The sequence below is a fragment of the Ruegeria sp. BG8 genome (assembly GCF_056538325.1).
The window spans coordinates 447,125-560,716 of sequence record NZ_JBQFSZ010000001.1; the positions used below are offsets into that span (position 1 = coordinate 447,125).

Sequence of the window (113,592 nt, forward strand, 5' to 3'; positions counted from 1 at the left end):
TCGCTCAGGTCATCGAAACCAAGCACACGCAAACGATAGAAAGTGCGGCCGCCGCTTGAGGTTTTTTGGATAACCCTTTGCTTTCCATCCATATATTCCGAGAACCGCCCATTCAAACGATCCCATTCTGCACGGGCCACATCCGAGCTTTCATAGGCACCCAACTGGGCCATGCGCGTTCCTTTGGACAGCGTTTCTGCGTCAACATCCAAACCGACAGCCGCTTTTACGGCCGCATTGATTGCATCTTCTGTGCTGCTGTTTGCCGTAATGCCACTTGCTGTGACGCGCGCCGGGCGTGTGATCGGGCGAAGAGAACGACGCACACCGGGCAACGCTGCAAGCGCGGGATCCGGTAACTGAGCCGCGTAATCGGCGGGATCAATAGCAGGTTCGTCATCAACAACGGTCAACGAAGCCAGCTGTACCCCCTGCTCATCGGTGTCCTGGGGTAGCGTATCAGGTTCCGCTGCAAGTTCGGCGACCAGAGCGTCAACAGCACCCTGACGCAGTTTTGCGGCCTCTTGGGTCGTGATCTCTTCCTCAACCACATGCACGGCTTGTGTCGGCTTCAAGGGTTCGATCGGCGTATCCTCGTCCGCAAGGGATACCGGACGTGGTGCAAGTATCAAACGGTCTGCAGGCGGTGCAGCCGTTCCAACAGCAGCCACAGCATTCACGGCCAACCCCTGGTGATCGGCTGGCGTGCCACCGGGGTTTTCAGGCTGAATACGCATCGGACCTTCAATAGCGCGCACAACTGGCACGCCACTTACATCGCGCATCACAAGATTATAGCCCCAAACGCCAATGCCCGCGACCAGCGCCAAAGAGGCCACTGCCCCAAGCGCATTGACGATACGCCCAAGGCCAGCGCCTTGCGGGACTGCTTCATATCCCTGCATCTCTTCGGAATATTCATACCCATCCTGTGGGTCCGGCTGATTCGTGTAATGCATCTGCTCGGGGCGCATTTGCCCCGCGTAGTCGTAATTCGCCATATCCGCCTCACCGCCCGTTTCGCGCCAGAAAATAAGGCGCGCGGGTCATTTCTTGCCTACCTCGTACCGGCGGTTCGGGCGATGTTGGTTACCGCATCTCCTGCGCCGGAGTAACGCCAAGAATACCCAAGCCCGCTGAAATCACAACAGAAACGGCACGGGCTAATGCGATTTTTGACTGGCTTGTGGCAACATCGCCATCTTGAATGAACCGAAGTTGGGTTTCGTCATTGCCCTTGTTCCACAGCGCGTGGAAGTCACCCGCCAGCTCATAAAGGTAGAACGCCACGCGGTGCGGCTCATTCGTGCGGGCGGCGATTTCCACCAGACGCGGCCATTCGGCCAGCTTTTTCGCGACTGTCAGTTCCGACGCATGGTCATTTTTGCTGAGGTCTGCCGCGCCAAGCGTCGCGTCATCAGCTGCAATACCGGCCTCAGCCGCGCGGCGCAGAACGCTCATGATGCGGGCATGGGCGTATTGCACGTAGAACACCGGGTTCTCGCGGCTTTGTTCCAGCACCTTGTCGAAATCGAAATCCAGCGGCGCGTCGTTCTTGCGGGTCAGCATGACAAAACGGGTCACATCAGGCCCGACTTGGTCGACCACGTCGCGCAGGGTGACAAAGTTCCCGGCCCGCTTGGACATTTTGAACGGTTCGCCATTCTTCCACAGCTTCACCAGCTGGGTCAGCTTGATATCCAGCGGTACTTTGCCATCGGAAAGCGCCGAAACAGCCGCCTTCATCCGCTTTACGTAACCACCGTGGTCCGCGCCAAACACGTCGATCAGAGCGTCAAAACCACGGCTGACCTTGTCATAGTGATAGGCGATATCGGGCGCGAAATAGGTCCACGCGCCGTCCGATTTCTTGACCGGGCGGTCCACGTCATCGCCATGCTCGGTCGATTTGAACAGGGTCTGCTCGCGCGGTTCCCAATCCTCAGGCTTTTTGCCTTTGGGCGGCTCAAGCACGCCTTCATAGATCAGGCCTTTGTCGGTCAGCGATTGCAGCGCAGCCTCAATCCGACCCGTGCCATAGAGGGATTTTTCCGAAAAGAACACGTCCATCTCAACGCCCAGCGCCTTCAGGTCTGCTCGGATCAGATCCATCATCGCGTCGGTGGCGAAGTCGCGCAGGTCTTCCAGCCATTCGCTTTCGGGCTTGTCGATCAGTCTGTCGCCATATTTCTCCTTCAGCGCCTCACCGATCGGGATCAGATAGTCGCCGGGATACAACCCCTCGGCGATCTCAGGGCTCAGGCCGTTGGCCTCGCGATAGCGTTCATAGGCAGACCGCGCCAGCACATCCACCTGCGCGCCCCCGTCGTTGATATAATATTCGCGCGTCACATCGTGGCCGGAATAGGCCAGCAAGCTTGCCAATGCATCCCCGAACACAGCACCACGCGTATGACCCACATGCAGCGGTCCGGTCGGGTTGGCCGAAACATATTCCACGTTTACCTTCTGCCCCTGCCCCATGGTCGAGCGGCCATAGTCAGTGCCCTGTTCCAGCACGGCCGCCAGCACGCTCTGCCAGACCGAAGGTGCTAACCGCAGATTCAGGAACCCCGGCCCTGCCACCTCGGCGCTGGTGATCCGTTCATCAGCGGCCAGCTTTCCGGCCAGCACATCGGCAATGTCGCGCGGCTTCATCTTGGCGGGTTTCGCAAGCACCATCGCGGCATTCGTAGCCATATCGCCATGCGCCGCATCGCGCGGAGGTTCAACCGCCACGTTGTCAAAGCTCAGCCCGTCAGGCAGAGCTCCTTCGGACTGCATCTGCGCCAGCGCGTCCAATACCAGGCCGCGGATCTCGGAAAACAGGTTCATTTCGGATGTCCTTTTGCTTGGTCGGCGGTTTAACACGCAGCACGGCAAGGTCAATGGATGCCTAAAGTTTGACCTTGGTTTGGGCGCAATCCCCGCTACAGTCGGCCCGTAACGCCCAATCGGAGACCATTTATGCGCCTTGCCCTGCCCCTGAGCTTGCTTCTATCCACCGCTCTGCCTGCCTTTGCAGAAATGCCTGCATTGCAAGGACACGTTCTGGTGACGCTCGGCGGCGCTGTCAGTGAGACCAACATGCCCGGTCGCGGTGAGGCAGATGGCGGATTGTTGGGTTATCTCGAAGTCACCCATGATGGTGCAGCAGGGTTTGATGCCGCAATATTGGATGCGCTGCCTCAGGTCGAGATCACCATCCCTTACGGCCCTCCTGAAAACCAACGTGACTTCGCGTTCAGCGGCCCTCGGCTTGCAGACGTGATGGCGATGGCCGGAGCAGAAGGCAAAACAGCGCGCCCCATGGCGATGGACGGATATCAGGCAGAAATCTCTTGGGAGAGCATCTCGACCCATCAACCAATTCTCGCCACCCATGCCAACGGTGCGCCAATGGGTATCGGAGGTTATGGGCCAACCATGATTGTATTCCCGCCCACACAGGATGAAGACGCCGCCGCAGCGCAGGCTAGCCAACAAGTCTGGGCACTGGCCTATATCGGAATTGAATGACCCGCTGACAGCTGTTTTCCGGTCAGCCGTGCATGATCTTGCAGAGCAAAACGATCAGTCATACCTGCAATATAGTCAGACACGATCCTGGCCATGGCGGTCTCATCCACCGCAGCCTCGACATCCGAATGCCAGTGCTTTGGCATTTGTTTGGGATCAGCCAGATAGATTGGGAACAACTCCTCGACCACTTTTCCCACTTCTGCTCGCACTTGCATGACCGAGGGCGCGCGGTACATGCGTGTGAACAGGAACGCACGTATCTGCTTCAACTGCCCCCACAACGTGTTCGAAAACTGGATCACTGGACGACCTAAGTTTCGAATATCTTCAACCGTCTCTGCCCCGGACTGGGCTAAATTTTTCCGGGATGTGTCGATAACATCGGACACCATGACGCCAAAAACACGCCTCAAGGCTTCGTGTCTGCGGCGATACGCATCCAAACCAGGATATTTGCGATCGACCTCCGCGTAACACGCCCCAACGATGGGCAGCTCCTGAATTTCTGAGTCGCCAAACAATCCGGCCCTCAGACCATCCAGAAGGTCGTGATTATTGTAGGCAATGTCGTCAGACAGCGCCGCTACCTGCGCTTCTGCGCTGGCATGGGTGTGAAGCTCCAGATCAAAAGCCGTGTTACATTCGGCCAACGCCCAAGGCAAAGCACCTACAACCGGACCATTGTGTTTTGCGATACCCTCCAGACTTTCCCATGTCAGGTTACAGCCGTCAAAATCAGCATAGTGGCGCTCCAACTGCGTCACGATGCGGATCGCCTGCGCATTGTGATCAAATCCACCATAAGGTTCCATCAGAGCATGCAGCGCATCTTCTCCGGTATGACCAAAAGGGGTGTGCCCCAGATCATGCGCCAAAGCGACAGCTTCGGTGAGCTCGGGATTCAGACCCAAAGCTCCGGAAATCGTCCGCGCGACCTGAGCAACCTCAATAGAATGGGTCAGGCGTGTGCGGTAGCTATCCCCTTCATGCTCAACAAAAACCTGAGTTTTGTGTTTTAGACGACGAAACGCGCTGGCGTGAATGATCCTGTCCCGATCACGCTGAAAGCACGATCTGAAACTGCTTTCTTCCTCAGCTACCAACCGCCCCCGTGCGCGGCTAGGGTCTGAGGCAAAACCCGCTCTTTCCAAAGGCCTAGTCCTTGTCGCCTGTCCTTGGCTTTTCTATATGGTAGAGTGGTAAGGAAATAAACCTTTGGAGTGTGGCATGAACCTGCCCCCAACAGTAACAGAACGCGCCTTTGAGCGTCTGGCCGAAATTGGTGCCGCAGACCAGGGTCAGGCCCTGCGCGTCGCGGTTGAAGGTGGAGGATGCTCGGGCTTCCAATACGAAATCGCTTTGGATGAACCAAAAGAAGACGATCTGGTGCTGGAAGGTAAAGGCCAGAAGGTGATTGTTGACGCAATATCGCTTCCGTTTCTTGAAAACGCAGTCATCGACTTCACTCAAGAACTGATTGGCGCCCGCTTCGTGATCGAAAATCCAAACGCCACCTCATCATGTGGCTGCGGTACATCTTTTTCAATGTAAGCGCCGGTGGGGGCTAGCCCCCACACCCCCAGGATATTTTTAGCCAGATGAAGAAGGGATCCGCTCTTCGACACAATCGCCGAAGAGCTTCACCTGGCGCGGTCATCGGCGTCCCCGCCTGTACCGCAGATAAATGATGACCCACCTTGGTTAAGGATCCGTTACTTCATCTGGCGAAAAGTATCCCGGAGCGCGAGGCAGAGCCTCGCATATGCCTTCTCCACCTTGCCGTTGGGCCGGTTCTGAGCGATAGGTTGCAAGGACCACGGAGAAACGCTCATGAAAATAGCCACGTTCAACATCAACGGTATCAAAGCGCGAATAGAGGCGCTGCCGCGTTGGCTGGACGATGCGCAACCTGACGTGGTTTTGCTACAAGAGATCAAATCGGTAGATGAAAATTTCCCACGCGAGATTTTTGAAGAGCGTGGGTACAACGTCGAAACGCACGGGCAAAAAAGCTTTAACGGTGTGGCTATCCTCTCGAAGCTCCCGCTGGAAGATGTTTCGAGAGGCCTGCCCGGCGACGACGAAGACGAACAGGCGCGGTGGATTGAGGCCACAGTGGTCGGGCGGCAATCCTTGCGGATTTGCGGGCTTTATCTTCCAAATGGCAACCCAGCGCCCGGGCCTAAATACGATTATAAGCTTTCGTGGATGAACCGCCTGTATGATCGGGCACGGGATCTTCTAGCCAGCGAAGAACCTGCGTTGATGGCTGGGGATTACAACATCATTCCCCAAGCGGAAGACGCCGCTCGACCGGATGCATGGCGCGAGGACGCACTATTCCGACCCGAAAGCCGTGAAGCATTTCGTCGGATATTGAACCTGGGCTTTACCGAAGCTTTCCGCGCACGTGTACAAGGCCCTGGCCACTATTCCTTCTGGGATTACCAGGCGGGCGCTTGGAACAAGAACGATGGCATACGAATTGACCATTTTCTACTGACACCGCAAGCCGCCGATCTGATGCGGGATTGCCAGATTGATGCACAAGTTCGGGGGCACGAAAAGCCTTCTGACCACGTGCCTGTTTGTGTCGATCTGGACCTGTGAGGTGTCAGTTGGTTACGTCGTAGCCATAAATCCACTCGTACTTCTTCGTCAGATGAGGCCCAAGGGCCATTAATGCCATTTGCGCCCCAAATCGCATCGGACCCCGCAGATGGAAGTTTCGCGCGTTGGCTCCAGCCGCTGAAACGACCTTGCGCGCGCGCGGGCGACGGCGGGTTTCAAAGTCAGACAAAGCCTGTGGAACATCTGGGTTTCCTTCAAAGCACCGGGCCAGACACCAAGCGTCCTCCAGCGCCAAGCAAGCACCTTGCGCCATGAAAGGAAGCGTGGGGTGTGCCGCGTCCCCCAAAAGCGCCACACGCCCATCCTGCCAGTGCTGAGCGACAGGACGAAGAAACAAGCCCCATATATGCGTTTCGGTCACCTGGCTTAGAATTTCTCGTACAGGTCCGCCAAAGTCCGCGAAACGGGCCCGCAGATCATCAGGATCGCCTTGCAAGCGCCACCCTTCCATCTGCCAGTCAGACCGTTCTTCAACGGCGACGACGTTCATCAGGCTCTGGTTCCTGAGTGGGTAGGTAACGACGTGTCGCCCCGGCCCCATCGTCAAAGACGCACATGGCTCGTCGGTACGACTGGTCCAGGGTATTGTCGCCCTCCATGCCACCTGGTGCGTGAACTGGGGGTCTTCGGCGCCGTTCAGGTTGGTACGGATCCGACTGCGCCCACCATCTGCAGCGACAGCACATTCGAACCGCAATCGCTCGCCACCTTCCATCACGAATTCGGCTTCGTCCGGATGCGTAATAACTTCTGCGACTTTGGTGCCCAATCGAATGTCGACCCCGGCATCGGTTGCGGCACGGTAGAGCAAGTCCAAAAGGTCTGCTCTATGGTAATAGAATGTCGGCCCCGCCTTAGGGCCGGGAAGACGGCTGATCACCCGGCCTTTTCGGTAATCCCGCAGGATCGTACCGTACGACTTCTGCCCGGCCGTGGGCGTATCCTGAACCACGTTCAGCGCCTTCAGAACGCACATGCCGTTCGGGCTGATCTGAAGGCCTGCACCGACCTCGGTCAACGCAGGGGCCTGCTCAACCAAAGTGACCTGCGCCCCCTGTTGACGCAGCGCCAGAGCTGCTGCCAGCCCCCCTATGCCGCCGCCAATGACACCAACAGTGATACCGTGCATCCTCATGATGTTGCCATAACGCAAAAACGCCAGAGCTACAGGCCCCGGCGTCTTTGGTTTCATAGTTTTTTCAGCGATCAATCGTCGCGGTGAACCTTTTCGCGGCGTTCGTGACGCTCTTGTGCTTCAAGCGTCATGGTCGCGATCGGGCGCGCATCCAGACGTTTCAGCGAGATCGGATCGCCGGTCATCTCACAATATCCGTATTCACCTTCGTCGATGCGGCGGATGGCCGAGTCGATTTTTGCAACCAGCTTGCGCTGACGGTCGCGCGTGCGCAGCTCAAGCGCGCGGTCGGTTTCCTCGCTGGCGCGGTCGGCCACGTCCGGAATGTTACGGGTGTTGTCTTGCAGACCTTCGATCGTGTCGCGGCTGCCTGCCAAAAGTTCGTTCTTCCAGTCCAACAGCTTACGACGAAAATACTCAAGCTGCCTGTCGTTCATAAATGGTTCGTCTTCGGCTGGACGATAATCTTCGGGCAGAAATACTTCCTGCTTCATCTTTGCTCCCTCGGTGTGGCCTGCAACGCCGAGTGCTCTCTCTTCACCAGACATGAGGCATTCCCTTCTGCGGAGCGTTTATCCGACGGCGCGGGGATTGTCACTATGCAAACGTCGCGCAGCCTGTGCTTGATGATATCGTGTCTAAATATGAGACATCAAACAACAAATCCTTGTTTTTCTGTGAAAATTGCCGGGCGTTTTTGAGGCAGTCCCCAAAATGCCGCAGGAGGTGTTAGCGCTCGAATCACGCAAAGCTGTTGGAGTTGCAGGGCAATTCCGTTTCAGGCGACGCAGCGACCCGGGTTGTAAAAATCTTCACCCCTCTGTAACCCCAAAGGCACAGGCCGCGCGATACATCATGAGGACCCAATGACCGCACGTTTCCAAGGAACAGCCGAGTATGTAGCAACAGACGATCTGACCATCGCCGTGAACGCTGCAGTGACATTGGAACGCCCTTTGTTGGTCAAGGGTGAACCCGGAACCGGCAAAACCGAGCTGGCCAAACAAGTTGCAGGTGCACTTGGGCTGACCATGATCGAATGGAACGTGAAATCCACCACCCGCGCGCAACAGGGGCTGTATGAATACGACGCTGTCAGCCGTCTTCGCGATAGCCAGCTTGGCGACGAACGGGTGCATGACGTGTCGAACTATATCCGCAGGGGCAAGCTGTGGCAGGCATTCGACGCCGATGAAAAGGTCGTGCTGCTGATCGATGAGATCGACAAGGCAGATATCGAATTTCCCAACGATCTTCTGCAGGAACTCGATAAGATGGAGTTCCATGTTTATGAGACTGGTGAGACGATCAAGGCCAAGAACCGTCCCATCGTGATCATCACTTCGAACAATGAAAAGGAACTGCCGGACGCTTTTCTGCGTCGCTGTTTCTTTCACTATATCCGCTTTCCCGATGAGGCCACGATGCGCCGCATCGTCGAGGTCCACCACCCCGGCATCAAGGATGCATTGCTGACCACAGCGCTGACTCAGTTCTACGAAATCCGTGAGACTCAGGGGCTAAAGAAAAAACCCTCGACCTCCGAGGTGCTGGACTGGCTGAAACTCTTGCTGGCCGAAGATCTGACCGCAGACGACCTGAAACGCGATGGCGCGAATGCCCTGCCCAAGCTGCATGGGGCATTGCTCAAGAACGAGCAGGACGTGCATCTGTTTGAGCGTCTGGCCTTTATGGCGCGCAGTAAACGCTGAACATCCGGTGATCGGCCTTGCCATATGGCAGGGCGGATGCCAGCATTGGTTAACGACCGCGCGGCGTCCGAACGCGGGACCACCTGAACAAATGGGAACAGCTGAGTGCCCGACACCGTAACCATACGCGCGCTGCGACCCGAGGACAGGGCCGAATGGGCCGAGATGTGGCACGACTATCTGGCATTCTACGAAACGACCGTCCCGGATGAGGTATATGACAGCACGTTTGCCCGTCTCTTAGGCGACGACCCCAATGACTTTTCGTGTTTTGTCGCCGAAACAAACGATCGACTGGTTGGCCTGACGCATTATCTGTTTCACCGTCATGCGTGGAAGATCGAAAGCGTGTGTTACCTGCAAGACCTCTTTGCCCGCCCCGAGGCGCGCGGCACCGGTGTGGGACGCGCCTTGATCCAAGCTGTATATGACGAAGCGGATCGACAAGGCGCACCGTCCGTCTATTGGTTGACGCAGGATTTCAATCACACGGCCCGCAAGCTGTATGACCGTATCGGCAATCTGACACCCTTTATTCGGTACCAACGCGCATGATGCGGCTAGGCGCGATCTTGCTCGGGTTGGCTTTGGCCGGATGTACAACGGTTACACCGCCCGAACCGCCAACGCGTGTAAAGGCGTCAGAAGAAATACTGCCTCCAGCCAAGGCGTTTTCGGCGTCACGACCGACACCGCCCGGGCGATCCAACGCCAACATTGCCCAAGACTTCGTATCCTTGCATTTCGCCTTGGAGAGCGGCACTGCCCTACCGATCTTTACACGGTTCGAAGGCCCAATAACGGTGCGGTTGACCGGCCAGATCACCCCTTCGATGCAGCGCGATCTGACAAGGCTGATCGGACGCTTGCAGCGCGAGGCAGGGATTGACATCCGTCAGATTCAGGACGGGACAGCCAACATAACCATCGAAGCGGTCAGTCAGGCGCAGATACAGGATATTCTGCCACAAGCCGCCTGTTTCGTTGTCCCCAACTCTTCCAGCTTTGAAGAATACAGCCGGGACCGGCGCAAACAGAAAAGCAGCTGGCTACGGTTGCGCAGCAGGGAAAGGCTGGGAATTTTCATTCCATTCGACGCCAGCCCACAGGAAAAACGCGACTGTCTGCACGAAGAAATCGCACAGGCTCTGGGCCCTCTGAACGATCTGTATCACCTTCCGGATTCGGTCTTTAACGATGACAATGTCCACACCGTCCTGACTGGGTTCGATATGCTGATCCTGCGCGCCGCTTACGCGCCTGAACTGCGCAGTGGTATGACGCGCGAACAAGTCGAGGCCGTTATCCCTTCGGTGATCGACCGCCTGAACCCATCCGGGATCGGCAGGCCGGTGCAGGAAACCGGCGAAACCCCACGAGAATGGATCAGAGCCATTCAGAGGTCCCTCAACCCAAACCGGAACTTGCAGACCCGCCTCAGGTCAGCCGAGACGGCAGCGCGGATCGGAGCGGAACAAGGATGGACCGATCATCGCCGCGCCTACCCCTATTTCCTGATGGGGCGGATGGAACAGTTCGACAAACCGGACGAGGCGCTGCGCCATTATGACCTGGCGCTTCAGTACCTGCGGACATCGCCAAGTACCGAAGTGCACCAAGCCTACATAACCACCCAGCTGGGCGCATATGCCTTAGCACAGGACCGCGGCCCCGAGTTCTTGCCAGAGCTGGACAAGGCCATCGACGTAATGACCCGGGCCGAAAACGCCTCACAATTGGCGACATTATTGCTGCTGAAATCCGAAGCGCTAAATCAGGCTGGTAGACCAGATCAGGCACGTTCGGTCAGGCTGGACAGTCTTGGATGGGCGCGATACGGGTTTGGCTCGGAAACGGTGGTCCGGTCGCTGATGCAGGATGTTGCTGAGGCACCGTCGGAAAACAGAGGCGGTTAACGCATGGTAGTGGTTCTGGGAATGGCGATACTGGGGGCGATCCTCGGGACGCTGACCGCTCGTAAACGCAATGGCAGCGGGGCCGACATGGCACAATACGCCGCCGGGTATGGAATTGCTTTTGCCCTTATGGGGCTTGTTATGTCTTTGATCCTTGTGCGGCTGCTAACCTAGACGATGTTTTTGCCTTTTTTCGATAACCTCCGAAAAGCCGGGATACCGGTCTCGCTGCGCGAGTATCTGACGTTTCTGGAGGGTATGAAAAAAGGTTTAGCGACCTACGATGTCGAGGCTTTCTATTACCTTGCCCGCGTTTCGATGGTGAAGGACGAGCGTAATATCGACAAGTTCGACCGCGCCTTTGCCGCAAGCTTTGAGGGACTGGAAGAAATCAGCTTTGACCAGGTGCTCGAGGCCGTCGACATCCCGGCCGAGTGGTTGGCGAAAATGGCCGAAAAGCACCTTTCCGAAGAGGAAAGAGCCGAGATTGAGGCGCTTGGCGGGTTCGACAAGCTGATGGATACCCTGCGTGAGCGCCTGAAAGATCAGCAAGGCCGCCATCAGGGTGGGAACAAGTGGATCGGCACTGCCGGTACGTCTCCGTTTGGTGCATATGGTTATAATCCCGAGGGTGTGCGGATTGGCCAAAAGGAAAGCCGCCACCAACGCGCGGTGAAGGTCTGGGATAAGCGCGAATTCAAGAACCTCGATGACACGGTCGAACTGGGTACGCGCAACATCAAGGTCGCACTGAAACGGCTGCGCCGCTGGGCGCGCGAGGGCGCCGCGGATGAGCTGGACCTTGACGGCACGATCCGCGCCACCGCCGAACACGGCTATCTGGATGTCAAAACCCGCCCAGAGCGTCACAACGCGGTAAAAGTGCTTCTGTTTCTGGATGTTGGCGGCTCGATGGATCCGCATATCAAAGTGGTTGAAGAGCTTTTCTCTGCCGCGCGAACCGAGTTCAAGCATCTGGAATACTTCTATTTCCACAATTGTCTGTACGAGGGTGTCTGGCGTGACAATCGCCGCCGCTGGGATCAACAGACCCCGACGCATGAGGTGCTGCGCACCTACGGCCCCGACTACAAATGCATCTTTGTCGGCGATGCATCCATGAGCCCGTATGAGATTGCCTATCCCGGCGGCGCGAACGAACACTGGAATCCAGAGGCCGGGCAAGTCTGGCTGCAAAGGGCACGCGATCAGTGGTCTTCAAACCTATGGATCAATCCAGTGCCCGAGAAGTATTGGGAATACACCCATTCGGTCAGCATGATCCGTGAAATCTTTGAGGATCGCATGGTCCCGATGACCCTTGCCGGATTGGAACAAGGGATGAAGGAATTGACGCGGTAGCAGGCCTACCCGCTACACCTGCAATGCAGGTGCCCACGCAATCCGAAATGACACGGCGATGAAGAACAACAAGCTGCCGGTCAGAACAAAGACATGCCAGATCGTGTTGTGGAACGGCAGCCAGTCCAGCAGGTAAAAGGCAATACCGGCCGTGTAAACAATGCCCCCCGCGATCATCAGCGCGACAACAGGCTCTGATAAGTCGGCCAACAAGGATTGACCGGCCCAAATCGCGGCCCACCCCATCAGCACATAAAGCGCCAATCCAAACCACCTGAAGCGATGTGGGTCGACCATTTTCAAGATCGAGCCGAGCGTTGCGGACGACCACAAGCCGATTAATAAACCTGTCGAGGGCACACCTGACAGCAGAATGAACGGCGTGTAAGTTCCTGCAATTTTGACATAAATCCCGGAATGGTCCAACCGCTGTAGCAAAGCGCCCCATCTGTCAGACTGCACCATGTTGTAAAGGGCGGAAAACGACAGCATCAAAATAAGCGTGAACCCATAAACCGACGCCCCTAGCACTGCGAGAGGTTCAGTCCGGTATTCCGCCGTAAGCACGATAAGAACAGGCACAGCGATAATCGCTGCAGACAAACCGATAATGTGAACGACCCCGTCGCTGATACGTTCAGCGCGGCTATAACCCGGTCGGATGTCGGCAAAAGACCACATATTTCAATGCTATGGCGCTGAATGGCTTGCGGCAAGTCTAACGAACGCTGTATTTCACGACCTCACCGCGGCTTGACTATTTGAGAGTATATCGGCCGGGCATGTTTCGCTGGTCATTTCCTATTGCTCTAATAGCACTCGGGACCCATATCTAAGGCATGCTTCGCCTTACCCCTATCCTGCTGGCTATTGCCTACGCCGTCGTCATGTACCGCATCTCTGTTTGGCGAACACATCGTGAGTTGGATGCGAAGTCCACGGAGCTGGCTGATCCGACTTTGAAACGCATGACGGACCGTCTGGCTGCCGCGCTCGAGATTGAGAGGGTGCCGGTTTATATTTACGAAATCGACCCGGTGAACGGTCTGGCCGCGCCAGACGGGCGCATTTTTATAACGCGTGGGTTCTATCGAAAGTTCCGCAACGGCGAGGTATCGGCCGAGGAAATGGCGAGTGTCATCGCGCATGAATTGGGCCATGTGGCATTGGGGCATGCGCGCCGTCGCATGATTGATTTTTCAGGTCAGAACGCGTTGCGGGCTGCATTGATGATGCTGCTGAACCGTTTCATTCCCTTCATAGGTGCCTGGATCGCGAATATGCTGACGCACCTTCTGGCGTCACGTCTGTCGCGCGGCGATGAATACGAAGCGGATGAATATGCTGCCGCGCTTTTGACAAAGGCAGGGATCGGAATCGGCCCGCAAAAATCGTTGTTTCACAAACTGGAAGAATTGACTCAGCAACGCGCCGGGGTAACGCCCGCGTGGTTGATGAGCCATCCCAAGACCGATGAGCGCGTTGCTGCGCTGGAGGCGCTTGAGCGGCGCTGGGGTGCAGGCGGATAGGTCGGGCAGCGAGGGGCCAGCCCCTCGCGCTCCCCGGGATATTTATAGCCAGATGAAGAGCGGATCAGTCTTGAATGGCAAGCGCTTTGCCAAGGCGCGGCAGGCGCGCTTTTTTCATCAACGCGCGAAGGCTCCATTGATCACCTGATAGACGGTTGGCTTGTTCCAACACTTGGTTCGCGACACCTGCTATGCCTACGGCGTCATCGCGCCAAAAACCGCATAGAAGTCCATCAGGGTCACAGCGTTGCAGGCCTTCTTCGGCGAGGAGATTACGCGGGAAGTCTTTTGCATTGACGGTTACGATAACATCAGCCGACGCGGAAACAGCCGCCGCCAAGACGTGAATATCAGCACTGTCGGGTAGCCAAAGGCGTTGTTCGATGCCGGGTCTGGTCGCGTGTTCGGCTTGTGGCCAGCCGGCCTGAGTCAAGGCGATCTCTGCGCGGGCTTGATCTTCGCCCGTTGGGCCGAGCTTGCGGGCCGCGCGCGCCCATTCTTCGAGGATGCGCGCGGACCAGATTGGCGTGAAATGGCCCAGCCGGGCTGCGCCCAGCAACATCTCTCGCATCACCGTTGGATAGATGACGCAGGTGTCCAGAACCGCCTTCACAGCCGAAAAAACACAGATTTCAGATAGCCGCTTTCAGCGAGTTGAGGCAGCTGTGGGTGGTCAGGCCCGGCAAAGCCCGTATGGATCAGCTGCGCCGACCGTCCTGCCCGGCCGATGCCGCGAGACGAGGCATCGCGAAACCGCCCAAGATCGGCGGCATGTGAGCAAGAGCACAGACCCAGGTAACCGCCCGGTTTGACCAATGGCGCCGCCAGCCTTGCCACGCGCTCATATGCGCGCAGACCTGCGTCCAGCGCCTGTTTTGAGGGTGCGAAAGCAGGTGGATCGCAGATTACAACGTCAAATCGTGCGCCTTCTTCGTTCAACTGCGTGAGTACGTCGAACGCATCGCCTTGCCGGGTTTTAAATCTGTCGGCACATCCGGACGCCTTGGCCCCTTGCATGGCCAAATCCAAAGCCGCAGATGATCCATCGACCGACAGCGCCTGCCCTGCTCCGCCCGCCAGCATGGCCAATCCAAATCCCCCGACATGACTGAAAACATCTAACACTTTAGCCCCGGGTTTCACCAAACCGGCGGCAAAAGCATGGTTTGGGCGCTGATCATAGAACAGGCCGGTTTTTTGCCCACCCGTCAGGTCCGCCATATAGGTCGCACCATTCATGGGAACCGGCAGAGGAGCATCTGGTGCCGTGCCGTGCAACGTGAGGTTCACATCATCTAACCCTTCCAGCCCACGTGTTCTGCCCGACGCGTTTTTAAGGACTGTCGAGACCCCGGTCACTGCGACCAGCGCATCGGTGAGTGCCTCAAGATGCGCCTCGGCCCAGGCTGCATTGGGTTGGATCACGCAGGCGTCGCCGAACCGGTCGATGATAACACCCGGAAAACCGTCTGCCTCGGCGTGAACGAGGCGGTAATATGGTGCGTCAAACAAACGTTCACGTAGATCAAGGGCGCGCTGCAATCGCGTTTGGAACCATTGCGCATCCAAGGCTGCGTCAAGGTCCCGATCCAGTACACGGCACATGATTTTGGATTCGGGGTTTACCGCGACCAAAGCGATAGGTGACCGCTTGTCGTCTTCTAACACCGCCAGAGTTCCTGCTGGTATCTTGCGCGTTCGACGATCCGTGACGATGTCATTTGCGTAGACCCAAGGGAAGCCGTGGCGAACGCCGCGCGCGTTGGCTTTGGGTTTCAGGCGAATACGGGGGCGATCGGCGGATAGGGTCATGACGCCCTCATAGAGGCGAACCGTCCGAGGGAAAAGCCCTAGCGCGGTCGTGACCGCCAGCCACCCCGTCGTTTCGGAGCTTTTGCAGCCTGCAGACCCTCGGCCAATACTTGGGTCATGGGATGCTCTGCCGCCTGTGCCACAAATTTCTCGTGCAAATCGCTTAGTGCCTGCGTTTGATCGCGATCTGCTGGCAGGCTCAACGCCCAATCCAGGAAGATGCTGCGGCATTCAGGCAAAGTTATCCCATCGATGCGGTACGCCTCGTGGATCAGGCCCTTGTGATCATTCGGATCGTCACTGCGCGCCATCGTCATCCTCCGTAATCACGCAGCCGATGATTTCGGCGGCGGTGTCGTAGCTTTCCTGAAGCGCGGCCTGAAGCTGTTCGACCTGCTCAAACCCAGTGGCGCGACACAGGAATCCAGCGCCACCTTCGCCAATTTTGTCGGCCTCAATCACCTTGCCAGACAGCAGCCGTGCCGCGCATTGTACGGACCAGCATAAGTCGTAGCACTGTTTCAGCGTCTGCGCCTGTGCGACATCCAATAGATCAGCAGCGACCGCAGCTTCTAAACCGGTATGCACATCACGCTCTGCCACGCCCGACAACAACGCGCCTGTCTCGGCCATAAGCTCGATATCCATCAGGCGACCCGCGCCGTTTTTGGCATCCCAGATTCCGGCAGGTGACTTTGCAGCGGCCAGACGGCCTCGCATCTCGGCCACTTCGCGCAGAACATGGGCGCGGTCACGCAGTTGCGACAGCAAGTCAGCGCGAAAAGCTTCGATGTCATCTGCAAGGCCATCGTCCCCAGCCACAACATGCGCGCGTGTCAGGGCAAGGTGTTCCCATACCCATGCCTCTTCTTGCTGGTAGTTTTTGAAGCTTGCCCAACTGGTGGCGACCGGCCCCTGGTTACCCGAAGGGCGCAAGCGCATATCGACCTCGTATAGCTTGCCTTGTGACATCGGAGCGGACAGCGCGGTGATCAATGCCTGTGTGAAACGCGCATAATAGGTCCGCGTGGCTAGTGGACGCGGCCCTTCCGACATCTCTTGATCCTTTGGGTCATAGATGACGATCATGTCCAGATCAGACTGAGAATTTATCTGCCCCGCCCCTAGCGAGCCCATCCCAAGAACAGCAGCGCCCCGCCCTGGCGGCGGCCCGTGCTTCGTGGCGAATTGTGTCGCAACGCAAGGCAGGATCGCAGCAATTACGGCGCCGGCCAGATCGGCATATTGCCGCCCCGCCCCGGCCCCGTCGATCAGGCCACGCAAATGGTGCACGCCGACACGAAAATGCCATTCCTTGCACCAACGCCGCGCCAGATCGAGCTGCCTTTCATAGTCGGATTCTTCGGCCAGTGCTTGCTCTAGGTCGGCTTGCAGAGTTGCCCGCCCGGGCCAATCATCAAAAAAGCTGCCACCGATCACGGCGTCAAACACAGATGCGTTGCGCGACAGATAGGCCGCCAGCGCGTGCGACGTGCCTACAATATCAAGCAAAAGATCAATCAAGTGAGGGTTAGCTTCGAACAGCGAGAACAGCTGCACCCCGGCTGGCAAGCCCGAAAGAAATCCATCCAGAGCCAACAAGGCTTCGTCAGGTTTTGCGGTCTTCGCCAACCGAGACAACAATTCAGGCTTCAGGCGCTCAAAAATCCGCGCGCCGCGTTGAGACCTGAGCGCGGGATACGCTGGCCAGCGCGCCATAACGCCCTGATCGAATGTGACAGGTGGCGGAGACGCAACCGTTGCCCCGCCCGGGGCAAAGAACCCCTCGGTCAACTCATGCACCTCGGTCAGACGTTGTTTCAGATCAGACGTCAGCTCGGCGCTGTCGATCCCCATGAGGCAAGCCACGCGTTCGATCCCGTCCGGTGTTTTGGGGACTTTGTGGGTTTGGGCGTCATGAACCATCTGGATGCGATGCTCGACTTCGCGGTGCGCACGGTAATGGCCAGTCAACTTCTCGGCCACATCTTGCGGTACCCATTCCTTGGCCGCCAGCGCCGCAAGCCCTTCAACCGTTCCGCGCACGCGAAGATCAGGATCGCGTCCGCCTGCGATCAATTGACGGGTCTGGGTGAAAAACTCGATCTCGCGTATGCCGCCCTGCCCCAGCTTCATGTCGTGCCCCGGGATGGTCAGGGTGCCTCCGGTCCCTTTGTTCTCGCGGATACGCAGCCGCATGTCGTGGGCGTCCTGTATCGCCGCAAAATCCAAATGACGTCGCCAGACAAAGGGGCGCAGTGTTTCTAAAAACCGCAGCCCCGCTTGGATATCACCTGCACAGGGACGTGCCTTGATATAAGCGGCCCGTTCCCATGTACGGCCCAAGCTTTCATAGTAGCGCTCCGCAGCCTCGGTCGCTATGCAGACCGGCGTTACTCCGGGATCCGGGCGCAGACGCAGGTCGGTGCGAAATACATATCCGTCTGCTGTCTTGTCGCTGAGCGTCGCACAAAAGTTGCGTGTCGCGCGCACCATTCCGTGACGGGCATCGTAAAAATCATCCGGCTCAAAACGCGTTTCGTCGAACAGCACGATCAGATCAATGTCCGAACTATAGTTCAGCTCGTGGGCACCCATCTTACCCATCGCCAGAACTATCAGCCCGGCTGCGGTTTCGACATCACCCTCGACCATTCCCGGCAACTTGCCACGACGGATCAAAGCAGAAATTTCGGCCTTCGCGGCCACATCCACCGCCAAAGCGCCAAAGTCAGTCAGCGCGGTGGTCACTTTTTCCAACGGCCACGCACCGGCAAGGTCTGCAAGCGCTGTCAACAAGGCAACCCTTCGCTTTGCCTGACGCAGACCCGGTTTTAATTGGTCCGGCGGCAGTTCCTTCACCGCCAACATAACCTCAGCCAAGGCCTGATCAGGCTGTTGCAAGGCCTGCGCCAGCCAATCCCTTTCCCGATCCATAAGACCTTTAAGGTATGGGCTGGATCCTGCAGTACCGGCAATCAATTCGCCTTGTTCCGGTTTCGCTACGGGCACCAAGGCGCGCGTTTCATCACCCAAAGACTGATCAAACGGGCGCGGCATTCTGCGAATGACAAGAGCGTCAGGCATGTACCCTCCAGCGACATACTGTTCAGAGATGGCCTGATTTCAATGGCCTGCACAAGTAGAAAGTGCGGTCGTTCCAAGGGTCTTAGCTGTCCCATCTCTTCCAATGTAAAAGTTTTTCACATTTGCCTCTTGCAACACCCGCAGCAGCTACCATCTATTGAATGTGAAAACGATTTACATCAACCCGGAGAACGAACATGACCGCACTGACCAACCACGCCGTCCCTGAAAATCCGGGATGGCTTTACCGCGCCGAATCCTGGCTTGACGACAAGGGCAAAGGGGCATGGATCGCGGCCATGATCCTTGGATTTATCCTCTTCTGGCCTGTCGGCCTTGCCCTTCTGGCATATATGATCTGGAGCAAACGCATGTTCAACAAATCCTGCAGCCGCCGCAAAACTTGGCACAGCCACATGAGCGCGATGAAACCCTCGGGCAACAGCGCCTTTGATGCCTATAAGGCCGATACGTTAGCCCGCCTTGAACGCGAACAGAAAGATTTCGAAGCGTTCCTGCATCGCCTCCGCGAGGCCAAGGATAAGGCCGAGTTCGACCAGTTCATGGACGAACGCGCACGCGAAAACACCGACGATGCGGAAAGTGACGATCGCGCCTGATGCAAACTTGCCCTGCCCCGCATTTCGGGACAGGGTAATTCGAATAACCAGCCGGAAATAGTTGAATGACCCACCTGCCCGATCCCGACCGCCAGCCTGAGTTTTATCAGTCGGTGGCCACCAAACGATTTGTCGCTTGGCTGTTTGATATCGCCCTGATCTCGTTGCTATGCATCGTGCCCGTCTTCCTGACACTGGGTACAGCGCTTTTCTTTCTGCCGTTTATCTATGCGGTCGTCAGTTTCATCTACCGCGTTGTCACTATTTCAAATGGTTCGGCAACTTTGGGCATGCGCTTTATGGGGATTGAACTGCGCGATTCATTCGGCGCGCGTATGGATCTGGGGAAAGCGGTGGCCCACACGGCTGGTTACTTCATCAGCATGACTTTCATAGTGATACAGGTCATTTCGGCCGTCATGATGATGACCAGTGCACGTTGTCAGGGCCTGACTGATGCCTTCCTGGGAACAGTGATGATCAACCAACGCGCGTAAAATAAAGCAAGCCCCTTGAATCACTTGGCGGCTCCGGGATCGGTTGTTATCATCCGGTCCAGGAAACACAGGACGTTCATGCGACACACGCTGCCTATCGCGCCACAATTCTATGTGACGGCACCACAGCCTTGCCCATATCTTGAGGGCAGGATGGAGCGTAAACTATTTACAGCCCTTCAGGGCGAAGGCGCGGATCAACTCAATAACTCCTTGTCTCAACAAGGGTTTCGCCGATCTCAGAATGTCCTGTATCGACCGTCCTGTGCGGATTGCGCGGCCTGTCTTTCGGCGCGTATCGACGTATCGGCTTTTACCCCTAGCAAAAGCCAGAAACGGGCGGCGAAAAAGAACGCCTACCTGCAGCGCAAAGCCAACTCACCTTGGGCCACGGACGAGCAATATGAGCTGTTCCGCCGGTACCTTGATACGCGGCACGCTGACGGTGGGATGGCTGACATGGACGTGTTCGAATTTGCCGCCATGATCGAGGAAACCCCGATCCGCAGCCGGGTTGTCGAATATGCCGATCCTGAAACCGACAATCTGATCGCCGTCAGCCTGACCGATGTCTTGGATGACGGCCTCAGCATGGTCTACTCGTTTTACGATCCGCAGCAGCCGCAAAGCTCTTTGGGGACGTACATGATCCTCGATCATATCGACATCGCGCGCGAGGCGGGCCTGCCCTATGTGTACCTTGGCTATTGGGTGCCCGGCAGCCCGAAAATGGGATACAAAGCCCGCTTCTCGGGGCTTGAAGCCTATATTCGCGGTAAATGGGTGCGCGTGGGCGATCCATCTGATTTGACAGACTCCAGTCACCATCCTTTGTCGACCGCACCGATCGCAGAGCAGGTGGCGAATATTCAACTGCCCGATCGCCACCCGACCAAAGGCTGACAGCCCATGCGGCAATCGCTTCATGCGGTGACTCTGGTCGTGCCGAACTATGACGAGGCAATTGCTTTCTTTACTGAAAAGCTGAATTTTACCCTGCTGCAAGATATCGACTTGGGTCACGGCAAACGGTGGGTGCGCGTTGCACCGCCGACGTCTGAAGGCGGCACCTTACTTTTGGCGCAAGCGGACGGCCCCAGCCAAAGCGCTGCTATCGGCAATCAAACGGGCGGGCGCGTTGGGTTCTTTCTGGAAACAGATAACTTCGATCGCGACTATGCCCAGATGCGAACCAATGGCGTTCATTTCGAAGAACAGCCACGAACCGAGGTATACGGCAAAGTCGCCGTCTGGCGGGACCCTTTTGGGAACCGCTGGGACCTCATTCAATTCCGCAGCCAAGAAGGCCCATAGGGTAGTTTTTGAAAGGGCTGCAGCGGCCATATCCCAGCCTTCTGCGCGAAAATTAAGCAAACTTAATGTTTCGCCTATTCTCTGGGCAGTTGAAACTTGCCCTAACGTCACCACCTAATTTCAACCCCCGTGCAAATCCGCACATTTAGCTGGCCCGCCTCTCTGGGCCTCACTGACTTTGCAGTTCTGGCGGCAGGCATGTGGCCTGCTGTTCGGGGTTTGGGAAGAGGAAGTTAAATGACACATATGTTGCGTAAACTGGTTTCAGCAAACCTTACAACTCAGATCCTGACAGCATTGGCGTTGGGGTCCATTCTGGGATTGGCCCTAAACTATTGGCATGTTCCGGTCCTGCAGGACACGCTGGTCAACGGTTTGTTCACGATGATCGGACAAATGTTCCTGAACGCCCTTCAAATGCTGGTCGTTCCACTGGTGGTGTTTTCACTCTTGTGTGGCGTTGTCGGCATAGGCGACATCAAAATTCTTGGGCGCGTTGGCGGACTGACCTTCGTGACATACCTGGCCACTACCGCGCTGGCTGTGATGACGGCGTTGGTCTTTGCCAACCTGATCAATCCGGGCATTGGCTTTACCGGGATGCACCTTGCAGATCAGGGCGTTTCTGTCGCGTCGCAAGAAACGGCGTGGCAAATTCTGGCTAACATCATTCCAAAGAACCCCGTACAGGCTTTGGCCAATGGGGAAATGCTGCAGATCATTTTCTATGTGATCGTCGTCGGCATCGCTGTTTTGATGATGGGCAGCCGCGCCAAGAGCTTTGTGGAGGGTTGCACCTTCATGAATGATCTGGCGATGAAGATCGTTGGGATTGTGATGGCGTTCGCCCCAATCGGCGTTTTCTGCCTGATCGCCAAGACCTTTGCGATGGAGGGTTTCAGCCTCTTTGCTCCGGTCATGGGATATCTGACGACGATCACGCTGACGTTGGTGTTCCACCTGTGTGTGACACTGATGGTCTTGCTGTACGTATTCACCGGCCTCAGCCCACGCGAGTTCCTTCGTAAGATGCGCTCCGCACAGGTCTTTGCATTCTCGACCTCAAGCTCGAACGCGACGATCCCTGCTAGCATGCAGTGCGTGACCCAGCGTGTGGGCGTTGATCGCTCGGTCGCGTCCTTCGGCATTCCGCTGGGCGCAACGATCAACATGGACGGCACGGCAATCATGCACGGTGTCGCCACGGTGTTCCTGGCAAACGCCTACGGGATCGACCTTGGTCTTGGTGGTTACATGACCATCATCTCGATCTCGGTTCTTGCCTCGATCGGGACCGCCGGAGTGCCGGGTGTCGGTATCGTCATGCTCGCCATGGTCCTGAACCAGCTGGGGATGCCTCTGGACGGGATTGCGATCATCCTGGCTGTGGATCGGATCATCGACATGATGCGGACGGTCGTTAACATTACCGGCGACGCGGTGGTCACCACCATCGTTGCGCAAAAGGTCGGCAAACTGGACCGTGCTGTATTCAACGACCCCGATGCTGGCACTCTGACATCGCAGTCTTTGGAAATAGACCATGAGACAGAGACCAGCTTTGCAGAGTTGACGCATGCGAAAGCACAAAGCTGAAAACAAAAAACCGGAGGCCAACAGGGCCTCCGGTTTCGCGTTTCTATTTCCGCCAAATCAGTTCGGGATCAAGTCCGGAACGATGGTGACGATGGACGGGAAGAACCATAGGATCGCGATCCCCACCACCTGGATCAAAACGAACGGTATGATCCCGCGATAGATATGACCCGTCGTGACCTCTTTCGGGGCAACCCCCCTGAGATAGAACAAAGCAAATCCAAAGGGTGGCGTCAGGAACGACGTCTGCAGGTTCACCGCAACCATGATCGTGACCCATTTCGGATCGAATGACCCGCCGTAAATCACCGGACCCACGATTGGGATCACGATGTAGATGATCTCAAGGAAATCCAGCACAAAGCCCAGAATGAACAACACCAGCATCACGATCAGGAAGACCGTGAATTCGTTGTCGAAACTACGCAGAAACTGCTGGATATAGTGCTCCCCGCCGAACGAGATCACCACGAGGTTGAGCAGCTGCGACCCGATCAGAATGGTAAACACCATCGAGGTCACTTTGGCCGTCTCGCGCACCACCGGTGTCAGAACACCGCTCGCAAACAGGATCCAGCATCCGTAGAGCAAACCGAACAGGGCAAACAGATATGCGCCGTATGCGATGATAAAGGCGATCCAGGTTTCAGCCGTGGCACTACCCTGATTGATCCGCAGGTCAAAGTTGACCCCCATCAGTAGGGCAATGATCACCGCAAGTGTTGCCCAGATGATCACCTTGCCGGACCGGCCCTGATCCTGAAGCTTGCGATAGGCGGCCAGCATGATCGCGCCGCCCGCGCCCAACGCGGCGGCTGGGGTCGGGTTGGTCACACCACCAAGGATGGACCCCAAAACCGCAATGATCAGGACCAGCGGTGGGAAGACCACCCGGATCAGATCGTTTGTCGCGCAACGCGCCGCCGCTTCCTTACACCCGTAGATCGCCAGAGCGAACGGAACCGCCAGCATGATAAAGGTCGCACCCGATGAAGTGACGGGCGAGATCAGGACGACGTCGACCAACAGCATCAACAGAAGACCGATTGCCCCAACAATCAGCGGCTGCGTCGGTCGGGACGGCGCGATACCCCGGCCCATGACCAGCGTCAGACCCAGAAGCAGGACCATGACCGCAACACCCGTGCCAATCGGAGCAGCAGCTGCAATCTTTGCCTCTTTGGCAGCAGCCAATTCTTCGTCGGTCAATCGGGTGGACTCGGTGGTTCCGCCTGCTGCGTCGATTTCTTCCTGCTCGGCGACGGCTTGGTCCCACGCGGATTGACCGTGCAGCTCAATCATCGAGATCTTGCACTCTTCGGACACATTAGTGCGCAGCGATGCGCCCTGCCCGATGTCAGAGAATGCCGAAACGGTGGTGTTCTGGCTGCCGATCACACCCGCACTGCTGAGAAGAACAGTGCCAACGATCAGCGCAACCGGTGCACCCAGCAGCCAGGTCAGACCTTCGGAGCGGGTGATTGGCTCTCCGCTGCCGCCAGAAATCTCAACGGCGGGTGCCTTTTCCGGATTCAGCAGCGCGTAACCAAAGGCATACAGCGCGTATAGCAAGGCCAACATGATCCCCGGCAGCAGCGCCGCCTGGAACAATGTGCCAACCGAAACCACGGCGGGCTCGCCCAGATAGGTCAGCGCATCGGTACATCCGGCCTCAACGGCGCGTGATTCCTGCGCGGTTGAGTACAGATCGCCGGCTAGCGTCCCCAGCAGAACGATCACGATCGACGGTGGAATGATCTGCCCCAGCGTCCCCGAAGCCGCAATCACACCCGTCGCCAATTCGGGCGAGTAGTTGTTTCGCAGCATGGTCGGCAGTGCCAGCAGGCCCATCGTTACCACGGTCGCACCCACGATACCGGTCGAGGCGGCAAGGAATGCGCCCACAACAACGATCGATACGGCCAAGCCACCCGGCAACGGGCCAAAGACGCGCGCCATCGTGGTCAGCAGATCATTCGCGATTTTTGAGCGTTCCAGCGTGATGCCCATCAACACGAACATCAGCACAGCCAGAAGGGTTTCGATCGACTGACCCGCCAAAACCCGTTCGTTCATACGGTTGACGATGAACGAGACGTTGCGATCCAGCGCGGTTTCCCACCCCTGCACAAAGACCGGCTCGGCGATCCTTGGTAAGTCCGGAAAGCGGAAAACCGAAACCGAGTCAGGTTTAACCCCAGAGTTCACAAGGTCTTGGTAGGCCTGCGAGCTGGTGTCAATCGCCTGGTGGATCAGCAATCCTGCGCTGTCCAACGCGGCGATAATCCCGAAAGAGATAACCCCCGCGCCACCAATGGCGAAGGCCACCGGAAAGCCTGACAGGATGCCCCCGAAAAGGCAGAAGAATACGATAATGAGGCCTATCTCGACGCCATCAAGTCCGAATAACATAGTCTGGGTCTCCGTCCCTAATGTGCGCCTTCGTAGGCTTCTTCACCCTCGCCAAGGCTGTCCTTGTCGAGGTATTTTCCAACGCTGTCCGGTCCTTCCGTGTATTCCAGGTACGAGCGGTACAGGAACGCAATAGCGTGCAGGAACACCATGGCAGCAAAAGCAACCAGTAGAATTTTGAACAGGAAGTAGGCGTTGAATCCGTTGGGGCTGAACCCGATGGTTTCCACGTTCCAACGCAGCGCGCGGGATTTGGCCACCAGGCGATCCAGCGTGTCACTCGCTGAGGGTTTCGGCACGATCAGGTGACGCCACATGAAATACCAGCCGTACATCCAGGTCAGCACAGCCATCGGCATCATGAACAATACGGCACCGCACATGTCCACGACACGTTTCGCGCGGTGGCTAATACCCGCATAAATCAGGTCAACGCGCACGTGCCCACCCTGCACAAATGTGTAGGTGCAGCACAGGCAGACGACCATCGCATTGTAAAGCTTCAGCTCTTCTGCAAACCAGCTGATGTCCATTTGGAATGGGATACCGAACCCAAATGCCATGTCAGGGCGTGTAAAGACGCGCTGCATGAAAACGATGATGATCTGTTGGATCACCATCAACAAACCAGCCCATGCAAAGAACCGTCCAGTCGTGTTCGCAAACCCTTCAAGGACGCGGACCATGCCCCACATGAAGTTCCGATAGTACAATCCGAACCCTGTCAAAACGAGGAACAGTGTGAAGACCACAAAGAAAAACTCGACCGAACCGCCATAGTAGACAAAGCGCATGATGGCTTCTTTGTCCGACCAGTTCAGCCAGAGCTGCGGATGCGTGATGGCATATCCGAAATTGTAGAAGGCTTCGGCAATGTTCTGAATGAACCATATCAGCCCATTCCACAGGGCGCCGAAGAACGAGATACCGTTATCGTCCTGCATGTTGTCCCCAGGGTAGCTTCAGTTGCACAGCAGCTTTTTCTTGGCGTGTCCAGGCCACGCTTGTGCAAAGGGAAAGGCCTCCCCGCGCAGGGCGGGGAAACCGTTTGAGCATTGAACCGCTACTTAGCCGCGCACGCGGTCGCGCTGGGCTGTGTAGGCGTTCGACGACAGGTTCTGCCAAGCGGACGAGGCAGCCATCGACGACATTGCGCTGTCGTGGATCTTCTTGAACAGCTCGTCGCCCATGTTTTCGTCCAGAACTTCTTGGCTGGCCTTACCAAAGGCATCCCAAACGCTGTCCGGGAATTCCAGAACCTTCACGCCGCCGGACTGCAGACGCTGCAGGGCTGCACCGTTGTTGGCCAGGAACTGCGCCAGGTTCCACTGGTGCGCCTCGGCTGCTGCGATCTCGATGATCTTCTGCTGTGCAGGTGTCAGTTCGTCGAATACGTCGCGGTTGGTAGCCAGCGTCAAACCCGCACCCGGCTCATGGAAGCCCGCAGTGTAGTAGGTTTTGGTGATTTCCTGGAAACCGGCTTTTTCGTCAGCCCACGGACCGATCCACTCGGTTCCGTCGATCGCGCCGGACGACAGCGCCTGATACACTTCCGAACCCGGAATGTTCTGAACGGACGCGCCCAGTTTGCCCAGCGCCTGACCACCCAGACCCGGCATACGGAACTTCAGACCTTGGAAATCCTCGGGGCCGTTGATCTCTTTAGCGTACCAGCCGCCTGCCTGCGCACCGGTGTTACCAGCGAGGAAGGATTTCAGGCCGAAGATCGAGCCCAGCTCGTCATGAAGTTCCATACCACCATCATGGTAGTACCAGTTCACCAGTTCCTGTGCGGTCATGCCGAACGGAACAGCGGTAAAGAATGCGTAGCCCGGGTGCTGACCCACAAAGTAGTAGTCTGCCGCGTGATACATGTCGGCCTGACCGGACGATACCGCGTCAAACACCTCGAACGCGCCAACCAGTTCACCTGCGGCTTTGATTTCAACCGTCAGGTCGCCATCCGACATTGCAGTGATGCTGTCGGCGCTACGCTGAGCGGCGTCGAAAACACCCGCCAGGCCGCGACCCCACGATGTCACCATAGTGAGGGTGCGTTTACCCTGTGCGTAAGCCGGTGCTGCCAGCGTGGTGGCTGCAGCTGCCGAGCCGCCCAGAGCGGATGTTTTCAGAAATGAACGACGATCCATATGAGTGTTCCTCCCCTACATATCAAAACCCCCGACCGTTGCCGGGGCAGTCGTTTTCAGTGCGGGCCAGCCTAATCACCGGGCTTTGAAAGGGAATACCTAGTACTACGTAGCCGGATGGGTTTTTTGGCTGCCGTTAGCGCTAATATCGCGTTTGTTACCTTAAAATCGGCTCGGAAAACATCACGCTTTGGGTATCCAGCCCAAAAATTTTGCATTTTCCTGCGCGCTTGCGTATCGATTCGACCATGAGGGGAATCCGCAACATCATCTCGTTGACCTACGGCCAGAAGCTATCGCTTGTCGCTGCCATCCCGATGGTGGCTGCTGTGGCCGCGATTGCGGTGTTTGTAACCTACGAAGCGCGGGCAACTGCCGAACGGGAAATTCGCGCTTTGGAAGGTCGCCTGATCGAAGCCAAAAAAGAAGAGCTAAAGAATTACGTAACGCAGGCGCGCAACGGGTTTGCTTATATCTATGGGCGCGCATCCCCTGACGACAAAGTAGCACAAAACCTCGTCACTCAAATCCTGTCAGCGATGATCTACGGCAAGGACGGTTTCTTTTTTGTCTACGACTATGACGGGAACAACCTCGTCAGCCCGCGCCAGACACAGTTCATCAACCGCAATTGGGAAGGCCTGACCGATAGCGACGGTACTCCGGTCGTGGATGAGTTCATTCGCCTCGCCCGGCAAGGTGCCGGGTGGCACAGCTTTATGTGGCAGAAACCGTCGACCGGTGAAGAGGCGCAGATGATCGCGTACGTCGTCGGCCTGCAGGATTGGCGTTGGGCCGTGGGAACAGGCGTGTTTATTGACGACATCGTGGCCACTGTCGCGAACGCACGGGCCGAGGTCGAGGCGCGCGTTCAACGTACCTTCATGTATATCGGCGGTATCGTTCTGGCAGCCGTTTTGATTGTGTTCGCCTCTGGCATGCTGCTGAACTTCCGCGAACGGCGGTTGGCCGATGCCAAACTGAAAGAGCTGACCCAACGCGTCTTTGACGCGCAGGAAGAAGAGCGCGGCCGCGTTGCGCGCGAACTCCATGACGGGATCAGCCAGATACTGGTCGGCGTTCGGTACGCGTTGGATAACGCCAGACGCCGCCTGTCGCGCGGCGACGATGACGGCGCGCGCGAACCGCTGAACAAAGGGATTGACCATCTTGGTACCGCCATTACCGAAGTCAGACGCATCAGCCGCGATCTGCGCCCCGGCGTGTTGGACGATCTGGGCCTTGGCCCTGCCCTGAAGGCGCTGACAGATGATTTTCGAGACCGTACCGGCATCGAAACCGAGTTTTCGACCGTCGTTTTCCGTAACCGCTTGGATCAGGACAGCAAAATCGCGCTGTACCGCATCGCGCAGGAAGCGCTTACTAATATAGAACGTCACTCGGGCGCGACCCACGTGACAATTGATTTGCGCGGCCACAAAAAAGGCGCAACGATGCGGATCACCGATAACGGTCGCGGCTTGCGCAGCGGTCCAGACCAGACAAGCACTGGAATCGGTCTGCGCAACATGCAAGAGCGGATCGAACAGCTTGACGGCTCGTTGCGCATCCTGTCATCGCGCAGTGGAACGGCGATCGAAGTTGGCTTGCCACTCAGCCATCTGCTGCCACCACAAGAAGAAGCGACCCCAAATCGAAAGGCCGGTACATGAGCGATCGCACGATCCGGGTTCTGATCGTCGACGACCATCCAATGGTTGCCGAAGGCATTCAGTCGATCCTGGAAAGCTATGACGAGATCACGGTGGTTGGAACGCTTGGTAGCGGTCAGGACGCTGTCGATCAGGCGGCCACGTTGGCGCCAGACGTCATCCTGATGGACTTGAACATGCCTGGCCTTGGTGGGCTTAGCGCGACAGAGATAATTCTCGAACGCCTGCCCGAGACGCGCATCCTGATCCTGTCGATGCATGACAGCCCCGAGTATATCTCGACCGCGCTCAGCCACGGCGCCAAAGGGTATGTCCTCAAGGACGTGCCCACTGACGAAATCAAGCAAGCCATAGATGTCGTCATGCAGGGCGGGCAATACCTGTGCACTGGTGCCAGTGGTTCACTCGAACCCAAGGGCGACAGCACCCGCGAAGCGCTAACGGGGCGAGAGCAGACCATCCTGCTGGAACTGGCACAGGGAAAGTCCAACAAAGAGGTCGCGCAAACGTTGGATATCTCGGTTCGCACCGTGGAAACACATCGCAAGAACATCAAACGCAAACTGGGGATCTCATCAACGGCGGGCCTGACGCGCTACGCTCTGGAGCATGGGGTTCTGCAAGGTACCAGCCCCGGGTTTTGACCCGCAGCGCGCAGCGCTGCCCGGCCCAACCGGCGAAGACGCGCCAAAGGCGTGTCGACAACGGGCGGGAGCGCTTTCACCCTTCCCGCTTTTCAATCCAGCAGATCGTCTGCTCGTATCCCTTCCTTCGCATAATGATGCGGCAAAACCCGACCATATAGTTGCCGCGTTCGCTCAACACCGCCGCACATGCCCTCGGCCTCGACGAATGAGAAAATGCCGACGTATCGACGCCGTGGTCCGCTCACCGGTGCCACACGATGCAAGGAATATCGCCCTTTGAAGATCTGCAGGTCGCCCGGCTGCAATTCCAACTGCCGAACCCGCGCGCGATTGCCAGCCAAAACAGACGCCACCGCATCAAAATTCTCTTCCCGCGCGTCGCGCAAGTTGGGGACGTATTCAAACGCTCCGCCCTCTTCGCTGTTCTGAATGGCCAGCGTTACGGTGAAGTTGTTGGTATCAAAGTGCCATGGGAACCCTTGGCCGCCTTCAACCATGTTTACAATTACATCAGCCAGCGGATCGTCGTATCGAAAGAATTTGTCCTCTGGCTCATTCAAGGCATCACGGATGAATGGCAAAAAACCCTCGAACTCGTAAATCCGCCTCAATGGCCCGGATTCCGGAAAGTTGTCTGCCGGGATGAACGCATTCGACCTGTCGAAAAAATTCCTGACAGGATGCGAAAGCGGTAAACTGGGATCGTCCTGCGTAAAGTACGCATTGGTTCGGTTAAAAGACCGATGTGCTTTCCCCGCCTGTGCGTCAGCCTCGTCCAACAGCATCGCGACACCCTGCGCGTGAACAAAACCCGGCAAAACAGCGCATCCGTCCTGATCCAGCTCGCGCCGTAAATCGCGGATCAATTGATCATAAGCGCGCGAGCCCGGGCAATCGATCGGGTATCGGCCCAGATCCACAAGATCGTGCAGCATGAACCACCTCAACATTACTGAAAGATCCAGACCAGCGTGACTCAGCTCTGACAAGGGATCATGCCCGTTTAAGACACCGCAATGACGCTTTCTGACTGATTGGAAAACGCGCGAATCCACGTAAGAAAACGCTCACATTCGCGAAAATTCCCGTGATGCGTCAATCTGCGCAATAAAATGTCGCAAAATTCGTCACTGAGGATAGAAAATTGGTGCGATTGCCTGTTGACGGCCTCATCGCCCGCACATAATGTCCCCTCACGAAAAAAGGGAGCCTCTGGCGATGAGAACGCTAGTCGTAATCGTAGGAAAGACGCGCATGGGCCGGTGACGGTAAACCATAATCGAACCCATGCGCCTCCGAAAACCTCGGGGGCTTTTTTTTGGCAAACGCAAGACACATGTCGCGAACGGAGCAAAGCAGATGACACGTGAGATGACCGGCGCAAAGATGGTGGTTCAGGCCCTCAAGGATCAGGGCGTGGACACGGTATTCGGATATCCCGGCGGCGCCGTGCTACCCATCTATGATGAGATTTTTCTGCAAAACGACATTCGCCACATTCTGGTGCGGCACGAACAGGGCGCAGTTCACGCCGCCGAAGGTTATGCCCGGTCGACAGGCAAACCCGGCCTCGCGCTGGTAACATCGGGTCCGGGGGCCACGAACGCGGTCACCGGTTTAACAGACGCTTTGCTGGATTCGATCCCGCTGGTTGTTCTGACCGGTCAGGTTCCGACATTCATGATTGGCTCCGACGCGTTTCAGGAGGCTGACACCGTCGGCATCACGCGCCCCTGCACCAAGCATAACTGGCTGGTGAAGGACACCGATGCACTGTCCGAAACACTGCACGAGGCATTTCATGTCGCCACCTCGGGCCGCCCCGGCCCGGTGCTGATCGACATTCCAAAGGACGTTCAGTTCGCCTCTGGTGAATACAGCCCGCCGAAACCTTCGACTTCGCATTACCAGCCTGTTCTGAAAGGTGATCTGGAAGAGATCACCGAACTTGTTGCGGCGATGGAGACCGCTAAGAAACCGGTTTTCTATACAGGCGGTGGCGTCATCAACTCTGGCCCCGCAGCCAGCCAATTGCTGCGCGAGCTGGTCGACGCGACAGGCTTTCCGATCACCTCAACGCTGATGGGACTGGGCGCATATCCCGCGTCGGGAGAGAACTGGCTGGGTATGCTGGGTATGCATGGTCTTTACGAGGCCAACCTTGCGATGCACGACTGCGATCTGATGATCAATATCGGCGCACGCTTCGACGACCGCATCACCGGTCGCATCGACGCGTTCTCACCCAACTCGAAAAAGGCGCATATCGACATCGACCCCTCGTCGATCAACAAGGTGATCCGGGTCGATATACCCATTGTCGGCGATGTTGCGCATGTCCTTGAGGATGTGCTGAAAGTCTGGAAAGCGCGTGGTCGAAAAACTGACGCAGCCTCAGTCGCGCAGTGGCAAGGTCAAATCAATGAGTGGCGCAAAATCAACTGCCTCGCCTATACCAACAGCGAAAAGTCAATCAAACCGCAATACGCGCTTCAACGTCTTGAGGAATTGACCAAGAACCACGACCGGTACATCACGACCGAAGTTGGTCAGCACCAGATGTGGGCAGCGCAGTACCTGGGCTTTGAAGACCCCAACCGCTGGATGACATCGGGGGGGTTGGGCACAATGGGCTACGGCTTCCCGGCGTCCATCGGTGTTCAGATGGCTCATCCAGATGCGTTGGTGATCAACGTGGCGGGTGAGGCGTCCTGGCTGATGAACATGCAGGAGATGGGTACAGCGACGCAGTACCGCCTGCCTGTAAAACAGTTCATCCTCAATAACGAACGTCTGGGCATGGTCCGCCAATGGCAGGAACTGCTGCATGGCGAGCGGTACTCACATTCCTGGTCCGAGGCGCTGCCGGACTTCGTCAAGCTCGCCGAGGCATTTGGCGCGAAGGGCATCCTTTGTTCCGACCCGGCCGATCTGGACGACGCGATCATGGAGATGATCAATTACGACGGCCCGGTCATTTTCGATTGTCTGGTCGAAAAGCACGAAAACTGCTTCCCCATGATTCCGTCAGGCAAGGCGCATAACGAGATGCTGCTGGGTGAGGCCGAAACGCAGGGCGTGATCGACTCCAAAGGTTCGGTTCTGGTTTAACAAAATTCGTCGAATTTTGTCGGGCGCTCCGGTGCCCGACTTACGCAGGATGATGAAAGGGACATAAATGTCTGCCCTACATATCAAACAAGGCTCTACACGCCATTCGGCCTATAACCTACGGCCCACCTTCTCGGACGTGCAGGAACGGCACACGATCGCGGTTCTGGTCGAAAACGAACCGGGTGTTCTGGCTCGTGTTATTGGCCTGTTCTCGGGCCGTGGATACAATATCGAAAGCCTGACCGTTGCCGAAGTCGACCATACCGGTCACCTGAGCCGGATCACTATCGTCACCACAGGTACACCCCAAGTTATCGAACAGATCAAAGCCCAACTAGGGCGTATTGTCTCCGTCCGCGATGTGCATGATTTGACAGTCGAAGGATCCTCGGTCGAACGCGAGCTGGCGATCATCAAAGTCGTAGGTGAAGGTGACAAGCGGGTCGAAGCCCTGCGGCTGGCAGATATCTTTCGCGCCAATGTCGTCGATAGCACGCTGAACTCCTTCATTTTCGAAATCACCGGAGCGCCTGACAAGATCGACGCGTTCGCCGACCTGATGCGTCCGCTAGGCTTGATCGAGATCGCGCGAACCGGCGTTGCCGCACTTTTGCGCGGAGATTGAACATAGTGGCCCCGCAAAACAAAAAGCGACAGTTGCGGGGCTACAAATTCATGTATTTGTTTTTACGAGATTAAACTCACTTTGGGGTTTCTTGCCGTCATAAAACCTCGGAATTTTTAGACAAAATAGTCAAATGCCTATTGCGTTTGCGTTGTGGAACGCTAGCCTCAGCGCGTAACTTGGCGTTGGGATGCGTCAGTTAGGGTCTTCGTTACGATTGCTTGAAAGTGGTCGACCAATCGGTCGGGCACACTGGGTTTACAAAAAAACACCAAGTAACCGGGACGGAAATGAACAATAACAGCCGCAACCCAGCTGAATTGCGCAAAGTGTTCGGCGCAAACTTGCGCCTGCTTTCGCAGCAGTACCCCTCAATCTCAGAACTCTGCCGCCAGCTTGGTATCAACCGGACACAGTTCAACAGATATCTGAGCGGTGAGAGCTTTCCGCGGCCGGACGTATTGGACCGTATCTGTCGCTTTTTTGACGTAGACGCACGTATTCTTCTGCGCCCTTTGCATGAAATCGATCGTCCTGCCCACCATCCGGCTGCAATGGCGCTGACTGATTTTTTGGGATCAGGCCCCAAAACACTGAATGAAAACCTTCTGCCAGCAGGGTTCTACTATGTGTCTGAGACAGCACTGGACAATTCACAACCCGCACGTCACCGAGTGCTCCATGCACGCCGCTTGCCGCAGTGCACGATGGTCCGCAGTTTTGAACCCCCGACCAATGACGCGTTGAACTCAACGCAAGCGCGCGAAGTACAGGGGATTGCCGCGTGCGCCGGGCATCAGATTTACATTCTGATGTCCAGTCGTGCAGCCCAGAACAGCAAAATCTACCTGATGAGCCGTGACGCCGATGAACAACTGGACAGGTGGCGTGGAGTTGCCATCTGCCTGTCAAAGACCACGGCAAACGCGACGACAATGCGTCGATTGAACTTACGTTATCTTGGTACGAAACCAGCCGGCGCACTTGCTGCTGCCCGCGCCGCGCGACATGCAGAGGCCGTCGCTGTCAAGGCGGCGATCTGACTGCAAACAACCCTTGGGTTTGCCGACTATGTTTCGGCTTCAGCTTGGGTAATTTGGCGATAAAGATGCCAACTTGCGTGGCCCAGTAATGGAAGCACAACCAAAAGACCCAAGAACCACGGGATCATCGCGATAAAGGTCACAATGGCCACAAACATCCCCCACCCCAGCATGACAGGCAGGTTCGCACTAACATAACTGTAGCTGGCGATCATGGCGGTTACGAAGTCAAGCTCTCGATCCAAAAGCATCGGGATCGACAGCACTGTAATCATGTACAAAAGCGTGGCGAAAATGGCCCCGACCACAGTCCCAACGGCCAGCATCGTTAACCCGTTGGCCGTCATGTATACCTCGAGCGAAGTTGAAACGTTCGTCATGGTGGACAGCCCCATGAACAGCGCGAAAATCATGTGCCCCAGAAAAAACCAGAACAGGAACACCACGACAATTATGGCGCAAATCGAGGGCAACTGACGGCGTCCCTGTTGCACGACAACTCCGAAAATCGACCGATAGTCCAGCGGCTCTCCTTGTTCCAGCCGGTGAGACACCTCATAAAGTCCGACGGCGGCAAAAGGGCCCAGCAACGGAAATCCGATGGCTGCAAGCACAAGCCAATAGGATGTCTGGGTTTGCACCGTAACCAAAGCCATTGCCCAACCAGCCAAAACGTAAAACCCGGCAAACAGCAGTCCAAAGACAGGCGCGCGCCGATAGTCGGCCCACGCCTTGCGCAACGCCTCGCGCAGCATGTCTGTCGTTGCTGGACCCATTTTCGGAACACCAAACGGCTTTTCCATTCTGTGTTATTCCTCCCTAATTCCGCCCTATGGCCGGGCAGGTTTATTTTGCGGCCACTGGGTTGCAGCATGATAAGCGGCCCCAATCGACAAAAGCCGCGCATCCGCGCCACGCGGGCCGAATATCTGCATTCCCATCGGTAGACCGTCATCACCAAAGCCCACCGGAACCGACAAGCATGGCAACCCAATCAAGCTGACCGGCGTCATGACCTGCATCCAGCGATGATAGGTATCCATTTTTGTATCCGCGATTTCGGTCGGATACGGTGTTTCTATCGCGAATGGCCACACCTGCGCCGACGGCAGTATCAATGCGTCGTAGCTTTCGAATTGGGTGAGCGCATGCCTGAACCACTCAGTCCGTTCAGCGCTGGCGCGATGGACCTGCATCGCGGTCAAAGCCAATCCGCGATCCAACTCCCACTGCGCTGTGTCTTTCAGCATAGACCGGTGTTCCGTCAGCGGCGCCAGGCTGGATGCAACGCTCCACGATCTCAGGGTTGTCCAGCTATCCCAGATACGTTCGGCTTCGAAACCAGGCGTTACTGCTTCGAAATGGGCCCCCATGTCCTCCAGAACTGAAACAGCGGACAGACAGAGGTCGGCAATCCCACTTTCATATGGAAAAGCCCCCGCCCAATCCCCAAGCCAACCAATCCGCAAACCTTTAAGGTCCGCGATTGAAACAGGAGACACCGATGTAATGTCCACGCTCAACGGCTGCCTTGGATCAGGGCCCGATATCACATCCAAAAACAGACCTATATCTTCTGGGCTTCGCGCCATTGGACCTAACGTTGAAAGCTGATGTAAGAACGCGTCACCTGCAGGTTCTGCCGGCACCCGCCCCCAACTGGGCCTGAACCCGTACACGTTGTTCCACGCGGCAGGATTTCGTAGGCTGCCCATCGCGTCCGTCCCATCCGCCAATGCCACCATTCCGGTTGCCAATGCGACGGCTGCGCCTCCCGATGAGCCACCGCATGTTCTGGTGTCATCATATGGGTTGCACGTCGCGCCATAGACCGGGTTGAACGTGTGCGAACCCAACCCGAACTCAGGAACGTTGGTCTTTCCGATTAAAATCGCCCCCGCAGCCCGCATCCGGGCCGCAATCAGATCGTCCTTGTCCGGCACGTGATCCCGAAACAAAGGAGATCCCTGTGTCGAAACAACCCCCGCTACATTGACCAGATCCTTGACCGCAATGGGCAAACCATGCAGTGCCCCTTTGCTAGGTGCTTCGTCCAACGCTCTGGCTTCGGCCATCAGATCGTCTTCGTCGCGCAAACCGACAATCGCGTTCAACGGACCATTGAGCGCCGCGATACGGTCCAAGGTCGCGCGCATGACATCCGCGACAGACAAATGACCCTTGGCCATCTCATTCAAAAGCGCTGTCGCAGTTACCTGACTTAAATCCATTGATCCCTTTGGTCCACGTATACTCTCGTATGCGCAGCCTAGCGGGGGCTCTTCGCCAATTAAACCCACAGTTTCAATGTATCTTTTCAGGGCTTAATCCGTACAACCGGATCCCTTCATCTGGCCCTAAATATCCCGGGGGAGACGCGCAAAGCGCGGCGGGGGCAGAGCCCCCGTCCAAGATCAATCGCCTTGCGCTTCCGATCGGCTTTTGCCTGCAACATCCAAAGCAAGTGTCGCCGCCATAAAACCATCCAGATCCCCATCAAGAACACCCTTAGTGTCCGAGGTTTCATGATTGGTTCGCAGGTCTTTGACCATCTGATAGGGCTGCAATACGTAGGATCGGATTTGGTTACCCCAACCCGCATCCCCCTTGGCCTCATGGGCTGCGTTGATATCTGCGTTCCGACGATCCAGTTCCTGCTGATACAGACGCGATTTCAGCGCCTTCATAGCAATGTCCCGGTTCTGGTGCTGGGACTTTTCCGAGCTGGTAACAACGATCCCCGTGGGAATATGCGTGATCCGAACAGCTGAGTCGGTTGTGTTCACGTGCTGCCCACCAGCGCCTGATGACCGGTACGTGTCGATACGGATATCCGCCGGGTTCACTTCGATCTCGATATTGTCATCAACAACCGGATACACCCAGACCGAACTAAATGATGTGTGCCGTTTGGCCGCCGAGTCATAGGGCGAGATACGCACCAAACGGTGCACGCCACTTTCCGATTTCAGCCAGCCATAGGCGTTATGCCCGGAAATCTTGTAAGCGGCCGACTTGATCCCGGCCTCTTCACCTGCTGTCTCGGATTGCAGCTCGACCGTGTAACCCTTCTTTTCAGCCCACCGCACATACATCCGCGCCAGCATCGAGGCCCAGTCACAGCTTTCGGTTCCACCTGCGCCCGAGTTGATCTCGAGGAACGTGTCATTGCTGTCGGCCTCACCGTCCAGCAAAGCTTCCAGCTCTTTCTTGGCGGCCTTTTCGCCAAGCGCCTTGATCGCACCTTCAGCATCGGCGACGACCTCGGCATCCTCTTCCATCTCGCCCAGTTCGATCAGCTCGATATTGTCGCTGAGATCGGTCTTGATGGTTTCATAGGTCTCAATCGCATCAACCAGCATCTGACGCTCGCGCATCAGCTTCTGTGCGTTCTCGGGGTTGTCCCACAGGTTCGGGTCTTCAACGCGCGCATTGAATTCCTCGAGACGATGAGGCGCTGTTTCATAGTCCATGCGCTGCGCCAGCAGCTCTAGCGACTTTTCGATTTCCGCCACGATGTTCTGGGTTTCGGCGCGCATGGTCAGGTCCCAACTTGCTCAAACAGGCTTGCGTGATAGCAAGAGCTTGGGGCCACCACAAGACAGCGCAGCCCCGAAAGCGCAAGTGGGTCAGTAAAGCCCGCCGCCCTGCAGTTCACCCTGGCTGGCATTGGGCCCAACGGTGATCGTGTTTCCGGTAGACGTGGTGACCTGACGACCCGAACTGTTGACCTCTTCGAACAACGGCAGGTCGGAACCCATCGCAAAACCACCGTCGTAAACGCGGTCGATAAAGCCGTCTACGCCATCACGGAAATACTCGGCCACAACATAGTCACCGGCCGCATCCGCAGGAAGGCGCGCGCCGCTAAAGCGGTCGATCTTGATAAAATGCCCGCCCTCGGGCACGTCAAATGGACCGCCGCCGTATTTCTCAACCGCATGCTCCATAAAGCTCTGGAACACGGGGCCACACATCGTGCCGCCATAGGCGCCCCGCCCCATCGGGCGCGGACGGTCGTAGCCGATATAGCAACCGGCCACGATGTTGGACGTGAAGCCAATGAACCATGCGTCTTTGGATTCATTGGTCGTGCCGGTCTTGCCAGCAGTCGGCACCGGCAGGTTCACATGGGCCGAAGCTGTGCCACGATCGACCACGCCCTTCATCATAGATGTCAACTGATACGCTGTGATCGCGTCCATAACCTGCCAACGGTCGGTTTCGATCGTGGGCGACTCGTCGGGTTCAAGCCACGCAGAATTACAGTCCAGACATTGGCGGTCATCATGGCGATAGATTGTCTTTCCAAACCGGTCCTGAATACGGTCCACAAGCGTAGGTTCGACACGCTCACCTCCGTTCGCGAACATGGCGTAGGCAGCAACCATTTTGTACAGGGTCGTTTCTTCGGACCCCAGCGAGTTGGCCAGAAACGCGCCCATTCGATCGTATACACCGAACCGCTCCGCATAGCCCGCGACCACCGGCATCGTGACCTCTTGGGCCAGACGGATCGTCATCAGGTTCCGAGATTGCTCAATCCCGGTTCTCAAAGGCGTGGGGCCATAAAACTTGTTTGACGAGTTCTTGGGCCGCCACAAACCCTGCGGTGTGTTGACCTCAATCGGCGCGTCAACGACGATGGTTGCCGGGCTATAGCCACTGTCCAGCGCCGCCGCATAGACAAACGGCTTGAAGCTGGACCCCGGCTGGCGTTGCGCCTGAGTGGCCCGGTTAAAAACCGAATCCTGGTACGAAAACCCACCCTGCATCGCCAGAACACGGCCCGAGTTCACGTCCATCGCGACAAAGCCGCCCTGTACCTCGGGTACCTGACGCGCAGACCACTGCCCGTCTTCGCTGGCCATGACCAGTATCACGTCACCACGTTTGAAATTGTCGAAGAAATTCCCCTGCATCCACTGGATGTCCGAGCGCGGAACGATACCATCCGCCGGGCCACCTTCGACGCCAACGGTCAAAGCCTGATCAGCCACTTTCAGCACAACAGCAGGATACCATTGCGTTGGCAACACTACGTCACGCGGGATTTCCAAAACCGACAGCGCCTCGCGCCACTGGGCCTCATCCGCCAACTTTTCTTCGGGGATAACTTCGTCCGTGCCGCGCCACCGACCACGTGAGCGGTCATATTTCTGTAGCGCGGTACGTAGGGCTTTGGCAGCCTCGACCTGCATTTCTTCGTCAACCGATGCACGAACGGTGAAGCCACCCGTAAAGAACTCACCTTCACCGAAGTCTTCGCTCAACTGGCGGCGTATCTCGTCGGTAAAGTAGTCACGCGGCGGTAATGCAGTGCGAAAGCTTTCAAAGTCGCCATTTTGGACTGAGCGCAGCGGTTGCGCGACCTCAGTCTCATACGTGGCTTTGTCGATGTAGCCGTTCTGATTCATCTCGCGCAGCACATAGTCCCGACGGGCCAACAAACGCTCTTTCTCGCGCACCGGATGGTAGTCCGAGGGAGCTTTTGGCATGGCAGCCAGCGTGGCCGCTTCGTGCGGTGTCAGCTCTTGCAGGGTTTTGTTGAAATAGGTCTGAGCCGCCGCCGTCACGCCGTAAGAGTTCTGGCCGAGGAAAATCTCGTTCATGTAAAGTTCGAGAATTTGTTCCTTATCCAGCGTATCCTCAAGGCGTGTTGCAAGGATGATCTCTTTGATCTTTCGTTCAGCGCGGCGATCCCCGGACAGAAGGAAATTCTTCATGACCTGCTGCGTGATGGTCGATGCACCACGGACGTTTTCCCCTTTGGACTTAACCGCTTCGACACCGGCCGCGAGTATACCACGCGGGTCATAGCCCTGATGGGTGTAAAAGTTCTTGTCCTCAGCGGAAATAAACGCCTGTTTCACCAGATCGGGAATTTCCTCGGAAGGGGTGAACAGGCGGCGTTCCTGCGCGAATTCATCAATCAGTTGGCCTTCGCCCGAGTAAATCCGGCTGATCGTAGGCGGCTTATATTGCGCCAGCGATTCATGGCTGGGCAGATCCCGACCATACATCCAGAAGATCGCACCAATCACCAGTGCGGCCATGAAGAAACCCAAGGTGACGAGGCTGAAGATCGCCCCGAAAATCGAAAGAATGAAACGGATCACGTTACTGCCTTTTGCTCGCGGTGCCGCCTATATAGTTATGCCCCTGCGCGGGGTCAAAACACGATAGCTTATATTAGCCGTTTTGCGCCGTCGGGTCACTGACCAATCAGTGATCGCCTGATCAAGTCTTCCTGACGCCAGTTTTCCAAGCCGTCCCGAATGCCGCGCGCCATGCCCTGACGCCAGTCCGGATTTCTGATGTTTTCAAGATCGCGTTTGCTGGACAGGAACCCAAGTTCGATCAAAACCGAAGGGATATCCGCCGCTTTCAAAACTGAAAAGGACGCCGTGCGGATCGGGTGGCTGTTCATCGGCCCCCCTTGTTGCGTCATTCCATCGGCCAGCGACTGCGCCAGCGCATCCGTGCGCGGCTTTGTTTCCTGGCGGGCCATGTCCAACAGCACATCCGCAACCTGATCATCAGCCCCGCTCAGGTCGATTCCCGAAATCAAGTCGCCGCGGTCGTGACGCTCGGCCAATTTGTGGCTGGCAACGTCCGAGGCGTCATCTGAAAGCGTATAGACAGCCGCCCCATGCGCGCGCCCTTCTGAAAGAATATCTGCGTGCAACGAGATAAATACGTCTGCCCCCGCGCGGTGCGCCAAGGCGATGCGCCGCTCGAGCGACACAAAGTGATCATCAACCCGTGTCATGACAACCTCGTACCCGCCTGCCCGCAAAAGCATCTCACGTAATTCCCGTGCAAAGGTTAACATGAGCGTTTTTTCGTTCAGCCCGTCGACTTCGGCACCTGGGTCGATACCACCATGGCCGGGATCCAGCATGACCCGCAACGGTCGCGGACCGTCAGTTGGCTGCGCTGGCAGAACGGTTGGCTCTGGCAAATCCCAACCCGGTTGCCGCGGAGCACCCGACGAGGCGGCGAAATTTTCGAGCTCGGCCCTCTTAAGATTGATCGACAGCCGCGCCGCGCCGGTCACCTGATCAACGCGTAAATCCGCAGTGTCGACCGTCATAGGTGCGCCAAGTTCCAAAACCATGCGGGACCACCCAGGGACGTATGCCCCAAAACGGACGTCCGTTATCTGGTCCGTTCGCAAAAAGTCATCATGGATCAACCCAGTCCAGTCGACCTCTTTGAAATCCAGGACTACGCGGTATGGGTCCGTGAGAGTGAAGACTCGGTAGGGAACGCCCTGTGTCAAACCAAGCTCGACCCGAACTTTGGCCCGGTCTTCGTCGACTACGCGGCTTTCGTCCGGCAAAACGCGTGCCAAAGCGCTGAAATCATGCGCGAATGCAGCACTGGCAAGCGCCCATACAAGCGCTATGGGGAAGATTATCCTGCTCATGGCCTCAAGTTTTCCCGAGATCGTTTGGAAAGCAGCCTACCTCACCAGCGCCGTGTTGTGAACGCCTTAGGCTTTGACGGCCATTCTGGGACGATCGGCCATGAAACGTTCCAAGCGCTTCAGGCCCTCAGCGATATCATCAGTTGAACGGGCATAGGAGAACCGCAGCGTTGTGTGGCCACGCTGTGGATCAAAATCCAACCCCGGCGTAACAGCCACGCCCGCCTTGTCCAAAATCTCGGCCGCAAAGGCGCGGCTGTCATTGGTCAGATCGGACACGTCAGCGTAGACGTAAAACGCGCCGTCCGGTGGTGCTATGTTTGCAAAGCCCGCCTTTGGCAGACCTTCCAGCATCAGCGCCCGGTTTCGTCGGTAAACATCCAGATTGGCCTGCAATTCGTCATCACACTCCATCGCCGCCAACGCCGCAACCTGGCTGGCATGCGGCGCGCAAATGAACATGTTCTGAGCGATCCTTTCAACCACGCGCACCTGATCTTCGGGCACAACCATCCAACCGACGCGCCATCCCGTCATCGAAAAATACTTGGAGAAGGAATTGATGACATAACATTCGTCTGTCAGCTCTAGCGCGGTGACGGCTTTGGCCTCGTACTCGAGCCCGTGGTAAATCTCATCGCTGATGAAGGATGCGCCCTGCCCTTGGGCTGCGTCAATCAATGCAGCCATCGACGCACGATCCAGCATTGTGCCGGTCGGGTTGGCAGGGGATGCGACCATTAAACCCTGTAAATCAAGACCCGCGAAATCGGCTGCCACGGGTTGCAAACGGTTTTCGGGTGCAGTCGGCAAGTCGACCGGAACCAGACCAAGCGCTTTCAGAATCTGGCGGTACGACGGGTATCCCGGCGCACCGATCCCAACGCGATCGCCGCTGTCGAACAGCGCAGTGAACGCCAGAAGGAACCCACCAGAAGACCCCGGCGTAATCACCACACGATCCGGGTTCAAATCCACGTTGTACCAATCGCCATACATCTGGGCGATCCGCTGGCGCAAGGCAGGCAAACCCAAGGCAACCGTATACCCCAAAGGCCCGTGCTGCATTGCTGTCGCCAACGCTTTGGTTGCGCCTTTTGGGGCTCCGGTACCGGGTTGACCGACTTCCATGTGAATGATGTGTTCACCGGCTTCTTCGGCTTTGCGCGCGGCCTCCATCACGTCCATCACGATGAAGGGATCGACCCCGGACCGGGTTGAGTTTCGCATGCCCATCTCCCATGTTGCTTGTATGGCTTTTGAACGTGTATCCAGGCTGGCGTCAATCCCGGCCCTGTTGCTGATGGCGGTGACATGGGTTGCAGGTACCGTTCAGTCCAGTGCACAAAGCCTGATCCGCGACCCGGACATAGAATACGGCCTGCGCGAACTGGCCTTTCCCATCCTCAGGGCGGCGGGCCTGAACACGAACCGGGTACAAATTCTGGTGGTCTATGACAGCACGTTCAACGCCTTCGTCATTGACCACAATACGATCTACCTGAACTACGGCCTGATCCTGACCGTTGAAAACCCCGAGATGCTGCAAGCCGTCATCGCACATGAGGCCGCACATATAGCCAATGGACACCTCGCACGACGATCTGAAAACCTAAGGGCTGCACAGCGCAAAGCGCAGCTTGGTACAGCTCTGGCCCTGGTTGTTGGTGCCGCCGGAGGTGGAGAAGCCGCGCTTGGTATCGCAGCTGGAACCTCATCGGCGTCTCTTCGCAGTTTTTTGGGCCATACCCGGGCCGAAGAATCTGCGGCTGATCGCAGCGCGGCCAGCTACCTGCGCGCGGCAGGGATTTCCCCGATCGGTATGGTTGATTTGCATCGAAAGTTCGCTGGCCAGGAATTGCTGAGCGAAATCAATCAGGATCCCTATATGCGCTCGCACCCCACCAGCCGTGAGCGGTTGCGCGCAGCGGAAACATTTTTAGACGAATTTGGCGACAAGGCCGCGAATAACAGACGTGCAGATTATTGGTTCGCACGGGTCAAGGGAAAGCTTTCCGCCTTTATACGATCTCCGGCCTGGACCATGCAGCGGGCGAAAGAAGAAAACGCGCGCGATATCCGTATGATGCGAGAGGCGGCCGCCTATCACCAGAACCGTGACTTGATCAACGCCCGGGCCGCGATAGATGAGGCGCTGACCCTTCGTCCTGACGATCCCTATTACCTGGAACTGAAAGCGCAGATTTTGCTGGAGAACCGCCAGATCAAGGATGCCGTTGCGGCATACGGACGCGCCGTTGACATGGCCCCGAACAATCCGCTGATCCTTGCGGGGTACGGTCGTGCGCTTTTGGCACACGGTCAAACCAAGAATGCCTTGCAAGCCCTTGAAAAAGCACGTGCCAGAGACCATCGTAATGCCAGATTGATGCAGGACCTCGGGGTTGCGTATTCGAAAACTGGCAACAACGGTATGGCGTCGATGGTAACGGCCGAAAGATATGCCTTGCAAGGCCGGCTGGCTGATGCAGGTATTCATGCAAGACGCGCCATCGGGCAACTTCCCGAAGGTTCACCCGGTTGGCAAAGAGCGCAGGACGTTCTTATTGCCTCAGAACGAGCGAATAAAAAGAAAAGGAAACGGAAATGATCCTCAGACATGCTGCACCGGCCCTTCTGGGGCTTTCCCTGATCACCGGGCCTGCACAGGCACTGGACCTCAACACCATGAGCGCCGCCGAAAAAGAGCAATTCGGCGCGCAAGTCCGAGAGTACCTTTTGGAAAACCCCGAGGTGATCATCGAGGCCATCAACATTCTTGAGCAGCGCAACGCAGTCGCCGAAGCCGCCGCCGATAAGGAACTTGTCGCCGTAAACGCGGAAGAGCTGTTCAACGATGGTTATAGCTGGGTTGGTGGCAACCCGGACGGCGACATCACATTGGTCGAGTTCATGGACTACCGCTGTGGCTATTGCCGACGTGCGGTACCCGAGGTTGCAGAACTTTTGGCGAAAGACGGCAATATCCGGTTGATCATCAAAGAATTCCCAATCCTGGGGGACGCATCGGTCATATCCTCTCGATTTGCCGTAGCGACCAAGCACGTTGCGGGTGACGATGCGTATAAACAGGTACATGACGCGCTGCTGGAATTCAGCGGCGAGCCTACCGAAGTCACACTGCGCCGTATCTCAGACGGTCTGGGTTTGGACAGCGACGCAATCTTTACTGCGATGAACAGCGATCGCGTTACTGATGAGATCAATCAAACGCGCGAATTGGCGCGTCGCATGCAAATTTCTGGAACGCCCTCATTTGTTATGGGTAATGAAATGCTGCGCGGTTATCTGTCTGCCGATCAAATGTTGCAGATTGCTGACGTAATCCGTTCGGAACAGGGCTGATCGCTTTGGGGTGGCCCATCTTGCGCCACCCCACCGCAACAACACGCCCGCGTGAGACTATTCGTTCAAAACCTGATCCTGACGCGCAACCGACATCGGAATCTCGCGCAATAGTTTTCGCCTGAGCGCGTCGGCATAGTCAGCGTATCCCGCAGCAATTTCGACGAACGCGCCATGTCCCGAAATGACGTGCGTCACGTAATAGGACAGCACTTCGGGATCGGCACCTTCAATGACCAACGCATTGACGGTGACGCCCTGCATAACATCCATTTCTCTGGCGACATGCGGGCGGAAACCGTTGTTGTGTTTTCCGTCTCCTGACACATCGATCACCCGCCGCCTGCATTTCGGTCCATACTCAAACATATGCGCGCCGAATGCCACGGCGGGGCCGATGCCCGTGCCACCGGTCGCACTTCTGGGGGCAGCAAGGACATCTGCTGCAACCGCTCGCAGCCCGATTTCATCCTTAACAAGCCGCCATGCAGCGATTTGGTTTTGCTGGCGAGAGTCCGACCATTCGTAAACCAAAAAGGCAACGCCGCCAGGTTGCGCCGAGACTACTGTGACAACATCGGGGTCCAGCAACGCCACAGCTAAGCCTTCGCGCTGTAGCTGGTGTTCGTCCGCATCGACACTGCCTGAAACATCCAGCGCAAACGCAAGTGCCAACTCACAGGATCGAGCCTCAACAGTTGAAACGACAAAGGCGAGGAAAAGGAAAACGGCGCGGCGCAACATAGCCAAAGCTTGCCCCCGCAGCTTAAGGCCCGTCAACACTGGGATCGTGAGTTCGCGTCAAGTTCAACAAGCTGTTTGTCAGAGCTGATGTTGCTACGAGATCGAGCTGTGGTTTTTTTTGCGCCACCACAACAACAAGCCCAAGCAGCCAATATGCCTTACTCAGCCGCTTCGGCAGTTGCTTCTATTTCCGCCGCTTTCTTTTCGACCTGCTCTACGATGTGGTCGATCATTTGGTCATTCGACATCTTGTGGCTGGCTTTGCCTGCCAGATAAACCATACCTGACCCCGCACCCCCGCCGGTAAAGCCGACATCCGTCATCAGGGCCTCACCGGGGCCGTTCACCACGCAGCCGATGATCGACAAGCTCATAGGGGTTTTGATGTGTTCTAACCGATGTTCTAGCGCCTCGACGGTCTTGATGACATCAAAGCCCTGCCGTGCACAGGACGGGCAGGAAATAATGTTAACACCGCGATGACGCAGCCCCAGTGACTTCAGGATTTCATAACCGACTTTAACCTCTTCGACCGGGTCTGCGGATAGGCTGACGCGAATTGTGTCGCCGATCCCCATCCATAGCAGATTTCCCAGACCGATCGCCGATTTGATGGTGCCCGAGACGAGCCCACCCGCTTCGGTGATACCCAAGTGGATAGGTGCATCCGTGGCTTCTGCGATGCCCTGATAGGCGGCTGCCGACAGGAACACGTCGCTGGCCTTGACGCTGATCTTGAAGTTGTGAAAGTCGTTATCTTCCAGAATGCGGATATGCTCTAACCCGCTTTCAACCATCGCTTCGGGGCATGGTTCCGCGTATTTTTCCAGAAGGTGTTTTTCAAGGCTGCCTGCATTGACCCCAATGCGGATCGAACAATCATGGTCGCGCGCGGCCTTGATCACTTCTTTGACGCGCTTTTCATCCCCGATATTGCCGGGATTGATCCGAAGGCACGCGGCACCGGCCTCGGCCGCCTCGATACCGCGACGATAGTGGAAATGAATGTCCGCAACGATTGGGACCGGGCTTTCGCGCACAATCTCTTTCAACGCTTTCGAGGAGGCTTCGTCAGGGACAGAAACCCGCACGATATCAGCACCCGCCTCAGCCGCTGCCTGAACCTGCGCAACGGTCGCCGCGACATCGGTTGTCAGGGTGTTGGTCATCGTTTGCACGGCAATGGGTGCATCCCCCCCGATCGGCACGTCACCGACCATGATCTGGCGGGATTTGCGGCGATAGATGTTACGCCACGGGCGAACGTGATTAAGGGACATGGGGACGGGTCCAAGACTACCTGAGTTGCGCTTTTAGATAGTCCGCCTGCCCATGTATCGCAATGGTAAGATCACTCGGCTTCGCTGTTGACTTCCTGCGCCTGCAGTTCAGCAACCAATTGTTTGAGCGCGCTGTTCTGTTCGGCCTCAAGGTCGGCTACCTCGTACCGCTCGGCAACCGCGTCTTTGGACAGAACGACCCCTTTGGCCACGGTTCCCGGCGCGCCAACAGGGCCAAAATGCTCACCATTCATCGAGAAATATACCGAGCCCGAGGCCCCTGCCCGTAGCTGCGGCGGTTCTTCTGTCAAAGGCACCTCAAAGGTGTTGCCTTGTTCAACAGTCCCTAGCGTTCCTTCGAAGATGACACTGCCATCAGCCGCCGTCACGCGCATCCACGACGGATTCACTGCTACGATCTTAAGCGTGGTGTCCAGTTGCTCGACTACTTGAGGCAGGACGGGGCGTTCGACGGTGTGTACCTCAGCCACCTCGATCTTTGGGGGCTCGGGCGGTTGGAAAGTTCCGACCCGACGCGGATCAAGGGTCGAGATCGGCGCATCACGCGCCACCAGAACCGGTACGTCTAAGGCCTGAGGTCGATATAGCCGGTCCAACGCTTCGACAGTTGGCGCGTCGACCGCAGCAACATCGTCATCGCTTACGGCGCTGCGTGCTGCATCCAGCGGGTCCAGATCGGACAACACGACCGGAGCCTGTTCCACAGGGCTGACCTGTACCTGCTGAATCTTGTTCAACACAGCCCAACCGCCATAACCAATGCCGCAAATCACTGTCAGCAAAACCAGAGAGGACCCGATCGCACGAGGTTCAATCTGGCTGACGATCGACTCGCGCCCGGGAATGTAAGGTGTATTTGGCGAGGTAAACGGATCGCGCCCCATCGGGCCGCGCGCGGGCAAACCGCCTGTCGGTTTGCGAACAACCGAGGCTTCGGCAGACATGCCGTGGGCCACTTCGAACCCGCTTTCAGCGCAGAACTCGGCGAAGGTTTCGTCTGGGTTCATGCCCAGATAACGCGCATAAGAGCGAACGTAGCCTGCAATAAAGCCCGGAGTATCGAACGCGTCCGGATCAGCATCCTCTATGGCGGCAATGTAGTTGGCCTTGATACGCAGTTCACGCTGAACATCCAGAAGAGACTTGCCCATCGTCGCACGTTCACCGCGCATCCTGTCGCCAAGTCGCACCTCGTAATCGTCAAAGCCCTTAGGCCGGACGTCGGTGTCGTCTTCGGAATCGCGCTGAGATCTGCGCCCAATCATCCCTGCTGCCCCATTCTGCCTACGCGTGTTTCACGCAAGAGACGAATCAATATTAACGATTCGTCTGCTACTTTTGTTAGCTTAAGCCTAACACGCTATGAACGCGTTGCACACTTTGGCGTGAGGTTAACCTGCAAGTTCGGCGCGATTTAGCGCACAATGTGACCAAAGTTCGTCCATGGCTTGCACCAGTCGATTCACCTCATCCGGGCCATGAACCGGCGACGGGGTAAAGCGCAAACGCTCAGTTCCGCGTGGAACGGTGGGGAAATTGATCGGCTGAACATAGATTCCGAAGTCGTCCAACAGCATGTCGCTCAGCTTTTTGGTGTGCACCGGGTTACCGACAATCACAGGCACAATGTGGCTACCGTGATCAATCAGCGGCAGACCCAATCCTTTCAGGCGTAGCTTCAGAACTTTAGCCTGTGTTTGATGCTGCTCACGCAGCTCAGTCGCCTCTTTCAGATACGCGACTGACGCAGCCGCCCCAGCGGCCACAGCAGGTGGCAAGGATGTGGTAAAGATGAACCCCGGCGCATAAGACCTTACTGCATCACACATTTTCGCGCTTGCCGCGATGTAACCACCCATCACGCCAAATGCTTTGGCAAGGGTTCCATTGATGATGTCAATGCGATGCGCCAAGTGATCACGTTCAGTCACACCGCCCCCACGCGGGCCGTACATGCCGACCGCGTGCACCTCGTCGATATAGGTGAGCGCGCCGAATTCATCCGCCAGATCACAGATTTCCTCAATCGGACCAAAATCTCCGTCCATCGAGTAAACCGACTCGAAGGCGATCAGTTTGGGTGCAGCCGGATCATCTGCTTCCAACAGCTCGCGCAGATGCGCCACGTCATTGTGCCGGAAGATACGCTTTGCTCCACCGTTGCGGCGCACGCCTTCGATCATCGATGCGTGATTCAGCGCGTCGGAATAAATAATGAGGCCCGGGAACAATTTGGGCAGTGTGCTTAATGTTGCATCATTGGCAATATAGGCCGAAGTGAACAGCAACGCGGCCTCTTTACCGTGCAGATCTGCCAGTTCCGCTTCGAGCTGCTTATGATAGACCGTGGTGCCCGAGATGTTGCGCGTTCCACCTGAACCCGCGCCTGCCGCGTCAACGGCCTCGTGCATTGCGTTCAAAACCACCGGGTTTTGGCCCATGCCCAGATAGTCGTTGCCGCACCAAACGGTAATGTTCTGCTGCGATCCGTCAGGACGCGTGCGAACAGCGTGCGGGAAATGTCCGTTACGACGTTCAATATCAATGAAGGTCCGGTAGCGTCCTTCGTCATGCAGCCTGGCAATCGCTTTATCGAGCTGAGCAGTATAGTCCACCGGTCTCTCCTTACATGCCCGACCAATCCGCATTGACCGAACGTCTTTCACAGCGTTTTTGACAGGTCTCTCTGCCTTGGCGCCGATCGTTCCCAAGTGCTCTTAACATATAAGCGAGTCTGGGGATGCTAATTTGATTTGCATCAAATATCCCGTCGCACCCCACCCGACAAGTAAACTTACGCACAATAGACGCGAGGAAACGACGCAGGGGTTCGACATTTTTTCGCTCGTGTTTCCGATAATATACCAGTTTGCGGCCGCTACGGGCTGGACGACACGGGCCGCCCTGATAGGGTCGCGCCAAATATTCACTTGTCAGGAGCTTACCAATGACGCTGGACGCTGTTCTGAGTCGCGTAGATGCGGATCTTCAAACCTCAATTGACCGTCTGATGGAGTTGCTGCGTATCCCATCGATTTCCACTGACCCCGCCTACAACGAGCAAGTGTCCCAAGCTGCAGATTGGCTTGTTTCAGACCTGCAGAGCATCGGCGTTCAGGCAGAAAAGCGTAAGACCACCGGGCACCCGATGGTCGTCGGCCATATCGGTGAAGACAGTGACGCACCGCATGTGCTTTTCTACGGGCATTATGACGTCCAACCTGTAGATCCGCTGGAGCTTTGGGACCGCCCCCCGTTTGATCCGGCGATCGAAGATACAGACAACGGACCAGTCATTCGCGGACGCGGGTCGTCAGACGATAAGGGGCAGCTCATGACATTTGTCGAAGCTTGCCGCGCCTGGAAAGCCGTTCATGGCACGCTACCCTGTCGCATCACGTTTTTCTTTGAGGGCGAAGAAGAATCCGGCTCTCCTTCATTAGTTCCGTTCCTGCGTGAAAATGCGGCCGAATTGAAAGCGGACCTGGCACTGGTGTGCGACACGTCGATGGTTTCACGGGGCGTTCCGTCTATTGCGTCGCAGCTGCGCGGTATGCTCAAGGATGAATTCACTGTAATAGGCCCGCGCATCGACCTCCATTCGGGCCACTACGGCGGACCGGGCCTGAACCCTCTCAGAGAATTGTCCAAAATCGTCTCTTCTTTCTACGACGATCAAACCGGTCGGGTTGCTGTAGACGGATTTTATGAAGGTGTTCACGAGGTACCAGCAGATCAGCTGCGCCAATGGCAAAATTGCGGGTTCGACGAAACCGATTACCTGAACTCTGTTGGGTACTCGCAGCCGCACGGCGAAAAAGCATATTCAACACTGGAGCAACAATGGGCCCGACCCACGCTGGAAGTGAACGGCCTTTGGGGGGGCTATAACGGAGCCGGCTCCAAAACGGTGATCCCATCGCGCGCGAACTGTAAAATAACCTGCCGTCTGGTGGGTGACATGGATCCGGATACTTTACGGGACAAAATCCGCAAACACGTTGAACAACAACTTTCGCCTGATGCCACAGTCGAATGGGACAATGATCTCGAAGGCTCACCTGCTTCCGTCATGAATATCGACCGGCCCGAGTTTGAAGCTGCCCGCAATGCACTGTCGGATGAGTGGAACCGGGAGGCCGTTTTCACTGGCATGGGTGGATCAATTCCGGTTGTGGGGTATTTCAACACAGAACTCGGACTGGATTCCATGTTGGTTGGCTTTGCGAATGAAGATGACGCCATTCACTCGCCCAACGAAAAATACGACGTGAATAGCTTTCACAAAGGCATCCGGTCCTGGGTCCGCATTCTGGATGCTTTGACAAAGTGAACTTTTGCGAGGCTCTGCCTCGCGCTCCGGGATATTTTCGGCCAGATGAAGTACGGATCCCCTGCTTCATCTGGCTATATATATCCCGGGGGAGTCGCCCGCAGGGCGGCGGGGGCAGAGCCCCCACCCACCGGATCACATATGGATAACCCGGTCATATGCGTCCAGTACGCTTTCGTGCATCATCTCTGACAAAGTTGGGTGCGGGAAGACTGTGTTCATCAGATCTTCTTCCGTGGTCTCCAACTGACGGCCTACCACATATCCCTGGATCATTTCGGTCACTTCCGCACCGATCATATGCGCACCCAGCAATTCACCGGTCTTGGCATCGAATACCGTTTTGATCATCCCCTCGGGCTCGCCCAAGGCAATGGCCTTACCGTTACCTATGAATGGGAAGCGACCGACTTTGATGTCATAGCCCAGCTCTTTCGCCTTGGCCTCGGTATAGCCCACCGACGCAACTTGCGGATGGCAGTAAGTACAACCAGCGATGCTTTCTGGCTTGACGGGATGCGCGTGCTTTCCTGCGATAAGATCTGCGACCATGACGCCCTCGTGGCTGGCCTTGTGCGCCAACCAAGGTGCGCCGGCGATGTCGCCGATCGCGTAAAGACCTTCGACGCCAGTCCGACAGAATTCGTCCGTTATGACATGCGTACGATCGATTTTGACCCCTAGGGCCTCTAACCCGAGGTTTTCGACATTGCCCACGATACCGACGGCCGAAATGACAGTATCAAAGTCGTGTTTTTCAACTTTACCCTTCACTTCGATATGCGCCGTGACTTTACCTTTGGAGCGATCCAGCTGCTTGACCATCGCCTTTTCCATGATGGTCATACCCTGCTTGGTGAACGCTTTCTTGGCGAATGCACTGATTTCAGCATCTTCGACAGGCAACACGCGATCCATCACCTCGACGACTGTCGTGTCTGCACCAAGCGTGTTGTAGAAACTGGCGAATTCGATGCCGATAGCGCCGGAACCGATCACCAGTAGTTTCTTCGGCATACGTGGCGGTTGCAGGGCATGCTTGTAGGTCCAAACCAGATCACCGTCAGCCTCCAGCCCCGGAAGCTCGCGCGCGCGCGCGCCTGTCGCCAATACGATATTCTTGGCGCTCAGCTCTTCGGTACCCTTTTCGGTTTTGACAGACACCTTGCCTTTGGCGGTAATTGTCGCCTCGCCCATCACTACTGACACTTTGTTTTTCTTCAGCAGGTGCCCGATACCACCGGACAGTTGCCCGGCAACCCCGCGCGAGCGCTTTACCACCGCGTCGAGGTCATACCCGATCTTATCCGCCTTCAGGCCGAAATCCTTGGCACGCTCCATCAGGTGAAAGACTTCGGAGGACCGAAGCATCGCCTTTGTGGGGATACAGCCCCAGTTCAAGCAGATACCGCCCAGATGCTCACGCTCGACCACGACTGTTTTCAGCCCAAGTTGAGCAGCCCGGATAGCCGCGACATAGCCGCCGGGACCGGCGCCAATTACGATCAGATCAAAAGATTGTGCAGCCATGTTTCCCTCTCGGCGCAGGTCGATTTAGAAATTAGTTTACCATTAAACTAATTCTGCCAACGCATCAATACGGTTGCCCCGCGACAAAAGCGACGCAGGGTCAATCCGCGTGTGACGCGCGGTTTTCAGCCTATACCGCGACGCCCGCAATAGCTAGAACAGAGGAAACCGTCCGATTAAACCTCCGTTTTATCCTTAAGAAATAGAAAGGCTTACCATGGCCAGAACACTTACCGATCTTTTACTTGCGATGCTGAATGCCACCCTGATCCTTGTTGCCTTATGCCTATTTCTTGGGTGGAAACTTGCCTCCACAGTTGAGGACGTCACCCAAACATTCGCCGAAAAAGTGGAAATTGTCGCCCCGCTCAGAACTGAAGTTCAGGGGGTGCGCGGAGAACTGACCGCTTTGCGCAGTGATCTTGCTTCGATCTCATTCAGCGACGTCACCGCCGACAGTGCAACCGCCCAACGTGTTGCAGACGCATTGAACAAATTGGATCAGTTGGAGCAAAAGCTGCAGAATACCCAAACGCGCATATCCGAGATCACGGAGGCGCCGGAGGAGCTTATTAATCTAGCGGTAGAAACATCGGCCGACGTGATCGTCGACCGTGTTATTGCCATTCGAGGTTGCGTGCCGGCAGGTTAACCTGCCGCCTGCAACTCTCGCACCGTCGTTCCGTACCCGCCTGTGCTGACATAGGCGGCTTCGGGTTCGGTCATCGGGCGCGCCAACGCTTCGTTGCGGTAGGGAAACCGGCCGAACTGTCGGATAACTTCTCGATGAGCGCGGGCGTGCAAAAGGTTGCTCGAGTTCGCGCTGAGGTTCTGGCACATCAGACGCACACAACGTTCCTGGTCGCACAGGTTTTCCGAGTGCATCATCGGCAGATAAAAGAACTGCCGCGCCGGTTCGTCGATCTTAAGATCCCATCCTTTGTCGACCGCACATTTAGCTGCCGACAGCGCCGCGCGATCCGATGAAAACGCCTTGGCGCTGTCGCGGAACATGTTGCGCGGGAACTGGTCCATCAGGATTATGTACGCCAAGGCCCCGCTTGGGTATGTCAACCATAGGGAAAACTTGCCTTCGTTCGCTGCTTCCCAAGTGGTCAGGAACTTTTCGCGGATTTCAGCATCCAGTGCGTCATCCTGCAAATACCAACCCTTGGGACCAACGTCATCCAACCAAAAACTCAGTACGTCTTCAGGCCCTGTCATTGCCCTTAACTCCGTATGTTCGCCTCCCCAGGGACGTAACGTCATTAAAGGCCGTTTTACAGATTTGTGACAGTAACATATTGCAACATATGCGACATAAATCTGTGTGTTAGGCAACATCCTGCGTATCGTGCTCGGCCTCGGCCGCTTCGATGGCGACCTCTTGCGCAACTTCGAACGCCACCGGCGAGGCCGTTGGATACAGCGGAGACATGGTGCCGGTTTCGTCGACCGGGATCGCTGCGCGCTGTGTCATGCGGTACATGGCGTACAATGCGGTGGCCACCAAAAGTGCGGCGATGATCAGGAAAAAACCCGGTGGGCCAAACACGGCGTCACCCATCAGCCAGCCAGTGATCACCGGGCCCGCGATTGCGCCCAGCCCGTTGATGAATACCAAACCGCCGGACGCAGCTGCCATATCTTCGTGATCAAGGAAGTCGTTCGCATGTGCGATCAGCAAGGAATAAAGCGGGTTCGACATCCCGCCAATAATAAACGCGGAAAGCAGCAGGAACGGAAAGGCCATGCCAAAAAGCATGCCGGTAATCGCACCACCCGCCCCAGTCAGGGCTACGATCATTATCAACAGACGGCGATCCATGCGGTCCGAGAACCACCCCAACGGGTATTGCAGCACGACCGCACCCACGTAAAAAGCCGCAACGAAGGTCGAGATTTCAACCAGTGTCAGCCCAGCTTGCGCGCCATAGACCGCAGCCATGCCGAACTGAGCTGAAAAGACGCCACCCAACAAAAACATGCCGACACATCCCAGTGGAGATTTCCCCATCAGTTCGCGCAGCGTCATGGGTTTGGTCGTATCAAATGCGGGTGTCGGCGAAATTGACAACAGAATTGGCGCAAATGAGACCGAAACCAGGATCGAGGCGATGACGAACGTCTCGTATCCAGACGGGTCGCCGATCAAGACCAACCCCTGAGCGGTGATGATGCCGATCATTTGCACGATCATATAAAGCGAAAGCGCCTGACCCCGGTTTTCATTGCTGGCTGCGTTGTTCAACCAGCTTTCAGCGGTGACATACACTCCCGAAAAACAGAACCCGATAATCACTCGGCCAAGAAACCACGCGACGTGATCCGTCAACAGTGGATACATGATCATGACGGCCGATATGAACGAGGCGAGCGCCGCAAAGACGCGAACGTGACCGACCCGGCGGATCATTTCGGGCGCCAGACGAGATCCCCCGAGAAACCCGACAAAATAAGCTGACATCACAAAAGACATCTGAAGGGTGGTAAACCCCTCAATCTCGCCACGGACGCCGAGGATGGTGCCTTGCAGCCCGTTGCCCACCATCAACAGGCCCATACCAAGAAGAAGCGCCCATGCGCTGGAAAGGACCTGAATCATCGCGGCCTCCGAATAATGCCAACTAAGTCTGGAATCGTTTTGCTATGAAAAACGTCTCTGGTCGTGCTTGTCTACGACATCGGCGTAAGTTGATCCCGACACAGCGGCTTTTAGGGTATCAAAAGCGACGCGTCACCATAAGAAAAGAACCTGTATTTTTGTTCAATGGCATGGGCATAGACGTCGCGCATTCGATCCTGCCCCATCAGCGCCGATACCAGCATCAGCAACGTGGATTTTGGCAGGTGAAAATTCGTCATTAGCGCATCTGTGACATGGAACTGGAACCCGGGATAGATAAAAATATCCGTCTCACCTTCCCATGGTTCGATCTGCCCACTGCGCGCGGCGCTTTCGATCAGGCGCAGGGCCGTCGTGCCCACTGGGATCACACGACCGCCCTGAGATTTGGTTTCTTGAATCTCTCTCACCGCCTCTGCGCTGACGCGCCCCCATTCCGCGTGCATCTTATGGGTCGTCACGTCTTCGACTTTGACCGGCAGAAACGTTCCCGCGCCCACGTGCAACGTGACATGGCTGATGGACACGCCTCGGGCTGCCAATGCCTGCATCAATGCCTCATCAAAGTGAAGCGATGCGGTGGGTGCCGCCACAGCGCCCGAATTTCGGGCCCAGATCGTTTGATAATCCGTTTTATCACGCTCATCCGCAGGGCGTTTCGCGGCGATATAGGGTGGCAGCGGCATAAGGCCTGCTTGGTCCAGCGCAGCGTCGAAATCCTGCCCTGTAAGGTTGAAACGCAAATAAGCCTGGCCGTCTTCAACCCGCTCCAAAACCGCGCTGAGGTGTTCCGAGAAACGGATTTCCTCCCCCGCTTTGACCTTTTTCAATGGTTTTATCAATGCCGCCCAAGTGCCGTCAGCTTGTGGATCAAGCAACGTCGCCTCAATACCTGCGGATACCGGCCCTTGCGCACTGTCCCGATGGCGGCGGCCATTTAGTCGCGCGGGGATAACGCGCGTATCGTTCAGCACCAGTCGGTCGCCCGGCTTTAGCCAATCGGGCAAGTCAGAGACACGTGCATCTGTGGTCGAGTTGCCATCAGCCACCAGCAATCGCGCCGAAGAACGGGGGCTGGCCGGTCGTGTGGCAATCAGTTCGTCTGGGAGGTGGAAATCAAAATCGCTGAGTTTCATGCGCGCGCCATACTAGGACCCGCCCAAGACAGCAATAACCCACTTCAATTGTCTTTCGGTGGTGCGCCAAAAGTCTTTCGTGGTTGATCCGGCTTGACCGGCAGCGAATTGGGCCCATCGGAAACCTTTGGCGCAGGCGCGCGCAACAGGTTACGCAAGAATAGCGGTGCCAATCCAGACAGCGGGTTCACCGACACTTTCGGCGATCTCATCGGCCCTGTGATGTTGTAGTTGAAGCCGATGATACCTTCGCCTTTTTTTGTAAAGACGCTTCCGATCGCATTCACCAGATAAATCGGTGATATCGCACCGCGCAAGTTAAGTGTTTCGGCGACGGTATTGATTGTGCCGTCAAAAGACAGGCCCATTGACGGGCCCACGGCGCTGCCGCTGAGAACCTTTATCTCGGTCGGAGTGATCCGCATTCGGCTTTCGATCGCAGAAAAGAAGATACCCGAGCCCGTCATCTCGTCGATCAGCCCAACCAAGCTGATCGCATTCAGCAGTGCCGCCATCGCCGGGGCATCGGTGATGTACGTATTCTTAATCTTGAGGTCGACATCATAGTTGCCAGCAGCGCCAACCGGCTCGAGGCTCATGGTCAACGTACCGCCGCGCGCTTGGGTGATCACGCCGGCAGAACGCAGGGCCTCTCCGGCATCGTTTGAGGTCAGGGAAACCGCGCTACGGTCTCCGCGCGGTGTGATCTGTCCGCTGACGGGCGCTCCTCCATTGATGCGGGCATTGAAGGCACCAGTAACGCCCCCAGTCGTTTGAAACGCACCAGTGAACCCGGTCAGCGCGATGGATTCCGTAACCTGCAGCCGATCGAGAACCACGTCCAGTTTCGGACCATTTCCGGTTCCGCCGCCGCTGCTTCCACCTTCACCAAAGGTTGCAGCGCCAAGGTTCATGATACCGCCTTGCACCCGAATATCAGGCACCGCAGATCCCCTGCTGATCAGTTCCGCCGGAACCGCCAGCCAGTTTCCGAGGTCAAACGAGCTGAATTCGACCTTGTCGAACTCTCCATCCTCGCGGAACGAAATGGTGGCAGTGCTGCGCAACCCTGCGGCATCCAGCTTTAAAGAATCCACCCGTAGCTGATCGCCCAATGTTGCGTCGACGATCATCGAACCCGACGCAGGTGGCCCCTTGCGCCACCCAAGTTCCGGAATATTCAAACCAACCCCAACTAAGTCGGATGTCGCGGTTAGCTTGATCGGCTCCCCTGCTCCGATCCCTAACGAAATATCCGCAGTTCCCCGCCCCGTCAGCATTCCCTGGGGCAGACCGGCTTTCAATTCGGTCATAAGCGCGGGCGAAAGCTCAATCTCACCCGTCAATTCGCTACGCTGTTGCTCGGTTCCGCCGATGGGTTGGCGCCACGTGGCATTCATCGGCACGTCCCCGAAAAGACCGTAGCCAGAAATTTCGACCGCATCCTGATCACCTGACAGTGTCAGACGATCGGCACTGACCGAAAACCCCGGCACCAAACGGTCGCTTTCAACTCCATCGATCTCGCCAGTAAAATGAAACTCGGTATCGTCGAACTTTAAGCCCTTTTTCATAGGCAACGACAATGTGCCGGACAGGCTGACATCCCCTGACGCAAGGTCCACAGGCAACCCCGCTTTGGTCAACAGTTCCAGCGGCGCGCGGTCAAGCAGAGACAGTGCAGCTGTCGCCGAACCCTTGGCTTGAATGCGCGCAATCGCCGGGGATTGTTGTTTGATCGAGGTGTCAGGAATGATGAAGGACGTCCCCGACGCGTCAACGGCACCGCCCTGATCGGCAATGACGATCCCGTTTTCCGCCGAAGCGGTAAATCGGTTGTTCAACAAACTGACGCGACCTTGCGCCTCTTGAATCGGAGGTAAGGTTTTGGCGAACCTGATCTTTGCGTTTTCAAACCCAAAGCCAAGGTAAATGTCAGGTTTGCTATCCGGTTGCCGCCTCAGCGAGAACTCGACATCCGAAAAATCACCCTCGTAGAGGTTTTCAGAAACCCATTTGCGCGGCTTTGGGGCTAGAATTTCAGGCCAATAATTCAGCAGGCGGTCGGATGTCATTGTGTCCAGATGCGCGTCCAATGCAGCCACCCAACCGTCGGGTTCGCCCACCAGACTGCCCGACGCACGCAACGTGTGGTCGGCATCAACCAGCGTCAATTGCCCAAGCCGCAAATCAAACGGAGCAAGCTTGAGCTGGAAATCCAGATTTGCCCGTGCCGATTCCAATGCCTCAGGGAAAAGGCCGCCGGGGTAGATGTCGATGCTGTTCAAGCTCAACTGCGCCGTCAGGCTTTCCAAAGCTCCGGTTTCGATTCCTTTCAGAAACGCCTTGCCGTCCGCCTGTATCGCACCAAGGTCCGAAACCACCGAAGCTTCGTTAAAATCCAAAACCTGCTGGCGAGGGTCGTAGGTAAAGTATGTCCGGGCCGAGTCGAAACGGATCGGTTGCGTCTCAGGCGTTGGTTGAACCGCACCTGCCCCAAGGTTCAATGTCGCAAACAGCGGACCCAAAGCCGCGTTGTCATCAATACTGCCACGCAAGGCACCGGAAATCGGAGCGTTCAACACCTGCAACCAAGAAAGCGCGAGGCTTTGACTTGCAATATCTTCGGATGGAAGGTCCGTGATTGAAACCCCAAAACTTGCCTGCGGTGTCCCCAGCACGCTTGTATAATTCGCCTCGATCGAACTGGCGTAGTCACGCCCGGTTAAAACCGAGAACCCGGTCGCAAGGCGCATTTCGTCACCGCTGCGGGTAATAGTAATGTGGCCCCCATCGAACACCCAGGCACGGTTCAGGCGCAAATCTTGATAATCGAGCGTCAGGGATTCCAGCTCAATCGACCGCAACCCGGACAGGATCGGCGACAAAAAGGCATCATCCGATTCCTCAATCAACTCGGCCAGCGTAGGAGCCCGCTGAACCGGAGAGCTGCCCGATCCGACTGTCAGTGACAGTGCGCCATCCTTATCACGAGTCAGAGCGATCTGAGCATCGCGTAAAGTAATGCGGCGCGGACGTATCTGGCCCCGCAGCAGTCCACGCATAGACAATCGCGTTCTCAGGTCCCCGACCTGCGCGATCTGCTGACCTGCCGCGTCACTGATGGTGACATCCGTCAAGCGCAACCTTGGCCGCCACTCTTCATTCACGATGAACGTGGCCTCGCCAAATCGGACTTTTAGACCGCCCAGCGAGTCATCGAGACGTTTTTCCGCCTGTGTCCGCATCCATTGCGGCGCATGCAATTGCTGCCCAATCAGAAAAAACCAGCCGAACAGGGCAAGCCCAGCCAGTAAAACGAGGGTTCCAAGCGTCGCGTAGGCAAACATGCGACGGCGTGACCTGCGGCGAGGGGGCTCGCCCTGGTCTGCACTTTTTTCTTCGTGCTGCACCAATTTGCTATCCACGCCTTTCAACCCGCTCGTGCCGCCCTATGGTAACGAACAGCACTAAAACCTTTAGCGGAGTTTCCAATGCCCGACGTCACAGACATTGCCCCTGATTTCACTTTGCCCCGCGACGGCGGCGGCGAGGTCACGCTGTCAGACCTACGCGGCGGCGCCGTCGTTTTGTTCTTCTATCCCCGCGATGATACGCCGGGCTGCACCAAGGAATCCATCGGTTTCTCGGAACAACTTCAGGCCTTTTCCGATGCAGGTGCTCACGTTTTCGGCATCTCGCGCGACAGCGTTGCCAAACACGACAAATTCGTTGCCAAACACAGCCTTACAACTCCGCTTTTATCTGACGAAGGCTCTACCGTATGTGAAGATTACGGCGTTTGGGTCGAGAAAAACATGTATGGGCGAAAATCAATGGGCATCGAACGCTCGACATTCCTGATCGACGCCGAAGGCAAAATCGCCCGCGTGTGGCGCAAGGTCAAAGTCCCGGGTCACGTAGACGAGGTACTGGAAGCGGTTCGCGCGCTCTGACCCTCTTCACCACGGTCGCCATCCGGTTTAAGACCCGCAGAGATCCAAAAAGCGGAGACAAGCGGTGTCGAAAACACTGACCCAGATGGCGACCGAAGTTCTGACCACCGCGGATGGGCGCGAGAAAACCGCCCTGTCCAAACGTCACGCTGCAGCATGGTTCCAATCCCGCGCGAATGGTGCCTCTGTGATCGAGGTCGGGACTGCGACGCCTCCGCTCTACCCGGCGCGCCCTGAAGAGCCTCAGCTTCTGTCCCCGCGAGAGGTGCCAAAACGGAAACCCGGCACCGAAGCGGGGCGGATCGCGCTGTTGCATGCAGTCGCGCATATCGAATTGAACGCCGTGGACTTGCACTGGGATATCATCGCCCGTTTTGGCCACGTGCCCATGCCTATCGGGTTTTACGATGACTGGGTGAAGTGCGCTGAAGAGGAATCGCGCCATTTCGAAATGGTCTGCGATTGTCTTGAACAGATGGGTAGCCATTATGGTGCCCTGCCCGCCCATGCAGGAATGTGGCGCGCTGCCGAAGATACAACCGAGGATCTGAGGGGTCGACTGGCGGTCGTGCCGATGGTTCTTGAGGCGCGCGGGCTGGACGTGACGCCAGGCATGATCGACATCTTTCGCAAGGCAAAAGACGACAAGGCGATCGCCGCGCTCGAGGTGATCTACGCCGAGGAAGTTGGCCATGTTGCCTACGGATCAAAGTGGTTTCACTTCCTCTGCGGTCGCGAAAACGCCGACCCCAAAGACGTGTTCCATGCGCTGGTGCGGCGCTATTTTCACGGGGTCCTCAAACCTCCGTTCAATGAAGAAAAGCGTGCCGAGGCGGGCTTACCCCCCGATTTTTATTGGCCTTTGACAGAAGACTTGCCTGCACCTGGCCGGGCCTAAAAAGCGGGCTCACGAGACCGTTATCGGCAAAATCCCGCCGAGAATTGGCGGTAAAAAACCTGTTTCTTGTGTGAACTAGTTAACAAACTTGCCGAAATCACATGGTCTGTTTATGCAGTTGCACCAAGGAACGGAGATAACTCACAACCGGTTCCGATGTTGGGGATGGACAGAGGGAAGACGCGTGCGAACACGTCTGGCAATCAAACTACATTCACTGCTCGAGCGGCATTTTCCTGAACGCCGAGTGTTTCTGAAATCTGACAATGACACGCGGTTCATCCGCCTTAGTTCTGAAACTCAGGTCGCGGCTGTGGCAGGTGTTTCGGTTATCGTAGGCTGGACGGCCGTAGCGACCGCCATCCTGCTGATGGACAGCATCGGGTCGGGCAATTTCCGCGAACAGGCAAAACGCGACCAAGCGACTTATCAGGAACGCCTGAACATTCTATCTGCCGAACGCGATGTTCGCGCCGAAGAAGCGCTCATGGCTCAGGACCGTTTCAATGCGGCGCTTGAGCAAATTTCGGCGATGCAGTCCGAGCTGCTTGCATCAGAAAACCGCCGTCGGGAACTGGAAACCGGCATCGAGGTCATCCAGACCACGTTGCGCGCGACCATGAAGCAGCGCGAAGAAGCCCGTGTTGAACTGGCCAAGCTGCAGCAGGAAAACGGTGCCGACGACGTCTATATGGCAAGTGTCGGCAACCCCGCCCAAATGGGGTTCATGACCGAAGCGTTGGCGCGAACTGCGGTAGAGCGTGATCAGATCGCAGCGGATGCCAAGGACGCGCTTGAACAGCGCGATGAACTTGAGCTGGAAATCCGGCTTATGCAGGAACGTAGCGACGAAATATTCCGTCAACTCGAAGAGGCGATGGTCATCTCGGTCGAACCACTCGACAAGATGTTCCGTCAGGCAGGCATGCCCACTGACCGTATCATCGAAGAAGTACGGCGTGGTTACAGCGGCATGGGTGGCCCCCTAACCCCCATATCCTTCAGCACGCGCGGTGAGGAACTGACCCCCGACGAAATCCGCGCCAACACTCTGCTGCAGCAGATGGATCAGCTGAACCTCTATCGCATTGCTGCCGAGAAGGCGCCATTTGCAAGCCCGGTGAACGCCGTCGTGCGTTTCACAAGTGGCTATGGCACCCGCCGGGACCCCAAAACCGGTGGCCGCCGTATGCATAACGGTGCCGACTTCGCGGGTGCGCATGGAACGGATATCTTCGCGACCGCCGACGGAGTGGTCACCCATGCTGGCTGGCAATCCGGTTTCGGACGGCTGGTCAAAATAAAGCACGCCTTTGGGATTGAGACACTTTATGCCCATAACACCAAGATACAGGTAAAGGTTGGTCAAAGGGTCTCGCGCGGGGATCATATTGCTGATATGGGTAGCACCGGACGGTCTACCGGCACGCATTTGCACTATGAGGTACGCGTGAACGGAAAACCCGTTAACCCAATGACTTACATCAAGGCTGCGAGAAATGTTTTCTAAGAGCAAAATCAACGAGCCCGGATCCAAAGAGACTGAGGCAGCAAAGCCGGCCGCTCCGGCCACACCAGCGGCCCCGGCCCCTTCGGAAAGCAAGGCAAGCACGGCACCCAAGCCCAAACCTCCGGCATCCGTTCTGTCGTCAGACCTGCACATCACTGGCAACCTGAAAACATCTGGCGATATTCAGGTTGAAGGCACAGTCGAAGGTGACATCCGTGCGCATCTTCTGACAATCGGCGAAACCGCTACGATCAAAGGCGAAGTCACCGCGGATGACGTTGTAATCAACGGCCGCATCGTTGGCCGCGTGCGCGGTCTGAAAGTGCGCCTGACCTCTTCGGCACGCGTCGAGGGCGACATCATCCACAAAACAATCGCCATCGAAAGCGGCGCGCATTTCGAAGGTTCGGTGCAGCGCCAGGACGACCCCCTGAACCCGGGCCGCGGCGGCAAATCCGGTGCAAATCCTGCGGCTGAAGCCAAGTAATAAGGCTTTTCTGCAAAGAGTATCAGCGCTGCGGTTAATTCCGCAGCGCTTTTTTGTGGACTCCCAGAACAGCCGTTTTCGGTTCCAAGTCGCAGTCAGCGCAGCTAGGCTGCAGATATGTTGATATTTTTTGTTGTTCTGGCGCTGGTCCTTGGCTTTTTTGCCTATCGCTACTGGTCCAAAAATCAAACACGCAAAAACCTGTTGGCCACCCCACTGTCGCCCCAGCAGCGTCGGGCGATTGACGCGCAGGTTCCATTGATACGTCGGCTTCCTGATGATCTCAGGGCGCATCTGGACGGCAAGGTGAACCTGTTTCTTGATCAGGTCAGGTTTCACGGATGCGACGGGCTGGACGTCACCGAAGAGATGGAGCTGGCAATCGCAGCGCAGGCCTGTCTGCTCGTGATCAACCGGGACATCTGGTACGACAACCTGACAACGATCCTGATCTATCCAAGTGCGTTCAAATCGCGCCAACGCAGGCAAGACGGTTACGTCGTCAGCGAAAAAGAGATCGTGCGCACCGGTGAAAGCTGGGATCGCGGCCCCGTAATCCTTTCATGGACGCATAGCCAACAGGGAGCATTGAATGATCACGACGGGCAGAACGTTGTATTGCACGAATTCGCGCATCAGATTGACGAACTCTCAGGCGGCACAAACGGAGTACCTATTCTGAGCGACGGTCAAAGCTTTGCTGAATGGGAAAAAGCCTTTCTGCACGCATATGACGCGCATGTACACGCCGTAGAAGCTGGGCGGCCAACCGTCATAGACCCCTATGGCGCAACTGGCCACGAAGAGTTTTTTGCCGTGTCCGTCGAGGTGTTCTTTGAACGGCCCAGGGACCTGAAGGCAGCCGTTCCTGAAGTCTATACTCAGCTCTCCAAATTGTTCCAGCTTGACCCTGCAACGTGGAAATAGCGTCGGCCAACAAGTAGGATTCACAAAAAGCGTTTTTTGAATTACATTGAACCTGTTGTTTTTAGGAGGGCTTTTTATGTCATCAAAACTGATGGCCGAGTTTTTCGGCACGTTCTGGCTTGTGCTGGGCGGTTGCGGCAGCGCCGTTTTGGCCGCAGGCGTGGCCGATGTAGGTATCGGCTGGCTGGGTGTTTCTTTTGCTTTTGGTCTGACCGTCCTGACAATGGCTTATGCCGTTGGTCATGTCTCTGGTGGTCATTTTAACCCCGCAGTCAGCCTTGGCCTGATGATGGGTGGCAGGTTCCCCGCGAAACACCTGATCCCGTACTGGATTGCTCAGGTCGCCGGTTCTGTCGCAGCGGCCGCAGTGCTCTACTTGATTGTCAGCGGCGCTCCGGGATTTGAAGGGGTCGGCAGTTTTGCAACCAACGGGTTTGATGAGGCCTCACCCGGAGGGTATTCGATGACCTCGGCGCTTGTGATCGAGGTCGTGATGACAGCGTTCTTCATCGTGATCATCCTTGGATCAACGTCACGCTGGGCGCCCGCGGGCTTTGCGCCGATCGCCATCGGCCTTGGGCTTACACTCATTCACCTGATTTCGATCCCGGTAACCAACACTTCGGTCAACCCGGCGCGATCCACAGGGGTCGCCTTGTTTGCAGAAGGTCCCGCGCTTGAGCAATTGTGGCTGTTTTGGGCGGCACCGCTGATTGGCGGTGCGATCGGGGCCGCCATCTGGAACACGATGGGCGACGACTAAGCCCCAATTAAAATGGCCCCGCTGTCAATTACGGCGGGGCCATCTATACTACTCTGTCACTGTAACGCTTTTCATGATGTCAGGCTGGCCGATGACAGCACCGTTCGGTCCTTCGCCACGTTTGATCGAGTCAACCACTTCCATGCCGCCGGTCACCTGACCAACAACTGTGTATTGTCCGTTCAGGAAAGGACCGGGCGCGAACATGATGAAAAACTGCGAGTTCGCGCTGTTGGGATCTTGCGCGCGCGCCATTCCAACAACACCGCGGTCGTAGTTGAAATCGGAAAATTCGGCAGGCAGATCAGGTCGGTCAGAGCCACCTGTACCGGCGCGACGCAGGTCACTGCCAAGGCGACCATGTTCCACGTCGCCCGTTTGCGCCATGAACCCGTCGATTACGCGGTGAAACACCACGCCATCATATTTCCCTTCGGCTGCCAAAGTGCTGATTTGTTCAACATGCTTCGGAGCAAGGTCATCAAAAAGGTCGACGGTAACGGTGCCATTTGCACCCTCACCTTCAATCTCGATCTCCAAGCCTGTGGCCAAAGCAGGGCTGGCCAAGAAAGCGAATGCGGCGGCCAGTTTATACATCGGCGGCCACCTTAACGCTGATCATGCGGTCCGGGCTCATTGGGGGTTCACCACGGGTGATGGCGTCCACATGTTCCATGCCTTCAATGACACGGCCATAGACGGTGTATTGGCCATTCAGGAAATGGTTGTCCTTGAAGTTGATGAAGAACTGCGAATTGGCCGAATCCGGGTTCTGAGACCGGGCCGCGCCCAGGGTTCCGCGATCATGGGGCAGTTTGGAGAACTCGGCCGGAACGTTCGGCAGCGATGATCCACCGGTACCCGCCATACGCAGGTTGAAACCGTCTTCCATGTCACCATGCTGTACGTCACCGGTTTGCGCCATGAAACCGTCAATCACGCGATGGAAAGCCACGTTGTCATACTCGCCGCCCCGCGCAAGCTCTTTCATCCGTGCCGCGTGCTGAGGGGCCACGTCAGGTAACAGCTCGATGACGACATTGCCGTCTTTCAGCTCGATGATAATGGTGTTTTCGGGATCTTTGATCTCGGCCATGTGGCCCTCCTGTCGATTGTCTTGCGCAAATACCTATGCCGCAAGCGTGCGAATGCCAAGTGACGCATTGACCTGAGGGCAAAAAGCCGGAAAAGAACCGCCTAAAGCGATTGGAAATGCGAGGACAGCACGATGGGTTGGAAAACACTGGACGATATGGACCTGAACGGAAAGCGCGTGCTGGTACGTGTGGATATCAACGTTCCGGTTGCCGACGGTGTCGTGACCGACGACACACGTATCCAGCGTGTCGTGCCAACAGTTCGTGACATTCTGGCCGCTGGCGGCATGCCGATCCTTCTGGCCCATTTCGGCCGCCCCGGTGGTGAGCGGAAGATGGACCTTTCTCTGCAGCAACTTGTCCCGGCCCTTGAAACTGCATTTGGCACGTCGGTTCAGTTTGCACCCGATTGCGTCGGTGATCAGGCCGAAGCCGCTGCCACCACCTTGCAACCCGGTCAGGTGCTGCTTTTGGAAAACACTCGCTTCCATGCGGCAGAAACCAAGAATGACGGTGACCTCGCCGCCGGTATGGCCAAGCTGGGCGATGTGTATTGCAATGACGCATTTTCCGCAGCGCACCGGGCCCATAGCTCGACCGAGGCAATAGCGCGACTGCTGCCCGCGTGCGCCGGTCGCCTGATGCAAACCGAGTTGCAAGCCTTAGAGGGTGCACTGGGCGCCCCGAAACGCCCCGTGACAGCCGTTGTTGGAGGCGCCAAAGTCTCAACCAAGCTCGAGCTGTTGGGCAATCTCATTGAAAAAGTCGACTACCTTGTAATTGGTGGCGGCATGGCAAACACATTCCTTGTTGCCAAGGGTCTGAACGTCGGCAAGTCACTGGCCGAAAGCGCGATGAAAGAGACAGCGGCGGACATCATGGCAAAAGCGGAAACATCGGGATGCAAGATCGTTTTGCCGTCTGACGTTGTCGTGGCCGAAAAGTTCGAAGCCAACGCTCCGCACCAGATCCTGCCAGCCGATCAGTGCACCCAAGACGGTATGATCCTGGACGCTGGCCCCGAGAGCGTGGCCGCCGTTTCCGAGGTTTTTGATCTGAGTAAAACGCTGATCTGGAATGGTCCGCTGGGTGCGTTCGAGATCGAACCGTTTGATGCCGCAACAAATGCCGCAGCACTCAAAGCAGCCGCTTTGACCCGGTCTGGAAATCTGGTTTCAGTTGCCGGTGGCGGCGATACAGTGGCCGCGCTCAATGCCTCTGGCGCAGCCAAGGATTTTTCATACATTTCCACTGCGGGCGGCGCGTTCCTGGAGTGGATGGAAGGCAAGACCTTGCCGGGTGTCGCGGCACTGGAACAATAAAATCGCCGCCTCATACGTTTTTGTTGGAACAAGGGATTCACAACCCGAATCACCTGTGTCATAGTGCTTTCAGAGGCCCGAAAAGGGCCCGTTATTGAGGCAAACTTCATACGGCGGTAAACAGAGTGTCCCGTTCCAATCGGCCCGGTTTGGGCGCAGTTTTGTTCTTCATGGTGGCTTTTATGCTGGGTGTCTATTTCACCTTCGCCGCCGTGCAGGGCGACTATGGCCTGTTCAGACGGGTCGAGATTGCAGCGGAACGGGACGCCCTGTCGCGCGACCTGGATAAACTTCAGGCCGAAATCGCAGAAATGGATAACCTGACACGTCGTCTTTCGGACACGTATCTGGACCTCGACTTGCTGGATCAACAGGCGCGTTCGGTGTTAGGCATGATCCGCGCCGACGAGATTGTTATCCGCTAACGCGCTCTACCTCACGTCAAAGCATTATAAAATAGGCGTTTCTACGCCGGATTCCGCGCGAGTGGACGCTGCGTCACATTTACACTCGCCAGATGGACCGAAATGCTTTAAGAGATAGTTTAACGCTAAACTATCTTGCCGAGAGGGGGAGATCGCCACAATGGCTGCGCGAAAGACCACAAAGAAACCAAACGTTTCTGCGGAAGAACTCACCACCTATTACCGAGAGATGCTGCTGATCCGTCGATTCGAGGAAAAAGCCGGACAACTCTACGGCATGGGACTGATTGGCGGTTTCTGCCATTTGTATATCGGTCAAGAGGCGGTCGTCGTCGGGCTTGAGGCCGCGGCTAAGGAAGGCGACAAGCGGATCACATCCTACCGCGATCACGGCCACATGCTGGCCTGTGGAATGGACCCGGGCGGCGTCATGGCCGAATTGACCGGGCGCGAGGGCGGTCTGTCCAAAGGCAAGGGCGGCTCGATGCACATGTTCTCGAAAGAGAAGCACTTCTACGGCGGCCACGGTATCGTAGGCGCACAGGTTCCGCTGGGCGCAGGTCTGGCTTTTGCCGACAAGTATAAAGAGAACGGTGGCGTGACCTTCACGTACTTCGGTGACGGCGCTGCAAACCAGGGTCAGGTTTACGAGACATTCAACATGGCGGCGATCTGGGATCTGCCGGTCGTGTTCGTGATCGAAAACAACCAATATGCCATGGGGACATCTCAGGCACGCTCGACCTCGACCAAAGACATCTACCATCGTGGCGAAGCGTTCGGCATTCCCGGTGAGATCGTGAATGGCATGGATGTTCTTGCGGTAAAGGAAGCCGGTGAAAAAGCTGTCGCGCACTGCCGCGCGGGCAAAGGCCCCTACATCCTTGAGGTCAAGACCTACCGCTACCGCGGCCACTCGATGTCCGACCCGGCCAAGTATCGCACCCGTGAAGAGGTTCAAAAGGTGCGCGAACAAAGTGACCCGATCGAACACGTGCGCGAGCTGCTGCTGACCGGCAAACACGCGACCGAGGATGACCTGAAGGCGATCGACAAAGAGATCAAAGAGGTCGTCAATCAGGCCGCCGAATTCTCCAAAGAAAGCCCCGAGCCCGCATTGGACGAGCTCTGGACAGATATTTACGCCTGAGAGGACGAATAAGACATGGCAACCGAAATTCTCATGCCCGCCCTTTCTCCCACGATGGAAGAGGGCACGCTGGCCAAATGGCTGGTCAAGGAAGGCGACACCGTATCCTCGGGCGACATCATGGCCGAGATCGAAACCGACAAAGCCACGATGGAGTTCGAAGCTGTCGATGAAGGCATCGTCGGCAAGATCCTGATCGACGAAGGCACCGAGGGGGTCAAGGTAAACACCCCTATCGCGATCTTGGTCGAAGAAGGCGAAGACGCCTCCGCCCTGCCCGCGGCTGCGCCCGCAGCTGCAGCGGCGACCGAGGCCGCCCCTGCGGCGGTTGAGGCCTCCGCTCCCGCAGCAACGGCACCGGCCGCACCGGTGGTCGACCTTTCACCCGACTGGCCTGCAGATGCTGAAATGGCACAACAAACCGTACGCGAAGCTCTGCGTGATGCAATGGCCGAAGAAATGCGCGGTGACGGTGACGTCTACCTTATGGGTGAAGAAGTTGCCGAATATCAGGGCGCTTACAAAGTCTCCCAAGGTCTGCTGGATGAATTCGGTGGCAAACGCGTCATCGACACGCCCATCACCGAACATGGTTTTGCTGGTATCGCGGTCGGGTCGGCCTTCGGCGGCCTGAAACCCATTGTCGAGTTCATGACCTTCAACTTCGCCATGCAGGCGATTGACCAGATCATCAACTCCGCCGCCAAGACGCTCTATATGTCCGGCGGTCAGATGGGCTGCCCCATCGTGTTCCGTGGTCCCAACGGCGCTGCCGCCCGCGTGGCCGCGCAGCACTCACAGGATTACGCCGCATGGTACATGCAAATCCCCGGCCTGAAAGTCGTCATGCCCTACTCGGCCGCAGACGCTAAGGGTCTGCTGAAATCGGCGATCCGCGACCCCAACCCGGTTGTCTTCCTGGAAAACGAAATCCTCTACGGTCGCTCCTTTGACGTGCCGCAAGTGGATGACCTGACCGTCCTGCTGGGCAAGGCGCGCATCTGGCGCGAAGGCTCAGACGTGACCATCGTCAGCTTCGGTATCGGCATGCAATACGCATTGGAAGCCGCTGACAAGCTAGCCGAAGTGGGCATCAGCGCCGAGGTCATCGACCTGCGCACCATCCGTCCGATGGACACCGGGGCGATCATCAACTCCGTGATGAAAACCAACCGTCTGGTGACCGTCGAAGAAGGTTGGCCGCAAGGCTCGGTCGGCAGCTACATCAGCTCGGTTGTGATGCAGGAAGCGTTCGATTACCTTGACGCCCCGGTCATCAACTGCACCGGCAAGGACGTTCCGATGCCCTACGCCGCGAACCTCGAAAAGCTGGCCCTGATCACCACCGATGAGGTGATCGCCGCCGTCAAACAAGTGACCTACCGGTAAGGAGCGACAGACAGATGCCCACCGAAATTCTGATGCCCGCCCTTTCACCCACGATGGAGGAAGGCACACTTGCCAAATGGCTGGTCAAAGAGGGCGACACCGTGTCGTCCGGCGACCTGCTGGCCGAGATTGAAACCGACAAAGCCACGATGGAGTTCGAGGCTGTTGACGAAGGCACGATCGGAAAGATCCTGATCCCGGAAGGCTCCGAGGGGGTCAAGGTCAACACAGCCATCGCGGTTCTGCTGGAAGACGGCGAAAGCGCGGATGATATTGCCGCTGCACCTGCCGCAGCCCCCGCGGCTGCACCCGCAGCCGCCGCAGGCAACGAGGCCGCCGCGCCAGCGGCGTCCGAGGCGCCTGCCCCTGGCCCGGCTGCACCGGCCAAAGCTGATGGCGGTCGTATCTTTGCCTCTCCGCTGGCCCGTCGAATTGCCGCGCAAAAAGGCCTCGATTTGGCGCAGATCACTGGGTCTGGCCCGCATGGCCGCATTGTCAAAGCAGATGTCGAAGGCGCAACAGCGACTGCACCGGCGGCAGCACCCGCTCCTGCGGCCGCAGCCCCCTCAGCGGCGGCACCGGCTGGCCCATCCGCAGACGCCGTCGCCAAGATGTATGAAGGTCGCGACTATGAGGAAATCAAGCTCGACGGGATGCGCAAGACTATTGCAGCGCGCCTGACCGAAGCGAAACAGACAATCCCGCATTTCTACCTGCGTCGCGATATCAAGCTGGATGCATTGCTCAAGTTCCGCAGCCAGTTGAACAAGCAGCTGGAAGGCCGTGGCGTCAAACTCAGCGTTAATGACTTCATCATCAAGGCCGTGGCCAATGCGCTGCAGCAGGTTCCCGAATGCAACGCCGTCTGGGCGGGCGACCGGGTTCTGCAACTGAAACCATCGGACGTAGCGGTCGCCGTCGCCATCGAGGGCGGTCTGTTCACGCCGGTCCTACAGGATGCCGACACCAAGTCGCTGTCTGCCCTGTCGACCGAGATGAAAGACCTCGCCGGTCGCGCCCGCGAGCGCAAACTTGCGCCCCATGAGTATCAGGGCGGCACATTTGCGGTCTCGAACCTGGGCATGTTTGGTATCGACAATTTCGACGCGATCGTGAACCCACCGCATGCCGGAATTCTAGCCGTGGGCACCGGGCTCAAGAAGCCGGTTGTCGGCGATGATGGAGAGCTAACAGTAGCAACCGTAATGTCCGTGACCATGTCGGTTGATCACCGGGTCATCGACGGCGCCTTGGGTGCTCAACTGCTGCAAGCCATCGTAGAAAACCTTGAAAACCCGATGGTTATGTTGGCCTGATTTCCGCATAGTCACTCGCCGCGCCGGTGTATTTCTGGCGCGGCTCTCATTTCGACTGCTGTGATGTGAGCGTCCGTGAACCGGCGACCCATTGCCCGCAGCGCAAAGCGACACCACACTCATTGCATGCCATTACGGACGCAAAGGTATGCTATGACTTTGACCCAATCAGCCCAAACGTTTCTGATCTTATTGCTGCTGGCGGCATTCGCGCCAGCAGATGCCCACGCCAAACCAAACTCGTACCCGGGAGAAAATTCCAAGTTCAATCACAAAGACCCAAATGCCGTGGCAAAATGGGAAGCCGAACGCGCGAAGAAGATTGAACTACGCAAGCAACGTCGGGAAGAGCGTCGATTGAAGCGGCTGGACAAAAAGAACAACCGCTCCAACTAAACCGCGCAAAGATCAGTTACTGATCTTTGCCTAGCATATGGTCCATTGAGATAGAGGGCTGATCGCACCCGGCTTCACCCACGATTTTGGCGGGAATACCAGCGACTGTCTTGCACGGCGGAACCTCTTGCAACACGACCGAACCAGCGGCAATGCGGCTGCAATGGCCAACTTCAATGTTCCCAAGAACTTTGGCACCAGCACCAATAAGCACACCGTTCCCAATCTTGGGGTGCCGCTGTTCTTCTTCCTTACCGGTACCGCCCAGCGTCACAGAGTGAAGCATCGAGACGTTGTCACCAACAACAGCCGTTTCCCCAATAACGATCGAGTGGGCATGGTCAATCATGATACCCTTGCCGATCTTGGCCGCCGGATGGATGTCAATTCCAAAGATTTCAGACGATCGCATCTGGAAAAAGTAGGCCAGGTCAAAACGGCCCTTCTGCCACAACCAATGACCGACGCGGTAGGCCTGCATAGCCTGATACCCTTTGAAATAAAGGATCGGCTGCAAAAGGCGATGGCATGCAGGATCGCGCTCATAAACAGCCATAAGGTCGGCCCTGGCAGCCTCAATCAGAGATGCATCATCCGCATATGCCTCATCCACGATTTCTCGCAGAACCATCATCGACATCTCGTTCGAGCACAGTTTGGCTGAAATCCTGTAGGACAACGCGCGCTCAAGGCTTTTGTGGTGCAGCACACAGGCATGTACCAGACCGCCCATAAGCGGCTCATTCTCAACTGCGGATTGTGCTTCGACCGTGATCCGATCCCAGACCGGGTCAACAGTGGCTACGTGACTGCGCTTTTCCAACATGGCTTTTGATCCTTTGCTGCGCCTAGAATGCCATTTAGTTGTAAAAACGCCAAACGCAAACCCGTGATCCTCAGGATAACGAAAATGAATGGTATAAATGACAACGACTTTTTGGCCCGCATCCAAGCTCGGCTGGCTGAACTGGACGCGAGCTCGCAAAGTGGGAAGGATGCGCAATCCGTCGTTGAATTGGATCAGCAGGCAATTGGTCGTCTCAGCAGGATGGACGCATTGCAAAACCAGGCAATGGCAAAGGCGCAACAAGCAAATCGCGACCTAGAGAAGTTAAGATTACAGGCTGCGCTATCGCGCCTTCACGACGGCGAGTATGGATATTGCGAAGATTGCGGGGAAGAAATTCCGGTCAAGCGGTTAGAACTGGATCTCGCGGCGACCAAATGCGTCAGCTGCGCGTCCGGCTAAGGTGACGCTGAACCAGGCAGCTGATTACAGTTTCAAAGCATTGGCAATAATTCAGGTCGTCAAAACCGGGCTCATCCGCGAGACGGCGTGTATGGGCCGCTGACATCAATGACCCATTCCCAAAATCGGGATGAAGCTGACCTGTTCGGCAGACATGTTCATGTGCCGTTTCAGCTTCGGCAATTATCCGAAGGCACAACCGACGTCTTTCCGGGGCCGGCGCGCACAAAAGAGCGCGCGCCGCAGAGCTTACATCACCATGAAGAATTGGACGCATGAGTTCACGCCACGGTCAGGGTCGCCGGCAGCCCCGGGCCGTAACTGGATGATACCTGCGAAATCTGGGCATCATATGATCCAGATAGACCGTCTGCGGTTTTCATGGTCGCAGAGTAAGTCCAGTGCGGGCTTGTGGTCATCGCTTCGCGCACCAATGTCCCACCCGCGCGAATTTGAACCAGATAGGCCTCGGCCTCTTCACCAAGTGGGACATCGATCCCTGACCAGTCATCCCCGTCAATTCTTGTGCGGCGTATCCATGACAGCGTGTCGCCATAACTGTCTTTTGAAACACGCAAATGCGACGGTGCGTAGGGCCTTAAACCATTGCCGTTGAAGGTTTCCACTGTGTGCACAAAGGATGCATCATCATAACCGCGCGAGGCTGGCCCAATCCGATAGTGTTTGGCAATGCGGCGCTCAGACCGCAGAAGGCTGGTTTGATAGACGCGCTGGTCCAACAAAACAAAAACTGAACCTTCGGGCCAAAAATCTGGAATTTTGGCGTCAGTGCCCAACTGCCCACGCAAACGGCCTGAAAGCTCGTAAACACCGGGGTCCGTCAGGTTTGCGCTTTGGAATTGAAACAGTTCCCAATTGTCCGGAGAACCATCCCCGATGGCCGCGAGGTTTGCACCATTCAGAATCGCTTGTCGGGGGCGAGACTCCAATTGTCCCGCGATCAGACTAACGCGCAGCGGCGCACCATCGTCCCACAATCCGGCGCTGGCGCGACGCATAGGCGATTGCGTAAAGCCAATAGTAGCTTGAGCTGTAATCACCTCTTGCAGCTCATAGTCTTCGTCGGTGCTGGAAGAATAGACAACTGCACTACCGGGCCACGGGTCAGCAGTCACCGCCATGTAGGGTGCATGCGGCACTTCTGATCCAGTGATCAGCGGCAAGTCCATGAACACAGAATAAACCGGTACAGGCGCAACAAAGGCCGTCTCGGAAACCACATCATCTGGCAAATCAGATGGTGTATACACGCCGGGTTCAACGCGCACAGCCTCTGCCATCTGCATCTCGGCCTGTTCCAAGCGGTCGATGCGGTAGCGCGCGCCGTTCGTGCCGTCGTTCAGGCTGATGACGTCGCCCGCCCCGACATTCAACTGCGAAGGTGGAAGCCCAAACCGGATCGTTTCGCGCGATACCCGGGATTCGCTGAGCCACCGTTCTGCAACCTGCCGGCCTTCGGCCCGTGTCATAGACAAAGGCATCTCGTTTTCTGAGATGGAATGCGTGCGCGCGTCAGGCAGAACGGCCTCTTCCGAAACGATGGCATGATCCGAGTCAGATTGCACAAACCGCAAGCGAACGCGTCCGGTCACCTCGGCTTCGGCCTCTCTGCGGTATTCGATGTCACCGTCAATCTCATCGCTGGCCGCGAGCAAATCGACATCCAGCTGAACTGGCGCACGCGCATCTCTCATCTGAAAGCAAAGCAAGCCATCTCTTTCAATCGCGTCAAACCCGTAACGCAACATCAACGGTTGCAGGGCTGCACGACCGTCCGAGACCTGTTCGACAGCGTAACCTCGAACAACACCATCCAAACCCGAGGTGTCGATATCCGTCACCCCCGCACCATGGCAGATTTCGGTGACAACCGAGGCCAGCGTCCGCGACCCGGAGCGCCCGTTCAGCCAATGCCCACGGGCATAGTTTGCACCGTCGCTCCATCGGCTACGCAAGTTGGGAAACGCCGGATAGGGACGCGCGTCCCAAGCCCACACGTAGGCGTTGGACATATCCACCATTCGATCGCCATAAACCTCAGAGACAGGGTTTATATGCGGATCGGACCAGTACCCCAGCATCGCTCGCAGGTATTGAACCTGCATGAAATCATCGCGTTGTCCGTTGGAATACCTTGGCAAACTGGATTCTGACGACTTCGGATCCAGGAACTTATTCGGTTGGTTCGTTCCTTTGTCTATCGCTGCGCATCCGAGCTCTGTGAACCAAATTGGCTTAGAGCCTGGAATCCACGCGGTCTGCTGGCTCTGCCGGACACCTGCAATACGCTCGTGATGCGGCTGCGACCACCAGTTGCGCAAATCCTTGTACCGCCAAATCCACGGTTCATCGTGGTCGCCATCCTCGATCGGCGTACGGATTTGAGCTGTGGCTTCTTCCGGCGAGGCATAAAACCAGTCAAACCCTTCACCGCCTTCAATATTGCTGCGAAGGTAGTCAATGTCGTAAATCGCGCGAGCACCGGCTTGCGCGTCTAGGTGATCTTCGCCTTCTCGCCAATCAGACAAGGGCATATAGTTATCGACCCCGACAAAATCGATATTTTCGTCTGCCCACAGCGGATCGAGGTGAAAATACCTGTCGCCACTGCCATCCGTGGGCTGATAGCCGAAATACTCGCTCCAATCTGCCGCATACCCGATTTTGGTTTGCGGCCCCAATAGCTTGCGCACTTCTGCTGCCAGCACACGCAATTGGGCGACGGCAGGGAAGCCCGACATTCCTCGGATTTGTGTCAGACCACGCATTTCTGAGGCAATGCAGAACGATGCCACACCACCGGCTGCCTTACACAGGGCCGCGTAGTGCAATATGAAGCGGAACAGTCCCCATTCTTCCGGGCCTGTGTACGTAAAATCGCCGTCAACAACCGAAAAGTCATTGGCGCGCGCATTCCCGAAAAACCTGGCCACTTCGGCATCTGCGGAAGCCTGTCCATCCGGGGAACCGCTGCGTCCGGGTGCCCGGCTAAGGGTAATTCGCCCCCGCCACGGAAGATGGGGTTGATCACTGGCGTCTGACCAAGGGTCCGGCAAACCGTTGTTTTGCAGCTGATCCATCAGGATGAACGGATAGAACATTACCCGCTTGCCCTTATGTTTGAGATGCCGAATGGCCTGAATAACGGACTGGTCCGTCGGCGTTGCACCATATACGGGACGGTTCTGGTCCTGTTTTACCTTTTGCGCCGCGCTGCGGCTTACACCAGCGACCCGCCAAGGCATGCTCTCGCCCTCAATGTCTTTGTGCAGAACTTTTGGTCTGATTTGGCATTGACCGCATCGAAGATCGTCACCGAACCACGAGACGATCAGTGAAGTCGCCTCACAGGAAGGCAATTCGGCATTCAGAGCCCGCACCGAGGTTACAAGATCCGACACGCCCGACGCCGAATTCACATTTGCGGCCCAGCTTTGACCCTTGCCCTTTGTGTAATTCACCTGCGCGCTGGCCAAGGCGTATTCACCCGTGCCAGGCATCAAGGCAACGCCCCGGACGATATTGGACAAAGCTTCATCTGTTTCAGGCAAGTCTGGTTGATCAAGTCGAACCACTTCGAAAGAAAACTGCGGCACACGATTTCCAAACGACGCCAACTGCAAATCTTCGATGACAACATAAGCAGTACCCCGATATGCCGGGACATTGCCTGCACCTTCAACCGCTTCAATCAGTGGGTCGGGCAGTTGGGTCTGGGTTCCATGATAAACCCTCATGTTCAGCCCAGCGCGCTCAATTTCCTCACCATCGGCCCATATGCGCGGGATATCTGCGATGGTCCCTGCACCAACTGCGATCGCCAGGGAAACAGAGTAACTGTAGCTATTGGTGGTGGTAGTAACCTCGGGAGTTTTAGGTGAACCCTTGCCTCCTCCTCCGCCCTGAGTGGTCGTGGTGCTGCTTCGCGTTTCCAAAAAGTCCGAGGCCCAAATGACCTGACCGCCCACGCGCATACGCCCAAAAACGGTCGAGACAGGTGCACCCTCCCCGGTTTCAGTCAACCTGAACCGATCAAGGCGTCCTGTCTCAACGACTTCGCTACCGCCACCCATGACCGATTGGCTCATGAGGCGTTGGTCAATCACACGGCCCAAGGTGGCACCAATGGCGCGCCCGACCACGGCGGTGGACAAACCCGCGACAGTGCCGCCGATGGCACCACCAATCGCTGCACCAGCAGCAGAGAGTACGATCGTCGCCATTTACTTGCCCTCCGCAGGAAACCCAAAACACGCGACCACCCGACGCCGCCAGGGATCGCTCAAGGTATTTTCCACAACACCGTGTCCGGAATAGGCATGGATAAAGCGCGGTGTCTCGCCGTCGTCGCTGACTATTCCCACATGCTTGGCAACCCGCCCCTCTCGCATCCGAAACAACAACACATCGCCCTTTCGCAGATCATCAAGCTCTTTGGTCAATAGATGGCGGCGGGCCGCAGCCCACATGCGTTCCTCTCCCTGAGGTTCGGACCAATCCATACTGTAGGTCGGAGTCTCTTCTGGCTCGGGCCCAAACAGTGCTCGCCAGACCCCCCGCAACAACCCCAAGCAATCGGTTCCCGCACCTTTGACGGATGCCTGATGCACATAAGGTGTCCCCAACCACGAACGGGCTTCGTCAACGACCTGATGTCCGGTAACGCTCATCGTAGGCTACCCCCTTTGTTTGGATTTCCTTTTTTGGGTACTGCCATCACCCAATCCTCACCGGGAAGGTCCGGAAAGCCTTGAAAGTTCAGAAGGTTGTTGAATTTTTTGCGGCAGGTCACCATCCGCTTGTCGCAACCAGCCGTAAGTCTGACACGGTCGCCCACGGCAAGCCCCCCGCCGATCCCAGACCACAACGTGATACGGCGACCGCGCGACAGCTTGAGATCCTCTTTTACGGATGCCCACAACCCGGCGGCCGCGCCCGAGATAACATCCAGCCGCCCTCGCTCGAACCAGGAAGCGTCTGGCCCATCGGCGCCTATCAGATGCAAAACGCTGCCCGCCGTCAGATCAGACACTTCCGCCTCAGCAGTAAACCCAGCTGTGCTGGTATCAAACCGACAGGCTTGGTCACCTAAGACGGCTGTACAGGGTTTTTGGTAGATCCGACCCAGCGGCCTGTTCAACAAATCGGTCAAACCGCGTAGCTCGGCGTGGAAAGCACCGCCCGCCCGACGCATTTCGCCAATCGACCCGCGAAACTGCAACATTCGCTGTTCCGGGGCAGCCCAATTGACCAGCCAGGCCAGAACTTCGGCCCCGTCAAAGCGACCAGCTTCAATATCTGCGTCAGTAACGGCTGCATCGGATAGGGCGCCCATCGCCTCAGAGTTGTCGATGGAAAGGCCAGTGGCCTGCTCAATGGCAGAGGCGGTCAAGCCGGTGCTTGCCTTGAACACAAGACCTTCGAAATTCAATTCCATATCGTGGTCGGTAAATCCAAAGAACTCGCCATCCGAACGCTTGATCGCCCAACAACGGCAAGTCGTTGTCAGACCGGTCTGCAGATGCGCAAACAGGTCGTCTTTGCCTTGGTCGATCATACCCGCACCTCCACTACAGGGACGTTGGGTACGTCGCCTGCCTGAAAGCTGGCCACGCTGGTCTGGATCTTATCTGTGTCGAACCGCACGGGAACGTCGAATTCGAACCCGGCTGTGATTTCAACACCATCAGGTGGTGGATCGGCAAATGTGACAAGGCCGCGGGTGAGGTCGACGTCGAAATCTACGCCTTCTCGAACTTCGTCCTGGTCCAACCCTACTTTTACTGTTCCCAATACCGGCTTGATTATGGGACGTACGTACTGGAACCCGCCGGAAGCGTAAGTCTTGATCAATTGAAACTCAGACTTCAGGCCATCCCCGCTGGCAATCACCTGATCGGCTTTGTCGGCCTCCTCTGACGCGGCACCAGACTTGTAGTCGGACCAATCCTTCCAACGGAACCCGAACATTTGCCCTCTGCGCGCTTCGAAGAACGAAATAAGGGTCTCGATATCGTCCAGTGACCGCATTCCAAACCCAGCGTCATAGCGACGGCGGGAATGAGCCCAGGGCGTGTTGCGTTCCTCGAATCCGTTGGCGAGTGTAACGATATCCGTGCGCCGCTCTGGACCACCGACCGAGCCAAAGCTCAGGCTGGCGGGAAATCTCACCTCGTGAAAATTCATGCCTTGCTCCCCTTATCTGTTGCGACTTCCGCGACCCAGCGCGCGGCTCATCTGTGCGGCGATCTGACTTTGGCTGCGGCGAAAACCCTGCACATCGGGCGTGGTGATGTTCATCACCACATTGACCGCACCGCCGCCGCCCGAGGTACGCACGCCCAACTTGCCGTCCGGGCCACGTGCCAAAGGCATGATCGCCTCTGGACCTGCCTCACCCATCAGGCCGGTCGCACCACGCATCGGGAACGTTGTCGGACCGCTGATCACACCACCATTGGCAAACGGCATCACCCGGCCCTGACTAAAGCTACCACCGTCTGCGAATGGCAGGATGCCCTGAACAAAACTGCCTATCCCGCCAGCGATTATGCCACCGAAATGATCCGCCACAGGTTTGATTGCCGCCGAATAAGCCGTGCGGATCATCGAGTTCTTAAGCACGTCCAGCGCGTCCGACAGGTTCATCCCGTCCAGAACCACGCCGTCAAATGCCTTGCGCAGACCACCAGACATGCCGCGTTCCAACGTCGCCACGTCTTTACCCGTCTCTTCAAAGGTTTGTTTGATCCGCTTCATCTGGCTGTCAAATGCTGCCGCCATGGACGCCGCATCCCCCAGCGAGTCGCCCAGCGCCTCGCCTCGCTCCTGCAGGTCGTCCAACCCGTCACGATCCGTCGTCATCATGCTCTCCTTGTTTCTTGTCGGGGTATGCCGCCAGCAACGCGTCCAGCCCCGCCCGGTTCATCGCGGGCATCCCTGCACCCTGCCCCAGCATCAACCGCAGCTCGGCCGGGGTCAGACGCCAGAACTGTTCCGGCGTCAGACGCAGGCCGGTCATCCCGGCCCGCATCAGGGCGGGCCAGTCGAACCCGCTCACCGCTCCGGTACCATGAAGGCGCGTGCCAGCAGTTCAGCCGCCGCACGGGCGCCCGCCATCGGACCGCCCTCGATCTCGGCGCGCAGCATGTCGGCACGCGATACATCCGCCCCACCGCCCCGCAGACCCGCCACGATCAGCGCCAGCACATCACCGCTGGAATAGGCCCCGCCTTCGAACCGCTGCACCAGTTCCACCAGTGTCCCGGTACCCAGTTCCTGCTCCAGTTCCGCCAAAGCACCCAGCGTCAGCTTGAGCACCCGCAGCTCGCCATCGATGGTCAATGCCACCTCACCCGTCCACGGATTGGCCATCGGCTTACAGCGCCGTAAAGGTCAGGGCGCCGGCGCTGGCGAGGCTCATCTCATAGGTGGCCTCGCCGTTATGCGAGCCCGCATATTCGATGCCCGTCACCTGAAACGCGCCTTCGACAATGCCGAAATCGGGGATGATCACCTGAAACGCAGGCGTCTCACCGTCAAAAAACAACTGACGCGCACGCTCATCGGTACCCTCGTCCTTGAACACACCCGACCCCGAGATCGAGGCCGATTTGACCCCCGCACCCGACAGCAGCTCGCGCCATCCGCCCTGACTTTCAAGGCTGGTGACATCCACACTTTCCGCGTTGAAACTGACCCGCGTGGCGCGAAGGCCCGCGATGGTCTCGAACAGGCCCGAGCCGTTCATATCCACTTTGACCAACAGGTCTTTTCCGTTCTGGGCAGCCATATGCTCTCTCCGTTGATTGCTTAGTCGTCTTCCACGCGGGCGCGGAATCTCAGGTCGATCTGGCGGATCGCGCCGCCCGTTCCCGTGCGCCGGGCGCTGGCGCGCTCGAACCACAGCCCCACAAGGCGGCCCCGTTCCAGGGTTAGTGCCGCGCCTTTCAGCGCGTCACACACCGCGCCCGCCAGCGTCTTGGCCGCGCCAAAACCAGCGGCCTCGGACACCACCGATACGGTGAACCGATGCACAGCCCCCGCGCCCGATCTGTCCGAGGCATCTCGCACCTCCTCGGGGCCCAGCGTCACATAGGTTTGGGGCACCGCCCCCGCCGGAACCGCGTCATAGATCGCGCCGCCTGACAGCGTGCTGACCTGCGCGTCGCCCGACAGCTGTTGAAACACCGCCGCCTGCAAAGCGGCTGATACGCCGTAACTCATGCCGCCACCTCTTCATCCGCGAAACAGGTCAGGTACTGGCCGCGCGGGTCGCGCTCGGCCACCGCGCGGATCACGAACCGGCGCGTGCCCTCTGAGAACCGCTGATCCGGGGTTGGGCGCATCGCCGATCCTTCGGGCGCGCCGCGCACCACGATGCGATAGCCAACGCGCGAGACCGGGACACCTGCAACAGACCGCTCGGACCCGCTGCGGGCCGTGACCTCGGCCCAAACCGTTCCCACGGCGGCCCATGTCTCGGTATACCCACCAGCCCCATCCGCGCTGCGCACCGGTGCCTCAAGCACCAGCTTTCTGTTCAATCGGGGCGTCTTCATTGCGCCACCCCGGCACCAAAGCGCACAACCCGGTAGCGTTGGATCAGGCTTGTGACGCCAAAGGGCATACAGCCCGCGCCCAAAGCCGTCTCATCCCGGTATTCATAGTAATGCGCGGCCAGCAACAGCACCGCCTGCCCCAGATCAGCGGGCAGAGCGCCCCAATCCGCAGCCATCCCGGCGGTGAAGGCAATCTTGACTGATCCACCCGTGGGAATGGTCGGCAATGACGCCCCCGCAGGGCGCAGACGCGGGCGCTGGCTGTCATGGGCCAGACGATACCGGGCACTGTCCACGACCGTGTCGGTACCGGTCGGATCGGTCACAGTCACCGCGCTGATCGCTGTGACCGGGGCCACCGGCAACACCTCACCCGCTGCATCGCGCCATCCGTTCAGATCCCACGAAAACTCACGCGCGATCAGCACCTTGCCGGTGCGCGCCTCAATCGCTGCAATCGCTGCACGCAGAAAACCTTTCAGAACTTCATCCTGCACGCTGTCCTCGGCAAAGCCGGTCCCCAGCCGCAGATGCGCCTTGAACTGATCCACCGGCAGCGCCGCATCCGCGATGGCGGTTTCTTCGATCAACATCATCCATACACTCCGCAATCTCGGACCCCTCCGGGGCCGTAACTTCAGGAATTGGCGGGCACGCGCCGCCCCACGTTGCTCGGACGGAGGGGAGCAGCTAGACAACGCAAGGGATATCACCCCGGCCCGCGCCCGCCGCCTTGGGGGGCCGAAACCCCCCAAGGATTCAGCCCGCTTTAGGCGGTGCCGAATTTCACCAGCTTGATCGCGGCAAAGTCGCTCACGTCGCCGCCAACGCGCTTGGTTGCGTAGAACAGGACATGCGGTTTGGCGCTGAACGGGTCGCGCAGGACGCGAAGGTCAGGGCGTTCGGCAATGGTGTAACCGGCCTGGAAGTCACCGAAAGCGATCGAGAAGCTGTCGGTGCCCGCATCCGGCATGTCCTCGGCGATCAGAACCGGATAGCCCATCAGACGCGCGGGCTCACCCGCAGCCAGACCGTCCGACCACAGGAAGCGGCCATCGCTGTCCTTCAGCTTGCGGATCAGACCGGCGGTTTTCGAGTTCATGACGAAGGTGCCGTTCACACGGTACTGCGCGCCCAGCGCATAGACCACATCGACAATCGCATCCGCCTCGACACCGCCGTCGATGCCGGTGGGAACATAGCCGATATTGCCCCAATCCCAGACGTCATTGTCGACCTTGGTGTGGTTCAGGATACCCTTGGGCTTGTCCGCCCCATCACCATTGATAAAGGCCGAAGCCTCGGCGCGCGCGAACTTGTCCGCAATACGGCCCGCCAGCCAGCTTTCGACGTCAAAGGCGCTGTCATCCAGGAGGCGCTGCGAGGCTTTCGGCAGCGCGCTCAGCTCGTGCAACGGGATCGAGATACGGTCAATCGACGGGGTCGCCGTCTCGGTCGCGGCGGCGTTCTCATCGGCCCAGCCCGCGCCCACGTCGGTGTGGTCGATCAGCACGTCGAACGAGTTCGCCTCGACATTCACCACCGACGCAATCGACCGGATCGAGGCGGTGGATTTCAGCACCGACTTGATCATCTCGGCGGTCTGCGGGTCGATCAGATAGCCGCCATCGCTGTTTACGGCGCTGGACAGGGATTTCGACTCCATCTCAAGCCCGCGCAGGCCGTCATCCTCGCCCGAACGCACATAGGCGTCGAATGCTTTTTGGTGCGGTACGCCGTCCTCAATCGAGGCCGCAAGATGCGGGCGCGCCGCGATGGTTGATTTACGATCCAGCATGGTCAGTCGCTCTTCTGTCTGTTGCAGTTTGATTTTAACTTCGGCCTTGAGGTCCTTGAATTCATTCACGAAGCCAGCCATCGCCTGCTTCACCTCCTGAACCAGGGGCGCACCCTCTCCGGTCAAGGCCGGGGTTTCGGTCTTGCTCATCAGCACTTCCATTTCTTGGGTGGGGGTTGAGGCGCGCTAGGTCCGCGCCAGCTCCTGCCGGGCGTCTTGGAACACCTCGGCAATACTGCGCCAGGTGTTTTCGGTTTCAGGCTCAACGCCCTTCGCCGCCACCCGCGCACTGGGCAGCATCGGGAACGTCACCAAGGACACCTCCCACAGCTCCAGTTCAGTCAGGACATGTTGGCCCTTATCGTTCTTCACGGCCCGCTTGGTGCGGTAGCCAATCGACAGCCCGTCCATCGCACCGGCCCGGATCAGCTCGGCTGCCTCACGGCCCTTTTGCGTGGCCTCCAGCAGACGCCCTTTGACCCACAGACCACGGTCATCCTCGCGCACCTCATCCCAGACGCCGATGGGCTGCGCCGGGTCGTGCTGCCACAGCATCTTGACCCGTTGCCCAGCGGCCTTGAGCCCTTCAAGCGAGCCTCGATACGCCCCGCGTTGCACCACATCGCTACCCTGATCGACCTGTCCGAACAGGCTAGCATAGCCCTCGATCACCGCATCCTCGGACACCGAAAGCCCGTCTCCGAACCGTGCGAACTTGTGTTCCAAATCCATGAACACCTCCTCATAAGCCTCTGAATTCACGGCGTTGCCGCTAGAAATGACTGAAACACCTGCGCAAGAATCACGGCGGCGACACCATAGACCGTCAGCCACAATCGCTTTTCCAGCCGCTCCATCATCTCTTCGATCTGGTCCAGCCTGCGACACAGATGTGCATGCTGGATTTCAGCCACCCGCTCATGCGCGGCCAGACGCAGGCCCGGCGCGCAGTCGAACGGAGGATACCCATCAGCCATCCGCACGCTCCGGCAGCCCCAGCAAGGCACGCTTTTCGGCATCGGTAAGGAAATCGGCCCCGTTGACCCGTGCCCATTGTGCGTCGCGTTCCGCCGACAGCGCCGGCACCTGATCCAGATCGGGCTTTAGCACCAAATCCTCACCGGTATAGCCCGCCAGCCATTCCGACACCGCCGCCGCCACCCGCGTCACCAGAGGCAGCACGGTCAGGCGATAAAACGCCCGGTTGGCCTCCTGATAGTTCGAATAGGTCGCGTCGCCCTGGATCCCCAGCAACATCGGCGGGACTCCAAAGGCCAGCGCGATCTCGCGGGCGGCGGCTTCCTTGGTCTTTTGAAACTCCATATCGGACGGCGAAAAGCCCATCGGCTTCCAATCCAAGCCTCCTTCCAGGACCATCGGACGGCCAGCATTGCGCGCCCCGCGATAATTCTGCTCGATCTCATCCGACAAACGCCGGAACTGATCCTCGGCCATCACCCCATGGCCATCGCCCTTCCACACCAGCGCCCCCGAAGGCCGCGCCGCATTGTCCAGCAGCGATTTCGACCACCGAGACGCGCTGTTATGCACATCAATCGCCATCGCAGCCGCCTGCATGGGCGAGAACCCATAGTGATCATCCTGCGGATGGAACGACTTGATATGACAGATATTTTCCGCCGCAAACCGGTGCTTCTTACCACCAACCGCGTAATCATACGCCTTGGGCCACCCATCCGCCCCCGGCACCACACTCATCCGGTCCGAGCGCAAGACATGCAGCTCAACCGGCAGGCCTTCCTCGGCCCGAACCGCCTCGACATAGGCATTGCCCGACAGCAACAACTGCCCGAACAAGGCCTCCATCAACTCCGCCCGCCCCTGCGCCGCATTCGGACGCCGCATCAGCGACAGGATCGGATGAGTGTCAAACCGCTGCGCCTGATCCTGCAAAACCAACGGCAAAGCCGCCGCCGCCTCGGCAATCAGCTTGACCGAGCGGAACCCCACCGGGTTCCCCGAAAACCCCGTGCGTGTCAGCGACACCGCGTCCCGAGGGCTCCACGCCACGCGCCCACCCGTCTGCCATGCCACCACAGGCCCCGCCGCGCTGGCCTTCGCCTCGGGCGCTTCCCCGACCGCCCCACGACGCAAGAAATCGAATACCATCTGTGCTCCTTTCTTTCGCCGCTGTGTCCGGCTTGTTGAAAGGAGTTATGACGGAAAGAAGTTTAGGGCTTGGGAATGGAGCGTACGGGGGGTGGGCAACGGGGACTCTTCTTTAGCAGAGGCCCAAGTCAGCCCCTTGCCTCCTTCAAGCTATGATCACTTCAGGCAACGATTAGAGGTTTATTTGCGCTGCACTCATCTTACAAACTTGTAGTCTAAAACCAAGTCTTACTAGTATTCTCGAGAGCGCGGGGAGCAGCCAAGTATGTCTCAATATCAACTAAGCCGAGTAGAGCGTAAGTTGGCTGCACAGATCACCCTACTGCTCTACAGACGTGTCGCAAGTCAGCTTTCATCGACATCCGGACCCGACCCTGAGTTTCGTTACGCAGGGCGTGAAGGCGGTAACTTATTAGTAAAAATCGGGCTGTGTAAAAAAGGAGAACAACCATTTGAGTATGTTCTCCAAGTTGATGAATCCGCCGTGATCAAGATGATTGAAACACATAAGGGCCTGACATCCAAAGACCTCAATACTCTTCTGAACTTCTTCTTCCAGTTTTTCATTGCGCATGGCCGCGTAGGTTGTCTCAGCAGCACAAGAGAGTTATTCACACCCGATTCAAAACAAGAAGCATTGGTTCTAAGCTTAGCAGAGGCAGGTTACCTCAGTCTTCACGGGCAGCAAGTTCAATGGACGGATTACGCCTCTAAACAAATGGAGGCCAATGGTCATTGGGAAGGGGGCGTGTCACATTACGACGTGCGTACGACCGCTGATGACGAACGCTTTAGTAAGATTTACTCTGACTTGCCTGAGAGCTTGATAGAAGTTCTCGCCGAAGCAGCACAAACTCATGGGAATTGGAAGGTTATTGAACTGCTCCCTCGATACTATTGGGGCGGCAAGTGGCTCGCTGAGCCAATCTCAAAGCAAAAAGCCGGTAAATTTGGGCAGCTTGGACTTGTTGTAATGGGGCGATTAGTCAACAGGCTAAAGTCAGAGCACGGTTTCTAAATTCTCAATGCGGACTGAAACCGCATTCCACCAAGATGCAGCTGCGTTTACATTAAATATGAAACATATGACTTGATCCGACTAGCTCAGTCGAAAGTACCTTTCACAAACTCCGTACCCTAGGCCGCCGATACCCCGCCGCAGGCCCCACAACCAACTCATGCAGCGCCCAGACCAGCGCATCCACCCGGTCAGGCGAGCCCTGACCCTCGAACCCCCGCGCGGTCATCTGGCACATCTGTTCCTCCAGCGCGTCCAACCCGGCCACATGGCGCACCCGCCTCTGCTCGTACAACGCCGCTACAGGCTCGGCCCGCGCGACCTTGCCGCGTGAGGCGCGTACGGCGCGGAACGGGACCAGAGGGTCCACCTGCCGCACGACCTCTTCCACCAGTTGCCCGCCCTGATTAACCTCGGCCACCAACCGTTCGGCCCCGAACTCGTCCATCGCGTCAATCGCTGCCTGTGCCCAACCCGCCGGACCAACGCCCTGCACCGTCCGGTCGGCCAGCACATAGGCGCGCCACTGCTCGGGCGGGCCATGTACCTGCGCGCCTACGACCACAATCCCGCAGGCATCCGCACTGGACCCCGCCGTCACCGCAGGGTCCAGAGCGACCACGATCCGATCCAACTCGGGCACAGTGTCCACCCGCGCCGCATCCAGCATCGAGCCTGTCCACAGCGCCCCCTCAGCATCCGACAGCAGCATCCCGTCCAATTCCTGCCGCCCCAGCCGCGTGCCCGCGTAGCGCGCGCGCACTTCGGCGAGAAACGAGTCTGCCAGATTGGCCCGGTTCGCCTCGGTCGGCGCATGGGTCTGCACGGTGGAGGGCGACGCCAGCAACTCCTTTAAAACCTTCACATTACGCGGTGTCGTGGTCACACAAACCCGCGGACGATCCCCCAACCGCAAGGCGAATTGCAGCATATCCCACGTCTCACCCGCCTTCTTCCACTTGGCCAATTCGTCCACCCAGGCCGCGTCGAACTGCGGGCCGCGCAGCCCTTCGGGATCATGTGCGGAAAACGCCTGCGCCTCGGCCCCGTTGGGCCAGATCAGCTTGCGCTCCGATGCCTTCCACACAGGCCGACGATCCGGCGGTGAGCATTGCAATATGCCGCTATCGCCAAAGATCATCACATCGCGCACCTGATCGAAGGTCTCACCCACCAGCGCCACCCGGCTGGCCTCGCCCTTATCCAGCGGTTTGGCCCCTTCAACCATCGACCGCACCCATTCAGACCCCGCGCGCGTCTTGCCTGCACCGCGCCCGCCCATGATCACCCAGGACCGCCAGTCGCCCTCGGGCGGCAGTTGGTGCGGCAGTGCCCAGAACTCAAACAGGAAAGGGAGGGCACACAGCCCCCCCTCCCCGATCTCACTCAGAAATCTATCCTGCACCGCAACAGGTGCGGAGGCGAGCCAGCCTGCACCCGATTTCAAATCGAGCGCGCTCAAGGTCGAGCGCATATCCCCCTTGGGCAATTCCGGCTTGTCTGTGATGTTGTTCGACAAAGCTTGTCTCCACTTTCTGGCAACTTCGGATCAGCCCCTCTAGCTGAACCAGTTGCTTGCCTGTTCCGGCAAGGTCTGCATCCTCCCCGGCACCGATCTGCCTGCGCAGTTCTTCCGCTGCATTGCGCAGATCGCGAATGGATCTCTCGAGCGACTGCAACAAGTCGGCCGTTTGGGAAATCCGCTCTTCCGGGGTAATCAAAGTCATGTTTGCCTGTGACCTCATGCGTGAGTTTTCTCCGCACGAGAGAAACGAAAAAACGGCCACCGGGTCGCCCCGGGGCCGTTGCCCACTTCTTCTAGCATGCCATAATCAATACGCCATAAAGTTCGCAAAGTCAATGCGTTACGCAACGCGACCGCAACACCCACCGCCCGCTTTCGTAGTAAACTGGAAGCTGAAGCGCCCTCCCAAAGGGCTGAATTTCCATACGCGCCTTCAACAGCTGCTGCATAAATTGCGGTAAATCCGCCGCACCACGCCCCAGTGCTGCGCGACCACTAAATGTAAAGCATTGACATTTGCCGGCTCAAAGCCCATTTGCGCGATAACACAGCGCTGACGCGTGAGCATTCGCGGCCCGACGGCCCCACAGCGCCGAAATCATCCCCTAGTTCCCCTTCACGCAGGGTTCTTGACGCAGAAACCAGATGTTGCAGGATGCACCTGCACGTCCAGAGGTTGCTGTATACCCCTGCCGATCGCGCAACACTTGCGTGGTCAGTTATCATTCGTTCGTAGCACGCGCTGCGGGCTCTAAAGGATAGTCAATTGTTCGACTTTGATATGCTGGGTCTTGCCCCAGCCCTGAACGAAGCGCTGAAACGTGCTAATTTCTCACAACCCACCCCAATCCAGAACCAAGCCATTCCCATGGCGCTGCAAGGCCGTGACATTCTGGGTCTGGCCCAGACCGGCACCGGGAAAACACTGGCCTTTGGCCTGCCACTAATCGACCACCTTCTGGCTCAACCTGGCAAACCAGCACCCAAAACAGCCAAGGCGTTGATCCTTGCTCCGACACGCGAATTGGTGAACCAGATCGCCGAAAGCCTCCGCAACCTGACCCGCTCTACCAAGCTGCGGGTCGCGACTGTTGTGGGGGGACAGTCTATCGGCAAACAGATCTCTTTCCTCGCGCGCGGGACTGATATTCTTGTTGCTACACCGGGGCGCCTGATCGACCTGATGGAGCGCGGTGCTGTCGACCTTAGCTCTGTCCGCCATTTGGTTCTGGACGAAGCCGACCAGATGCTGGACATGGGCTTTATCCACGCCCTGCGCAAAATCGCGCCCGCGCTGGGTACACCACGCCAAACCATGCTTTTTTCGGCGACCATGCCAAAACAAATGGAAGAGCTGAGCCAGGCTTACTTGAATAACCCCCAGCGTATCCAAGTCTCTCCTCCGGGGAAGGCGGCGGATAAAATCACGCAGTCCGTCCATTTCCTGAGCCGCGCCGAAAAGCCGGGAAAACTGCGTCAAATCCTGTCGGATGACATGGACGCCCTGACACTGGTTTTCGCGCGCACCAAGCATGGCGCGGAAAAGCTTATGAAAAGCCTAGTTGCAGACGGCTTCAATGCCGCTTCTATTCACGGAAACAAAAGCCAGGGGCAAAGAGATCGTGCAATCAAAGCGTTCCGCGCCGGCGAGATCAACATTCTTGTTGCGACCGATGTCGCCGCGCGTGGCATCGATATTCCCGGTGTTGCCTATGTGATCAACTACGACCTTCCCGAGGTGCCCGACAACTATGTCCATCGGATCGGACGAACGGCCCGCGCGGGCCGTGAAGGTGAGGGTATCGCCTTTTGCGCACCCGATGAGCTGGATCAGTTGAAGCAAATTCAAAGGCTAATGAAGATCGAGATTCCAGTCGCCAGCGGAACAATGCCGGAATTTGCGGAACCTAAGAAAACGCGCCCAGGTCGCAGTTTTCGCCGAACGGGTCCCGGGAAAAAGGGGGCGAATGTGCCGTCCAAACCGCAAGGTTCCAAACGCCGTCGTCCGCGCAGAAAACCCGCTGCTTAAAACAGAAAAGGTGCCGCGATGCGGCACCTTTTTAGTTACCAGAGCTTTGCCGCTCCGCCTCTATTTCCCGCCACTTGGCCACGTTGCGGTTGTGCTCATCCAGTGTCTCGGCAAATGCGTGGCCACCGGTGCCGTCCGCAACGAAGAAAACGTAGTCTGTGCTGGCCGGCGAAACCGCAGCCTCAAGGCTCGCCATCCCTGGGTTTGCAATTGGCGTGGGTGGCAAACCGTCAATTACATAAGTATTCCAAGGTGTTGCCCGCCTAAGCTCACTTCGGCGCAACCCGCGCCCCAATGTACCTTGTCCTTTTGTGACGCCGTAAATCACGGTCGGGTCTGTCTGCAACTTCATGCCCCGCTCAAGGCGATTCACAAAGACACTTGCGACCTGTTCGCGTTCATTCGGAACACCGGTTTCCTTTTCGATAATCGAAGCAAGGATCAACATCTCTTCTGGGCTAGCAATGGGTAGCCCGTCCTGCCGGTTTTCCCAAACGGCATTGATGCGCAGTTGCTGCTTATCCTGCATACCCTGTAGGACGGCAGCTCTGTCAGCACCGCGTACAATATCATAACTGTCCGGAGCGAGCATGCCTTCGGCTGGAATTTCACCGACGTTACCCGTCAGCGCGTCGATCTGTTTCAGGCCTTCGACAACTTGCCAAGACGTCACGCCTTCGGCGACCGAAACACGGTAACGCGTATCCGCATCCTCGCGCTTTTCGGTATAGGCGGTCGGCACCTCTTCTTCGGTGATGTCAAAGGTAGCGATCTCGTCAAAGTCCAGAGTCGCGGGGTTCAACTCGCGCACGCGCGTCTGAATGCGCGTCACGCCGATGCGGTATTCGATTTCCGACCCACATGTACTGGCTCCACTGCGGGTGATCTCGTCGATGATCTGTTCCATCGACGCGCCCTCGCGCACAAGGAAACTGCCCGCCTTCAGTTGCGGTGCCTTATCCGTGTAGTCCGCCGCCATGCGGAATACCATCGCGCTGGAGATGGCGCCCTGATCCTCCAACTGTTGGCTGACTTGGGTCATGTTCGAACCACGTTCAACCTGAAGGCAGATTGCCGTCTGCAACGGGCCGGGGTTCGTGTACCGTGTTTGCCCCCAGAGGATCAGCCCGCCCATCAAAAATGTACCGACCACCAGAATGGTCAGCATGTTGGACGCCAGAGCCCGCCACATTTAGCTGACCTTTCCGAAGATCACACTGGCATTGGTACCGCCAAACCCGAACGAATTTGACAGCGCCACATCAATCTTTCGCTCACGCTTTGCATTCGGTGCAAGATCAATCGGTGTTTCAACGGCCGGGTTGTCCAGGTTGATCGTCGGCGGCGCCACCTGATCCCGAATAGCCAAGATCGAGAAAATCGCCTCAATCGCACCGGCCGCACCCAACAGATGCCCCGTGGCCGATTTGGTCGATGTCATCGTTGCATTCGCCGCATGATCCCCGAGCAGCCGTTCGACAGCACCCAATTCAATCGTGTCAGCCATGGTCGAGGTACCATGCGCATTAATATAATCCAGATCCTTGGGCTCTAACCCAGCGCTGCGCAGTGCAGCTTTCATGGAACGCTCTGCCCCATCGCCATCCTCACTCGGGGCGGTGATGTGGTACGCGTCACCGGACATTCCGTAGCCCAACACTTCGGCATAGATTTTCGCACCGCGCGCCTTGGCATGTTCATATTCTTCCAGAACGACAATTCCGGACCCTTCGCCCATGACAAAACCATCACGGTCCACGTCATAAGGACGGCTGGCGGCTTTGGGGTTATCCGCATATTTTGTCGACAACGCCTTGCAAGAATTGAATCCAGCGATGCCGATTTCACAAATGCATCCTTCGCCACCACCTGCGACCATGACATCGGCGTCACCGGCGCGAATGATACGGCTTGCATCGCCGATTGCGTGCGCCCCCGTCGAACACGCCGTCACAACAGAGTGGTTCGGTCCCTTGAACCCGTGGCGGATCGAAACCTGGCCAGAAGCCAGATTGATCAACGCACCGGGAATAAAGAAGGGCGATACTCGGCGAGGTCCCTTGTCACGAATAAGATTGGCTGTTTCCGCGATGGATCCCAGCCCACCAATACCCGATCCGATCAGAACGCCGGTACGCAGCCTTGCCTCTTCATCCTCTGGCAACCAGTTTGCGTCCTGACAGGCCATGTCAGCAGCGGCAATCGAATACAAAATAAAGTCTTCGATCTTGCGCTGCTCTTTCGGCGGCATCCAGTCATCCGGATTAAAAGTTCCGTTTGAACCGTCACCGCGGGGCACTTCGCAGGCATATGTCGTGGTGACACCACTTGCCTCGGCATCGAACTGAGTGATTGGGCCTGCGCCGGATTCACCGTCCAGCAGACGTGACCAGGTTTCCTCGACCCCGCTGGCCAAAGGAGTGACCAATCCCAGTCCAGTTACAACGACTCTGCGCATGAAATGCCTCTTGCCTGCTTCGTATTTAAGAAACGCTCATACCCCGGCCCGGGGTCCGGGGGCAAGAGCAAGGCTGCATTCCTAATCTGCAGCGTGTCGCTCAGGACCGGAAAATTAAGGACGTTAGACATTAAAATGAAAAAGCTCCGCCTTCTCTGGGTTGAGAGCAGGCGGAGCAGAATTTGCATTCTTGGTTTACTGGAACTCAGCGACCGGTTCATGCGCGGTACGCGCAACTTCAAGTGCTTCGCCCAAGTCGACGGTTTTACGGAACAATGCCCGTCCGACCAACGCGCCCGAGATATTCGGGACGTAGGCCAACCGCGAGATATCGTCCGCAGTCCGCACTACACCGCTTGCGATAACAGGGGTCCGGGACTTTTCAGCCAGCCCTGAAATCAAGCCCAACTGCGCTTCGACATCCTCCATGTCGCTATCAATATCCGTGACCAGAATTGCCGCGAAAGGTGCCTCGGCAAAGGCTTCGATGAAGGTATCAGGCGTAAACGCGCTCTGGCTGCGCCAACCTTCGGTCATCACGTGGCCTTGCCAGACATCTACGGCTAGAACGATCTGGTCCGGGTAAAGCTTGGCAAGCTCTTTGACCAGGTTCGGGTCCCAAGCGGCCAAGGTGCCGATCACGATCCGACCTGCCCCTTTGTCGATCCAATGCTCGACCTGCTCTCGGGTGCGCATGCCACCCGCCAATTGTACCGGGATTTCTGCCGAACGAATGATTTCTTCAACCAGTTCAGCGTTCGTATCACGGCCTTCGATCGCGTCAAAATCGGTCAGATGCATCCACTCGGCGCCAGCCGTCGCCCAGCTGCGAGCAGTTTCCGAAGGGTTCACGTGCCAGATCATCGCCTCTTCCAGACGGCCCTTGTCCAGTGTCACACACCGGCCATTCTGCAATTCCATCGTTGGGTAAACCCGCATGAGCTCAATCCTCCGCCCAATCGTTTGCACATCGACTGTATCATACACGCAGGAATCGCACCGGTGAGAACCAGTTTCGGCAAACTACGGACATTTTGCGGCATTGCAGCGCGGCGTCAGTGACGCGTCGGCGGCCCATTTCTGCGCAGCAATTGCACCGCGCTTCCGTCGTAATCACACTCGCGGATCAGCTCGTAGCCAAGCCGTTCGGCAAGCTTCTGCGACGCGCCATTTCCGGAATTTACCATTGCAACCAATGGCCCCGGCATTATCCGATCAAACCAATCATGCGCGGCCTGAGCGGCCTCCAACCCCATGCCTTGGCCTTGTGCTTCGGGCGCCAGAACCCAGCCCGCTTCGGGAAAGCTGTCAAAATCTTCCCCTAAAGAGCGGTTACCGTAGAAAAACCCTGCCTGGCCGATCATCTGGCGATTCGACTGCTGGATCACGGCCCATTGGCCAAAACCAGCCATCTGCCAATGCCCGGCATTTCGCAGGAAGAAATCCCATGCCTCGCCACGCGATCGGGGTTTGCCACCGATATGCTGCACGACACACGGGTTACGCCAGATCTCGGCGAACCGGTTAAAATCCTCTGGACGCATGGCGCAAAGCGTCAAGCGTGCCGTATTTATCATCGGGGTGGATCGTATCATGCCCTGCCCGCTCTGAAATGTTTGCCTCAGGCGGAAGGGTGCGAATGAATTTGGCGGCTGGCAAGCCTCAATAAAGGTAAAACAAAAAAAACGGCGCTTCCGTTGCCCAGAAGCGCCGCTTTTAGCCGAATTAGAAGGTCTTAGGACGCTTCAGAGATGAATTTGACGGCGTCGCCAAAGGTCTGGATGGTCTCGGCTGCGTCATCAGGGATCTCGATGCCGAACTCTTCTTCGAAGGCCATAACCAGTTCAACGGTGTCCAGGCTGTCTGCGCCCAGATCGTCGATGAAGGAAGCGTTTTCCGCTACTTTGTCTTCTTCAACACCCAGGTGCTCAACAACGATCTTTTTAACGCGATCTGCGACGTCGCTCATGTCTATTCCTCATTCCATTTCAGGGCATATTGCCCGGTTCTGCCCTTGCCCGCACAGGCTGGCCTTGATTTGCCCTGTCTGGGCGGTTTGGGTCCCCGTTTACCGGGAAAGTAGAAGGTCGACCCAGCAGCCGACCCCTGCATTCATGCGCCGCCTATAGCACAGACAACGCCCAAGGCAAACGCTTTCGCACCCGCCTTGATACGCGGTCACAACATGGCCATACCGCCATTCACATGCAAGGTTGTTCCGGTAACATATCCCGCTTCGGGGCTCGCAAGATACAGAACTGCCGCAGCAATTTCTGATGCGTCGCCCATGCGACCTGCGGGAACCTGACCAAGAATGCCGGATTTCTGATCATCGGTCAGCTTGTCAGTCATTGCTGTCGTGATGAAACCCGGTGCAACGGCGTTCGCCGTGATTCCTCGGCTGGCGACCTCATAAGCCAGCGATTTGGTCATCCCGACCATACCAGCCTTGGATGCAGCATAGTTCGCCTGCCCCGGGTTACCTGTCGCTCCAACTACGGACGAGATATTGATGATCCGTCCCCAACGCGCCTTCATCATACCCCGAAGCACACCTTTGCACAGCTTGGCGGTAGAAGTCATATTGACGTCGATCACGCTCTGCCATTCTTCATCCGACATACGCATGAACAGGTTGTCGCGCGTAATGCCAGCGTTGTTGACCAGGATATCAACCGAACCCATCGCATCTGCTGCCTGCTTGGGCAGGGCCGCTACGGCGTCGGGGTCACTCAGGTTGCACGGCAACACATGCGCACGATCACCAAGTTCGGACGCCAACGCTTCCAGAGGCTCAACCCGGGTTCCTGACAGCGCAACCGTTGCGCCCGCTGCGTGGAGAGTGCGCGCAATCTCGCCGCCAATGCCGCCCGAGGCACCGGTGATCAGTGCATTCTTACCTGTCAAATCAAACATTCTGTTTTCCCTATAAAGCGCTTAGCGTCGACTTAAGATTCTGAATTGGTGACGTTCTGAACGTCATCCGGTGTGCCAACAGCCTTGCCAGCAATCGAACGGTCTATCTTGCGGATCATTCCGGACAAGGCTTTGCCCGCCCCGATTTCCCAGGTTTCCGTCACACCCTGCGCTGCCATGTACTGAACACTCTCGCGCCAACGAACGGACCCAGTGACCTGCTCGACAAGCAGCTGGCGGATCAGATCCGGGTCACTGACCGCTTCGGCGCGGACATTGGCAACCAGCGGCACTGCCGGTGCCTTGATTTCAACATCGGCCAGCGCCTCGGCCATGACATCAGCCGCAGGCTGCATTAATGCACAATGAAAAGGGGCGCTGACCGGCAACATGACCGCACGCTTTGCACCTTTTTCCTTGGCAATCTCTGCCGCACGTTCCACGGCTGCTTTGGCACCCGAGACAACAACCTGCGTCGGATCATTGTCGTTGGCTGCCTGACATACCTCGCCCTGTGCGGCTTCTTCGGCGACGGCCCGAACGGCCTCTAGGTCCAGACCCAATATAGCAGCCATTGCACCCTCGCCGACGGGAACCGCGCTCTGCATTGCTTGCCCCCGTGTACGCAACAGCCGTGCCGTGTCTGCGACTGACAAAGCACCAGCCGCTGCAAGCGCAGAATACTCACCAAGTGAGTGCCCAGCGACAAACGCCGCATCAGTGACCGAGACCCCTTCGACCTCAAGCGCGCGCATTGCCGCCATCGAGGTCGCCATCAGCGCTGGTTGCGCGTTTTGCGTCAAGGTCAGTTCGGCAATGTCACCTTCCCATATCAGGCTACTCAGCTTTTCACCCAGCGCCGCATCGACCTCATCGAATACGGCCTGCGCGGCGGGATATGCCTCGGCCAGAGCCTTGCCCATGCCGATGGTCTGGGCGCCCTGCCCCGGGAAAACAAATGCGCGTGTCATTGCAACCTCTTGGATGACGTTAGGTTGCGGCGGGGTGTAAACTGACTGAACGCGCGGCACAAGCTTTGCCTGACCTCTGCACTTTGGCACCGTATCTGTGCGTGTCGCGCTATTGAGTCCTGTCGTCCCGTCGATAGGTTGAACACTGCCACCCTATCGCCGGAGCGCCCTATGTCCTCGACCAACTCATTCTCAAGTTACGGCAGCGTGACAAAGACCTTTCACTGGTTGACCGCCTTGCTGATTTTCACTGCTTTCCCTTTGGGATGGTTTGCCAATGAACTGGCCCATTCGATATATGATCCGAATATCCCAACAACCGAGGATGACATCGCCCGCGCCGCGCGTCTGTTTTCACTTCATAAGACCGTCGGGGTCGCAGTCTTTTTCGTAGCCATCGCGCGTATCCTTTGGGCCATGACCCAAACCAAGCCCGGCCTTCTGAACGCCGACAACAAACCCGAGGCCTTCGCCGCGGAAACCGTGCACTGGCTGCTTTACGGTTCGCTCGTTTTGGTTCCTTTAACCGGGTGGATTCACCATGCAGCAGCCGAAGGGTTTGCGCCAATCCTTTGGCCCTTTGGGCAGAACCTTCCTTTGGTACCCAAGTCTGCCCCGCTGGCTGAATTCACGGCAAGCTTGCACTGGTTGTTTGTATGGACGCTCGGCGGGTCCTTGGCACTGCATATCGCTGGGGCGCTCAAGCACCACGTCGTAGACAAAGACAGCACATTGCGGCGCATGTTGCCGGGTTCAGCACAAGCGCCAGAGCCTCCGGCACAGCACCACTCGCGGGCTCCGGCAATCGCTGCACTGGCTGTCTGGGTGGGTGTGTTGGTCGGCGGTTGGGGCATTGGCGCGTTCAGCCACCAGCACTCTGATGCTCACACCGACGCCGCCGAATTGGCAGAAGTGCAATCAGAGTGGCAGGTGCAGGAGGGCACGCTAGGCATTACCATCACCCAATTGGGTAGCCCCGTAACCGGTAGCTTCGAAGAGTGGACCGCCGCTATCGCATTCGACGACCCCAATGAGCCCGGCCTAGCTGGGACGGTCGATGTCACAATTTCGATCCCGTCTCTCAGCCTCGGAACGGTAAGCGGTCAAGCAATGGGCGCGGATTTCTTTGACAGCGCGCAATTCCCAACGGCGCAGTTCAAAGCAGATCTGTACAAAACCGAAACCGGTTATGAAGCACGCGGTCCACTGACCATTCGCGACAAATCCTTGGATGTCGTGTTGCCGTTTTCATTGGAGCTAGCGGATGACACTGCCACTGTTTCAGGCCAGCTTGAGGTAAACCGCATGGACTTCGATGTGGGCACCTCACAACCCACCGAAGACTCGCTGGGCTTTGCAGTCACAGTCTTGATCGACCTGACGGCCAAACGCGGAGAATAAAAGAAAACCGCCGGAGCATTGCTCCGGCGGCTTCGTGTCAGAACAGCAAAACTGTTTTATTCGGCCTTCTGCGCCTCAACCGAGATTTGAACCTCAACTTCGTCGCTGACAAAGGGTGCGAACTGGCCCAGATCAAAATCGCTGCGGACCAGCGTGGTTTTTGCGTCGAAACCAGCCCATGGCTTGCCAGCCATCGGGTGTTCACCAACCTGGTTCAGCTTGGCGTCCAGAACAACCGACTTGGTTACGCCGTTCATGGTCAGATCACCGGTGATGTTGGCGGTATTCTCACCGGTCAGTTCGATACCCGTCGAAGTAAAGGTAATCAGGTCACCTTCGGTCACGCCAAAGAAATCTTCGGTCATAAAGTGATCTTCACGCGGCTTCCAGCCGGTGAACATCTCGATGACAGGCATGGAAACAGTTACGCTGGATGCAGCAGGGTTTTCCTGATCGAACAGTATCTCGCCTTCGAAACCCGAGAACATGCCATAGGTCGTCGAAAAACCGAGGTGGTTGTAGTTGAAGATGACCTGGCTGTGGCTTGGGTCCAAAACGTATTTCTCGGCACTTGCAAACGCCGAAGTCGCCGACACGGCCAGTGCAGCAGCAAGAAGGGTGGATTTCATGACAATCTCCGCAGTGTTGTGGATGCAAACCGATTGGGTTGCTAGATAACGAAAATGTGCCGCCCAAGGGCGGCACACAAGCTTTATTCTCTCACAACTTCTGTTCCTATATGAACAGAATAAATTTTAGGCGAAGATTGTTACACTTCCGCTCAGTTGCCCTTTGAGTGCTCGGCTGACATCCGCCGATTGCAGCGGCAATTTCATCAGCAGGCTACCGTCCACGTCGAACAGTTCGACCTGATCATCGCTGAACTTCGCACCACCCAGCGTATCGTAGCTGCGGCGCAACACGGTCTGCGGACGACCATTTTCGTTCTTTTGCAGCACCCGAACCTCGCGACGGATCGGATCAAAGTAAGCATCTGGACGCGAATCCAGCACCTGGATGGTCAGCAGGCTTACACCAACCACCAAAAACGCAAGCGATGCTGCCAGCTTGATCGGCCAAACTTCGGCAGCCATTGTCGACCCCGAGGCCAGCCACATCGAAAACGCCATCACAATCAGAAAAGCTCCGACCATGCGGGCCAAAACCATTCGAACCTTCCAGTTCGGTGCAAACTTGATCAGAACTGGTACAGACTTTTCGAAGCCTCCGCTCTCGGCGGTTTGTTCGAGTGTATTCGTATTAATCGCGGTCATTTCTCTAACCCTGTGTTCAGGTTGCCGTCTTGGGTCCGGTAGGTCCGGCTTTGTCCCCGGTATGGCATCCAATTTCGATTTGAAAAGCGTCAGGAATTGGGCGACCCAAAGGAAATAGCGGGACTTCACCAAGGCATATGTGACGGGACTTGCCCCTCCGCCATAAACGTGTATACGGGGCCATCCTTCGCTAATTGTATGAATCGCGCAGCCTCTCGTGGCAGGGTCGCGAAGGGTTGAATGGCCCCGCCTATGAAATGCGCCTTGATATAAACAGGAGTGCACATGCCACTGTATGAGCATGTAATGATCGCGCGTCAGGATCTGTCCAACGCGCAGGCAGAAAGCCTTGTCGAACACTTCGGCACCGTTCTGGCTGACAACGGCGGCAGCGTCGTCGAAAGCGAGTACTGGGGCGTCAAGACGATGGCTTACAAGATCAACAAAAACCGCAAGGGCCACTATGCCTTCCTGAAGACCGACTCGCCTGCTGGCGCGGTTCAGGAAATGGAGCGCCTGATGCGCCTGCATGAAGACGTCATGCGTGTTCTGACCATCAAGGTCGACGAGCATGCCGAGGGCCCCTCGGTCCAGATGCAGAAGCGCGATGAGCGCGAAGGCCGCCGCGAGCGCCGCTGATCAAAGCCTGACGAAAGGACACCAAACCATGGCCGCAAAACCATTTTTCCGCCGCCGCAAGGTCTGCCCGTTCTCGGGTGAGAACGCGCCCAAGATCGATTACAAAGACACACGTCTGCTGCAGCGCTACATCTCTGAGCGTGGCAAGATCGTACCTTCGCGCATCACCGCCGTATCGGCGAAAAAGCAGCGTGAACTGGCCCGTGCTATCAAGCGCGCCCGCTTCCTCGCCCTGCTGCCCTACGCTGTGAAGTAAGGAGAGACTGACATGCAAGTTATCCTTCTGGAACGCGTTGCGAAACTGGGTCAGATGGGCGACGTCGTTGACGTCAAGCCCGGCTACGCCCGCAACTTCCTGCTGCCCCAAGGCAAAGCGCTGAGCGCGTCCGAGTCGAACATCGCCTCGTTCGAAGCCCGCAAGGCGCAGCTTGAAGCGCACAACCTGGAAACCAAGAAAGAAGCTGAAGCACTGGCTGAAAAGCTGGACGGTCAGCAGTTCATCGTGATTCGCTCGGCATCGGATGCAGGCGCTCTGTACGGCTCGGTCACCCCGCGTGACGCCGCAGAAGCCGCGACCGAAGCAGGTTTCACCGTCGACAAGAAACAGATTGCCCTGATCGCGCCGATCAAGGAACTGGGTCTGCACAACCTCGCGGTCAAGCTGCACCCCGAAGTCGAAGTCGAAATCCAGATGAACGTCGCCCGTTCGGAAGAAGAAGCCGAACTGCAGGCTTCCGGTAAGTCGATTCAGGAACTGGCAGCGGAAGAAGAAGCCGCAGCAGAGTTCGAAATCGCTGAACTGTTCGACGACATCGGTTCTGCAGCTTCTGAAGACGACGAACTGGTCGCCGAAGAAGCTCCGGCAGCAGAAGAAGATGAAGCGAAAGCCTAATCTTCCCTGTGCACTGATTAAGAAAAGGCCGCGCAAAATGTGCGGCCTTTTTGCTTACTTGCAGCACGGGCATAATTCAGCCTGAATTTCCACCTATGCTTGCGGTCGAACGTTTGTCACCTATCATCGCCTCAACAAACCCGGAGATCTCGATGACATATTTCACACGTCGCAGCTTGCTGGCCCTCATCTTGGCCGCGCCACTAACCGCATGCGGCGAGCCTGACACTCCGACCCGGGCTGCTTTTGATCCGCCGCTTTACCCGAATGAAACGCCTGAATTGCGTGAGTCGATCAACAAATGGGCCGATCACTACGAATTGCCCCGCGAGCTGGTGCATAAACTTGCAATCCGTGAAAGCACCCATCGCCCCTGGGCCGTTAACCGTCCCTATTATGGGTTGCTTCAGATTTTGCCAGCGACCGCCAGGTCCATGGGATACACCGGCGATCCACAAGGTCTTTTGGACGCAGACACCAATCTGGAGTTTGCGGGCAAGTACCTACGCGGCGCCTGGCTGTTGTCGGACGGAGACCAGCAAAGGGCGATATTCCTCTATGCGAAAGGCTATTGGCCAGAAGCAAAGGCGCGCGGCATGCTGGTCGAGACAGGTTTGGTACCAGAAAAGTAAGGTACTCTGTGCTTTGGGCGAAAAACCGCAAATTGCAGCCTAGTTTACAGGCTTAAATCCGACAAGGGATGGATATCCTTAGCAATAAGCCCATTCACAATGCACAATTTGCTTGCCCACAATCGCTGGTTGACGCAACGTATACTTTAGTTTGGACAGATAGGACTATTCTCTGGGGAGAGGATGGTTGCCACGAAGGTAGAACAGTTGAAACTCATCGACTTGGCCGCAATCGACCAACAAGACAGGTCGGCGGCCGACATTATCAATGCAGTCTGTGAAGAACTTGGCTTTGACTACGCCTCATACGCCACGTTCAACCCCCTGAAGGGGGATGTTCAGGGATACGCGAATTATCCGGACGAGTGGAAAATCCACTACGGTAAGCATGGCTTTCACCAATTCGACCCGACGCTCCACCAATCCATGCTTAGCATCGCGCCGGTGGATTGGGGCCGCTTTGACCACGATAAAAAATTTCACACGGTCTTCAAAGACGCCCATGATTTCGGCATTACAACACGCGGGCTGACTGTTCCCGTGCGCGGGCCTTATGGTGAGTGTGGCCTTTTGAATGTCACTCGCGACTGCACTGACGAAGAATGGGATGGGCTGAAGCGAAACGTCATGGGTGATTTACAGCTCGCTGCGGTTCAAGCCCACGATACCGTCATGCAATCTGGTCTTCTCTCGAAGGCACTCTATCTGCCATCGTTGTCCAGCCGTGAGAAAGAGATCCTGCAGTGGGTCGCCGAAGGTAAGTCACAGCAAGATATCGGTGACATCCTGTCGATCTCGCACAGAACAGTCGAAGTGCACGTTCGTTCAGGGCGCGAAAAACTGGGTGCATTGTCCACCCCACAGGCCATCGGGCGCGCAATAGGACTCGGCCTAATCTCCCCTGGTTAATAAAAAAAACCAAAAATCTACGGGATACCCCCAATAGCATCTGTTCGTGAGTTGGTTAATTTTCAGTTCACGGCAACCAGACTGTAGGGGGATGGAAATGATCATCGTGATTGATGGTATTAACCAACACAAATTCAAAGACATCTTGGACAAGATGCACCAACTGCGTGCGCGCGTTTTCGGCGATCGCCTGGGATGGGATGTTCATATAAAAAATGGGCGCGAGCGCGACCAATTTGACGAGCTGTACCCGGCGCATGTCGTCAGCATCAACGACGATGGGGACGTCGTTGGCTGCATGAGACTGCTGCAAACCACCGGTCCGCATATGCTGTCAGATGTTTTCAATTCAATTCTGGACGGAGAACCACCAATCCGCAGCTCACAGGTATGGGAAGCCACACGGTTCTGCGTGGACACCAAGAAACTGGGGCGCGGCCGCGGCAAAAACTCGGTCTCTTATGTCACCAGCGAGGTCATGATTGGTTCGTTTGAATACGCTAAGGCGGCAGGTGTTCTGGATTCGATTGCCGTGATCGATCCTGTGATGAACCGCGTTTTGCAACGTTCTGGCAACGCGCCATACGACTACCTTGGAACCGCCAAACCTATGGGCAAGGTTGTTGCGATGGCAGCGATGATGGATTGTTCTGACGAACGTATCTCTGGAATTCGCGAATATGCAGGCATCCGGCATGATGTCTTTCTGACAGACGAACAAGCGCTGGACCTGATTGCAAAAGCGAAAGCCAAACCACAAGCGGCGAATTGCGACCGCAAACCGCTGACGCAGATGGAAAGATACTTTGTCGAGCAGATAAGCGCAGCCACGACCAAAGCTGAGGTCGATGACGTTCTAAGGCTGATCGAAGCGCTCTCGGACAAGGTCACACCAGAGCAGAAAATCGCCCTAATGAGTACCCCCCGTGCTTTAGCTCATGAGGCCTGACCCCCTCACCTCAGGAGTATAAAGCCACTCAAGCGGAGCCGTCTATTTCAGACGGCTCCGTGTTTTTTTGGCGTCCAAGCAAGTTGGACGGAAAAGGATTATTCCTCTTCCAATGCCTCAACGGCCTTTTGAAGATCGTCTTTGCTGACTTCTTTGTCAGCGACCTGCGCCAATTCGACGATGTAGTCGATGACTTTGTCTTCGAAGATCGGCGCACGCAGTTGTTGCTGCATCTGTGCGTTCTGCTGCACGAACTCAAAGAACTGACGTTCCTGACCGGGGTACTGACGTGCTTGGTTCATGATCGCCTGAGTCATCTCGGCATCGGTTACTTCAACTTCGGCCTTTTGACCAAGCTCAGCCAGCAGCAGGCCCAGACGGACGCGGCGCTCGGCCAGTGAGTTATGCTCGTCAGTTGCCTCGATCTCGCCGTGATCGTGGCCTTCGACTTCGGGGTTTTCCTCGTGCCACAGTTGGTGGGCGATTTGCTTGGCCTCAGCCTCAACCAACGATGGCGGCAGTTCGAACTTGACCATTTCGTCCAGGATGTCCAACAGCGCACGTTTCATGACCGCGCGCGATGCACCGGCGTATTCAGCTTCCAGACGCTCAGCGATCTGACCTTTCAGTGCTGCCAGGTCTTCGGCACCAAACTTAGTGGCCAGTTCGTCGTTAATTTCGGCGGCAACAGGCTCTTTGACTTCTTTCACCGTGCAGGTGAAGACGGCCTCTTTGCCGGCCAGATGCTCGGCACCGTATTCGGCAGGGAACGTCACGTTGACGTCTTTTTCTTCCTCGGCTTTGACGCCAACCAGTTGCTCTTCAAAACCAGGGATGAAGCTGTTCGAACCCAGAACCAGCGGATAGTCCTCGGCGGAACCGCCTTCGAATTCTTCGCCATCCACTTTGCCGACGAAATCGATCACGACCTGATCACCGTCCTTGGCTTTCGAGCCTTTGCGGCGTGCTTTGAAATCCTGCGCGGTTTCGGCCAGGTTGTTCAGCGCTTCTTCAATGGCCGCGTCGTCTGCTTTGACGACCAGCTTTTCCAGCTCGACAGATTTCAGGTCGACCTCTGGGATCGCAGGCAGTGCTTCATAGGACATCTCGACATGGACGTCGTCGCCCTCTTTCCAGTCCTCGTTGGTCATCTTGACCTCGGGCTGCAGAGCTGGGCGGTCACCGCTGTCTTCAAAATGCTTGTTCATCGCACCGTCGATGCTTTCCTGCATCGCTTCGCCCAACAGACGCTGACCAAACTGCTTTTTCAGCAGCGCCATCGGCACCTTGCCTTTGCGAAAGCCCTTCATCTCAATTTCAGGCTGCGCCTCGACCAGTTTTTCATTTACTTTGTCGTCCAGCTCAGCTGCGGACACGACGATGTTGTAGCCGCGTTTCAGACCTTCATTCAGCGTCTCGGTAACCTGCATTATGGTAGTCCCCATAGGATTCGGGGCGCGCAAAACGGCGCGCCGGGCAAATTTGAGGCCTTCTATTTGTCCAACGGACTACGCGCAAGGGGCAAAGGCCGGATCAGCCTTGTTTTGCCGCCGATTTGAAGAAAAAAACGCCCCAAACCATGGCAAAGCGTTTCATGTCCGGATCAACCGATACTCAGAATTTCCAGAGCGCGCCCAGAACCCAGGCCTCGTTCTCGTCAAAGTCGACTGTGTCGTCAAAATCATGGTTGCGGTACTTAAGGTAGGCATCCGTGTTGATACTGTCGATCCGCTGGACCACTGCGATACCCCAGGACTTGGTACTGGACCCATCGTTCTCGAAATCGGACCCATCAAAATAGTCTATGCCGACGCCGGTTTTTCCCCATGTTACCCAGTCAGCTTCATACGCCAATTTGGCATACCAATAGTTTGGATCGCTTGCCCCATCGGCTGTGTCATCACGTGCACCCAAAGCCGCTGTAAAACTAAAGCCGCTGGGTAAAAGAACCGACGCAGACCCAATTGTGTCTCGACGTTCACCTGTTCCATCATCAAAATCCCGAACGGCATAGGCGACACTTGCGGCGAATTCTGCCCCATTGCCAAAGGTATTTCGGTACCGCACGGCAATATCGTAATAGTCGTCGTCATCGCTGCTGGAGAGGATGTTCTGCCCGTAGGCAATCGCGGCGGAAAACCCGTTGAAACCCGGCGTGTCATAGCGGATGCGACCACGGCGCGCGCCGTCAAAGTTACTGGCTGAGTCCCCGACTGTAATGCCGCTTAGAACGCCGTCTTCCTGACGGTAAAAGAATGCCCCGTTTTCGTCATTGGTAAATGAGTAGAGAGCCGTCCCAACGAAGGATAAATCCGTTTCGGCAGCACCATCAGATGCCATGCTTCCCTGACCTGCTGAAAACTTTCCGTATCCGCCCTTCAACGCAAAATCGACATGGCGAATGTCTTCTCGCGACCAGCCATCGTTGTTCGTGCCATCCTGATTGGCAGTACCGGTGCTCGGCAGGCCCAGACCTGTTTCGAAACGGAAAGTGAACTCGTTGCTTCCGTACGGTTGCATCAGCCGCAACCCTACGCGGCTGTTAGACAAGTCATGGTCCAGCAGTCGCGTAACAGTCTCTTGTCCATCGTCTACTGATACAAGCGCCGGGTGGAGTTGGCCGTACAACTCCACATAACCGCCAGTATTGTTTTCGTATTTCAATTCTGCCGCAACAGAACTTGCCATTACTGTTGAGAAAACTGCCAGAGATCTACTAAAATTGCAGACGTGGGCCATCTTGATCACCATAATACTTCCAGTTTCCAGACGGGTGCGATTTGGCACCAGACCACCTGGGGCCACGGGCACCCGAGTGTTCCCGGCGCTCCAATTGAACGCCGCCCACGACCTTTGGTTAAGCGGCAGTAGTTCAAGTAATTTCAGAGGCTTATTTATTAGGCCTTCGACAACTCGCCCTCATGATGAAGTTTGGTTGGAAGCTCACTAAAATGCAAACATTCGATAGTGTCTATATTATTAACGTTCGGCCAGTTGTCGCCGAAAATACGGCGCATAGGCTATTCCGCGCCTAAAAATTCAAAAATTGAGTTTTCTGAACACCTTTGGCAATTGTTCCGGCAAATCTTCTGCGATCAGCCCCGCTCCAAACTGCAACGCGCATTCAACATGTAACCAAGCCGCAGTTTCAGCTGCCTGCTTTGGACCGAACCCGCGCGCTAATAAGCCGACAACAAAACCCGCCAGAACATCCCCTGAGCCCGCTGTTGCCAACCAAGGGGCCGAACGCGCGTAAGCGGCCGCGTTGATCGCGCAGCGTCCATCAGGGGATGCAACAACCGTATCCGGCCCCTTGAACAGAACCACGCACCCAGCCCTTTTGGCGGCTTCTCGCGTTGCATCAACCTTGGAATAGGCCGGGCCTTTGGTCGGCGTCACAGCCAAATTCTCTGCAATATCGGGAAAAAGACGAGCAAATTCGCCGCCATGTGGTGTCAAAACACAGTTCTTATGAAGCATCTGAAACAAGGCTGTGGGTTCATCTGCAAACGCCGTCAGCGCATCAGCATCCAACACCGTCGCGCGCTGTGCCCGAAGCGCGACCGGCACCAGTTCGCGCGCCCTCTCAATCCCTAATCCGGGCCCCAAGCACAAAGCACTCAGCCGCTCGTCCCCCAGCACATCCGAAAGCCCCTCAGCGCCGTCAACCCGCTGCAACATGATAGCAGTCACCTGCGCCGCCACTTCGCTCTGCGCGGCTGGTGGCACCCCCAGAGTCACCAATCCCGCTCCGATCCGCAACGCACCTCGGGCCGCCAACCGCGCCGCACCGGTTTTGCCCGGACCACCCGACAGGATAAGGGCATGCCCGTGTTTGTATTTGTGCTCAAACGGTTCTTTGCGCAGGTACGGAGAAAGAGTACTGCGATCCACCTCCACACTCAGCACCCGACCCAGCTTTTTTTCGCCACTCATTGCAACTAACGCGTTGCGCGAAATCGAACCCGGTTCTCCCGGGCGGGATAGTTCGATATCGACTACAGCGGTTTCTCCGCAGTATTTGGGGCCATCCGCAAGGACATGGCCCGGCTTTTTACTATGAAAAGTAACCGTCAGATGCGCACCAACCTGAACAGGATCGCCTCCCAACGTCCTGCCACTGTCGGCACACACACCAGATGGAATATCGACCGAAACGACCCGCGGCCACCATGGGTCAATGTCCGCTTCAGAACTGATCTGAATTTCATCAAGAACGGCTTTGAGCCCCTCAATGGGCCGTGTTAAGCCAGTCCCAAAGAGAGCATCCAAAACCAGGTCCGGCCCCTTGGACGCAAAAGTTCTTGCGGTCTTTTCCTCCAAAAACTCCACTTCGCGCCCCGTTGGCATCGGAAGAGACAGTGTCGCCACCTCTCCAAGCGCCGTCCACCGCTCATAATTCGCCTTCGCATCTGGCGGCAGCTTATCTGCTTCACCGTACAGAAAAACGTCTACTCCCCAGCCTTGCGCATGCAAAAGACGCGCCACAACAAACCCGTCACCGCCGTTGTTCCCAGGTCCGCACAACACCACTGCGCGCAATGGATCCCCTTCATCTGGCCCTAAATATCCCGGGGGTGCGGGGGCTGGCCCCCGCGTTAACTCCGGCCATTCCTGGAAAATCGCCTCGACAACGCCTTGTCCAGCCCGCTCCATCAACTCAAGCCCAGTCACTTCACCAGACTCAATCGCTGCCTGCTCAATGGCACGCATCTGCACAGCGGTAAGCAATTCCGTCATCTCAAAATCTCCAGGCGATTCAATTTTGATTATTTTTTACGCAAGTCGATCAAAATTTAACACGTCGCCTCTTTTCCCGGCACCCAAACAAGGTCAAATTCGCAATCGGATTGCCGACCGATCTTAGACGTGGTCACTGCCATCCTGACAAGAGTTAAAGGGAGCCCGGGATGAAGAAGATCGAAGCGATCATCAAACCGTTCAAACTCGACGAAGTAAAAGAGGCATTGCAGGACGTTGGTGTCCAGGGTCTTAGCGTAATCGAGGTGAAAGGGTTTGGCCGTCAGAAAGGCCACACCGAATTGTACCGTGGTGCGGAATACGTTGTCGACTTCTTGCCCAAGGTAAAGGTCGAAGTCGTATTGGACGACGATCAGGTCGATGCCGCCATCGACGCGATCGTCTCGGCTGCGAAAACCGACAAGATTGGCGACGGCAAGATTTTTGTATCGCCTGTTGAACAAGCCATTCGCATCCGGACCGGCGAGACCGGTTCGGAAGCGCTGTAATCGAACACTCCAATCAGAGGAATAGAGAGTATGAGCAAGGACGCAGTTCTTCAGCTGATCCGGGACGAGGATGCTGAATACGTCGATATCCGTTTCACCGACCCGCGCGGCAAACTTCAGCACGTCACAATCATGTCTGATCAGGTTGACGAAGACTTCCTGGAAGAAGGCTTTATGTTTGACGGCTCGTCGATCGCAGGTTGGAAGTCGATCGAAGCATCCGACATGAAACTGATGCCCGACACCGACAGCGCCTATGTCGATCCGTTCTACGCGGAAAAGACAATCTGCATTCACTGCTCGGTTGTTGAGCCTGACACCGGCGAGGCCTATGAGCGTGACCCGCGCGGCACAGCCGAAAAAGCCGAAGCATACCTGAAATCTTCGGGTATCGGTGATGTTGCCTACTTTGGTCCCGAAGCTGAATTCTTCCTGTTTGACGACGTTCGCTTCTCAAACAGCATCAACAAAGTGTCTTACGAGGTCGATGCGACCGACGCGTCGTGGAACACCGACACCGAGTACGAGATGGGCAACATGGGCCATCGTCCGGGCGTCAAAGGTGGTTACTTCCCAGTAAACCCTGTTGACGAAGCGCAGGATCTGCGTTCGGAAATGCTGTCGACCATGAAGCGTCTGGGCATGAAAGTTGACAAGCACCACCATGAGGTTGCGTCCTGTCAGCACGAACTGGGCCTGATCTTTGACAGCCTGACCAAGCAAGCCGACGAACTGCAGAAGTACAAGTACGTCATCCACAACGTCGCGCACGCCTACGGAAAATCGGCCACGTTCATGCCGAAGCCGATCGCAGGTGACAACGGCACCGGCATGCACTGCAACATGTCGATCTGGAAAGACGGCAAGCCGCTGTTCGCTGGCGACAAATACGCTGACCTGTCGGATGAGGCTCTGTACTTCATCGGTGGTATCCTGAAGCACGCGAAAACGCTGAACGCCTTCACCAACCCGTCGACCAACAGCTACAAGCGTCTGATCCCGGGCTTCGAGGCCCCTGTTCTGCGCGCCTACTCGGCCCGTAACCGTTCGGGTTGTGTCCGTATTCCGTGGACCGAAAGCCCGAAAGCCAAGCGCGTCGAGGCCCGCTTCCCCGATCCGGCCGCAAACCCCTACCTGGCGTTTGCCGCTCTGCTGATGGCCGGTCTGGACGGCATCAAGAACAAGATCGATCCGGGCGAAGCCATGGACAAGAACCTGTACGATCTGCCTGCCGAAGAACTGGCCGACATCCCGACCGTATGTGGTTCGCTGCGTGAAGCTCTGGAAGCTCTGGCATCCGATCACGACTTCCTGCTGCAGGGCGACGTGTTCACCAAAGACCAGATCGACGGCTACATCGCACTGAAGATGGAAGAGGTCGAAACCTACGAGCACACCCCGCACCCGGTTGAATACGGCATGTACTACAGCTGCTAATCCGGCGTTGGGTTTACTTCTTCAAGGGCGTCCGAAAGGGCGCCCTTGTCTCATTGGGACGCATCTTTCACAATCGACATACCCGGTTAGGAGAGATCGCATGCCCTCAGACGCCCCCTTCTCGCAGTTCTCGGACATTTTGACATCAACGGAAGAGCTGGAGCAAATTGTCGGCGCCCCTCTTCCCCAAATCATTGCCAAAGAGCTGTCCGCTCTGGACGAGATGTGCCGCGATTTTATCGCCGCCTCACCTTTTTGTCTGATCGCCTCCGCAAATCCGGACGGGCATCTGGACATATCGCCAAGAGGTGATCCCACGGGTTTTGTAGAGGTCATCTCAGAGACCCTGATTGCGATCCCCGATCGCCCTGGAAACAAGCGTGTCGATACGTTCCACAACATCCTGAAAGACCCGCGCGTCAGCCTGATCTTTTTCGTTCCGGGCAAAATGGAAACCCTACGCATTCGCGGGGAGGCCCGCATTTGCGCCGACAAAGATCTTTTGGAAAGCATGTCTGTTCAGGGTCACGCCCCAAAACTGGCCTTGTTGATCCACATCCACACCGTTTTCGCGCATTGCCCAAAATGCGTCATCCGCGCGAACCTGTGGCAACCGGAAGAATGGAAGGATTCGTCGAACCTGCCGAATATGAATGCAATGATGGTCCGGCACGCAAAGATAAACAAAACGCCTGAGGAATGGTTTGAAAGCCTCAAAGGCACAGGCGAGTTGGACCTGTATTAAATCCCTTTGCCGAAGGGCATGTTCGCAATAGGCTTTCAGGTATCATTTTGAACTAAGGGAGTTCAACGATGTTGCGTTTCGCACTCGCATTATTGCTGGCCCTACCAGCGACTGGCATGGCGGCAACCTGCGGCAACACAAGTGCGGGCTTTGAAGCGTGGAAGGCCGATTTTGCAAAGCAAGCCAAACGCGCCGGGGGGTCGGAAAAAAGGGCTTCAAGCACTGGCGCAAAGCTCTTACGCGACGCGAACAATTGCAGCGGATCGCAATCAGAAAAGTTTCAAGTACTCACTGGACAAATTCATGCAGGTCCGCGGCGCCAACACAATCGTTGCCCAAGGTCGCAAACGTAAGGCCCGCAACCCACAGTTTTACGAAACGCTCGAACGCCAGTACGGCGTCCCTGCCGGCGTGCTGCTCGCCATTCATGGAATGGAAACGGGTTTCGGGAATTTCATGGGCGACAGTCAAGTTGTTTCCGCAATAACCACGCTAGCGTATGATTGTCGCCGATCCGAGTTCTTTATCCCGCACGCTATCGGAGCCCTGAAACTTGTAGATCAAGGCAGCATTACGACCCAGACCAAAGGGGCAAAACATGGCGAATTGGGGCACACTCAGTTCTTGCCAGGCAATGCGCTCGACTTTGGGGTGGACGCCACTGGCGATGGCAAGGTCGATTTCTACAACATGACAGATGCCTTGGCCTCGACAGCCAACTTTTTGCGAAAAAAGGGTTGGAAAAAGGGGCGCGGCTACCAGCAAGGACAACCGAACTTTGCCGTCATTCAGCAGTGGAATGCCGCGACGGTGTACCAACAATCCATCGCAATCATGGCCGCCCGAATCGATAATTAGGCACGGTCACAATTAAGTGTAGCTCTTCCTCAATTCAGCCACATTGTCGCCACAGACATTAAACGGCCCTTAAAATGCCTAGGTTTCCATAGCGTAACCAATCTTAGCGTTTTGTCATTTTTTTCCATTTTTGCCCAAATCTGCCCTTTTTCCCTTGCTAATTTGGATCTCAAGCAAAAGTGCGACAAAGGAATGCGCAGTGACTCCGAAGAACAGCTATCACGGTGGTTTGCAGTTTGACGGTGAGACCGATGGCGCGGTCGAGCGGTTCAGCGCAATTGTCGCTGCGACTTTGGAAGATTATGGCCATCTTGTTGAGCGCAAGAACGTTCTGAACGCGACCGAAGCCAGCATTGTTTGTAACCAATACCTTGTGCGCCTGACACTCGATACGCAGGTCCCTGCAGAGGAAACCAACCTTGTCGGCGATGACCGTACGGCCGAGTTGAAAACGCTTCAAAAGCCGGTTGTGACGCTCCCGCAGAACCGGCTTACAATCACGATAACCCCGGTTTCCGAGCTGCTGGACGACAGCGAAATTTCCGAGCTTATGCTGGTCGTCATTTTGTATCGGATGGTCGATATTTGCGCGACGCAGCGCGTCGAGTGGCTTTCGCCCAACACCGTGTTGACCATCCAGCAATTCATGAGTGCGTTTGACACTCTGCCCCCCGTTAAAAAAAAGCGGAATAGAAAACAGATTTTCGAGGCGGTTTCTGGCCCATTTGCGGGACTGGACACCATTGAGGAAGACCATCTGGACGAGCCACAAAAAAAGGCGCCGAAAACGGCAGCCCGGCCGATCCAGTTGTCAGATGAGCAGTTGCTCAGCATCGCTTTTCGGACAGAACCTATCGAGCAGCCAACCGATCGGGAGGATACGCACCCCCTCGACCACGAACATCCCAGTGACATCCTGCGACTGACAAGTTGGGGACTAACAGGTGCCGTGGCCAGCGTATCCGTGCCGATTGCGGCTTCAATGGCCGCTGTGAACCTGATACGAGGCGAAGATTTTCGCCTTAATACACAGGTACTTGCCTACACGGTCGCGATCTCCGCTCTCAGCACAAGCGGAGCATTCGCGGGCGTGGTCAACGCGTTGGGCATGTAACACACGAAACCAAGACCCTCCTAGGAGGCCCCGCCATCAGGCGGGGTCTTCCGTTTTCAGGATACGGTCAGCGGCCAGCACATAAGTATGTATCGAAAAGACCACGGCCTGTGTTCTGGGTAGCCGCAGCAGCGTCTGACGCTCACTGCGCAAAAAACCGGCCGATCCCTTGACTGTGATTTCTCTTGGCTCCTTCGCGCTGCGCGGTTGAAACAGCTCGGCGTCGTCATACCAAAGCGCATTAAACCGCCATAGCGGTCGCCCGATTTGTATCCCGTCAAACAGGCGCTGCACGCGGCGCGCGATGTTTTCGTCG

111 protein-coding genes and 1 pseudogene (2 of these 112 only partly in view) are annotated in these 113,592 nt (G+C 56.9%); 50 read left to right on the forward strand and 62 right to left on the reverse strand.

The window, feature by feature from the left end; genetic code table 11:
- Positions 1-1,001, reverse strand: the 5' portion of a protein-coding gene (locus ACR0DG_RS02280; RefSeq protein WP_480693905.1) for an SPOR domain-containing protein. It extends 67 nt beyond the left edge of the window; 1,001 of the gene's 1,068 nt are visible here — the first part of the coding sequence; the start codon lies at positions 999-1,001; its stop codon lies off the left edge, out of view.
- 88 nt (positions 1,002-1,089) lie between these two features.
- A complete protein-coding gene (argS, locus tag ACR0DG_RS02285) occupies positions 1,090-2,835 on the reverse strand; it encodes an arginine--tRNA ligase (protein ID WP_480693907.1) in 1,746 nt (581 codons plus the stop codon).
- A gap of 132 nt (positions 2,836-2,967) precedes the next feature.
- Between argS and ACR0DG_RS02290 the strand changes: the two genes are divergently transcribed.
- On the forward strand, positions 2,968-3,519 hold the full coding sequence (locus ACR0DG_RS02290) for a putative pterin-binding protein (protein WP_480693909.1): 552 nt from the start codon (positions 2,968-2,970) through the stop codon (positions 3,517-3,519).
- Here the strand turns inward: ACR0DG_RS02290 and ACR0DG_RS02295 are convergent.
- Positions 3,501-4,673 (reverse strand): deoxyguanosinetriphosphate triphosphohydrolase, encoded by a 1,173-nt coding sequence (locus tag ACR0DG_RS02295; RefSeq protein ID WP_480693911.1) that lies wholly within the window; start codon positions 4,671-4,673, stop codon positions 3,501-3,503. The genes ACR0DG_RS02290 and ACR0DG_RS02295 overlap by 19 nt on opposite strands.
- A 76-nt stretch (positions 4,674-4,749) precedes the next feature.
- On the opposite strand from ACR0DG_RS02295, the gene ACR0DG_RS02300 reads away from it, so the two are divergent.
- The gene (locus tag ACR0DG_RS02300) at positions 4,750-5,073 is read left to right on the forward strand and encodes a HesB/IscA family protein (protein WP_058277565.1); all 324 of its coding nucleotides are present in this window, start codon (positions 4,750-4,752) and stop codon (positions 5,071-5,073) included.
- Between the two features lie 279 nt (positions 5,074-5,352).
- The gene (xth, locus tag ACR0DG_RS02305; protein ID WP_480693913.1) at positions 5,353-6,132 is read left to right on the forward strand and encodes an exodeoxyribonuclease III; all 780 of its coding nucleotides are present in this window, start codon (positions 5,353-5,355) and stop codon (positions 6,130-6,132) included.
- Positions 6,133-6,136: 4 nt separating this feature from the next.
- On the opposite strand, the gene ACR0DG_RS02310 is transcribed toward xth, so the two are convergent.
- Positions 6,137-7,345 (reverse strand): FAD-dependent monooxygenase, encoded by a 1,209-nt coding sequence (locus ACR0DG_RS02310; RefSeq protein ID WP_480693915.1) that lies wholly within the window; start codon positions 7,343-7,345, stop codon positions 6,137-6,139.
- 14 nt (positions 7,346-7,359) lie between these two features.
- Positions 7,360-7,782: an RNA polymerase-binding protein DksA gene (gene dksA, locus ACR0DG_RS02315; protein WP_480693917.1), complete on the reverse strand. Its 423-nt coding sequence runs from the start codon at positions 7,780-7,782 to the stop codon at positions 7,360-7,362.
- Positions 7,783-8,154: 372 nt separating this feature from the next.
- Between dksA and ACR0DG_RS02320 the strand changes: the two genes are divergently transcribed.
- The 5 genes from ACR0DG_RS02320 to ACR0DG_RS02340 all read left to right on the forward strand — a co-directional run bounded on the left by ACR0DG_RS02320 (position 8,155) and on the right by ACR0DG_RS02340 (position 12,278).
- On the forward strand, positions 8,155-9,000 hold the full coding sequence (locus ACR0DG_RS02320) for an AAA family ATPase (protein WP_480693919.1): 846 nt from the start codon (positions 8,155-8,157) through the stop codon (positions 8,998-9,000).
- Between the two features lie 105 nt (positions 9,001-9,105).
- Positions 9,106-9,555 (forward strand): N-acetyltransferase family protein, encoded by a 450-nt coding sequence (locus ACR0DG_RS02325; RefSeq protein ID WP_480693921.1) that lies wholly within the window; start codon positions 9,106-9,108, stop codon positions 9,553-9,555.
- The gene (locus tag ACR0DG_RS02330; RefSeq protein ID WP_480693923.1) at positions 9,552-10,916 is read left to right on the forward strand and encodes a DUF2927 domain-containing protein; all 1,365 of its coding nucleotides are present in this window, start codon (positions 9,552-9,554) and stop codon (positions 10,914-10,916) included. The genes ACR0DG_RS02325 and ACR0DG_RS02330 overlap by 4 nt, the downstream gene beginning before the upstream one ends.
- Positions 10,917-10,919: 3 nt before the next feature.
- On the forward strand, positions 10,920-11,090 hold the full coding sequence (locus ACR0DG_RS02335; protein WP_480693925.1) for a hypothetical protein: 171 nt from the start codon (positions 10,920-10,922) through the stop codon (positions 11,088-11,090).
- Between the two features lie 3 nt (positions 11,091-11,093).
- The gene (locus ACR0DG_RS02340; RefSeq protein ID WP_480693927.1) at positions 11,094-12,278 is read left to right on the forward strand and encodes a vWA domain-containing protein; all 1,185 of its coding nucleotides are present in this window, start codon (positions 11,094-11,096) and stop codon (positions 12,276-12,278) included.
- A 12-nt stretch (positions 12,279-12,290) separates the two neighbouring features.
- Here ACR0DG_RS02340 and trhA read toward each other — a convergent pair whose 3' ends face one another.
- Entirely contained in the window at positions 12,291-12,959 is a 669-nt protein-coding gene (gene trhA / locus ACR0DG_RS02345) for a PAQR family membrane homeostasis protein TrhA (RefSeq protein WP_480693928.1), read from the reverse strand.
- Positions 12,960-13,117: 158 nt separating this feature from the next.
- On the opposite strand from trhA, the gene ACR0DG_RS02350 reads away from it, so the two are divergent.
- Complete coding sequence (locus tag ACR0DG_RS02350; protein ID WP_480693930.1) at positions 13,118-13,807, forward strand: M48 family metallopeptidase; 690 nt, start codon at positions 13,118-13,120, stop codon at positions 13,805-13,807.
- Positions 13,808-13,871: 64 nt separating this feature from the next.
- Here ACR0DG_RS02350 and ACR0DG_RS02355 read toward each other — a convergent pair whose 3' ends face one another.
- Genes ACR0DG_RS02355 through ACR0DG_RS02370 form a run of 4 tightly spaced genes read right to left on the reverse strand, consistent with a single transcriptional unit; the run spans position 13,872 to position 18,706 of the window.
- Positions 13,872-14,420: an RSP_2648 family PIN domain-containing protein gene (locus ACR0DG_RS02355; RefSeq protein WP_480693932.1), complete on the reverse strand. Its 549-nt coding sequence runs from the start codon at positions 14,418-14,420 to the stop codon at positions 13,872-13,874.
- Positions 14,417-15,619: an RSP_2647 family RNA methyltransferase gene (locus tag ACR0DG_RS02360; protein WP_480693934.1), complete on the reverse strand. Its 1,203-nt coding sequence runs from the start codon at positions 15,617-15,619 to the stop codon at positions 14,417-14,419. Before ACR0DG_RS02360 ends, ACR0DG_RS02355 begins: the two co-directional genes overlap by 4 nt.
- 38 nt (positions 15,620-15,657) lie before the next feature.
- Positions 15,658-15,930, reverse strand: coding sequence for a hypothetical protein (locus ACR0DG_RS02365; RefSeq protein WP_480693936.1), 273 nt, complete (start codon positions 15,928-15,930; stop codon positions 15,658-15,660).
- Positions 15,917-18,706, reverse strand: coding sequence for a [protein-PII] uridylyltransferase family protein (locus ACR0DG_RS02370; protein ID WP_480693938.1), 2,790 nt, complete (start codon positions 18,704-18,706; stop codon positions 15,917-15,919). The genes ACR0DG_RS02365 and ACR0DG_RS02370 overlap by 14 nt, the downstream gene beginning before the upstream one ends.
- 197 nt (positions 18,707-18,903) lie before the next feature.
- Here ACR0DG_RS02370 and ACR0DG_RS02375 point away from each other — a divergent pair, with 197 nt between their 5' ends.
- The 5 genes from ACR0DG_RS02375 to ACR0DG_RS02395 all read left to right on the forward strand — a co-directional run bounded on the left by ACR0DG_RS02375 (position 18,904) and on the right by ACR0DG_RS02395 (position 22,733).
- On the forward strand, positions 18,904-19,326 hold the full coding sequence (locus ACR0DG_RS02375; protein ID WP_480693940.1) for a DUF2852 domain-containing protein: 423 nt from the start codon (positions 18,904-18,906) through the stop codon (positions 19,324-19,326).
- 65 nt (positions 19,327-19,391) lie between these two features.
- Entirely contained in the window at positions 19,392-19,823 is a 432-nt protein-coding gene (locus ACR0DG_RS02380; protein WP_480693941.1) for an RDD family protein, read from the forward strand.
- Positions 19,824-19,901: 78 nt separating this feature from the next.
- A complete protein-coding gene (locus tag ACR0DG_RS02385; RefSeq protein ID WP_480693943.1) occupies positions 19,902-20,726 on the forward strand; it encodes an arginyltransferase in 825 nt (274 codons plus the stop codon).
- Positions 20,727-20,732: 6 nt separating this feature from the next.
- Positions 20,733-21,137 (forward strand): VOC family protein, encoded by a 405-nt coding sequence (locus tag ACR0DG_RS02390; RefSeq protein WP_480693945.1) that lies wholly within the window; start codon positions 20,733-20,735, stop codon positions 21,135-21,137.
- A gap of 237 nt (positions 21,138-21,374) precedes the next feature.
- Positions 21,375-22,733: a dicarboxylate/amino acid:cation symporter gene (locus ACR0DG_RS02395; protein ID WP_480693947.1), complete on the forward strand. Its 1,359-nt coding sequence runs from the start codon at positions 21,375-21,377 to the stop codon at positions 22,731-22,733.
- 57 nt (positions 22,734-22,790) lie between these two features.
- Here the strand turns inward: ACR0DG_RS02395 and ACR0DG_RS02400 are convergent, their stop codons facing one another.
- From ACR0DG_RS02400 to ACR0DG_RS02410, 3 genes are all read right to left on the reverse strand, one after another.
- The gene (locus tag ACR0DG_RS02400; RefSeq protein WP_480693949.1) at positions 22,791-25,145 is read right to left on the reverse strand and encodes a TRAP transporter large permease; all 2,355 of its coding nucleotides are present in this window, start codon (positions 25,143-25,145) and stop codon (positions 22,791-22,793) included.
- A gap of 17 nt (positions 25,146-25,162) precedes the next feature.
- Complete coding sequence (locus ACR0DG_RS02405; RefSeq protein ID WP_480693951.1) at positions 25,163-26,089, reverse strand: TRAP transporter small permease subunit; 927 nt, start codon at positions 26,087-26,089, stop codon at positions 25,163-25,165.
- A 123-nt stretch (positions 26,090-26,212) separates the two neighbouring features.
- Complete coding sequence (locus tag ACR0DG_RS02410) at positions 26,213-27,295, reverse strand: TRAP transporter substrate-binding protein (RefSeq protein ID WP_480693953.1); 1,083 nt, start codon at positions 27,293-27,295, stop codon at positions 26,213-26,215.
- A 248-nt stretch (positions 27,296-27,543) separates the two neighbouring features.
- Here ACR0DG_RS02410 and ACR0DG_RS02415 point away from each other — a divergent pair, with 248 nt between their 5' ends.
- Both ACR0DG_RS02415 and ACR0DG_RS02420 read left to right on the forward strand, forming a co-directional pair.
- Positions 27,544-28,968 (forward strand): cache domain-containing protein, encoded by a 1,425-nt coding sequence (locus ACR0DG_RS02415; RefSeq protein ID WP_480693955.1) that lies wholly within the window; start codon positions 27,544-27,546, stop codon positions 28,966-28,968.
- Positions 28,965-29,612, forward strand: a complete 648-nt coding sequence (locus ACR0DG_RS02420; RefSeq protein WP_480693956.1) for a response regulator transcription factor — start codon at positions 28,965-28,967, stop codon at positions 29,610-29,612. The genes ACR0DG_RS02415 and ACR0DG_RS02420 overlap by 4 nt, the downstream gene beginning before the upstream one ends.
- Positions 29,613-29,704: 92 nt before the next feature.
- Here ACR0DG_RS02420 and ACR0DG_RS02425 read toward each other — a convergent pair whose 3' ends face one another.
- Positions 29,705-30,550, reverse strand: coding sequence for a HalD/BesD family halogenase (locus ACR0DG_RS02425; RefSeq protein WP_480693958.1), 846 nt, complete (start codon positions 30,548-30,550; stop codon positions 29,705-29,707).
- Positions 30,551-30,974: 424 nt separating this feature from the next.
- Here ACR0DG_RS02425 and ACR0DG_RS02430 point away from each other — a divergent pair, with 424 nt between their 5' ends.
- The 3 genes from ACR0DG_RS02430 (at position 30,975) to ACR0DG_RS02440 (ending at position 34,397) form a co-directional block, all read left to right on the forward strand.
- Positions 30,975-32,726, forward strand: coding sequence for an acetolactate synthase 3 large subunit (locus ACR0DG_RS02430; protein ID WP_480693960.1), 1,752 nt, complete (start codon positions 30,975-30,977; stop codon positions 32,724-32,726).
- A 67-nt stretch (positions 32,727-32,793) separates the two neighbouring features.
- Positions 32,794-33,354 (forward strand): acetolactate synthase small subunit, encoded by a 561-nt coding sequence (ilvN, locus tag ACR0DG_RS02435; protein WP_480693962.1) that lies wholly within the window; start codon positions 32,794-32,796, stop codon positions 33,352-33,354.
- A 290-nt stretch (positions 33,355-33,644) separates the two neighbouring features.
- Positions 33,645-34,397: a helix-turn-helix domain-containing protein gene (locus ACR0DG_RS02440; protein WP_480693964.1), complete on the forward strand. Its 753-nt coding sequence runs from the start codon at positions 33,645-33,647 to the stop codon at positions 34,395-34,397.
- 26 nt (positions 34,398-34,423) lie between these two features.
- Here the strand turns inward: ACR0DG_RS02440 and ACR0DG_RS02445 are convergent, their stop codons facing one another.
- The 6 genes from ACR0DG_RS02445 to ACR0DG_RS02470 all read right to left on the reverse strand — a co-directional run bounded on the left by ACR0DG_RS02445 (position 34,424) and on the right by ACR0DG_RS02470 (position 43,059).
- Complete coding sequence (locus tag ACR0DG_RS02445) at positions 34,424-35,200, reverse strand: DUF2189 domain-containing protein (RefSeq protein ID WP_480693966.1); 777 nt, start codon at positions 35,198-35,200, stop codon at positions 34,424-34,426.
- Between the two features lie 27 nt (positions 35,201-35,227).
- Positions 35,228-36,628: an amidase gene (locus ACR0DG_RS02450; protein ID WP_480693968.1), complete on the reverse strand. Its 1,401-nt coding sequence runs from the start codon at positions 36,626-36,628 to the stop codon at positions 35,228-35,230.
- A 183-nt stretch (positions 36,629-36,811) separates the two neighbouring features.
- Positions 36,812-37,936, reverse strand: coding sequence for a peptide chain release factor 2 (gene prfB / locus ACR0DG_RS02455; RefSeq protein WP_480693970.1), 1,125 nt, complete (start codon positions 37,934-37,936; stop codon positions 36,812-36,814).
- Between the two features lie 90 nt (positions 37,937-38,026).
- Positions 38,027-40,516 carry a penicillin-binding protein 1A gene (locus ACR0DG_RS02460; RefSeq protein WP_480693972.1) on the reverse strand — a complete coding sequence of 830 codons (2,490 nt, stop codon included), beginning with the start codon at positions 40,514-40,516 and terminating at the stop codon, positions 38,027-38,029.
- A 95-nt stretch (positions 40,517-40,611) separates the two neighbouring features.
- Positions 40,612-41,829 (reverse strand): N-acetylmuramoyl-L-alanine amidase, encoded by a 1,218-nt coding sequence (locus ACR0DG_RS02465; protein WP_480693974.1) that lies wholly within the window; start codon positions 41,827-41,829, stop codon positions 40,612-40,614.
- A 66-nt stretch (positions 41,830-41,895) separates the two neighbouring features.
- Complete coding sequence (locus ACR0DG_RS02470; RefSeq protein WP_480693976.1) at positions 41,896-43,059, reverse strand: pyridoxal phosphate-dependent aminotransferase; 1,164 nt, start codon at positions 43,057-43,059, stop codon at positions 41,896-41,898.
- Between ACR0DG_RS02470 and ACR0DG_RS02475 the strand changes: the two genes are divergently transcribed.
- Both ACR0DG_RS02475 and ACR0DG_RS02480 read left to right on the forward strand, forming a co-directional pair.
- Complete coding sequence (locus ACR0DG_RS02475) at positions 43,058-44,440, forward strand: M48 family metalloprotease (protein WP_480693978.1); 1,383 nt, start codon at positions 43,058-43,060, stop codon at positions 44,438-44,440. The two genes, ACR0DG_RS02470 and ACR0DG_RS02475, sit on opposite strands and share 2 nt — an antisense overlap.
- A complete protein-coding gene (locus ACR0DG_RS02480; protein ID WP_480693980.1) occupies positions 44,437-45,195 on the forward strand; it encodes a DsbA family protein in 759 nt (252 codons plus the stop codon). The genes ACR0DG_RS02475 and ACR0DG_RS02480 overlap by 4 nt, the downstream gene beginning before the upstream one ends.
- A 57-nt stretch (positions 45,196-45,252) precedes the next feature.
- Here the strand turns inward: ACR0DG_RS02480 and ACR0DG_RS02485 are convergent, their stop codons facing one another.
- From ACR0DG_RS02485 to hemA, 4 genes are all read right to left on the reverse strand, one after another.
- Complete coding sequence (locus ACR0DG_RS02485; protein WP_480693982.1) at positions 45,253-45,975, reverse strand: DUF1194 domain-containing protein; 723 nt, start codon at positions 45,973-45,975, stop codon at positions 45,253-45,255.
- 122 nt (positions 45,976-46,097) lie between these two features.
- A complete protein-coding gene (gene ispG / locus ACR0DG_RS02490; protein ID WP_480693984.1) occupies positions 46,098-47,219 on the reverse strand; it encodes a flavodoxin-dependent (E)-4-hydroxy-3-methylbut-2-enyl-diphosphate synthase in 1,122 nt (373 codons plus the stop codon).
- Between the two features lie 71 nt (positions 47,220-47,290).
- A complete protein-coding gene (locus ACR0DG_RS02495) occupies positions 47,291-48,505 on the reverse strand; it encodes a helix-turn-helix domain-containing protein (RefSeq protein WP_480693986.1) in 1,215 nt (404 codons plus the stop codon).
- Positions 48,506-48,631: 126 nt separating this feature from the next.
- Positions 48,632-49,855, reverse strand: coding sequence for a 5-aminolevulinate synthase (gene hemA, locus ACR0DG_RS02500; protein WP_480693988.1), 1,224 nt, complete (start codon positions 49,853-49,855; stop codon positions 48,632-48,634).
- Between the two features lie 332 nt (positions 49,856-50,187).
- On the opposite strand from hemA, the gene ACR0DG_RS02505 reads away from it, so the two are divergent.
- Complete coding sequence (locus ACR0DG_RS02505; protein WP_480693990.1) at positions 50,188-51,573, forward strand: M20/M25/M40 family metallo-hydrolase; 1,386 nt, start codon at positions 50,188-50,190, stop codon at positions 51,571-51,573.
- 135 nt (positions 51,574-51,708) lie between these two features.
- Here ACR0DG_RS02505 and lpdA read toward each other — a convergent pair whose 3' ends face one another.
- Entirely contained in the window at positions 51,709-53,103 is a 1,395-nt protein-coding gene (gene lpdA / locus ACR0DG_RS02510; protein ID WP_480693992.1) for a dihydrolipoyl dehydrogenase, read from the reverse strand.
- Positions 53,104-53,320: 217 nt separating this feature from the next.
- Here lpdA and ACR0DG_RS02515 point away from each other — a divergent pair, with 217 nt between their 5' ends.
- Positions 53,321-53,755: a hypothetical protein gene (locus ACR0DG_RS02515; protein WP_480693994.1), complete on the forward strand. Its 435-nt coding sequence runs from the start codon at positions 53,321-53,323 to the stop codon at positions 53,753-53,755.
- Here the strand turns inward: ACR0DG_RS02515 and ACR0DG_RS02520 are convergent.
- From ACR0DG_RS02520 to ACR0DG_RS02535, 4 genes are all read right to left on the reverse strand, one after another.
- A complete protein-coding gene (locus ACR0DG_RS02520; protein ID WP_480693996.1) occupies positions 53,752-54,327 on the reverse strand; it encodes a DUF924 family protein in 576 nt (191 codons plus the stop codon). The genes ACR0DG_RS02515 and ACR0DG_RS02520 overlap by 4 nt on opposite strands.
- Positions 54,328-54,436: 109 nt before the next feature.
- Positions 54,437-55,708 carry an MFS transporter gene (locus ACR0DG_RS02525; RefSeq protein ID WP_480693998.1) on the reverse strand — a complete coding sequence of 424 codons (1,272 nt, stop codon included), beginning with the start codon at positions 55,706-55,708 and terminating at the stop codon, positions 54,437-54,439.
- A 110-nt stretch (positions 55,709-55,818) separates the two neighbouring features.
- Positions 55,819-56,865 carry a tRNA preQ1(34) S-adenosylmethionine ribosyltransferase-isomerase QueA gene (gene queA / locus ACR0DG_RS02530; protein ID WP_480694000.1) on the reverse strand — a complete coding sequence of 349 codons (1,047 nt, stop codon included), beginning with the start codon at positions 56,863-56,865 and terminating at the stop codon, positions 55,819-55,821.
- Between the two features lie 44 nt (positions 56,866-56,909).
- A complete protein-coding gene (locus ACR0DG_RS02535) occupies positions 56,910-60,215 on the reverse strand; it encodes a YhdP family protein (protein ID WP_480694001.1) in 3,306 nt (1,101 codons plus the stop codon).
- 144 nt (positions 60,216-60,359) lie between these two features.
- On the opposite strand from ACR0DG_RS02535, the gene ACR0DG_RS02540 reads away from it, so the two are divergent.
- From ACR0DG_RS02540 to aqpZ, 6 genes are all read left to right on the forward strand, one after another.
- Positions 60,360-60,821 carry a peroxiredoxin gene (locus tag ACR0DG_RS02540; RefSeq protein WP_480694003.1) on the forward strand — a complete coding sequence of 154 codons (462 nt, stop codon included), beginning with the start codon at positions 60,360-60,362 and terminating at the stop codon, positions 60,819-60,821.
- A gap of 85 nt (positions 60,822-60,906) precedes the next feature.
- Positions 60,907-61,719: a ferritin-like domain-containing protein gene (locus ACR0DG_RS02545; RefSeq protein WP_480694971.1), complete on the forward strand. Its 813-nt coding sequence runs from the start codon at positions 60,907-60,909 to the stop codon at positions 61,717-61,719.
- 184 nt (positions 61,720-61,903) lie between these two features.
- A complete protein-coding gene (locus ACR0DG_RS02550) occupies positions 61,904-63,229 on the forward strand; it encodes a DUF5930 domain-containing protein (protein WP_480694005.1) in 1,326 nt (441 codons plus the stop codon).
- On the forward strand, positions 63,219-63,716 hold the full coding sequence (locus ACR0DG_RS02555; RefSeq protein ID WP_480694007.1) for a bactofilin family protein: 498 nt from the start codon (positions 63,219-63,221) through the stop codon (positions 63,714-63,716). The genes ACR0DG_RS02550 and ACR0DG_RS02555 overlap by 11 nt, the downstream gene beginning before the upstream one ends.
- Positions 63,717-63,833: 117 nt before the next feature.
- Complete coding sequence (locus tag ACR0DG_RS02560) at positions 63,834-64,643, forward strand: M90 family metallopeptidase (RefSeq protein WP_480694009.1); 810 nt, start codon at positions 63,834-63,836, stop codon at positions 64,641-64,643.
- A gap of 76 nt (positions 64,644-64,719) precedes the next feature.
- Positions 64,720-65,406: an aquaporin Z gene (gene aqpZ, locus ACR0DG_RS02565; protein ID WP_480694011.1), complete on the forward strand. Its 687-nt coding sequence runs from the start codon at positions 64,720-64,722 to the stop codon at positions 65,404-65,406.
- A 48-nt stretch (positions 65,407-65,454) separates the two neighbouring features.
- Here the strand turns inward: aqpZ and ACR0DG_RS02570 are convergent, their stop codons facing one another.
- Both ACR0DG_RS02570 and ACR0DG_RS02575 read right to left on the reverse strand, forming a co-directional pair.
- A complete protein-coding gene (locus tag ACR0DG_RS02570; protein WP_480694013.1) occupies positions 65,455-66,003 on the reverse strand; it encodes a peptidylprolyl isomerase in 549 nt (182 codons plus the stop codon).
- Complete coding sequence (locus ACR0DG_RS02575; RefSeq protein WP_480694015.1) at positions 65,996-66,502, reverse strand: peptidylprolyl isomerase; 507 nt, start codon at positions 66,500-66,502, stop codon at positions 65,996-65,998. The genes ACR0DG_RS02570 and ACR0DG_RS02575 overlap by 8 nt, the downstream gene beginning before the upstream one ends.
- A gap of 132 nt (positions 66,503-66,634) precedes the next feature.
- On the opposite strand from ACR0DG_RS02575, the gene ACR0DG_RS02580 reads away from it, so the two are divergent.
- The 6 genes from ACR0DG_RS02580 (at position 66,635) to ACR0DG_RS02605 (ending at position 72,501) form a co-directional block, all read left to right on the forward strand.
- A complete protein-coding gene (locus ACR0DG_RS02580) occupies positions 66,635-67,825 on the forward strand; it encodes a phosphoglycerate kinase (protein ID WP_480694017.1) in 1,191 nt (396 codons plus the stop codon).
- 125 nt (positions 67,826-67,950) lie between these two features.
- A complete protein-coding gene (locus ACR0DG_RS02585; RefSeq protein WP_480694019.1) occupies positions 67,951-68,250 on the forward strand; it encodes an FtsB family cell division protein in 300 nt (99 codons plus the stop codon).
- Between the two features lie 160 nt (positions 68,251-68,410).
- Positions 68,411-69,400 (forward strand): pyruvate dehydrogenase (acetyl-transferring) E1 component subunit alpha, encoded by a 990-nt coding sequence (gene pdhA / locus ACR0DG_RS02590; protein WP_480694021.1) that lies wholly within the window; start codon positions 68,411-68,413, stop codon positions 69,398-69,400.
- A gap of 15 nt (positions 69,401-69,415) precedes the next feature.
- Positions 69,416-70,789 (forward strand): pyruvate dehydrogenase complex E1 component subunit beta, encoded by a 1,374-nt coding sequence (locus tag ACR0DG_RS02595; RefSeq protein ID WP_480694023.1) that lies wholly within the window; start codon positions 69,416-69,418, stop codon positions 70,787-70,789.
- Positions 70,790-70,803: 14 nt separating this feature from the next.
- A complete protein-coding gene (locus ACR0DG_RS02600) occupies positions 70,804-72,105 on the forward strand; it encodes a pyruvate dehydrogenase complex dihydrolipoamide acetyltransferase (RefSeq protein WP_480694025.1) in 1,302 nt (433 codons plus the stop codon).
- Between the two features lie 192 nt (positions 72,106-72,297).
- Positions 72,298-72,501: a hypothetical protein gene (locus ACR0DG_RS02605; protein WP_480707028.1), complete on the forward strand. Its 204-nt coding sequence runs from the start codon at positions 72,298-72,300 to the stop codon at positions 72,499-72,501.
- Between the two features lie 16 nt (positions 72,502-72,517).
- Here the strand turns inward: ACR0DG_RS02605 and cysE are convergent, their stop codons facing one another.
- Positions 72,518-73,327, reverse strand: coding sequence for a serine O-acetyltransferase (cysE, locus tag ACR0DG_RS02610; protein ID WP_480694029.1), 810 nt, complete (start codon positions 73,325-73,327; stop codon positions 72,518-72,520).
- A gap of 84 nt (positions 73,328-73,411) precedes the next feature.
- Here cysE and ACR0DG_RS02615 point away from each other — a divergent pair, with 84 nt between their 5' ends.
- Complete coding sequence (locus ACR0DG_RS02615; protein ID WP_480694031.1) at positions 73,412-73,750, forward strand: TraR/DksA family transcriptional regulator; 339 nt, start codon at positions 73,412-73,414, stop codon at positions 73,748-73,750.
- Here the strand turns inward: ACR0DG_RS02615 and ACR0DG_RS02620 are convergent.
- The 16 genes from ACR0DG_RS02620 to ACR0DG_RS02695 all read right to left on the reverse strand — a co-directional run bounded on the left by ACR0DG_RS02620 (position 73,731) and on the right by ACR0DG_RS02695 (position 86,260).
- Positions 73,731-74,027 carry a DUF7742 family protein gene (locus tag ACR0DG_RS02620; RefSeq protein ID WP_480694033.1) on the reverse strand — a complete coding sequence of 99 codons (297 nt, stop codon included), beginning with the start codon at positions 74,025-74,027 and terminating at the stop codon, positions 73,731-73,733. The two genes, ACR0DG_RS02615 and ACR0DG_RS02620, sit on opposite strands and share 20 nt — an antisense overlap.
- Positions 74,028-74,031: 4 nt before the next feature.
- Positions 74,032-77,994, reverse strand: coding sequence for a baseplate multidomain protein megatron (locus ACR0DG_RS02625; RefSeq protein WP_480694035.1), 3,963 nt, complete (start codon positions 77,992-77,994; stop codon positions 74,032-74,034).
- Positions 77,995-78,441 carry an NlpC/P60 family protein gene (locus ACR0DG_RS02630; protein WP_480694036.1) on the reverse strand — a complete coding sequence of 149 codons (447 nt, stop codon included), beginning with the start codon at positions 78,439-78,441 and terminating at the stop codon, positions 77,995-77,997. It lies immediately after the preceding gene.
- Complete coding sequence (locus tag ACR0DG_RS02635) at positions 78,438-79,328, reverse strand: DUF2163 domain-containing protein (RefSeq protein WP_480694038.1); 891 nt, start codon at positions 79,326-79,328, stop codon at positions 78,438-78,440. The genes ACR0DG_RS02630 and ACR0DG_RS02635 overlap by 4 nt, the downstream gene beginning before the upstream one ends.
- On the reverse strand, positions 79,325-79,957 hold the full coding sequence (locus tag ACR0DG_RS02640; protein ID WP_480694040.1) for a phage distal tail protein, Rcc01695 family: 633 nt from the start codon (positions 79,955-79,957) through the stop codon (positions 79,325-79,327). The genes ACR0DG_RS02635 and ACR0DG_RS02640 overlap by 4 nt, the downstream gene beginning before the upstream one ends.
- 12 nt (positions 79,958-79,969) lie before the next feature.
- Positions 79,970-80,635, reverse strand: coding sequence for a phage tail tape measure protein (locus ACR0DG_RS02645; protein ID WP_480694042.1), 666 nt, complete (start codon positions 80,633-80,635; stop codon positions 79,970-79,972).
- On the reverse strand, positions 80,619-80,831 hold the full coding sequence (locus ACR0DG_RS02650; protein ID WP_480694044.1) for a rcc01693 family protein: 213 nt from the start codon (positions 80,829-80,831) through the stop codon (positions 80,619-80,621). The genes ACR0DG_RS02645 and ACR0DG_RS02650 overlap by 17 nt, the downstream gene beginning before the upstream one ends.
- A complete protein-coding gene (locus tag ACR0DG_RS02655) occupies positions 80,828-81,145 on the reverse strand; it encodes a gene transfer agent family protein (protein WP_480694046.1) in 318 nt (105 codons plus the stop codon). The genes ACR0DG_RS02650 and ACR0DG_RS02655 overlap by 4 nt, the downstream gene beginning before the upstream one ends.
- A gap of 4 nt (positions 81,146-81,149) precedes the next feature.
- Positions 81,150-81,563 (reverse strand): phage major tail protein, TP901-1 family, encoded by a 414-nt coding sequence (locus tag ACR0DG_RS02660; protein WP_480694048.1) that lies wholly within the window; start codon positions 81,561-81,563, stop codon positions 81,150-81,152.
- Between the two features lie 20 nt (positions 81,564-81,583).
- On the reverse strand, positions 81,584-81,997 hold the full coding sequence (locus ACR0DG_RS02665; RefSeq protein ID WP_480694050.1) for a DUF3168 domain-containing protein: 414 nt from the start codon (positions 81,995-81,997) through the stop codon (positions 81,584-81,586).
- Positions 81,994-82,332, reverse strand: coding sequence for a phage head closure protein (locus ACR0DG_RS02670; RefSeq protein ID WP_480651932.1), 339 nt, complete (start codon positions 82,330-82,332; stop codon positions 81,994-81,996). Before ACR0DG_RS02670 ends, ACR0DG_RS02665 begins: the two co-directional genes overlap by 4 nt.
- A complete protein-coding gene (locus ACR0DG_RS02675) occupies positions 82,329-82,928 on the reverse strand; it encodes a head-tail connector protein (protein ID WP_480694052.1) in 600 nt (199 codons plus the stop codon). The genes ACR0DG_RS02670 and ACR0DG_RS02675 overlap by 4 nt, the downstream gene beginning before the upstream one ends.
- Positions 82,929-83,101: 173 nt before the next feature.
- The gene (locus ACR0DG_RS02680) at positions 83,102-84,280 is read right to left on the reverse strand and encodes a phage major capsid protein (RefSeq protein WP_480694053.1); all 1,179 of its coding nucleotides are present in this window, start codon (positions 84,278-84,280) and stop codon (positions 83,102-83,104) included.
- 36 nt (positions 84,281-84,316) lie between these two features.
- On the reverse strand, positions 84,317-84,862 hold the full coding sequence (locus tag ACR0DG_RS02685; protein WP_480694055.1) for an HK97 family phage prohead protease: 546 nt from the start codon (positions 84,860-84,862) through the stop codon (positions 84,317-84,319).
- 26 nt (positions 84,863-84,888) lie between these two features.
- On the reverse strand, positions 84,889-85,107 hold the full coding sequence (locus ACR0DG_RS02690) for a GTA head formation protein, RCAP_rcc01685 family (protein WP_480694057.1): 219 nt from the start codon (positions 85,105-85,107) through the stop codon (positions 84,889-84,891).
- Entirely contained in the window at positions 85,100-86,260 is a 1,161-nt protein-coding gene (locus ACR0DG_RS02695) for a phage portal protein (protein ID WP_480694059.1), read from the reverse strand. Before ACR0DG_RS02695 ends, ACR0DG_RS02690 begins: the two co-directional genes overlap by 8 nt.
- Positions 86,261-86,525: 265 nt before the next feature.
- On the opposite strand from ACR0DG_RS02695, the gene ACR0DG_RS02700 reads away from it, so the two are divergent.
- The gene (locus tag ACR0DG_RS02700; RefSeq protein ID WP_480694061.1) at positions 86,526-87,278 is read left to right on the forward strand and encodes a hypothetical protein; all 753 of its coding nucleotides are present in this window, start codon (positions 86,526-86,528) and stop codon (positions 87,276-87,278) included.
- 103 nt (positions 87,279-87,381) lie between these two features.
- Here the strand turns inward: ACR0DG_RS02700 and ACR0DG_RS02705 are convergent, their stop codons facing one another.
- A complete protein-coding gene (locus tag ACR0DG_RS02705; RefSeq protein WP_480694973.1) occupies positions 87,382-88,752 on the reverse strand; it encodes a DNA-packaging protein in 1,371 nt (456 codons plus the stop codon).
- An 817-nt stretch (positions 88,753-89,569) separates the two neighbouring features.
- On the opposite strand from ACR0DG_RS02705, the gene ACR0DG_RS02710 reads away from it, so the two are divergent.
- Complete coding sequence (locus ACR0DG_RS02710) at positions 89,570-90,832, forward strand: DEAD/DEAH box helicase (protein WP_480694063.1); 1,263 nt, start codon at positions 89,570-89,572, stop codon at positions 90,830-90,832.
- A 31-nt stretch (positions 90,833-90,863) separates the two neighbouring features.
- Here ACR0DG_RS02710 and mltG read toward each other — a convergent pair whose 3' ends face one another.
- The 7 genes from mltG to fabD form a co-directional block, all read right to left on the reverse strand.
- Positions 90,864-92,024 (reverse strand): endolytic transglycosylase MltG, encoded by a 1,161-nt coding sequence (gene mltG, locus ACR0DG_RS02715; protein WP_480694065.1) that lies wholly within the window; start codon positions 92,022-92,024, stop codon positions 90,864-90,866.
- On the reverse strand, positions 92,025-93,290 hold the full coding sequence (gene fabF, locus ACR0DG_RS02720; RefSeq protein WP_480694066.1) for a beta-ketoacyl-ACP synthase II: 1,266 nt from the start codon (positions 93,288-93,290) through the stop codon (positions 92,025-92,027).
- Positions 93,291-93,485: 195 nt separating this feature from the next.
- Positions 93,486-94,229: a 1-(5-phosphoribosyl)-5-[(5-phosphoribosylamino)methylideneamino]imidazole-4-carboxamide isomerase gene (locus ACR0DG_RS02725; RefSeq protein ID WP_480694068.1), complete on the reverse strand. Its 744-nt coding sequence runs from the start codon at positions 94,227-94,229 to the stop codon at positions 93,486-93,488.
- Between the two features lie 116 nt (positions 94,230-94,345).
- On the reverse strand, positions 94,346-94,885 hold the full coding sequence (locus ACR0DG_RS02730) for a GNAT family N-acetyltransferase (RefSeq protein WP_480694070.1): 540 nt from the start codon (positions 94,883-94,885) through the stop codon (positions 94,346-94,348).
- 140 nt (positions 94,886-95,025) lie between these two features.
- Positions 95,026-95,259 carry an acyl carrier protein gene (locus ACR0DG_RS02735; RefSeq protein ID WP_008756330.1) on the reverse strand — a complete coding sequence of 78 codons (234 nt, stop codon included), beginning with the start codon at positions 95,257-95,259 and terminating at the stop codon, positions 95,026-95,028.
- A gap of 209 nt (positions 95,260-95,468) precedes the next feature.
- The gene (fabG, locus tag ACR0DG_RS02740) at positions 95,469-96,206 is read right to left on the reverse strand and encodes a 3-oxoacyl-[acyl-carrier-protein] reductase (protein ID WP_480694072.1); all 738 of its coding nucleotides are present in this window, start codon (positions 96,204-96,206) and stop codon (positions 95,469-95,471) included.
- Between the two features lie 32 nt (positions 96,207-96,238).
- Positions 96,239-97,177: an ACP S-malonyltransferase gene (fabD, locus tag ACR0DG_RS02745; protein ID WP_480694074.1), complete on the reverse strand. Its 939-nt coding sequence runs from the start codon at positions 97,175-97,177 to the stop codon at positions 96,239-96,241.
- 171 nt (positions 97,178-97,348) lie between these two features.
- Here fabD and ACR0DG_RS02750 point away from each other — a divergent pair, with 171 nt between their 5' ends.
- The gene (locus ACR0DG_RS02750; protein WP_480694076.1) at positions 97,349-98,578 is read left to right on the forward strand and encodes a cytochrome b/b6 domain-containing protein; all 1,230 of its coding nucleotides are present in this window, start codon (positions 97,349-97,351) and stop codon (positions 98,576-98,578) included.
- A gap of 56 nt (positions 98,579-98,634) precedes the next feature.
- Here the strand turns inward: ACR0DG_RS02750 and ACR0DG_RS02755 are convergent, their stop codons facing one another.
- Together ACR0DG_RS02755 and ACR0DG_RS02760 are read right to left on the reverse strand one after the other, a co-directional pair.
- Positions 98,635-99,207, reverse strand: a complete 573-nt coding sequence (locus ACR0DG_RS02755) for a YceI family protein (RefSeq protein ID WP_480694078.1) — start codon at positions 99,205-99,207, stop codon at positions 98,635-98,637.
- 126 nt (positions 99,208-99,333) lie between these two features.
- Positions 99,334-99,852 (reverse strand): hypothetical protein, encoded by a 519-nt coding sequence (locus ACR0DG_RS02760; protein ID WP_480694080.1) that lies wholly within the window; start codon positions 99,850-99,852, stop codon positions 99,334-99,336.
- Positions 99,853-100,137: 285 nt separating this feature from the next.
- Between ACR0DG_RS02760 and rpsF the strand changes: the two genes are divergently transcribed.
- The 6 genes from rpsF (at position 100,138) to ACR0DG_RS02790 (ending at position 103,873) form a co-directional block, all read left to right on the forward strand.
- Entirely contained in the window at positions 100,138-100,491 is a 354-nt protein-coding gene (gene rpsF / locus ACR0DG_RS02765) for a 30S ribosomal protein S6 (protein ID WP_480694082.1), read from the forward strand.
- Positions 100,492-100,519: 28 nt separating this feature from the next.
- Positions 100,520-100,747, forward strand: coding sequence for a 30S ribosomal protein S18 (gene rpsR / locus ACR0DG_RS02770; RefSeq protein ID WP_005608650.1), 228 nt, complete (start codon positions 100,520-100,522; stop codon positions 100,745-100,747).
- Between the two features lie 12 nt (positions 100,748-100,759).
- Positions 100,760-101,383, forward strand: a complete 624-nt coding sequence (gene rplI, locus ACR0DG_RS02775; protein WP_480694084.1) for a 50S ribosomal protein L9 — start codon at positions 100,760-100,762, stop codon at positions 101,381-101,383.
- Positions 101,384-101,535: 152 nt separating this feature from the next.
- A complete protein-coding gene (locus tag ACR0DG_RS02780; protein WP_480694086.1) occupies positions 101,536-102,015 on the forward strand; it encodes a transglycosylase SLT domain-containing protein in 480 nt (159 codons plus the stop codon).
- A 207-nt stretch (positions 102,016-102,222) separates the two neighbouring features.
- Complete coding sequence (locus tag ACR0DG_RS02785) at positions 102,223-102,924, forward strand: helix-turn-helix transcriptional regulator (protein WP_480694975.1); 702 nt, start codon at positions 102,223-102,225, stop codon at positions 102,922-102,924.
- A 97-nt stretch (positions 102,925-103,021) separates the two neighbouring features.
- Positions 103,022-103,873 carry an acyl-homoserine-lactone synthase gene (locus ACR0DG_RS02790; protein WP_480694088.1) on the forward strand — a complete coding sequence of 284 codons (852 nt, stop codon included), beginning with the start codon at positions 103,022-103,024 and terminating at the stop codon, positions 103,871-103,873.
- Between the two features lie 98 nt (positions 103,874-103,971).
- Here ACR0DG_RS02790 and tig read toward each other — a convergent pair whose 3' ends face one another.
- From tig to ACR0DG_RS02805, 3 genes are all read right to left on the reverse strand, one after another.
- Positions 103,972-105,303: a trigger factor gene (tig, locus tag ACR0DG_RS02795; protein WP_480694090.1), complete on the reverse strand. Its 1,332-nt coding sequence runs from the start codon at positions 105,301-105,303 to the stop codon at positions 103,972-103,974.
- Positions 105,304-105,487: 184 nt separating this feature from the next.
- Positions 105,488-106,624 carry a porin gene (locus ACR0DG_RS02800; protein WP_480707064.1) on the reverse strand — a complete coding sequence of 379 codons (1,137 nt, stop codon included), beginning with the start codon at positions 106,622-106,624 and terminating at the stop codon, positions 105,488-105,490.
- Positions 106,625-106,912: 288 nt separating this feature from the next.
- A complete protein-coding gene (locus ACR0DG_RS02805) occupies positions 106,913-108,613 on the reverse strand; it encodes an NAD(P)H-hydrate dehydratase (RefSeq protein ID WP_480694094.1) in 1,701 nt (566 codons plus the stop codon).
- 170 nt (positions 108,614-108,783) lie between these two features.
- On the opposite strand from ACR0DG_RS02805, the gene ACR0DG_RS02810 reads away from it, so the two are divergent.
- The 5 genes and pseudogenes from ACR0DG_RS02810 to ACR0DG_RS02830 all read left to right on the forward strand — a co-directional run bounded on the left by ACR0DG_RS02810 (position 108,784) and on the right by ACR0DG_RS02830 (position 113,276).
- Positions 108,784-109,122, forward strand: a complete 339-nt coding sequence (locus tag ACR0DG_RS02810) for a P-II family nitrogen regulator (RefSeq protein ID WP_170354532.1) — start codon at positions 108,784-108,786, stop codon at positions 109,120-109,122.
- A 30-nt stretch (positions 109,123-109,152) separates the two neighbouring features.
- Positions 109,153-110,559: a type I glutamate--ammonia ligase gene (gene glnA, locus ACR0DG_RS02815; RefSeq protein ID WP_480694096.1), complete on the forward strand. Its 1,407-nt coding sequence runs from the start codon at positions 109,153-109,155 to the stop codon at positions 110,557-110,559.
- A 100-nt stretch (positions 110,560-110,659) separates the two neighbouring features.
- Positions 110,660-111,304 carry an MSMEG_1061 family FMN-dependent PPOX-type flavoprotein gene (locus ACR0DG_RS02820; protein WP_480694098.1) on the forward strand — a complete coding sequence of 215 codons (645 nt, stop codon included), beginning with the start codon at positions 110,660-110,662 and terminating at the stop codon, positions 111,302-111,304.
- Positions 111,305-111,372: 68 nt separating this feature from the next.
- A pseudogene (locus ACR0DG_RS02825) lies at positions 111,373-112,162 on the forward strand (lytic murein transglycosylase).
- Between the two features lie 199 nt (positions 112,163-112,361).
- Complete coding sequence (locus tag ACR0DG_RS02830) at positions 112,362-113,276, forward strand: hypothetical protein (protein WP_480694100.1); 915 nt, start codon at positions 112,362-112,364, stop codon at positions 113,274-113,276.
- A gap of 36 nt (positions 113,277-113,312) precedes the next feature.
- On the opposite strand, the gene ACR0DG_RS02835 is transcribed toward ACR0DG_RS02830, so the two are convergent.
- Positions 113,313-113,592: the end of a heme-dependent oxidative N-demethylase family protein gene (locus tag ACR0DG_RS02835; RefSeq protein WP_480694102.1), read on the reverse strand. Its footprint extends 464 nt past the window's final position; the window shows 280 of its 744 coding nt (coding positions 465-744); its start codon lies beyond the right edge, outside the window — the gene reads right to left on this strand; its stop codon occupies positions 113,313-113,315.

What these genes read in the sequence shown, in the direction of transcription:
- trhA (WP_480693928.1), bottom strand. Translation starts at nt 12,959, where the DNA reads ATGTGGTCTTTTGCCGACATCCGACCGGGTTATAGCCGCGCTGAACGT.
- rpsF (WP_480694082.1), top strand. Translation starts at nt 100,138, where the DNA reads ATGCCACTGTATGAGCATGTAATGATCGCGCGTCAGGATCTGTCCAAC.
- ACR0DG_RS02450 (WP_480693968.1), bottom strand. Translation starts at nt 36,628, where the DNA reads ATGGATTTAAGTCAGGTAACTGCGACAGCGCTTTTGAATGAGATGGCC.
- ACR0DG_RS02520 (WP_480693996.1), bottom strand. Translation starts at nt 54,327, where the DNA reads ATGACAGGGCCTGAAGACGTACTGAGTTTTTGGTTGGATGACGTTGGT.
- xth (WP_480693913.1), top strand. Translation starts at nt 5,353, where the DNA reads ATGAAAATAGCCACGTTCAACATCAACGGTATCAAAGCGCGAATAGAG.
- glnA (WP_480694096.1), top strand. Translation starts at nt 109,153, where the DNA reads ATGAGCAAGGACGCAGTTCTTCAGCTGATCCGGGACGAGGATGCTGAA.
- ACR0DG_RS02810 (WP_170354532.1), top strand. Translation starts at nt 108,784, where the DNA reads ATGAAGAAGATCGAAGCGATCATCAAACCGTTCAAACTCGACGAAGTA.
- ACR0DG_RS02330 (WP_480693923.1), top strand. Translation starts at nt 9,552, where the DNA reads ATGATGCGGCTAGGCGCGATCTTGCTCGGGTTGGCTTTGGCCGGATGT.
- ACR0DG_RS02675 (WP_480694052.1), bottom strand. Translation starts at nt 82,928, where the DNA reads ATGATGTTGATCGAAGAAACCGCCATCGCGGATGCGGCGCTGCCGGTG.
- rpsR (WP_005608650.1), top strand. Translation starts at nt 100,520, where the DNA reads ATGGCCGCAAAACCATTTTTCCGCCGCCGCAAGGTCTGCCCGTTCTCG.
- ACR0DG_RS02470 (WP_480693976.1), bottom strand. Translation starts at nt 43,059, where the DNA reads ATGCGAAACTCAACCCGGTCCGGGGTCGATCCCTTCATCGTGATGGAC.
- aqpZ (WP_480694011.1), top strand. Translation starts at nt 64,720, where the DNA reads ATGTCATCAAAACTGATGGCCGAGTTTTTCGGCACGTTCTGGCTTGTG.
- ACR0DG_RS02495 (WP_480693986.1), bottom strand. Translation starts at nt 48,505, where the DNA reads ATGATTGGGCGCAGATCTCAGCGCGATTCCGAAGACGACACCGACGTC.
- mltG (WP_480694065.1), bottom strand. Translation starts at nt 92,024, where the DNA reads ATGTGGCGGGCTCTGGCGTCCAACATGCTGACCATTCTGGTGGTCGGT.
- ispG (WP_480693984.1), bottom strand. Translation starts at nt 47,219, where the DNA reads ATGTCCCTTAATCACGTTCGCCCGTGGCGTAACATCTATCGCCGCAAA.
- ACR0DG_RS02595 (WP_480694023.1), top strand. Translation starts at nt 69,416, where the DNA reads ATGGCAACCGAAATTCTCATGCCCGCCCTTTCTCCCACGATGGAAGAG.
- ACR0DG_RS02670 (WP_480651932.1), bottom strand. Translation starts at nt 82,332, where the DNA reads ATGAAGACGCCCCGATTGAACAGAAAGCTGGTGCTTGAGGCACCGGTG.
- ACR0DG_RS02420 (WP_480693956.1), top strand. Translation starts at nt 28,965, where the DNA reads ATGAGCGATCGCACGATCCGGGTTCTGATCGTCGACGACCATCCAATG.
- ACR0DG_RS02640 (WP_480694040.1), bottom strand. Translation starts at nt 79,957, where the DNA reads ATGAATTTTCACGAGGTGAGATTTCCCGCCAGCCTGAGCTTTGGCTCG.
- ACR0DG_RS02505 (WP_480693990.1), top strand. Translation starts at nt 50,188, where the DNA reads ATGACGCTGGACGCTGTTCTGAGTCGCGTAGATGCGGATCTTCAAACC.
- queA (WP_480694000.1), bottom strand. Translation starts at nt 56,865, where the DNA reads ATGAAACTCAGCGATTTTGATTTCCACCTCCCAGACGAACTGATTGCC.
- ACR0DG_RS02695 (WP_480694059.1), bottom strand. Translation starts at nt 86,260, where the DNA reads ATGGTATTCGATTTCTTGCGTCGTGGGGCGGTCGGGGAAGCGCCCGAG.
- ACR0DG_RS02320 (WP_480693919.1), top strand. Translation starts at nt 8,155, where the DNA reads ATGACCGCACGTTTCCAAGGAACAGCCGAGTATGTAGCAACAGACGAT.
- ACR0DG_RS02760 (WP_480694080.1), bottom strand. Translation starts at nt 99,852, where the DNA reads ATGACCGCGATTAATACGAATACACTCGAACAAACCGCCGAGAGCGGA.
- ACR0DG_RS02555 (WP_480694007.1), top strand. Translation starts at nt 63,219, where the DNA reads ATGTTTTCTAAGAGCAAAATCAACGAGCCCGGATCCAAAGAGACTGAG.
- ACR0DG_RS02705 (WP_480694973.1), bottom strand. Translation starts at nt 88,752, where the DNA reads ATGCGCTCGACCTTGAGCGCGCTCGATTTGAAATCGGGTGCAGGCTGG.
- ilvN (WP_480693962.1), top strand. Translation starts at nt 32,794, where the DNA reads ATGTCTGCCCTACATATCAAACAAGGCTCTACACGCCATTCGGCCTAT.
- ACR0DG_RS02615 (WP_480694031.1), top strand. Translation starts at nt 73,412, where the DNA reads ATGAATGGTATAAATGACAACGACTTTTTGGCCCGCATCCAAGCTCGG.
- ACR0DG_RS02570 (WP_480694013.1), bottom strand. Translation starts at nt 66,003, where the DNA reads ATGTATAAACTGGCCGCCGCATTCGCTTTCTTGGCCAGCCCTGCTTTG.
- ACR0DG_RS02310 (WP_480693915.1), bottom strand. Translation starts at nt 7,345, where the DNA reads ATGAAACCAAAGACGCCGGGGCCTGTAGCTCTGGCGTTTTTGCGTTAT.
- ACR0DG_RS02700 (WP_480694061.1), top strand. Translation starts at nt 86,526, where the DNA reads ATGTCTCAATATCAACTAAGCCGAGTAGAGCGTAAGTTGGCTGCACAG.
- ACR0DG_RS02600 (WP_480694025.1), top strand. Translation starts at nt 70,804, where the DNA reads ATGCCCACCGAAATTCTGATGCCCGCCCTTTCACCCACGATGGAGGAA.
- ACR0DG_RS02545 (WP_480694971.1), top strand. Translation starts at nt 60,907, where the DNA reads ATGGCGACCGAAGTTCTGACCACCGCGGATGGGCGCGAGAAAACCGCC.
- ACR0DG_RS02735 (WP_008756330.1), bottom strand. Translation starts at nt 95,259, where the DNA reads ATGAGCGACGTCGCAGATCGCGTTAAAAAGATCGTTGTTGAGCACCTG.
- ACR0DG_RS02410 (WP_480693953.1), bottom strand. Translation starts at nt 27,295, where the DNA reads ATGGATCGTCGTTCATTTCTGAAAACATCCGCTCTGGGCGGCTCGGCA.
- ACR0DG_RS02375 (WP_480693940.1), top strand. Translation starts at nt 18,904, where the DNA reads ATGACCGCACTGACCAACCACGCCGTCCCTGAAAATCCGGGATGGCTT.
- tig (WP_480694090.1), bottom strand. Translation starts at nt 105,303, where the DNA reads ATGCAGGTTACCGAGACGCTGAATGAAGGTCTGAAACGCGGCTACAAC.
- ACR0DG_RS02630 (WP_480694036.1), bottom strand. Translation starts at nt 78,441, where the DNA reads ATGAGCGTTACCGGACATCAGGTCGTTGACGAAGCCCGTTCGTGGTTG.
- pdhA (WP_480694021.1), top strand. Translation starts at nt 68,411, where the DNA reads ATGGCTGCGCGAAAGACCACAAAGAAACCAAACGTTTCTGCGGAAGAA.
- ACR0DG_RS02445 (WP_480693966.1), bottom strand. Translation starts at nt 35,200, where the DNA reads ATGGAAAAGCCGTTTGGTGTTCCGAAAATGGGTCCAGCAACGACAGAC.
- ACR0DG_RS02365 (WP_480693936.1), bottom strand. Translation starts at nt 15,930, where the DNA reads ATGGCGCGCAGTGACGATCCGAATGATCACAAGGGCCTGATCCACGAG.
- ACR0DG_RS02480 (WP_480693980.1), top strand. Translation starts at nt 44,437, where the DNA reads ATGATCCTCAGACATGCTGCACCGGCCCTTCTGGGGCTTTCCCTGATC.
- ACR0DG_RS02395 (WP_480693947.1), top strand. Translation starts at nt 21,375, where the DNA reads ATGACACATATGTTGCGTAAACTGGTTTCAGCAAACCTTACAACTCAG.
- ACR0DG_RS02380 (WP_480693941.1), top strand. Translation starts at nt 19,392, where the DNA reads ATGACCCACCTGCCCGATCCCGACCGCCAGCCTGAGTTTTATCAGTCG.
- fabD (WP_480694074.1), bottom strand. Translation starts at nt 97,177, where the DNA reads ATGACACGCGCATTTGTTTTCCCGGGGCAGGGCGCCCAGACCATCGGC.
- cysE (WP_480694029.1), bottom strand. Translation starts at nt 73,327, where the DNA reads ATGTTGGAAAAGCGCAGTCACGTAGCCACTGTTGACCCGGTCTGGGAT.
- ACR0DG_RS02625 (WP_480694035.1), bottom strand. Translation starts at nt 77,994, where the DNA reads ATGGCGACGATCGTACTCTCTGCTGCTGGTGCAGCGATTGGTGGTGCC.
- ACR0DG_RS02515 (WP_480693994.1), top strand. Translation starts at nt 53,321, where the DNA reads ATGGCCAGAACACTTACCGATCTTTTACTTGCGATGCTGAATGCCACC.
- ACR0DG_RS02575 (WP_480694015.1), bottom strand. Translation starts at nt 66,502, where the DNA reads ATGGCCGAGATCAAAGATCCCGAAAACACCATTATCATCGAGCTGAAA.
- ACR0DG_RS02560 (WP_480694009.1), top strand. Translation starts at nt 63,834, where the DNA reads ATGTTGATATTTTTTGTTGTTCTGGCGCTGGTCCTTGGCTTTTTTGCC.
- ACR0DG_RS02350 (WP_480693930.1), top strand. Translation starts at nt 13,118, where the DNA reads ATGCTTCGCCTTACCCCTATCCTGCTGGCTATTGCCTACGCCGTCGTC.
- fabG (WP_480694072.1), bottom strand. Translation starts at nt 96,206, where the DNA reads ATGTTTGATTTGACAGGTAAGAATGCACTGATCACCGGTGCCTCGGGC.
- ACR0DG_RS02335 (WP_480693925.1), top strand. Translation starts at nt 10,920, where the DNA reads ATGGTAGTGGTTCTGGGAATGGCGATACTGGGGGCGATCCTCGGGACG.
- ACR0DG_RS02525 (WP_480693998.1), bottom strand. Translation starts at nt 55,708, where the DNA reads ATGATTCAGGTCCTTTCCAGCGCATGGGCGCTTCTTCTTGGTATGGGC.
- ACR0DG_RS02370 (WP_480693938.1), bottom strand. Translation starts at nt 18,706, where the DNA reads ATGCCTGACGCTCTTGTCATTCGCAGAATGCCGCGCCCGTTTGATCAG.
- ACR0DG_RS02800 (WP_480707064.1), bottom strand. Translation starts at nt 106,624, where the DNA reads ATGGTGATCAAGATGGCCCACGTCTGCAATTTTAGTAGATCTCTGGCA.
- lpdA (WP_480693992.1), bottom strand. Translation starts at nt 53,103, where the DNA reads ATGGCTGCACAATCTTTTGATCTGATCGTAATTGGCGCCGGTCCCGGC.
- argS (WP_480693907.1), bottom strand. Translation starts at nt 2,835, where the DNA reads ATGAACCTGTTTTCCGAGATCCGCGGCCTGGTATTGGACGCGCTGGCG.
- ACR0DG_RS02755 (WP_480694078.1), bottom strand. Translation starts at nt 99,207, where the DNA reads ATGAAATCCACCCTTCTTGCTGCTGCACTGGCCGTGTCGGCGACTTCG.
- dksA (WP_480693917.1), bottom strand. Translation starts at nt 7,782, where the DNA reads ATGAAGCAGGAAGTATTTCTGCCCGAAGATTATCGTCCAGCCGAAGAC.
- ACR0DG_RS02725 (WP_480694068.1), bottom strand. Translation starts at nt 94,229, where the DNA reads ATGCGGGTTTACCCAACGATGGAATTGCAGAATGGCCGGTGTGTGACA.
- ACR0DG_RS02680 (WP_480694053.1), bottom strand. Translation starts at nt 84,280, where the DNA reads ATGAGCAAGACCGAAACCCCGGCCTTGACCGGAGAGGGTGCGCCCCTG.
- ACR0DG_RS02360 (WP_480693934.1), bottom strand. Translation starts at nt 15,619, where the DNA reads ATGACCCTATCCGCCGATCGCCCCCGTATTCGCCTGAAACCCAAAGCC.
- ACR0DG_RS02300 (WP_058277565.1), top strand. Translation starts at nt 4,750, where the DNA reads ATGAACCTGCCCCCAACAGTAACAGAACGCGCCTTTGAGCGTCTGGCC.
- ACR0DG_RS02690 (WP_480694057.1), bottom strand. Translation starts at nt 85,107, where the DNA reads ATGGCTGATGGGTATCCTCCGTTCGACTGCGCGCCGGGCCTGCGTCTG.
- ACR0DG_RS02645 (WP_480694042.1), bottom strand. Translation starts at nt 80,635, where the DNA reads ATGACGACGGATCGTGACGGGTTGGACGACCTGCAGGAGCGAGGCGAG.
- ACR0DG_RS02340 (WP_480693927.1), top strand. Translation starts at nt 11,094, where the DNA reads ATGTTTTTGCCTTTTTTCGATAACCTCCGAAAAGCCGGGATACCGGTC.
- ACR0DG_RS02635 (WP_480694038.1), bottom strand. Translation starts at nt 79,328, where the DNA reads ATGATCGACCAAGGCAAAGACGACCTGTTTGCGCATCTGCAGACCGGT.
- ACR0DG_RS02440 (WP_480693964.1), top strand. Translation starts at nt 33,645, where the DNA reads ATGAACAATAACAGCCGCAACCCAGCTGAATTGCGCAAAGTGTTCGGC.
- ACR0DG_RS02750 (WP_480694076.1), top strand. Translation starts at nt 97,349, where the DNA reads ATGTCCTCGACCAACTCATTCTCAAGTTACGGCAGCGTGACAAAGACC.
- ACR0DG_RS02820 (WP_480694098.1), top strand. Translation starts at nt 110,660, where the DNA reads ATGCCCTCAGACGCCCCCTTCTCGCAGTTCTCGGACATTTTGACATCA.
- ACR0DG_RS02475 (WP_480693978.1), top strand. Translation starts at nt 43,058, where the DNA reads ATGCCCATCTCCCATGTTGCTTGTATGGCTTTTGAACGTGTATCCAGG.
- ACR0DG_RS02620 (WP_480694033.1), bottom strand. Translation starts at nt 74,027, where the DNA reads ATGCGTCCAATTCTTCATGGTGATGTAAGCTCTGCGGCGCGCGCTCTT.
- ACR0DG_RS02790 (WP_480694088.1), top strand. Translation starts at nt 103,022, where the DNA reads ATGATCATCGTGATTGATGGTATTAACCAACACAAATTCAAAGACATC.
- ACR0DG_RS02685 (WP_480694055.1), bottom strand. Translation starts at nt 84,862, where the DNA reads ATGGATTTGGAACACAAGTTCGCACGGTTCGGAGACGGGCTTTCGGTG.
- ACR0DG_RS02655 (WP_480694046.1), bottom strand. Translation starts at nt 81,145, where the DNA reads ATGGCCAATCCGTGGACGGGTGAGGTGGCATTGACCATCGATGGCGAG.
- ACR0DG_RS02400 (WP_480693949.1), bottom strand. Translation starts at nt 25,145, where the DNA reads ATGTTATTCGGACTTGATGGCGTCGAGATAGGCCTCATTATCGTATTC.
- ACR0DG_RS02290 (WP_480693909.1), top strand. Translation starts at nt 2,968, where the DNA reads ATGCGCCTTGCCCTGCCCCTGAGCTTGCTTCTATCCACCGCTCTGCCT.
- ACR0DG_RS02660 (WP_480694048.1), bottom strand. Translation starts at nt 81,563, where the DNA reads ATGGCTGCCCAGAACGGAAAAGACCTGTTGGTCAAAGTGGATATGAAC.
- ACR0DG_RS02535 (WP_480694001.1), bottom strand. Translation starts at nt 60,215, where the DNA reads ATGTTTGCCTACGCGACGCTTGGAACCCTCGTTTTACTGGCTGGGCTT.
- ACR0DG_RS02385 (WP_480693943.1), top strand. Translation starts at nt 19,902, where the DNA reads ATGCGACACACGCTGCCTATCGCGCCACAATTCTATGTGACGGCACCA.
- ACR0DG_RS02730 (WP_480694070.1), bottom strand. Translation starts at nt 94,885, where the DNA reads ATGATACGATCCACCCCGATGATAAATACGGCACGCTTGACGCTTTGC.
- ACR0DG_RS02465 (WP_480693974.1), bottom strand. Translation starts at nt 41,829, where the DNA reads ATGAGCAGGATAATCTTCCCCATAGCGCTTGTATGGGCGCTTGCCAGT.
- ACR0DG_RS02430 (WP_480693960.1), top strand. Translation starts at nt 30,975, where the DNA reads ATGACACGTGAGATGACCGGCGCAAAGATGGTGGTTCAGGCCCTCAAG.
- ACR0DG_RS02390 (WP_480693945.1), top strand. Translation starts at nt 20,733, where the DNA reads ATGCGGCAATCGCTTCATGCGGTGACTCTGGTCGTGCCGAACTATGAC.
- prfB (WP_480693970.1), bottom strand. Translation starts at nt 37,936, where the DNA reads ATGCGCGCCGAAACCCAGAACATCGTGGCGGAAATCGAAAAGTCGCTA.
- ACR0DG_RS02780 (WP_480694086.1), top strand. Translation starts at nt 101,536, where the DNA reads ATGACATATTTCACACGTCGCAGCTTGCTGGCCCTCATCTTGGCCGCG.
- rplI (WP_480694084.1), top strand. Translation starts at nt 100,760, where the DNA reads ATGCAAGTTATCCTTCTGGAACGCGTTGCGAAACTGGGTCAGATGGGC.
- ACR0DG_RS02425 (WP_480693958.1), bottom strand. Translation starts at nt 30,550, where the DNA reads ATGCTGCACGATCTTGTGGATCTGGGCCGATACCCGATCGATTGCCCG.
- ACR0DG_RS02540 (WP_480694003.1), top strand. Translation starts at nt 60,360, where the DNA reads ATGCCCGACGTCACAGACATTGCCCCTGATTTCACTTTGCCCCGCGAC.
- ACR0DG_RS02805 (WP_480694094.1), bottom strand. Translation starts at nt 108,613, where the DNA reads ATGACGGAATTGCTTACCGCTGTGCAGATGCGTGCCATTGAGCAGGCA.
- ACR0DG_RS02580 (WP_480694017.1), top strand. Translation starts at nt 66,635, where the DNA reads ATGGGTTGGAAAACACTGGACGATATGGACCTGAACGGAAAGCGCGTG.
- ACR0DG_RS02405 (WP_480693951.1), bottom strand. Translation starts at nt 26,089, where the DNA reads ATGCAGGACGATAACGGTATCTCGTTCTTCGGCGCCCTGTGGAATGGG.
- ACR0DG_RS02665 (WP_480694050.1), bottom strand. Translation starts at nt 81,997, where the DNA reads ATGAGTTACGGCGTATCAGCCGCTTTGCAGGCGGCGGTGTTTCAACAG.
- fabF (WP_480694066.1), bottom strand. Translation starts at nt 93,290, where the DNA reads ATGCGCAGAGTCGTTGTAACTGGACTGGGATTGGTCACTCCTTTGGCC.
- ACR0DG_RS02415 (WP_480693955.1), top strand. Translation starts at nt 27,544, where the DNA reads ATGAGGGGAATCCGCAACATCATCTCGTTGACCTACGGCCAGAAGCTA.